98 protein-coding genes and 1 riboswitch (1 of these 99 running past the window's edge) are annotated in these 111,329 nt (G+C 73.2%); of the genes, 44 read left to right on the top strand and 54 right to left on the bottom strand.

Features of this window, described 5'->3' with window-relative positions; all coding sequences use genetic code 11:
• Nucleotides 1-344: the 5' end (the start) of a polysaccharide deacetylase family protein gene (locus tag ACFY1P_RS13305; RefSeq protein WP_361523238.1), read on the bottom strand. Its footprint begins 382 nt before the window's first position; the window shows 344 of its 726 coding nt (coding positions 1-344); its start codon is at nucleotides 342-344; its stop codon lies beyond the left edge, outside the window.
• A 127-nt stretch (nucleotides 345-471) separates the two neighbouring features.
• On the opposite strand from ACFY1P_RS13305, the gene ACFY1P_RS13300 reads away from it, so the two are divergent.
• Nucleotides 472-873, top strand: coding sequence for a YchJ family metal-binding protein (locus tag ACFY1P_RS13300; protein WP_361523236.1), 402 nt, complete (start codon nucleotides 472-474; stop codon nucleotides 871-873).
• Nucleotides 874-883: 10 nt separating this feature from the next.
• Here the strand turns inward: ACFY1P_RS13300 and ACFY1P_RS13295 are convergent, their stop codons facing one another.
• From ACFY1P_RS13295 to ACFY1P_RS13260, 8 genes are all read right to left on the bottom strand, one after another.
• Nucleotides 884-1,720 (bottom strand): endo alpha-1,4 polygalactosaminidase, encoded by an 837-nt coding sequence (locus ACFY1P_RS13295; RefSeq protein ID WP_390750670.1) that lies wholly within the window; start codon nucleotides 1,718-1,720, stop codon nucleotides 884-886.
• Nucleotides 1,717-2,406 (bottom strand): spherulation-specific family 4 protein, encoded by a 690-nt coding sequence (locus tag ACFY1P_RS13290; protein WP_390750669.1) that lies wholly within the window; start codon nucleotides 2,404-2,406, stop codon nucleotides 1,717-1,719. The genes ACFY1P_RS13295 and ACFY1P_RS13290 overlap by 4 nt, the downstream gene beginning before the upstream one ends.
• Nucleotides 2,403-3,305: an NAD-dependent epimerase/dehydratase family protein gene (locus ACFY1P_RS13285; protein WP_390750668.1), complete on the bottom strand. Its 903-nt coding sequence runs from the start codon at nucleotides 3,303-3,305 to the stop codon at nucleotides 2,403-2,405. Before ACFY1P_RS13285 ends, ACFY1P_RS13290 begins: the two co-directional genes overlap by 4 nt.
• A 9-nt stretch (nucleotides 3,306-3,314) precedes the next feature.
• A complete protein-coding gene (locus ACFY1P_RS13280; RefSeq protein ID WP_361523224.1) occupies nucleotides 3,315-4,028 on the bottom strand; it encodes a sugar phosphate nucleotidyltransferase in 714 nt (237 codons plus the stop codon).
• Nucleotides 4,029-4,075: 47 nt separating this feature from the next.
• On the bottom strand, nucleotides 4,076-5,083 hold the full coding sequence (locus tag ACFY1P_RS13275; protein WP_361523221.1) for an SDR family NAD(P)-dependent oxidoreductase: 1,008 nt from the start codon (nucleotides 5,081-5,083) through the stop codon (nucleotides 4,076-4,078).
• 87 nt (nucleotides 5,084-5,170) lie between these two features.
• A complete protein-coding gene (locus ACFY1P_RS13270) occupies nucleotides 5,171-6,628 on the bottom strand; it encodes a hypothetical protein (protein WP_361523219.1) in 1,458 nt (485 codons plus the stop codon).
• Nucleotides 6,625-8,166 (bottom strand): GT4 family glycosyltransferase PelF, encoded by a 1,542-nt coding sequence (gene pelF, locus ACFY1P_RS13265; RefSeq protein ID WP_390750667.1) that lies wholly within the window; start codon nucleotides 8,164-8,166, stop codon nucleotides 6,625-6,627. The genes ACFY1P_RS13270 and pelF overlap by 4 nt, the downstream gene beginning before the upstream one ends.
• Before the next feature lie 47 nt (nucleotides 8,167-8,213).
• Nucleotides 8,214-10,418 carry a hypothetical protein gene (locus ACFY1P_RS13260; RefSeq protein ID WP_390750666.1) on the bottom strand — a complete coding sequence of 735 codons (2,205 nt, stop codon included), beginning with the start codon at nucleotides 10,416-10,418 and terminating at the stop codon, nucleotides 8,214-8,216.
• A gap of 846 nt (nucleotides 10,419-11,264) precedes the next feature.
• Here ACFY1P_RS13260 and ACFY1P_RS13255 point away from each other — a divergent pair.
• The 6 genes from ACFY1P_RS13255 (at nucleotide 11,265) to ACFY1P_RS13230 (ending at nucleotide 15,797) form a co-directional block, all read left to right on the top strand.
• The gene (locus ACFY1P_RS13255; RefSeq protein ID WP_390750665.1) at nucleotides 11,265-12,257 is read left to right on the top strand and encodes an NAD-dependent epimerase/dehydratase family protein; all 993 of its coding nucleotides are present in this window, start codon (nucleotides 11,265-11,267) and stop codon (nucleotides 12,255-12,257) included.
• 154 nt (nucleotides 12,258-12,411) lie between these two features.
• Nucleotides 12,412-13,530, top strand: a complete 1,119-nt coding sequence (locus tag ACFY1P_RS13250; protein ID WP_361523207.1) for an alpha/beta hydrolase-fold protein — start codon at nucleotides 12,412-12,414, stop codon at nucleotides 13,528-13,530.
• 75 nt (nucleotides 13,531-13,605) lie between these two features.
• The gene (locus tag ACFY1P_RS13245) at nucleotides 13,606-13,959 is read left to right on the top strand and encodes a hypothetical protein (protein WP_361523204.1); all 354 of its coding nucleotides are present in this window, start codon (nucleotides 13,606-13,608) and stop codon (nucleotides 13,957-13,959) included.
• A gap of 84 nt (nucleotides 13,960-14,043) precedes the next feature.
• Nucleotides 14,044-14,304, top strand: a complete 261-nt coding sequence (locus ACFY1P_RS13240; protein WP_390750664.1) for a hypothetical protein — start codon at nucleotides 14,044-14,046, stop codon at nucleotides 14,302-14,304.
• Nucleotides 14,305-14,341: 37 nt separating this feature from the next.
• A complete protein-coding gene (locus ACFY1P_RS13235; protein WP_390750663.1) occupies nucleotides 14,342-15,004 on the top strand; it encodes a PhzF family phenazine biosynthesis protein in 663 nt (220 codons plus the stop codon).
• A 52-nt stretch (nucleotides 15,005-15,056) separates the two neighbouring features.
• Entirely contained in the window at nucleotides 15,057-15,797 is a 741-nt protein-coding gene (locus tag ACFY1P_RS13230; protein WP_361523195.1) for a Mut7-C RNAse domain-containing protein, read from the top strand.
• Between the two features lie 25 nt (nucleotides 15,798-15,822).
• Here ACFY1P_RS13230 and ACFY1P_RS13225 read toward each other — a convergent pair whose 3' ends face one another.
• Nucleotides 15,823-16,839 (bottom strand): polyprenyl synthetase family protein, encoded by a 1,017-nt coding sequence (locus tag ACFY1P_RS13225; protein ID WP_361523192.1) that lies wholly within the window; start codon nucleotides 16,837-16,839, stop codon nucleotides 15,823-15,825.
• 419 nt (nucleotides 16,840-17,258) lie between these two features.
• On the opposite strand from ACFY1P_RS13225, the gene ACFY1P_RS13220 reads away from it, so the two are divergent.
• Nucleotides 17,259-17,705 (top strand): hypothetical protein, encoded by a 447-nt coding sequence (locus tag ACFY1P_RS13220; protein WP_390750662.1) that lies wholly within the window; start codon nucleotides 17,259-17,261, stop codon nucleotides 17,703-17,705.
• Nucleotides 17,706-17,727: 22 nt separating this feature from the next.
• Here ACFY1P_RS13220 and ACFY1P_RS13215 read toward each other — a convergent pair whose 3' ends face one another.
• From ACFY1P_RS13215 to ACFY1P_RS13205, 3 genes are all read right to left on the bottom strand, one after another.
• A complete protein-coding gene (locus ACFY1P_RS13215) occupies nucleotides 17,728-17,931 on the bottom strand; it encodes a DUF5302 domain-containing protein (protein ID WP_361523186.1) in 204 nt (67 codons plus the stop codon).
• Nucleotides 17,932-18,091: 160 nt separating this feature from the next.
• Nucleotides 18,092-18,673, bottom strand: coding sequence for a hypothetical protein (locus ACFY1P_RS13210; RefSeq protein ID WP_361523183.1), 582 nt, complete (start codon nucleotides 18,671-18,673; stop codon nucleotides 18,092-18,094).
• Between the two features lie 8 nt (nucleotides 18,674-18,681).
• Nucleotides 18,682-20,112 (bottom strand): HEAT repeat domain-containing protein, encoded by a 1,431-nt coding sequence (locus tag ACFY1P_RS13205; protein WP_361523180.1) that lies wholly within the window; start codon nucleotides 20,110-20,112, stop codon nucleotides 18,682-18,684.
• Between the two features lie 548 nt (nucleotides 20,113-20,660).
• Here ACFY1P_RS13205 and ACFY1P_RS13200 point away from each other — a divergent pair.
• The gene (locus ACFY1P_RS13200; RefSeq protein ID WP_361523177.1) at nucleotides 20,661-22,139 is read left to right on the top strand and encodes a SpoIIE family protein phosphatase; all 1,479 of its coding nucleotides are present in this window, start codon (nucleotides 20,661-20,663) and stop codon (nucleotides 22,137-22,139) included.
• A gap of 113 nt (nucleotides 22,140-22,252) precedes the next feature.
• On the opposite strand, the gene ACFY1P_RS13195 is transcribed toward ACFY1P_RS13200, so the two are convergent.
• A complete protein-coding gene (locus ACFY1P_RS13195) occupies nucleotides 22,253-23,776 on the bottom strand; it encodes a hypothetical protein (RefSeq protein ID WP_361523174.1) in 1,524 nt (507 codons plus the stop codon).
• Between the two features lie 235 nt (nucleotides 23,777-24,011).
• Here ACFY1P_RS13195 and ACFY1P_RS13190 point away from each other — a divergent pair, with 235 nt between their 5' ends.
• Together ACFY1P_RS13190 and ACFY1P_RS13185 are read left to right on the top strand one after the other, a co-directional pair.
• On the top strand, nucleotides 24,012-25,142 hold the full coding sequence (locus tag ACFY1P_RS13190) for an aminoglycoside phosphotransferase family protein (RefSeq protein ID WP_390750661.1): 1,131 nt from the start codon (nucleotides 24,012-24,014) through the stop codon (nucleotides 25,140-25,142).
• A gap of 234 nt (nucleotides 25,143-25,376) precedes the next feature.
• Nucleotides 25,377-27,389, top strand: coding sequence for an N-acetylmuramoyl-L-alanine amidase (locus ACFY1P_RS13185; protein WP_390750660.1), 2,013 nt, complete (start codon nucleotides 25,377-25,379; stop codon nucleotides 27,387-27,389).
• Nucleotides 27,390-27,461: 72 nt separating this feature from the next.
• On the opposite strand, the gene ACFY1P_RS13180 is transcribed toward ACFY1P_RS13185, so the two are convergent.
• Together ACFY1P_RS13180 and ACFY1P_RS13175 are read right to left on the bottom strand one after the other, a co-directional pair.
• On the bottom strand, nucleotides 27,462-27,962 hold the full coding sequence (locus ACFY1P_RS13180; protein ID WP_301889609.1) for a hypothetical protein: 501 nt from the start codon (nucleotides 27,960-27,962) through the stop codon (nucleotides 27,462-27,464).
• A 129-nt stretch (nucleotides 27,963-28,091) separates the two neighbouring features.
• Nucleotides 28,092-28,709 (bottom strand): TetR family transcriptional regulator C-terminal domain-containing protein, encoded by a 618-nt coding sequence (locus tag ACFY1P_RS13175; protein ID WP_361523165.1) that lies wholly within the window; start codon nucleotides 28,707-28,709, stop codon nucleotides 28,092-28,094.
• A 70-nt stretch (nucleotides 28,710-28,779) separates the two neighbouring features.
• On the opposite strand from ACFY1P_RS13175, the gene ACFY1P_RS13170 reads away from it, so the two are divergent.
• From ACFY1P_RS13170 to ACFY1P_RS13155, 4 genes are all read left to right on the top strand, one after another.
• Complete coding sequence (locus ACFY1P_RS13170; protein WP_390750659.1) at nucleotides 28,780-29,259, top strand: DUF1453 domain-containing protein; 480 nt, start codon at nucleotides 28,780-28,782, stop codon at nucleotides 29,257-29,259.
• Between the two features lie 327 nt (nucleotides 29,260-29,586).
• Nucleotides 29,587-29,982, top strand: coding sequence for a rodlin (locus ACFY1P_RS13165; RefSeq protein WP_390750658.1), 396 nt, complete (start codon nucleotides 29,587-29,589; stop codon nucleotides 29,980-29,982).
• A 148-nt stretch (nucleotides 29,983-30,130) separates the two neighbouring features.
• A complete protein-coding gene (locus tag ACFY1P_RS13160) occupies nucleotides 30,131-30,214 on the top strand; it encodes a putative leader peptide (protein ID WP_361523250.1) in 84 nt (27 codons plus the stop codon).
• 163 nt (nucleotides 30,215-30,377) lie between these two features.
• Nucleotides 30,378-31,394, top strand: a complete 1,017-nt coding sequence (locus tag ACFY1P_RS13155) for an isopenicillin N synthase family dioxygenase (RefSeq protein WP_390750657.1) — start codon at nucleotides 30,378-30,380, stop codon at nucleotides 31,392-31,394.
• Nucleotides 31,395-31,587: 193 nt separating this feature from the next.
• Here the strand turns inward: ACFY1P_RS13155 and ACFY1P_RS13150 are convergent, their stop codons facing one another.
• The 5 genes from ACFY1P_RS13150 to ACFY1P_RS13130 form a co-directional block, all read right to left on the bottom strand.
• Nucleotides 31,588-31,821: a DUF397 domain-containing protein gene (locus ACFY1P_RS13150; protein ID WP_390750656.1), complete on the bottom strand. Its 234-nt coding sequence runs from the start codon at nucleotides 31,819-31,821 to the stop codon at nucleotides 31,588-31,590.
• A gap of 72 nt (nucleotides 31,822-31,893) precedes the next feature.
• The gene (locus ACFY1P_RS13145; protein ID WP_361523151.1) at nucleotides 31,894-33,069 is read right to left on the bottom strand and encodes a thiolase domain-containing protein; all 1,176 of its coding nucleotides are present in this window, start codon (nucleotides 33,067-33,069) and stop codon (nucleotides 31,894-31,896) included.
• A complete protein-coding gene (locus ACFY1P_RS13140; RefSeq protein WP_390750655.1) occupies nucleotides 33,066-34,133 on the bottom strand; it encodes a lipid-transfer protein in 1,068 nt (355 codons plus the stop codon). Before ACFY1P_RS13140 ends, ACFY1P_RS13145 begins: the two co-directional genes overlap by 4 nt.
• The gene (locus tag ACFY1P_RS13135) at nucleotides 34,130-35,074 is read right to left on the bottom strand and encodes an OB-fold domain-containing protein (protein ID WP_361523145.1); all 945 of its coding nucleotides are present in this window, start codon (nucleotides 35,072-35,074) and stop codon (nucleotides 34,130-34,132) included. Before ACFY1P_RS13135 ends, ACFY1P_RS13140 begins: the two co-directional genes overlap by 4 nt.
• A gap of 130 nt (nucleotides 35,075-35,204) precedes the next feature.
• The gene (locus tag ACFY1P_RS13130) at nucleotides 35,205-36,020 is read right to left on the bottom strand and encodes a crotonase/enoyl-CoA hydratase family protein (RefSeq protein ID WP_361523142.1); all 816 of its coding nucleotides are present in this window, start codon (nucleotides 36,018-36,020) and stop codon (nucleotides 35,205-35,207) included.
• Between the two features lie 234 nt (nucleotides 36,021-36,254).
• On the opposite strand from ACFY1P_RS13130, the gene ACFY1P_RS13125 reads away from it, so the two are divergent.
• The 3 genes from ACFY1P_RS13125 (at nucleotide 36,255) to paaK (ending at nucleotide 41,496) form a co-directional block, all read left to right on the top strand.
• The gene (locus ACFY1P_RS13125) at nucleotides 36,255-37,877 is read left to right on the top strand and encodes an acyl-CoA synthetase (protein WP_390750654.1); all 1,623 of its coding nucleotides are present in this window, start codon (nucleotides 36,255-36,257) and stop codon (nucleotides 37,875-37,877) included.
• Between the two features lie 141 nt (nucleotides 37,878-38,018).
• A complete protein-coding gene (locus tag ACFY1P_RS13120; RefSeq protein WP_390750653.1) occupies nucleotides 38,019-39,926 on the top strand; it encodes a phosphocholine-specific phospholipase C in 1,908 nt (635 codons plus the stop codon).
• Nucleotides 39,927-40,209: 283 nt separating this feature from the next.
• Nucleotides 40,210-41,496, top strand: a complete 1,287-nt coding sequence (gene paaK / locus ACFY1P_RS13115; RefSeq protein ID WP_361523133.1) for a phenylacetate--CoA ligase PaaK — start codon at nucleotides 40,210-40,212, stop codon at nucleotides 41,494-41,496.
• 6 nt (nucleotides 41,497-41,502) lie between these two features.
• Here paaK and ACFY1P_RS13110 read toward each other — a convergent pair whose 3' ends face one another.
• The 4 genes from ACFY1P_RS13110 to ACFY1P_RS13095 all read right to left on the bottom strand — a co-directional run bounded on the left by ACFY1P_RS13110 (nucleotide 41,503) and on the right by ACFY1P_RS13095 (nucleotide 47,447).
• Entirely contained in the window at nucleotides 41,503-43,050 is a 1,548-nt protein-coding gene (locus ACFY1P_RS13110; protein ID WP_361523130.1) for an acyl-CoA synthetase, read from the bottom strand.
• Between the two features lie 21 nt (nucleotides 43,051-43,071).
• On the bottom strand, nucleotides 43,072-44,211 hold the full coding sequence (locus ACFY1P_RS13105) for a nitronate monooxygenase (protein ID WP_390750652.1): 1,140 nt from the start codon (nucleotides 44,209-44,211) through the stop codon (nucleotides 43,072-43,074).
• 69 nt (nucleotides 44,212-44,280) lie between these two features.
• Entirely contained in the window at nucleotides 44,281-46,539 is a 2,259-nt protein-coding gene (locus ACFY1P_RS13100; protein ID WP_390750651.1) for a tetratricopeptide repeat protein, read from the bottom strand.
• Nucleotides 46,521-47,447 (bottom strand): oxygenase MpaB family protein, encoded by a 927-nt coding sequence (locus tag ACFY1P_RS13095; protein ID WP_390750650.1) that lies wholly within the window; start codon nucleotides 47,445-47,447, stop codon nucleotides 46,521-46,523. Before ACFY1P_RS13095 ends, ACFY1P_RS13100 begins: the two co-directional genes overlap by 19 nt.
• A 204-nt stretch (nucleotides 47,448-47,651) precedes the next feature.
• Between ACFY1P_RS13095 and ACFY1P_RS13090 the strand changes: the two genes are divergently transcribed.
• Complete coding sequence (locus ACFY1P_RS13090) at nucleotides 47,652-48,989, top strand: PP2C family protein-serine/threonine phosphatase (RefSeq protein WP_390750649.1); 1,338 nt, start codon at nucleotides 47,652-47,654, stop codon at nucleotides 48,987-48,989.
• 28 nt (nucleotides 48,990-49,017) lie between these two features.
• Here the strand turns inward: ACFY1P_RS13090 and ACFY1P_RS13085 are convergent, their stop codons facing one another.
• Both ACFY1P_RS13085 and ACFY1P_RS13080 read right to left on the bottom strand, forming a co-directional pair.
• The gene (locus ACFY1P_RS13085) at nucleotides 49,018-50,205 is read right to left on the bottom strand and encodes an acyl-CoA dehydrogenase family protein (protein WP_390750648.1); all 1,188 of its coding nucleotides are present in this window, start codon (nucleotides 50,203-50,205) and stop codon (nucleotides 49,018-49,020) included.
• 138 nt (nucleotides 50,206-50,343) lie between these two features.
• Nucleotides 50,344-51,126, bottom strand: coding sequence for a phosphatase PAP2 family protein (locus ACFY1P_RS13080; RefSeq protein ID WP_390750647.1), 783 nt, complete (start codon nucleotides 51,124-51,126; stop codon nucleotides 50,344-50,346).
• A 281-nt stretch (nucleotides 51,127-51,407) separates the two neighbouring features.
• Between ACFY1P_RS13080 and ACFY1P_RS13075 the strand changes: the two genes are divergently transcribed.
• A complete protein-coding gene (locus tag ACFY1P_RS13075; RefSeq protein ID WP_361534041.1) occupies nucleotides 51,408-52,058 on the top strand; it encodes a TetR/AcrR family transcriptional regulator in 651 nt (216 codons plus the stop codon).
• Here ACFY1P_RS13075 and ACFY1P_RS13070 read toward each other — a convergent pair.
• Complete coding sequence (locus tag ACFY1P_RS13070; protein WP_361534038.1) at nucleotides 51,998-52,696, bottom strand: maleylpyruvate isomerase family mycothiol-dependent enzyme; 699 nt, start codon at nucleotides 52,694-52,696, stop codon at nucleotides 51,998-52,000. The two genes, ACFY1P_RS13075 and ACFY1P_RS13070, sit on opposite strands and share 61 nt — an antisense overlap.
• 181 nt (nucleotides 52,697-52,877) lie before the next feature.
• Between ACFY1P_RS13070 and ACFY1P_RS13065 the strand changes: the two genes are divergently transcribed.
• Complete coding sequence (locus ACFY1P_RS13065) at nucleotides 52,878-54,074, top strand: serine hydrolase domain-containing protein (protein WP_361534035.1); 1,197 nt, start codon at nucleotides 52,878-52,880, stop codon at nucleotides 54,072-54,074.
• Nucleotides 54,075-54,137: 63 nt separating this feature from the next.
• On the opposite strand, the gene ACFY1P_RS13060 is transcribed toward ACFY1P_RS13065, so the two are convergent.
• Nucleotides 54,138-55,694, bottom strand: a complete 1,557-nt coding sequence (locus tag ACFY1P_RS13060) for a phospholipase D-like domain-containing protein (RefSeq protein WP_390750646.1) — start codon at nucleotides 55,692-55,694, stop codon at nucleotides 54,138-54,140.
• Nucleotides 55,695-56,121: 427 nt separating this feature from the next.
• On the opposite strand from ACFY1P_RS13060, the gene ACFY1P_RS13055 reads away from it, so the two are divergent.
• Together ACFY1P_RS13055 and ACFY1P_RS13050 are read left to right on the top strand one after the other, a co-directional pair.
• Complete coding sequence (locus ACFY1P_RS13055; protein ID WP_361534047.1) at nucleotides 56,122-57,153, top strand: tetratricopeptide repeat protein; 1,032 nt, start codon at nucleotides 56,122-56,124, stop codon at nucleotides 57,151-57,153.
• A 63-nt stretch (nucleotides 57,154-57,216) separates the two neighbouring features.
• The gene (locus tag ACFY1P_RS13050; protein WP_390750645.1) at nucleotides 57,217-58,266 is read left to right on the top strand and encodes a polyprenyl synthetase family protein; all 1,050 of its coding nucleotides are present in this window, start codon (nucleotides 57,217-57,219) and stop codon (nucleotides 58,264-58,266) included.
• 276 nt (nucleotides 58,267-58,542) lie between these two features.
• On the opposite strand, the gene ACFY1P_RS13045 is transcribed toward ACFY1P_RS13050, so the two are convergent.
• The 5 genes from ACFY1P_RS13045 to ACFY1P_RS13025 form a co-directional block, all read right to left on the bottom strand.
• Entirely contained in the window at nucleotides 58,543-60,099 is a 1,557-nt protein-coding gene (locus ACFY1P_RS13045) for an alpha/beta hydrolase (RefSeq protein WP_390750644.1), read from the bottom strand.
• 123 nt (nucleotides 60,100-60,222) lie between these two features.
• Entirely contained in the window at nucleotides 60,223-61,353 is a 1,131-nt protein-coding gene (locus tag ACFY1P_RS13040) for an alpha/beta hydrolase (RefSeq protein WP_361530715.1), read from the bottom strand.
• A gap of 127 nt (nucleotides 61,354-61,480) precedes the next feature.
• Entirely contained in the window at nucleotides 61,481-62,416 is a 936-nt protein-coding gene (gene hemC / locus ACFY1P_RS13035) for a hydroxymethylbilane synthase (protein WP_390750643.1), read from the bottom strand.
• A gap of 175 nt (nucleotides 62,417-62,591) precedes the next feature.
• Entirely contained in the window at nucleotides 62,592-63,155 is a 564-nt protein-coding gene (locus ACFY1P_RS13030; RefSeq protein ID WP_390750642.1) for a cupin domain-containing protein, read from the bottom strand.
• A 35-nt stretch (nucleotides 63,156-63,190) separates the two neighbouring features.
• Nucleotides 63,191-63,406, bottom strand: a complete 216-nt coding sequence (locus tag ACFY1P_RS13025) for a hypothetical protein (protein ID WP_361530706.1) — start codon at nucleotides 63,404-63,406, stop codon at nucleotides 63,191-63,193.
• A gap of 178 nt (nucleotides 63,407-63,584) precedes the next feature.
• Between ACFY1P_RS13025 and ACFY1P_RS13020 the strand changes: the two genes are divergently transcribed.
• From ACFY1P_RS13020 to ACFY1P_RS13010, 3 genes are all read left to right on the top strand, one after another.
• Nucleotides 63,585-64,862 carry a histidine kinase gene (locus ACFY1P_RS13020; RefSeq protein WP_361530703.1) on the top strand — a complete coding sequence of 426 codons (1,278 nt, stop codon included), beginning with the start codon at nucleotides 63,585-63,587 and terminating at the stop codon, nucleotides 64,860-64,862.
• Nucleotides 64,859-65,545, top strand: a complete 687-nt coding sequence (locus ACFY1P_RS13015) for a response regulator transcription factor (RefSeq protein ID WP_361530700.1) — start codon at nucleotides 64,859-64,861, stop codon at nucleotides 65,543-65,545. Before ACFY1P_RS13020 ends, ACFY1P_RS13015 begins: the two co-directional genes overlap by 4 nt.
• Nucleotides 65,546-65,858: 313 nt before the next feature.
• Entirely contained in the window at nucleotides 65,859-67,958 is a 2,100-nt protein-coding gene (locus ACFY1P_RS13010) for a PIG-L family deacetylase (protein WP_390750641.1), read from the top strand.
• Nucleotides 67,959-68,039: 81 nt separating this feature from the next.
• Here the strand turns inward: ACFY1P_RS13010 and ACFY1P_RS13005 are convergent, their stop codons facing one another.
• From ACFY1P_RS13005 to ACFY1P_RS12980, 6 genes are all read right to left on the bottom strand, one after another.
• Complete coding sequence (locus ACFY1P_RS13005) at nucleotides 68,040-68,804, bottom strand: alpha/beta fold hydrolase (protein WP_361530694.1); 765 nt, start codon at nucleotides 68,802-68,804, stop codon at nucleotides 68,040-68,042.
• A gap of 118 nt (nucleotides 68,805-68,922) precedes the next feature.
• On the bottom strand, nucleotides 68,923-70,560 hold the full coding sequence (locus tag ACFY1P_RS13000) for a GMC oxidoreductase (RefSeq protein ID WP_390750640.1): 1,638 nt from the start codon (nucleotides 70,558-70,560) through the stop codon (nucleotides 68,923-68,925).
• The gene (locus ACFY1P_RS12995; RefSeq protein WP_390750639.1) at nucleotides 70,557-73,355 is read right to left on the bottom strand and encodes an ATP-binding protein; all 2,799 of its coding nucleotides are present in this window, start codon (nucleotides 73,353-73,355) and stop codon (nucleotides 70,557-70,559) included. The genes ACFY1P_RS13000 and ACFY1P_RS12995 overlap by 4 nt, the downstream gene beginning before the upstream one ends.
• Entirely contained in the window at nucleotides 73,352-75,937 is a 2,586-nt protein-coding gene (locus tag ACFY1P_RS12990) for an AAA family ATPase (protein ID WP_390750638.1), read from the bottom strand. The genes ACFY1P_RS12995 and ACFY1P_RS12990 overlap by 4 nt, the downstream gene beginning before the upstream one ends.
• Nucleotides 75,938-75,948: 11 nt before the next feature.
• Complete coding sequence (locus ACFY1P_RS12985) at nucleotides 75,949-78,834, bottom strand: AAA family ATPase (protein ID WP_390750637.1); 2,886 nt, start codon at nucleotides 78,832-78,834, stop codon at nucleotides 75,949-75,951.
• Between the two features lie 354 nt (nucleotides 78,835-79,188).
• Nucleotides 79,189-80,406, bottom strand: a complete 1,218-nt coding sequence (locus ACFY1P_RS12980) for an acyl-CoA dehydrogenase family protein (RefSeq protein ID WP_390750687.1) — start codon at nucleotides 80,404-80,406, stop codon at nucleotides 79,189-79,191.
• Nucleotides 80,407-80,569: 163 nt separating this feature from the next.
• Here ACFY1P_RS12980 and ACFY1P_RS12975 point away from each other — a divergent pair, with 163 nt between their 5' ends.
• A complete protein-coding gene (locus tag ACFY1P_RS12975) occupies nucleotides 80,570-81,226 on the top strand; it encodes a TetR family transcriptional regulator (protein ID WP_361531447.1) in 657 nt (218 codons plus the stop codon).
• 41 nt (nucleotides 81,227-81,267) lie between these two features.
• Here the strand turns inward: ACFY1P_RS12975 and def are convergent, their stop codons facing one another.
• A complete protein-coding gene (gene def / locus ACFY1P_RS12970) occupies nucleotides 81,268-81,807 on the bottom strand; it encodes a peptide deformylase (protein ID WP_361531444.1) in 540 nt (179 codons plus the stop codon).
• A 167-nt stretch (nucleotides 81,808-81,974) separates the two neighbouring features.
• On the opposite strand from def, the gene ACFY1P_RS12965 reads away from it, so the two are divergent.
• The 5 genes from ACFY1P_RS12965 (at nucleotide 81,975) to ACFY1P_RS12945 (ending at nucleotide 87,175) form a co-directional block, all read left to right on the top strand.
• Entirely contained in the window at nucleotides 81,975-83,213 is a 1,239-nt protein-coding gene (locus tag ACFY1P_RS12965; protein ID WP_301889506.1) for a MurT ligase domain-containing protein, read from the top strand.
• 28 nt (nucleotides 83,214-83,241) lie between these two features.
• Nucleotides 83,242-83,976 carry a glutamine amidotransferase gene (locus ACFY1P_RS12960; RefSeq protein ID WP_361531441.1) on the top strand — a complete coding sequence of 245 codons (735 nt, stop codon included), beginning with the start codon at nucleotides 83,242-83,244 and terminating at the stop codon, nucleotides 83,974-83,976.
• Nucleotides 83,977-84,106: 130 nt separating this feature from the next.
• Nucleotides 84,107-85,132 carry a 6-phosphofructokinase gene (locus ACFY1P_RS12955; protein ID WP_390750636.1) on the top strand — a complete coding sequence of 342 codons (1,026 nt, stop codon included), beginning with the start codon at nucleotides 84,107-84,109 and terminating at the stop codon, nucleotides 85,130-85,132.
• Nucleotides 85,133-85,963: 831 nt separating this feature from the next.
• Nucleotides 85,964-86,914: a cytochrome c oxidase assembly protein gene (locus tag ACFY1P_RS12950; RefSeq protein WP_390750635.1), complete on the top strand. Its 951-nt coding sequence runs from the start codon at nucleotides 85,964-85,966 to the stop codon at nucleotides 86,912-86,914.
• Nucleotides 86,915-87,016: 102 nt separating this feature from the next.
• Nucleotides 87,017-87,175, top strand: coding sequence for a hypothetical protein (locus ACFY1P_RS12945; protein ID WP_361531432.1), 159 nt, complete (start codon nucleotides 87,017-87,019; stop codon nucleotides 87,173-87,175).
• 16 nt (nucleotides 87,176-87,191) lie between these two features.
• On the opposite strand, the gene ACFY1P_RS12940 is transcribed toward ACFY1P_RS12945, so the two are convergent.
• From ACFY1P_RS12940 to ACFY1P_RS12900, 9 genes are all read right to left on the bottom strand, one after another.
• The gene (locus tag ACFY1P_RS12940; RefSeq protein ID WP_361531429.1) at nucleotides 87,192-87,584 is read right to left on the bottom strand and encodes an SSI family serine proteinase inhibitor; all 393 of its coding nucleotides are present in this window, start codon (nucleotides 87,582-87,584) and stop codon (nucleotides 87,192-87,194) included.
• 142 nt (nucleotides 87,585-87,726) lie between these two features.
• Entirely contained in the window at nucleotides 87,727-88,386 is a 660-nt protein-coding gene (locus tag ACFY1P_RS12935; protein WP_390750634.1) for a peptidylprolyl isomerase, read from the bottom strand.
• A 117-nt stretch (nucleotides 88,387-88,503) separates the two neighbouring features.
• Nucleotides 88,504-90,105 carry an alpha/beta hydrolase gene (locus tag ACFY1P_RS12930; RefSeq protein WP_361531424.1) on the bottom strand — a complete coding sequence of 534 codons (1,602 nt, stop codon included), beginning with the start codon at nucleotides 90,103-90,105 and terminating at the stop codon, nucleotides 88,504-88,506.
• A gap of 173 nt (nucleotides 90,106-90,278) precedes the next feature.
• On the bottom strand, nucleotides 90,279-91,076 hold the full coding sequence (locus tag ACFY1P_RS12925; RefSeq protein WP_390750633.1) for an urease accessory protein UreD: 798 nt from the start codon (nucleotides 91,074-91,076) through the stop codon (nucleotides 90,279-90,281).
• On the bottom strand, nucleotides 91,073-91,768 hold the full coding sequence (gene ureG, locus ACFY1P_RS12920; protein ID WP_361531418.1) for an urease accessory protein UreG: 696 nt from the start codon (nucleotides 91,766-91,768) through the stop codon (nucleotides 91,073-91,075). Before ureG ends, ACFY1P_RS12925 begins: the two co-directional genes overlap by 4 nt.
• Before the next feature lie 217 nt (nucleotides 91,769-91,985).
• Nucleotides 91,986-92,678 (bottom strand): urease accessory protein UreF, encoded by a 693-nt coding sequence (locus ACFY1P_RS12915; protein ID WP_390750632.1) that lies wholly within the window; start codon nucleotides 92,676-92,678, stop codon nucleotides 91,986-91,988.
• The gene (locus ACFY1P_RS12910; protein ID WP_361532881.1) at nucleotides 92,678-94,399 is read right to left on the bottom strand and encodes an urease subunit alpha; all 1,722 of its coding nucleotides are present in this window, start codon (nucleotides 94,397-94,399) and stop codon (nucleotides 92,678-92,680) included. The genes ACFY1P_RS12915 and ACFY1P_RS12910 overlap by 1 nt, the downstream gene beginning before the upstream one ends.
• Nucleotides 94,392-94,703, bottom strand: coding sequence for an urease subunit beta (locus ACFY1P_RS12905; RefSeq protein WP_361532884.1), 312 nt, complete (start codon nucleotides 94,701-94,703; stop codon nucleotides 94,392-94,394). The genes ACFY1P_RS12910 and ACFY1P_RS12905 overlap by 8 nt, the downstream gene beginning before the upstream one ends.
• A gap of 14 nt (nucleotides 94,704-94,717) precedes the next feature.
• Nucleotides 94,718-95,020 carry an urease subunit gamma gene (locus ACFY1P_RS12900; protein WP_390750631.1) on the bottom strand — a complete coding sequence of 101 codons (303 nt, stop codon included), beginning with the start codon at nucleotides 95,018-95,020 and terminating at the stop codon, nucleotides 94,718-94,720.
• A 776-nt stretch (nucleotides 95,021-95,796) separates the two neighbouring features.
• Nucleotides 95,797-95,994, top strand: a riboswitch (cyclic di-AMP (ydaO/yuaA leader).
• 4 nt (nucleotides 95,995-95,998) lie between these two features.
• Between ACFY1P_RS12900 and ACFY1P_RS12895 the strand changes: the two genes are divergently transcribed.
• A complete protein-coding gene (locus ACFY1P_RS12895) occupies nucleotides 95,999-96,469 on the top strand; it encodes a C40 family peptidase (protein WP_361532890.1) in 471 nt (156 codons plus the stop codon).
• 79 nt (nucleotides 96,470-96,548) lie between these two features.
• Here the strand turns inward: ACFY1P_RS12895 and ACFY1P_RS12890 are convergent, their stop codons facing one another.
• Nucleotides 96,549-96,989 (bottom strand): ATP-binding protein, encoded by a 441-nt coding sequence (locus ACFY1P_RS12890; protein WP_361532893.1) that lies wholly within the window; start codon nucleotides 96,987-96,989, stop codon nucleotides 96,549-96,551.
• Nucleotides 96,990-97,230: 241 nt separating this feature from the next.
• Between ACFY1P_RS12890 and ACFY1P_RS12885 the strand changes: the two genes are divergently transcribed.
• Both ACFY1P_RS12885 and ACFY1P_RS12880 read left to right on the top strand, forming a co-directional pair.
• Nucleotides 97,231-98,100, top strand: a complete 870-nt coding sequence (locus tag ACFY1P_RS12885; protein WP_361532896.1) for a helix-turn-helix transcriptional regulator — start codon at nucleotides 97,231-97,233, stop codon at nucleotides 98,098-98,100.
• Between the two features lie 9 nt (nucleotides 98,101-98,109).
• Nucleotides 98,110-98,355 carry a DUF397 domain-containing protein gene (locus ACFY1P_RS12880; protein WP_361532899.1) on the top strand — a complete coding sequence of 82 codons (246 nt, stop codon included), beginning with the start codon at nucleotides 98,110-98,112 and terminating at the stop codon, nucleotides 98,353-98,355.
• 2 nt (nucleotides 98,356-98,357) lie between these two features.
• Here the strand turns inward: ACFY1P_RS12880 and ACFY1P_RS12875 are convergent, their stop codons facing one another.
• Nucleotides 98,358-99,509 carry an 8-amino-7-oxononanoate synthase gene (locus ACFY1P_RS12875; protein WP_361532902.1) on the bottom strand — a complete coding sequence of 384 codons (1,152 nt, stop codon included), beginning with the start codon at nucleotides 99,507-99,509 and terminating at the stop codon, nucleotides 98,358-98,360.
• 223 nt (nucleotides 99,510-99,732) lie between these two features.
• Between ACFY1P_RS12875 and bioB the strand changes: the two genes are divergently transcribed.
• From bioB to ACFY1P_RS12835, 8 genes are all read left to right on the top strand, one after another.
• The gene (gene bioB / locus ACFY1P_RS12870) at nucleotides 99,733-100,947 is read left to right on the top strand and encodes a biotin synthase BioB (RefSeq protein ID WP_361532905.1); all 1,215 of its coding nucleotides are present in this window, start codon (nucleotides 99,733-99,735) and stop codon (nucleotides 100,945-100,947) included.
• Nucleotides 100,940-102,244: an adenosylmethionine--8-amino-7-oxononanoate transaminase gene (locus ACFY1P_RS12865; protein WP_361532908.1), complete on the top strand. Its 1,305-nt coding sequence runs from the start codon at nucleotides 100,940-100,942 to the stop codon at nucleotides 102,242-102,244. Before bioB ends, ACFY1P_RS12865 begins: the two co-directional genes overlap by 8 nt.
• A 168-nt stretch (nucleotides 102,245-102,412) precedes the next feature.
• Nucleotides 102,413-103,129 carry a dethiobiotin synthase gene (gene bioD, locus ACFY1P_RS12860; protein WP_390750630.1) on the top strand — a complete coding sequence of 239 codons (717 nt, stop codon included), beginning with the start codon at nucleotides 102,413-102,415 and terminating at the stop codon, nucleotides 103,127-103,129.
• Between the two features lie 202 nt (nucleotides 103,130-103,331).
• Nucleotides 103,332-104,027 carry a class I SAM-dependent methyltransferase gene (locus ACFY1P_RS12855; RefSeq protein WP_361529243.1) on the top strand — a complete coding sequence of 232 codons (696 nt, stop codon included), beginning with the start codon at nucleotides 103,332-103,334 and terminating at the stop codon, nucleotides 104,025-104,027.
• A gap of 100 nt (nucleotides 104,028-104,127) precedes the next feature.
• Nucleotides 104,128-105,003, top strand: a complete 876-nt coding sequence (locus ACFY1P_RS12850; protein ID WP_390750629.1) for an LLM class F420-dependent oxidoreductase — start codon at nucleotides 104,128-104,130, stop codon at nucleotides 105,001-105,003.
• A gap of 196 nt (nucleotides 105,004-105,199) precedes the next feature.
• Entirely contained in the window at nucleotides 105,200-106,537 is a 1,338-nt protein-coding gene (locus ACFY1P_RS12845) for a hemolysin family protein (RefSeq protein WP_361529237.1), read from the top strand.
• Entirely contained in the window at nucleotides 106,534-107,547 is a 1,014-nt protein-coding gene (locus ACFY1P_RS12840; RefSeq protein ID WP_390750628.1) for a hemolysin family protein, read from the top strand. Before ACFY1P_RS12845 ends, ACFY1P_RS12840 begins: the two co-directional genes overlap by 4 nt.
• A gap of 73 nt (nucleotides 107,548-107,620) precedes the next feature.
• Nucleotides 107,621-108,427 (top strand): SGNH/GDSL hydrolase family protein, encoded by an 807-nt coding sequence (locus ACFY1P_RS12835; protein WP_361529231.1) that lies wholly within the window; start codon nucleotides 107,621-107,623, stop codon nucleotides 108,425-108,427.
• 185 nt (nucleotides 108,428-108,612) lie between these two features.
• Here ACFY1P_RS12835 and ACFY1P_RS12830 read toward each other — a convergent pair whose 3' ends face one another.
• Nucleotides 108,613-109,443, bottom strand: a complete 831-nt coding sequence (locus ACFY1P_RS12830) for an alpha/beta hydrolase (protein WP_361529228.1) — start codon at nucleotides 109,441-109,443, stop codon at nucleotides 108,613-108,615.
• Between the two features lie 154 nt (nucleotides 109,444-109,597).
• Between ACFY1P_RS12830 and ACFY1P_RS12825 the strand changes: the two genes are divergently transcribed.
• Nucleotides 109,598-110,545: an RNA polymerase sigma-70 factor gene (locus ACFY1P_RS12825; RefSeq protein WP_390750627.1), complete on the top strand. Its 948-nt coding sequence runs from the start codon at nucleotides 109,598-109,600 to the stop codon at nucleotides 110,543-110,545.
• Here the strand turns inward: ACFY1P_RS12825 and ACFY1P_RS12820 are convergent.
• Nucleotides 110,494-111,273 carry an SDR family oxidoreductase gene (locus ACFY1P_RS12820; protein ID WP_361529222.1) on the bottom strand — a complete coding sequence of 260 codons (780 nt, stop codon included), beginning with the start codon at nucleotides 111,271-111,273 and terminating at the stop codon, nucleotides 110,494-110,496. The two genes, ACFY1P_RS12825 and ACFY1P_RS12820, sit on opposite strands and share 52 nt — an antisense overlap.
• Nucleotides 111,274-111,329 lie beyond the last annotated feature (56 nt).

The following is a 111,329-nucleotide window of genomic DNA, read 5'->3' as shown; positions in this document are numbered from 1 at the left end:
AGGTGCCGGTGGGAGTAGGTGTGGTTGCCGACCCAGTGGCCCTGGTCGCGCAGCGTTTCGACGATGCGCGGGTTCTGGGAGGCGAATTCGTTGATGAGGAAGAACGCGGCCCGGATGCCCCGGCGCTCCAGATAGTCCCCCATCTCCACCGTGAGGTCGGGGTCGTCGTAGGCCCAGTCGTCGAACGACAGCAGCACCCTGCCGGAGGTGTTGCCGCAGCGCTGGTGCTCGTACGGAGCGGCCCGGTGCGGGCCGGCGGTGCCGGTGGCCGGGGTGAGGGCGAGCGCCAGGGCGGCCAGGGCCGCGATCAGCGCGGCACGCCTGCTCGTGCGACGACGGGACATCCAGGGGGCTCCTCTTCCGGCTGCGGTGAGGGTCCGATCATCCCGGTGGCCGGGCCGCGGAGCCAGCAGTGAGGAAGCGTGTCGGCCCGCGCGGCGTGGTGCCCCCGCGGGTGTGGACAATCGGAGGATGTCCAACACACGCACCACCGACCTCACCGCCGACTGTCCCTGCGGTCTCGGCAAGCCCTACGGCGAATGCTGCGGCGCCCTCCACCGGGGCGTCAGGACCGCGGCCACGGCCGAGGCGCTCATGAGGTCCCGCTACAGCGCGTTCGCCGTCCACGACGCCCCCTACCTGCTGCGGTCCTGGCACCCGAGCACGCGCCCGGAGAGCATCGATTTCGATCCGGAGCAGCGGTGGACCCGCCTGGAGATCCTCGGCACGACGGGCGGCACGGCGTTCCACAACGAGGGCACCGTGGAATTCCGCGCCCACTTCACCGTCCGGGGCCGCGCGGGCGACCAGCACGAGAACAGCGGCTTCGCGCGCGTGGACGGCGAGTGGGTCTACGTGGACGCGATCGGCTGACGGCAGCGGATCAGCACGGCCGGCGCCAGGCGTCCAGCGCCAGCTGCTTGCGCATCGAGCTCAGCCCCAGGCTCTTGGTCCGGTGGCAGAAGTCGCCCGGGTCCAGCTCGTACTCCACGTGGAAGACCGCCTTCCCGCTCTTCACGAACGGCGTCAGCGCGTCGCACTCCTCGTACTGCGCGCACTGCTCGTTCACGGCGAAGTCGAAGTCGGAGACCAGCCGCGGGATCTGTTCGAGGTCGTTCTTCAGTCCGACGGCCAGGCCGCGTTCGTGGGCCAGCTTGGCGAGCATGCGGTTGAAGGCAAGCTGGTCGGCGGCCGTGAGGGGGAAGCCGGTGTGGTTGCGGTAGCCCTCCGTCAGGTCCGGTTCGACCGCGTCGAAGCCCTTCTTCCTGCACATGTCGAAGCGGGCGGCCATGAGCGGGCGGAGGGTGTCGAGGCGGCGGATGTCCAGCCACTTCTCGCCCTTCCAGCCCTTGTTCCGGTCGCCGAGCAGGGGCTTGGGAAAGGCACTCTGGTCGGGGCGGAAGTCCTCCCACGCGCCGGCGTTGATGTAGCAGATCACCTTCCGGCCGCGCGCGTGGAGCCGGTCCACGACCGCCGCGGAGTTCTCGAATCCGTCGATGTCGTAGACGGGGACGTCCACGCTCGTGTCGACCTTCCCGTCGAGCTGCCACTGCCAGGGGGTGCCGGGGCGGGGCTGCCAGCGGCCGGACGGAGGGGCGGTGGAGTGGCCGGTCGGGCCCGCGTCGTCGTCGGGCTCCGCCTGCGGGGAGTCGTCGGCCGAGCAGCCCGCGAGGACGAGCAGCAGCACCACGCACAGCACGGCCCACCAGGTGCGTCTCATCGCCCCTCCCCCGCGGTCGCGGCCGTCCGGGGCACGTCCTGCCAGGGGTTGGGCCCCTCGCCCGGCACGGCGCAGTGCACCGCCGCGCCCCGCCGCTCGGCGGTGCGCGCCACCTCCTCGGCGTGCTCGGGAGGCACTCCGTGGACGAGGTGGCAGAAGCGCTCCGGCGGGTGATCGGCGGTCCAGACCGGGATCTCCGCCCGCCGGTACGCCTCCCGGTCGCCCTCGAAGGTGACGAGCAGGTCGGCGAGGTGGGCGTAGCCGGGGTCGGGGTGGGTGCCGGGGTTGAGCACGGCCGTGCGCGCGCCCAGTGCCCTGGCGAGCAGCACCAGCCGGCGGTAGCGGGGCAGCAGCGCGGGATGGGCCGCGGCCTGGTCGAGGAAGACCCCGTCGACCTCGTACCACCTGCGGTGGCGGCGGATGTCGGCGACGACCTCGCGGGCCGGGCGGTGGCCGTAGCCGGTGTCGGCGTAGCCGAACAGCGGGACGCCCGCGGCGCGCAGGCGTGCCGTCACCGCCGTGAAGGCCGGGTCGGGGCGGTGTCCCGGCCCGTCGGCGATGTTGAGGACGACTCCGCGCAGCGCGGGCGCGGCCGCCTCCAGCGCGGTCCACGCGCCGGGGTCGGCGGCGGGGTGGACGTACAGCGGGACGAGCAGTCGGCGTCGTGCCGTGGCCGTACGGTTCATGGGGCGGACTCCGGCGGTCGGGCGGTCCCGTTCCACAGATCGGTGAGGGACTCGGCCAAGGGGCGGCGCGGCAGCCAGTGCAACGCGCGCGCGGCGAGCGTGATGTCCGCCTGCTGCCAGGGTACGGCGGCGGAGCGGTGCGAGCCGTCGCCGTCCTCGTCGAGCCGGCCGCGGAAGCCCGCCGCCCGGATCAGTTCCCCGGCCAGCTCCCGTGCCGAACGGGCGGTCCCGCTGCCGATGTTGACGACGGGCGGCAGCGGGCCGGGGGTGGTGACGGCGCGGACGACGGCCTCGGCCACGTCGCGGGCGTCGACGAAGTCGCGGTGGGTGGAGAGGTCGCCGACCCTGACCCGCCCGTCGGGCCCGGCCCTGCGCAGCTCGGCGGCGAGGCGGCCGGGCAGCGAGGCGTCCGGTGCGCCGGGGCCGACGGGGTTGAACACCCGCAGGACGACGGCGTCGAGGCCGGATCCGGTGACCGCGAGGGTGCCCGCCAGCTTGGCGGCGCCGTAGAGCCCGGCCGGGCGGGTGGTGCCGGATTCGGCCAGCGGCGTACGGCCGTCGGTGGCGCCGTACTCGGCGGCGGAGCCGAGGTGGACCAGGCGTGCCCGGGGCGCCGCCTCGCGCAGGGCCTCGCAGAGGGCGGCGGGGCCGCGGGCGTTGGTGGCGGTTAGGGTCACGGGACTGCCGCCGACCGCGCCGGCGCAGTTGACGACGGCGTCGGGGGCGGCGGTCCGCAGGGCGGCGGCGAGCCGGTCCGGGTCCGCGGTGGCCAGGTCTACGGGCACCGCGGCACCCGGCCCGCGGCCGGCGTCGAGGACCTGCGCGCCCGGGAGGGCGCGCAGGCTGGTGGCGGCGTGCCGGCCCAGGAAGCCGGTGGCGCCCAGGACGAGAATGCGCATGCGAGCCGTTCACGCTCCCTTGATCAGCAGGTCGCGGTGGCCGGAGAACTCGCGGTTGGCCCGGTCGTAGTCGTCGGGGCGGCCGATGTCGAGCCAGTAGCCGTCGAAGTCGTAGGCGTGCGGCGGGGTCCCCTCCTCCAGCATGTCCAGCACCAACTCGTCGAAGCCGAGTGGCAGTCCGGGGGTGTAGCGGGCGAGGGCGGCGCGGGAGACGCCGTAGACGCCCATGGAGACGCGGTAGTCCATGCTCGGCTTCTCGGCGAAGCCGACGACGCGCCCGGCGTCGGTGGTGAGCACCCCGAAGTCGATGTTCACTTTGCGGGCGTAGGTGGCGATGGTCAGCGGCGCGCCGGAGGTGACATGGGTGCGGTGGACGTCGCCGAAGTCGAGGTCGGTGAGGATGTCGCCGTTCATGGCGAGGAAGTGTTCGGGCAGCCGGTCGAGCATGGTGAGCAAGGGGCCCATGGTGCCGAGGGGGCTCTCCTCGGTGGTGTAGTCGACTCTCATGCCCCATTGGGAGCCGTCGCCGACGTAGGCGCGGATGATGTGGCCGAGGTGGCCGATCGCGAGGGTGCAGCTGGTGAAGCCCGCGCCGGCGAGCTGACGCATCACGATCTCCAGGATCGCGTGTTCCTCGCCGATGGGCACCAGCGGCTTGGGGAGCGCCGTGGTGTACGGGCGCAGCCGGACGCCTTTGCCTCCGGCAAGTATGACTGCGTGCATGGTTGCCGTCCTTTCTGCGTGGGTGACGTCGGGGATGGGCGGCCGGGTCAGACGTTGTAGATGCCGGCCTTGTAGCGGGCGAGGTTCCGCGGGTCGCGGAAGAAGTCGACGGTCGCGGCCAGGCCCGCTTCGAGCGTGTGGGCGGGGGCCCAGCCGGTGGCGCCGCGCAGCCTGGTCGCGTCGCAGACGAGCCGCATGACCTCGGAGTTCTCCGGCCGGATGCGCTCGGGGTCGGGGCGTACGTCCAGGTCGGTGTCCATGAGCTTGCCGATCAGGGACACCAGGTCACCGATGGAGATCTCCTCGCCGGTACCGGAGTTGAAGGTGCGGCCGACGACGTCGGCGGCGGGCGCGGTGCCGACGGCGAGGAAGGCGGCGACGGTGTCCTTGACGTAGCTGAAGTCGCGGGTGGGGCGGAGGTCGCCGAGGGTGATGACGCGCTGTCCCGCGGCGACCTGGCCGATGACGGTGGGGATGACGGCGCGCATGGACTGCCGCGGCCCGAAGGTGTTGAACGGCCGCAGCGTGACCACGGGCACGCCGAAGCTGGCGTGGTAACTGTCGGCGAGCCGGTCGCCGCCCGCCTTCGAGGCGGCGTACGGGGACTGGGTGTTGATGGGGTGGTCCTCGCTGATGGGCACGGTCTGCGCGGTGCCGTAGGTCTCGCTGGTGGAGGTGTGGACGAGGCGCGGGATGCCCAGGTGGCGTACGGCTTCGAGCACGTTGAGGGTGCCGGTGACGTTGGTCTCCACATAGCTGTGCGGGGCGCGGTAGGAGTACGGGATCGCGATCAGGGCGGCGAGGTGGTAGACGGCCTCGGTGCCGGTGACCAGGCCGGTGACGGAGCCGGGGTCGCGGACGTCGCCGAGGACGACGTCGACCTGCCGCATCACTTCGTCGGGCAGCGTCTCCAGCCAGCCGTAGGAGGAGAAGGAGTTGTACTGCACCATGGCGCGGACCCGGTGGCCTGAGGCGACGAGTGCCTCGACGAGGTGCGAGCCGATGAAGCCTTCCGCGCCGGTGACGGCGACGGGTGCGGAGGGGGATGCGGGCATGAGAGATCTCCCTTGTGACGGGTGTGACGGGCTGTGCGTATGACCGGCCCGTGGTGGCGCCGTGCGGTGCTGGAGGTACGCGGTGCGTCAGCGGTGCGTGGTGAGGCGTCCGAGCCGTTGGGCTGCGACGGCCAGCAGGGCGGTGGCCACCGCCGTACAGATGACGAGTTGGACCGTGGCGGGCGCCTGGGCCCGCAGGGCGAGCGCGGCCGATTCGGCGCCGGCCGCGCCCAGGCACAGCAGCGCCGGGACCCAGGCGACGCCGAACGCCTGGAGCAGCAGCCCGGCCCACAGGACGGCGCCCAGCGCGAGCAGGCCGGCCAGCCGTACGGCGGTGACCGGCGGGCCGTCCGGCCAGAGCGCGCTGGTGGCCAGGGCGAGGACCGCGAGGACGGCGAGGTAGACGCTCGCGCAGTAGGCGAGCACGCGGACCCCGCCGATCAGCAGTCCCCGGGGCGTGGTGGCACGGGTGAGCGCGGCGAGCGCCATGCTCCGGCAGCGGTAGAGCAGCCATTCGGCGGCTCCCATGCTGAGGGTGAGCGCGATGACGGCGGCGCCGGCCGTGCGGGCGCCGGGGCTGTGGCGCAGGACGTCACCGAGTGCGGCGAGGGTGGTGAGCACACCGCAGCCCAGGCCGAACAGCCCGTACGGCAGCGAGGCCAGCGGTGACAGTGGTGGCGGCGGGACGTGCGGGGTGCCGGTGTCGCGGGTGCGGAGGATCTCGTACACCGCGGCGCCGGTCACCCCGGCGAGTGTGGCGAGGAGCAGGGCGATCCGCGCGGCGGCGGGCAGGGGGACCGCCAGGAGCAGGGCTCCCCCGGCCGCGGTGGGCAGCAGGGTGAGCAGGAGGAGCCGTTCCCGGCCGAGGACGAGCAGGACGGTGGCCGCCGCGAGATACCCGGCCTGGCCCACGGCGAAGGTGGTGACGCCGGTGCTCCGGGGTGCCACCAGGGCCGCCGCGGTGGCGAGGAGGGCGCCGAGCGGCGCCCCCCACCGCAGGCAGCGCCCCGCGGCGGGGCGGCCCACGGCGAGGCGGAGGTAGGCGCGGTGGGCGAAGCCCTGGTTCCAGGCCCAGGCCACGAGCGCCGAGACGACGAGTCCGGCGGTGCCCTGGGGCAGTCCGTAGCCGTCCCGGGCACCGGTCATCAGCGGTGCGCCGAGGGCGTAGCCGAAGCCGGGAAGGGTGAACACCAGGGCCCTGAGCAGGAATTGGGCCGGGCGCGCCCGCCAGGGGTCGGGGCGGGGGCCGGGCTCGGGGTGGCTGCGGGGAACGCGGGCGTACAGCTCCGCCGCGAGCTCGAAGGCGTCCGCCCGGCCGTAGCGTTCGGTGATCTGCTCTCCCGTCAGCCCGTCGGCCTCCAGGACCGCCGCGATCTCGTCGGGGTGCACGGCCACCGCGCACACCTCGGCGAGCTCCTCGGCGAGTTCGTCGACCGGATCGGCGGCCCACCGCGGCCGGGGTCTGGCGCGGCCTGCTGCCGCGGTGCCCGCGAGGTCGTGGGCGGGTTCGGGTTCGTCGGGCACCAGGCGGAGTAACCCGCTCATCCGGCGTCACCTGCCGCCATGGCCATGACCGGGATGGAGGGGGCTTCCTCGGGAGCGGGCAGCGTCTCGCGCCAGGGGCGCTCGACGGGCGGGCGGCCGAGGCCGGCGAGGTCGCGGTAGATGTCGCGGAAGGCGCTGATCGTCTGGCGGAGGGTGAACTGTTCGATGACACGGAGCCGGGCGGACTCCCCCATGCGGGCGCGCAGTTCGTCGTCCCGCAGCAGCTTCAGGGCCGCCTTCGCCATGCTCCCGGGGTCGCGGGGCGGGACGACGAGCCCGGTGTCGCCGACCGCTTCGCGGACCCCGCCCACATCGGTCGAGACGGTGGCCCGGCCGCAGGACATGGCCTCGATGAGGGTGAAGGGGAAGCCTTCGCTGATGCTGGAGAGCATCACCACGTTGCCCGCGGCGTAGGCGTCGCGGATGTCCTCGACCCGGCCCTCGAAGACCACCGCCTCGCCGACGCCGAGTTCGGCGGCGAGCTTCTCGCAGGAGGTGCGGTAGCCCTCGCCACCGCGCGGGGTGCCGCCGAAGAGGCGCAGCCGCGCCTCGGGGATCTCGGCCCGGACGAGGGCGAACGCGCGGATGAGGGTCTCCAGGCCCTTGATCGGGTCGACGCGCCCGGCCCAGCTGAGGGTCGGGGCCCCCGGCTCCGGTCCGGCGGGCGGGAACGCCGCCGGGTCGACGCCGTTGTAGACGGTGCGGATCCGGGCGGGCGGGGTGCCGCCGTGCTCCTCCCAGCGCCGGTTGTAGCGGTTGCCCGGGGTGACCAGCGCGGCGCGGCGGTAGCTCTCGGTCGCGAGCAGCCGGAAGAGGCCCAGCATCAGGGCCTTGACCGGCCAGGTGTACGGCTCCGCGCGGAAGCCGAGGTAGCGCTCGCGCAGATAGATGCCGTGTTCGGTGAGGAGGAAGGGGGTGCCGTGCCGGTGGTGGGCGACCAGGCCGGGCAGGGCGGCGAGGCCGCCGCTCACCGCGTGGGTGACGCCGCCCGGGGGCGGGTCGGCGGCGAGCGGGCGGAGCGCGTGTTCCAGCAGGTCGGTGGCGGTCAGCGCGTCGTGGAGCGTGGGGCGCGCGGCGGCCGTGGCGAGCCCGGCCCGGTTCCAGACGCCGACGAGGGCGCGGGCGGCGGCCTCACTCCGCAGGGCCGGGGCGAGGGTGCCGGCCGCCGCGTGGTCGGCCAGCCGGTAGAAGGCGCGCGGGAAGTGGTGCTCCTGCGCGGGGTCGAGGAGGGCCAGCAGGAACTGTTCGTAGCAGGTGAGGAAGGAGCGCAGGGCCCGGCCGCGCGGGGCGCGGCCGGCCGGGGCCGGGCCCCAGAGCGGATGGGTCTCGACGCCGCGGACGTGGGGCGGGAGTTCCCAGGCGAGGGCCTCCCGGCCGGTGCCCGTCACCGCGATGACCCGGAAGTCGACGTCGGGCATGCCCTGTACCAGCTGGTCGCACCACACACTCACTCCGCCGTGGCTGTGCGGGTAGGTCCCCTCGGTGAGCAGGGTCACCGAGGGGGTGTCGAATGCCCTTTCGGCAAGCGGTCCGTGCATGAAATTCGGTTCTCCAGAAGTGGCGCGGCCTGGGTGACGGGGTGCGCTCAGCGGCGGGCGCCCGGCCCCGGCCCGTACGGCACGGGACGGGCGACGCCCTGCGGGATCGACAGGCGGGCCGCCGGGTCCTGCACCCGCGCGGCGTGGGCCGTGCCCGGCACGGCGTGGGCCGTGCCCGGCACGGCGGCGGGTGTCGCGTGTGCCGCGGCGGCGGGCAGGGTGAAGGTGAGCTGGGCCTGCCCGGCGGCGGGCGTGGCCCAGCCGGAGCGCGCCCCGGCGTAGGCGGTGCCGAAGGGGCTGGTGGTCGCGCCCTTGAGCTGCACGGTGCCCTCGGGGAAGGTCGCGGTGGTCTCCACGCCCGCCGGGGCGCCGACGGTGACCGCGGAGCCGATGCGGTAGGCCGTGACGCCGGAGGCGACGGCGGACTTCCAGGCGGACCGCTTGCTCAGTTCCGTACCGATGTCCCGCATGCGGAGGTTGACGATCGGGGTGCTGTCCGCGTAGAGGCCCGCGTAGTCGGCGAGGGTCTTCTCCAGGACCGTGTAGCCGATGCGCTCCTCGGAGAGGTTGGACTGGTGCATGAAGTGCGGCCGCGGGTCGTTGGCGAGCACGTGGCCCAGCGCGATCCGGCTCTCCAGGGGCACGATGTAGGACCCGAAGCCCGACTTCACGTCCAGCGGGCTCGCCAGGCAGGTCGTCACCTTGGAGTTCTCGCAGGTGCCGCTGCCGCCGTCGGCCTTCTTGGTGTAGAGCCAGTTGTACTCGTCGGTCTCCTCGGCGGCGGTGCCGGCGTTGTAGAAGACGTTCATCGGGTAGCGGGGAACGGTGAGCGCGGTGCCGACCGGGCGCTGCTGCCGTTCCCGCGAGGTGTCGCTGCCGATCCAGCGGACGCCGTTCGCGGCCAGCACGGGCGCGAGGTTGGGGTTGTCCTGGGTCTGCTGCGGGAGCATCTTGAGGCCGGAGTGCTCACCGGTCACCAGCTCGTCCCGGTCGAGGGTGAAGCCTTGCCGGGCACCCCAGTTGAGGTTGTCGTTGATCTGCCCGTTGATGGTGGCCGCGCTCACCCACCTGGTGTTGCCGAGGAGGTCGGTGGCGCACTTCCAGGGCACGACGGTGGTGTTCTGCTCACACCCAAGGAACGCGTGCGTGTAGGTGTGGTCGACCCAGCGGAAGGACTTCTGGTCCGCGACGAGCTGGTTCAGCAGCGGGTCGGGCGCGCCGCCGTGGTCCGCCTTGTACTCCTCGCTGCCGACGCCGTTGTAGAGCAGGTCGAGGGGCAGGTTGTGGCTCTGCGACCACTGCTTGGCGTACTGCGCGTCGGCGGCGGTCATCCGCAGCGCGGGGTGGTCGGGGGTGGGGTTGCCGGGGCAGTCGACATCGCCGGGGGTGCACTTGAGCTTGGGGTCCCAGCGGTCGTCGGAGGCGAAGACGTCGTCGACGTGCACGGCGAAGTAATTGCGGGAGGCACCGAGGTGGACGCCCTGCGTCAGCCACTCCACCATGCCCCGGGAGACCAGCCGGAACTGCTGTTGGTACTGGTTGTAGACGAAGGTGACGACCAGTTCGCTGCGGCCGTCGTGGGTGTACTGGCCGATCAGCGAACCACGCCCGGTGCCGCCGGGTATGGGCGCGTCGAGGTAGCTGGTGAACGTGGCGCCGTCCGCCTGCTTGTCCAGCGGGGTCGAGAGATAGCCCCAGCTCTCGTTGACACCGGGGTCGTTGTTTTCGAAGGGAACGTTTTTCCTGAGATATCCGAACGGCCCGGCGGCCCCGCTCGCGGTCACCTGAGCGGATGCCCCGTCGAGGGTGCCGCTGTAGCCGGAGTCCTGCGGGGTGTTGAGCCCCACGGCCGGGCGGGCATAGGTATAGGCGTCCACCTGGCGTATGCCGAAGCGCTTCTCGTACGACGCCAGCGCCGTCATCTCCGGCGAATTGGCCCCGAAGGGACTGTCGTTGGGCAGCACGACGCCCTGGAACTTGGCCCGGGGTCTGCCGTCGACGGTGTCGCTGAGGAACGCGTCGTCGATCCGGGGCCGCCCGGCGTCGCCGAGCGCGACGCTCGTGTACGGCGTGCCCGCGTCGTCGAGTTCGGCGCGTATCGCCTCGGTGGCGGGGCCGCCGTCGTCGACGACGAGCACCCGCAGATCGATCCTCGGAGTGGTGTCTGCTGCCTGCGCCCCCGCCACGGGGACGGCCACGGCCAGCAAGGCGCCCGCAGCCCAGGCTGCGGCAAGACGGGTCGGACGACCCATGGTTTTCTCCCCCCAGAACGGCCCCGCGCACCCGGTGCGCGGCCGTCCGGTACGACGTGTGCGCGCAGGGCCGGACACGGCACCACGGCACATCGAATAAGTCCCCGAATACGGCCCCTTCGCGGTCGCGCCTCCCCACCCGACCGCCCGCTGCTCCTGCGTCCGGCGCGGACGCCGTGTCCGCCGCCGGTGCCGTACGGCCGGAGCCGGTGCCGTACGACGGTGTCCACGGGCCCCCGGGCACGGCGGCGCCCGGCCGTCGGGAGACACCGATGCCTCTCGACCGCCCAGCCATATAGTGCGCCATGGCCGAACGTCCCGCTGGCGCACTGCCGAGTAGCCCGGGAGCATGTGCCCGGCGTCTGTCCGGAATTGAACGCACGTCCGCGGGGACCTCCGCCGGCGGGCGGACCGCCGGGCCGGGCGGCCATCTCCGGGGTGACCTGTGCCGACTTCGGTGCGCACCGCCGTATCGCGCACCGTCTTCGCGCGGTGCCACAGAGGTCCCCCGGGGAATGAAGCGCCCGGAGATCGGCCTGATGACTCCTGTCCGGATTGCCCGTTGCACCCGTCGATTGCCGGATACATCACCCGCTCACCGCTCGCCGCCGGCGTGCTTCACAAGATCGATTACAGGCCGGAGAGGCAACCGGAAGCCGCCCTCCCCCCTCTAAGTAAGGTTGCCCTCAAATCCATGGGGGAAGGATCAACTCCACTCGATCCGCCGCTGGTTGAAGGATGACCGACAGATGACGGAACCCCGGCCTCCGAGTGTCTGCCGACAGCAGATCAGCTCAGGGCTGACGACGCTTCCGCGAACGCCGTCGAGCAGGCAGGGTTTCCCCCATGAGGCTATTGATCCTGGGCGGAACGGAATTCGTGGGCCACGCCGTCACCGAGGCGGCCCTGGCCCGCGGCTGGGAGGTGACCGTCCTCCACCGCGGACGGCACGCGGCACCGGCGGGCGTGACCGTACTGCACGACGACCGTACGACACCCGGCGGACCGGCGGCCTTGGCCACGGGCGAGTGGGACGCCGTCGTCGACACCTGGTCGGCGGCGCCGACGGCCGTGCGCGACGCGGCGCGGACCCTGGCCGGCCGGGTCGGGCGGTACGCCTACATCTCGACCGGCTCCGTCTACACCTACCCCTCGCCGGACGGGCACGACGAGAGCCACCCCGTGGTCGACGGCTCACCGGACGCCGACGCGGTGGACTACGCGCGGGACAAGCGCGGCGGAGAGCTCGCGGTGACGGCGGCCTTCGGCGACGACGCGTCGCTGCTGGTGCGCGCCGGGCTGATACTCGGCCCCCGTGAGAACCTCGGCCGGCTGCCGTGGTGGCTGAACCGGATCGCCCGCGGCGGTCCGGTCCTGGCGCCGGGGCCGCGCGACCTTCCGTTGCAGTTCATCGACGTGCGCGACCTCGCCACATGGACCCTGGACGCCGTCGCGGGCGGGCTCCGCGGCCCGTACAACCTGATCGCCCCGCCCGGACACACCACGACGGGTGCCCTGCTGGAGGCGTGCGTGCGCGCCACGGGCTCGGACGCCGAGCTGCGCTGGACCGACCCCGAGGCGATCCTCGCGGCGGGCGTCCAGCCGTGGACGGACCTTCCGGTGTGGGTGCCGCGCGGCGAGCTGCACGACACAATGCACCGGGGGTCGGTGGCGAAGGCCCTGGCCGCGGGGCTGCGGTGCCGGCCCGCGGAGGAGACGGTGGCGGACACCTGGGCGTGGCTGCGGACGCTGGGCGGCGTGGCACCGCAGCGCGCGGACCGCCCGGCACCCGGGCTGGACCCGGAGCTGGAGGCGAAGATCCTGGGCGGTGGTGGCTGACCCCGCCCGTTGCCGGGCGGGCCCGGCCCGCCCGGCGCCGGAATCGCCGGGCATTCATCACCGACATAAGATGACATCGGCCGTCACACAGCCAACCCATACCGGTCGTATCCCGTCTCTCCTGGAGAACTTCCCTCCGCGAGGAGTGACCACCGTGGGCCTCACGTCCCAGACGTTCCTCATCGTCCTCGTGCTCATCGCCCTCGCGGTGAGCGCGCTCGTGCTCTGGCTGTGGCCGCGCGCGGCACACAAGGGGATCCTTGCCCTGGCCGCCCGCATCGGGCTGCTGGCCGTCACCCAGGTCAGCATCCTGGCGGTGCTCCTCGTCGCCGCGAACAACACCTTCGGCTTCTACTCCACTTGGAACGAGCTCCTCGGCCGCGCCTCCAGCCGCCAGTCCCTCCAGCCGGGCGCGGAAGGCGGCGAGCGGGTGCCCGCCCTCACCGTCAAGGGCCAGGAGTCCGTGGGGCTGAAGGGCGCCCGGGACAAGGCGGGCCAGGTGGACCGCGTCGAGATCCGCGGCCCGGTCAGCGGGCTGAGCATGGACGGCTACGCCTATCTGCCGCCGCAGTATTTCCAGAAGGAGCACGCGAGCGAGAGATTCCCCGTGGTCGTGGCGATCACGGGCCAGCCGGGGGTCTCCAAGAACCTCATCACCCAGCTCAAGATCCCGCAGGCGGCCTCCTCCGCCATCATGGCGAAGCAGATCCGGCCCACCATCTATCTCCTGGTCCGCCCCTCGGTCGTCGCCGACCGCGACACCAACTGCACGGACGTGCCGGGCGGTCCCCAGGCGCTGGCCTTCTTCAACCAGGACCTCCCGCTGGCGGTCTCCGAGCAGTACCGCGCGTCGGACGCCGTGGGCTCCTGGGGCGCGGTGGGCAATTCCACCGGCGGTTACTGCGCGCTGAAGCTCGCCATGACCAACCCCGCGCGGTACGGGGCGGGAGCGGGGCTGTCCGCGGACTACTTCGCCCGGCAGGACGGCAAGACCGGCGACCTCTACGCCGGCAGCAAGGCCTACAGGAACGAGAACGACCTGACCTGGCGCCTCGTACACATGCCCCCGCCGCCCGTCTCCCTGCTGGTGTCGACCAGCAAGACCGGCGAGGAGAACTACGAGCCGACCCAGAAGTTCGCGGCCGCGGCCAAGCCCCCGACCCGCGTCACCAAACTCGTCCGCGACGAGGGCGGACACAACTTCCAGACGTGGCGCGAGGAGTACCCGCTCGTGCTGCGCTGGCTGGACAAGGAGCTCGCCGCCAGGAAGTAGCCCCCGGGCGGGATCAGGAAAAATCACCCGAACGCAGGAATGCGCGCAAAGTAATGGCAATCTTACGCTGAGTCCATGCCTGGTTGGGGTCTCGCTCTGCCGCAGTCGGCGCTCCGCGCCGCGGCCGCCGTGCTGATCTCCCTGCTGCTGATCCTCGCGGGCGGCGGCGTCCAGGCCGTGGCGTACGGCGACGACCGCGAAGAGGGCACGTCCTCCTCGGAGTTCACCCCGTCCGACGAGTGCGTCACCGCCGCGCTGCTGCTCCCCGGGAGCGCCGTGCGCGAGGGGCGGCGCTCCGGGCGCCGCGTGCCCCTGCCCACCGGCCCGGCCACCCCGCTCGCCCGGCTGCCCCTCCCCCTGCTCGTCTCCCGCGCCGACGCCGCTCCGGCGTGCTCCGCCCGCGCGGGTCACACCGTCCTGCGCTGCTGAGGGCGAGGCGCGCCCCGCTGCCCGGGGCCGCCCTCCACGCCGCACCCATCCAGCAGGTACGAGAGCAGAGAGACAACAGACGTCATGCCCCTCGACCCCGCGCGGGCCACGGGCGCCTATCTGCGCGCCCAGGTCTACCGCGACCACGCCTCCGGGCCACCACCCGCCGCCGCCGAAGAGGAATCCGCAGGCTCCCCCTCGCCGGACGCGGAGCCGGAGATTCCGTCCCCCGCGCCGCCGGAACCCGCCCTCGGGGCGGCCCCTCGTCCGCCCCGGCGGCTCACCCGGCTGCTGCTGTTCCTGCGGCAGGGGCCCACGGCGGCCCCGGACGCCCGGCAGCCCTGACCCGGCCGGCGCACCGCGCCTGATGTTGAATGCCCGGATGATCGACATCCAGGTGCTCCACGTCTTCACCGGACCGGACGCCGGGGGCGGCAACGCCCTCGGCGTCGTCCACGACGGCGCGGCCGTGCGCGGTGACACGGCCAGGCGGGAACTCGCCGCCCGACTCGGTTACAGCGAGACCGTGTTCGTCGACGACGCCGAGCGAGGCGTCGTCGACATCTGGACGCCCAGCGTCCGGCTGCCCTTCGCCGGCCACCCGCTCGTCGGCGTGGGGTGGCTGCTGGGGACGGATGTACTGCGCCCGCCCGCGGGCGAGGTCCGCGTCCACAGGGACGGCGAGTTCACCTGGGTGCGCGGCCACGCCGCCTGGGCGGCCGGACGGCACACCGAGCGGTACGCCTCGCCGGCCGAGGTCGACGCGCTGCCCGCGCCGCCCGACGGCGAGGGCTGGCTGTACGCCTGGGCCTGGCAGGACGAGCGCGTGGGCCGGGTGCGCGCCCGCGGCTTTCCCCGCCGCGGCGACGGCATCGCAGAGGACGAGGCGACGGGAGCGGCCGCGCTGGTGCTCACCGACCGGCTGGGCCGCGCCCTCGACATCCGCCAGGGCACGGCCTCGCAGATCCTCACCCGCCCGCACGCCGACGGCACGATCGGCATCGGCGGCCGGGTGGACCGGCGCACGGCCGTAAGCGTCGGCTGAGGCACCGGGAGGCAGCCGCCGTCCCGCGCGGACCGTTTCCTATGCTGAGGGTGTGAACCGTTGCCAGATCCGCCTCACCCTCGCCCCCGGACTGCGGCTCTTCGCGGCAGCCGACCGCCGCGCGGAGCGCACCCCCGTGGCCACCGACGGCGCTTCCTCGCTCGGCCATGTCGTCGAGTCGTTCGGCGTCCCGCTCACCGAGGTGGGCGCGCTGCTGGTCGACGGGCGGCAGGTGCCGGCGTCGTACGTCCCGGGGACGGACGAGGAGGTCGAGGTGCGCGCCGTCACGCGCCCGCAGGAGGTGCCGGGGGCTCCCCTGCGGTTCCTCCTGGACGTGCACCTGGGGACGCTGGCGCGGCGGTTGCGGCTGCTGGGAGTGGACGCGGCGTACGAGAGCGAGGACATCGGCGATCCCGCCCTCGCGGCCCTGTCGGCGGCCGAGCGCCGGGTGCTGCTCTCCCGCGACCGGGGGCTGCTGCGGCGCCGGGAGATCTGGGCCGGCGCGTACGTCTACAGCGACCGGCCCGACGAGCAACTGCGCGACGTCCTGGGCCGCTTCGCCCCGGCCCTCGCGCCGTGGAGCCGGTGCACGGCGTGCAACGGCCCGCTCCGCGACGCCGACAAGCAGTCGGTCGGCGAGCGCCTGGAGCACGGCACGCGCTCCACGTACGACATCTTCGCGCAGTGCGTCGAGTGCGAGCGCGTGTACTGGCGGGGAGCACACCACGAACGCCTGGAGACGATCGTGAACGAGGCTCTGCGCGAATTCGGCACGCCTGCCACGGCGGTCTGACCGGGCGCGCGGTCCCGGCGCGGCGTCAGCTCGTGCTCATCGCGTACGTCAACCGGTGCAGCTGCTCGCGGTGCGCGGTGTCGGGCAGCCGGTTCAGGTGCGTGCGCGCGGTCTCCACGTAGGCGTCCAGCATCCCCACCGCCGCCTCGACGGCCTTCACTTCGTGCACCAGCGCCGTCAGCCTGCTCCGTGCCCGCTGTCCCTCGCCGCGCAGGAACAGCCGCCGCAGGCGCCGGGCCTGCCGTGGGGTGGCCCGCTCCAGGGCGAGGAGCAGCGGCAGCGTGGGGCGGCGGTTGCGCAGGTCGCTGCCCATCGGCTTGCCGGTGCGCGACCGTACGTCCTGGCCGCGGTACGGCAGGAGGTCGTCGCGCATCTGGAAGGCGATGCCCAGGGTCTCGCCGTAGGCGGTGAGCGCCGCGATCACCTCGTCACCGGCGCCGGTGACGAGTCCCGCCATGCGGCAGGTGGCGCGCAGCAGGGCGGCGGTCTTGAGGGTGATCATGGTGAGATAGGCGTCGAGGCCGCAGTCCGGATCGGTGCGCATCCGGTCCTCCAGCAGCTGGCCCCGGCAGATCTCGACCCCGGTGTCGCCCGCCAGGACGATGATGTCCAGCAGCAGTTCGGGGGCGAGCCCCCGGCCGCGGCAGTCGGCGACGTCCGCGAAGGACCGGCACATCAGGGCGTCGCCCACGAGCAGGGCCCGGGCGGTGCCGAAGCGCGCGTGGACCGAGGGGCGGCCCCGGCGCTCGGCGTCCCCGTCGATGAGGTCGTCGTGCACCAGGCTCGCGGTGTGGTGGCTCTCCAGGGCGGCCGCGACGGCGGCCGCCCGGTCCAGGTCGCCGCCCAGCGCCGCGACGCACAGCAGGAACAGCCTGGGGCGCAGGAGTTTGCCGTGGGGCAGCAGGGCGTAGCGGGCCAGGGAGTCGAGGGCGTCGTCGGGCCGGGGCCACAGTTCCTCCGTGTGCCGCGTGTAGTAGCGCGAGAAGAAGGCGGCCGGGGACCGCTCGGGAGCGACGGAGTGCAGGGGCGGGTCGAGGGTCACGGGTCCTCGCGGTGTGCGTTCGGGGAACGGAGGCGTCGGCGGGGCCGGGGCCTCGCGGGTCCAGCTTTCCAGGCGCACGGTGGGTGCCAGGGGCGCGACGCGATGCGGGGCGGTCCTTGCGGGGTGACAGTGACGGGTGGGGTGTTGACGTGCGCGGGGCTCCGCGTACGTGGCCGCGCGCGGTCGCCCGGGACCGGCCGTCCGCGTGCGTCGCGGCCACCGGTCCGCCGGGCCGGACCGGCCCTGTCGGTCACGCCCGGCCGTACGGGGCGCGTCCGCCGGGATTCCGTCGCGCCCCGCCGACCCGGAACGCGCCCTGCTCAAGTCGCCTGCGATGGGCCGATAATGGGGACGCCGGCGGTTCGCCCGCCGGTACCGCCTGCGCTGCCAGGGGCACCCGGCACACCATGGGGGCATGGATGATCGCTGAGTTGGAAGCTGACGGGCCGTCGCGCGACCGGCGGGCGGCGGACGGCGCGCGGCGCCGGGGGCGGCGCACCCGCTGTGCGGCCGTCGTCGCGGCCCTGGCTCTGGGGGCCGCCCTGTTCGTGCCGCCCGCTTCGGCCGAGAGCCCGGCCCGGGCGGTGGCCTCCGTCGGCCGGACGGCGGCCGCGGCGGGGACCGCCGACGCCGCTCCGGCGCCCGCCGCGGTGGGTCACTCGACGCGGCCGGCCGCCCGAGCCGCCGTGGACCACCAGGTCACGGCCGCGAAGGCGAAGAAACCGAAGAAAAAGAAGAAGGGCTTCTTCGCGAAGCTGGGCATCTTCCTGCTGGTGGTGCTGATCCTCGTGGTGCTCTTCGTGGTGGTGCTGATCGCGCTGGCGATCCGGCTGGCACGGCGGGCCTTCGGGCGCCGCCGTACCTGAGCGAGGACCTTGAGCGAGGGGGTCAGCCGCTCTTGCGACGGAAGGAGCGCTGGCCGCCTTCCTTGCCGTGGGTGCCGTGGATCTTGGAGCCGTCGCGGCTCTGGCCGTTGGCGGCGCCCTCGGCCGACTGGCCGCGCTTGCGCTCCAGGGCCTCGCGGAACTTCCGCTTCACATCGTCCTCGGCGCCGGTCTCGGGCGTGTCCTGGGACGTGTCGCTGTCCGTCATCAAAAACCTCCTGGTCATGGCGGCCGTCGCCCCAGCTTGGCACGGCGGCACGGTCAGTTGAAGTCCGGTTGACGTTCAGCCGGTCCGATTCAAGCAGGTGACGAGGGGAAAGCCCGCATCGGCGGCCGGCTCCGGCCGGGCACTGTGCCCGCCGCCCGGATCATTCGACGGTCAGGTCGCCGTCGGGGAGGTCCTCGACGGTGACCTTCGCGCGCGGCACGCCGAGCCCCGCGGCCACCGCCTTCGCGATGCCTTCCGCGTCGGGCGCCACGGGGTAGGGGACGGTCTCCCCTTCGCCGTAGCTCTCGATGGCCTTGGTGAAGTAGCCGGGGTACCAGGCACCGACCGCGCCCTTGACCTCGACACCGCTCACCTGCCGCTTCCCGGCCCGGTCCTTCAGCGCGGCGAGGATCCGGTCGGAGCGGTATTCGCCGGGCACCTGGAAGAGGCTGGCGTGCGCCCCCACCTTGCCGCCGTCCCGCAGCCGGACCGTCACCGTCAGGCAGCTCGTCACGCTCGGGTAGAGGATCGGGCGGCCGGGCGCGGCCTCGGCGACCTGGCCCTCGGTGATCCGGACGGCGCTCGTGTCCTTGTCCGCGGCGGCCGCGGCGGCCGTGGCACGCGGCCGGGCCTGTGCGGCGGGCCCGGCCACCAGCGGGACGGCGACGGCGGATATGAGGATGGCGGAGAGCAGCAGCGCCCGGCCGCCCGCCGCGGCGCGCGGCATGATCGTGGAAGTCATGCCGGAGATCATCCCGCCGACGACGCCTCGGGACCAAAGCGGCTGCGGACCGCCGTCTGCACCTCGGCCTCCTCGGCCGGGTCGGCGGCGAGCCTGCGGAGCTGCTCGACCACGCGCGCGTCCGCCGTGGTGGCGTGGTGGGCGGCCAGCTCGCGGGTGCTCTCCTCGCAGTCCCACAGGCACTCGACGGCGAAGCCGGTGGCGAACGACGGGTCCGTGGCCGCCAGGGCGCGCGCCGTGCGCCCGCGCAGCTGCGAGGAGGAGGTCTCGCGGTAGATGTGGCGCAGGACGGGCGCGGCGCAGGCGATCGAGAGCCGTCCGGCCCCGTGGACGAGATCCCACAGCACCGCGGCGTCCGGCCCCTCGGCCCGCACCGTCCGGCGCAGGGCGCCGAGCACGAGCGCGGAGTCGTAGGCCGCGCCCCGGCAGGCCAGCATGCCCGCGGCGGCGGAGCCGAGGGCGTCGGCGCGGTGGATCCAGCCGCGGGCCCGCTCCAGCGCGGCTGTGTCGCGCATCCGCTCGAAGGCGGTGACGGCGGCCTCCGCGACCAGCTCGGCGGGGTCGGCCGCGGCCGCCTCGATCAGGTCGAGTGCCTGGGGGTCGTGGTGCTCGGCGAGATAGCGCAGGGCGGTGGCGCGCGCGGCCTCGGGGCCGGACGCGGCCGCCTGGATGATCTCCAGGCGGTCCTCGGGCCCGGCGACGGCGGTGAGGCAGCGGGTCGCGGGGACGTGCCGCAGCTGGGTGGGGTGCAGGGCGAGGCCCTCCTGGGCCCAGTCCAGGACCTCGCGCACGCTCCAGCCGGGGCGGGGTCCCGTCGGGCGCAGCTGGCGCTGCCAGCGGTCGAAGGAGCCCTGTTCCTGGGCGGCGCGGACGCGGGCGGCGGTCGCGGGCGACTGCCGGTCGTCGGCCCACAGCCGCCAGGGGCGGGGCTCGAAGGCGTCGCGCACGGCCGCGGCGAGCGCGGCCTCGCCCGCGGGGGTGAGGGGGAAGCGGGCGAGGACGCTCTCGCCGAGGCCCAGCAGTCCGGCGTCGTCGTCCCGCAGGGCCAGCTCGTCGAGTGCCCAGGCCCAGTTCCCGCCGGAGATCGCGTAGCGGCGCAGCAGCAGCAGGGCGTCCGTGCGGCCGTAGGACGCGAGGTGGCCGAGGACCGCGAGGGCCAGCCCGGTGCGCTCCTCGGCGGTGTCGAGCAGGTCGTCGGGGTGGAAGAGGTGCTGTTCGATCTCGTCGAGTCCGCCGTCGAGGTCCAGGTGGAGGCGCGCGTAATAGAGCGAGCGGTTCTCGACCTGCCAGTCACGCCGTGGATCGTGCAGCACGCAGTGGTGCAGCGCCGCGAGCGCCTCCGCCCGGGGCGCCGCGAGGGCATGCAGGGTCCCGTCGCCGCGGCCTCGCTGAAGGAGGCCGAGCAGGGTGCCGCTGGGCGCTATGTCTGGATCGAACATGGGGTCAGCATCCGGTGCGGGGAGTCGGCTGGCAACGGGATTTCCGTCGTCCGGCATTCTTGCCGGTGTCCACCGGTGCTATGCCTGGTGAACAGCGGGAACTCGAGGTCTCCGAGCGCCCGCAGCCTACCCGGAGCCGAGCATTCCGCCGAGTCGCGTCCGAATTGCCCGCCTCCGCCCCTCCCCGGCCGCACGCACCCGCGACCCGGCCCCGTACCCCGGGTAGCCCCCGCCCCGGGATCACGGTGACCACACAGTGGATCTTTGACCGTATTTGACGGGCTTCTCCCTCCGCATCGCGCGCGGCACCGCCCCTCCATGTACACGACACCCCCCTTCCCTACCGCCGGACACCTTCCACCGCACCCGGAACACCCCACTCCCCATGCCCCCGTCAAGCCTTCCTGTTGCCGACGACATATGCCTTCGACACCACCGGATCGGGTGTTGCCAAACCACTTACAGGCCCTCGCTGCCTGTGCAACAGTCGTTACCGGCCTTTCCCCGGACCCAACACCGGTCGCGCCACGCCCGTATCGGAGTACGTCATGCCGTCCCCTCTCCACACGGATCGTCCCGCCGCTCAGCCGCCCGAGCAGACCGTCGACGCGCTGATCTCGCTCACGCGCCGGCTCCGTGGCGACCTCGACGCCGTGCGCCGCGAGACCGTCGGCGAGGAGCTGCCGGCCGACCCGCGGGCGCGCTGGCAGCGCGCCCTGTGCGAGCTCGCCGCGCACCAGCTCGACGACCTCGGCGAGCACCTGGACCAGCTGCGGGAAGGGCTGCCCGACGACGGCACGGCCGCCCGCGCCGGGGCCGGGGAGGCACGGCAGGCGGATCAGGCCGGGGCGTACGGCCAGGAGGCCGGCGCGCCGCTCGGCAAGGCCGGCAGCGCCGAGTGGAATCTCCTCACCGACGACGTCACCTGGTCCGCCGAGCTCTTCGAGCTCTTCGGCCGCCGGCCCGAGGACGGTGCGCCCACCCTGGACGAGCTGCCCTCCTGGGTCCTGGAGGAGGACACCCACCTGCTCACCGCGATGGTCACCGACTGCCTGATCGACGGCAAGCCGATCGACGGGGAGTTCCGCATCGTGCGCGGTGACGGATCACAGCGGACCGTGCACATGATGGGCGAGCCGGTGCTCGACGAGGACGGCGCCACGGCCTCCATGTGGGCGGTCCTACGGGACGTGAGCGAGCTGCGCCGCAGCCGCCAGGCCGTGCGGGAGACGCGTGAGTCGCTGCGGCACCACCGGCACGCCGCCCGCACCGAGCACCGCCTCGCGGTCGAGCTCCAGGAAGCCGTGCTGCCACCGTGGCGCGGCTCCTTGGGCTTCCCGCCGGGCAGCACGGTGCCGGAGGCCGACGCGGCCCCCGGCACCCTCGATCTCGCGGCGCACTATCTTCCTTCCGCCCGCAGCGCGCTGGTCGGCGGCGACTGGTTCGACGCCCTCCAACTGCCGGACGGCAGGACCCTGCTGAGCGTGGGCGGCCTCACCGGGCACGGTGTGGCGGCCACCTCCAGCATGGCCATGCTGCTCGGCGCCCTGCGGGGCATGGCGGTCACCGGGGCCGAGCCGGGCCCCCTGATGGGCTGGCTCAATCACCTCCTCGATGCCTCCGCGCAGCCCGCCCTGGGCAGCGCGGTCTGCTGTCGTTACGACCCCACGACCAGGACGCTGAGCTGGTCGCAGGCGGGCCACCCCGCCCCGCTGCTCTTCCGCGGCGGGGTCGGCAGCGCACTCCGGCCACCGGAGGGCATGCTGCTCGGGGCGGTGCCCGATGCCGCGTACGCCCAGGCCGAAGAGCCGTTGGAGCCCGGCGATGTGCTGGTGCTGCACACCGACGGTCTGTCACCCCGCAGCACCGAGCCGACCGATGCGGTCACGGAGCGGCTGCTGGACCTCGCACCGCGGTTCGCCGCGGCCAGGAGTGCCCAGGAGTGCGTCAGGGCCGTGCTGGAGGAGTTCGGGGGCAAGGAGCGCGAGGACGACGCCTGCGTGCTGATCGCCAGGATCCGTCGCTGAAGCTTCGCCGTGAAGGATCCGCGGTTCTCGAGCGATGCAGTTCTCAGATGTAGTTCTCAAGTGATCCCGAGCAGCGGTTCGGCAGGTGTCTCGGGCGACGTTCTGTGGCCGCCCTACACGGCGGTGCCCTTGTCGCCCTTGTCCGGGTCCTTGCGCGTGCCCTTCCCGGGGCTCTTCGGGGCCTTGGGAAGGGCCTGCTTGATCTCCTGCCGGAGATCCTCGATCCGGCCGTAGCCCGCGTACCGGCCGGTGAGCCGGTACATCACGCGCAGCCGGTCCCAGGTGCGGTGCGAGGACGTCTCGCCGATGGACACCAGTGCCAGCCGGGCGTAAGTGTCCGCCTGCTCCGGGTCGTTGTCGATGAAGCAGGCCGACGCCATGGAGATGTAGTCGAAGATCATGGAACGCTGGTGACCGGCGCTCCGGAGCGCCAGCGCCTCCTTGGCGTGCTGCTGGGCGACGGCCGCGGCCGCGGGGTCGTGCTCCGCGAGCGTGCGGTAGGCCAGCGCCTCCATGCCGTGCAGATCCGCCTCGTCGAACGACTGCATCCAGCTGGGCGGCGGCACATCGCCCCGGTCCGAGATGAAGAGCTCCTCGGCCTCGCCCAGGGTGCGGCGCATGGCCTGGCCGCGGCCCATGGACGCCTGTGCCCATGCCTCGATGGTGCAGAGCATGGCGCGCGTGCGAGGCAGGGTCTCGTCGCCGGAGCCGGACTTGGCGAGCTTCATCAGATCCAGCGCATCGTCCGGGCGGCCGAGATGGACCATCTGGCGCGCGGCGCGGGAGAGCGCCTCACCCGCCCGGGGTCGGTCGCCTCCCTCGCGTGCCGCGTGCGCGGCGATGACGAAATACTTCTGCGCGGTGGGCTCCAGGCCCACGTCGTGGGACATCCAGCCGGCGAGCACCGCGAGATTGGCGGCGACCCCCCACAGCCTCCGCTGGAGGTGCTCGGGGTGGTGGTAGGAGAGCATGCCGCCCACCTCGTTGAGCTGGCCCACGACCGCCTTGCGCTGGAGGCCGCCGCCGCGCTGGGCGTCCCAGGCGCGGAAGACGTCGACCGAGTGCTCCAGGGCGTCGATCTCGGTGGAGCCCACGGGGGCCGCCTCGTAGCGGTCGAGCCCGGCGTTGTCGGCGTGGGTGGAGTTCAGGTGGAGGGGGTCGGTGAAGCGAGGAGCGTCGGAGGCGAGAACCGGATCGGAGTGCAGCCAGTCGTGCATAGCGCTGCTGAGTGCTGAGCCTGCGGCGAGCGCGGCGCCCGCGCCCACCAAGCCGCGTCGGTTGAGCATAAGGTCCATTCCCGTGAATTCGGTGAGGACCGCGGCGGTCCGCTCGGGCGGCCAGGGCAGCCCGTCCGCGGACTGCCCTTTGCCTGCGCGCCCTCGCCGGCCGAACCCGAGGTCCTCGATGGTCACGACACGACCGAGCCGCTCGGTGAAGAGGGCTGCCAGCACGCGGGGCACGGGATCGCGGGGGGACTCCCCCATGTCGATCCAACGCCGCACTCGGGAGGTGTCGGTGGCCAGCTGCGGGTGGCCCATGACGGCCGCCTGCCGGTTCACCAGTCTCGCGAGCTCGCCCTTGGACCATCCGGCCAGGCCGAACAGATCCGCTAGGCGGGTGTTGGGTTCCCTCGTCACGTCAAGCCCCCAGGTTCTCGGCTGACTTGAAGGTAGCGGGCCGTCATGGGCCAAGCGAGTATTCGCCAGGGTTCGCCAGGGTGCGCCAGATGGTGTGCCACCCGCGACTGGGTGTCATGTAGGAACGCGCCACCCCGGCCACCCCGCAGCCGGAAGGCATTCCCCAGGGTGCCCCATGGCCCGGGGACCGGGGAGCGCCGTAATTCGCCGGCACACGAAGGGATCTGTTCCGCACATGTATGCAGCCTCGTCCTCCGTGTCCGCGCCGCCCCGGCAGCTCCGTCCGCAGCACGTCGGCGGCGGTCCGTACCTCGACCCCTCCCACGCCGCGGGAGGTGCCTTCGGGGCCGGACGGGCCCGGCGGTCCCCGGGGCTCGCCGGCCAACCGCTCAGCGGGAGAATCGACTTGTCCGGCCCCCAGGGCGCGCAGCTGCGCTCGGCGATCGCCGCGGTGCACCGCATCTGCCCGGAGTTCAACCCGGTCCAGGTGCTGCGCCGCAGCGCGCGCTCGGTCCTGCTGGTCGGGTCCACCAGCCGCAGCACAGCGGTGGCCAAGTGTTTACTGGACCACTCACCGGCAGGAGCCGAGCGGTTCCGCCACGAAATAGCTACATACCGGGCGTTCGTCCGGCACCGGCCGCCGGTTCGGGTGGCCCGGCTGATCGCCGCGGACCCCGACAACTGCACGCTGGTCATCGAGCGGATGCCCGGCCGTCCGGCGGCCGCCCAGCGGCACCCGACCGACCCCCCGCCCCGCGCGGACGTCCGCGCGGCGCTCGGCGCGGTCTGCCGGGTCAACCTCTGGCGGCCCCCGGCCGGCATGTTCGACATGCCGCTCGACTACGGCAAGCGCATCACCCGCTATCACGAGCTGGGCCTGCTCACCGACCGCGATCTGGGCGATCTCCAGAAGCTGTTGCACGGTCTGGCCCATGTCCAGGGGCAGTTCTGCCACGGAGACGCCCTGCTCTCCAACATCCTCCTCTCCCCCGCCGGTCCGGTGCTCGTCGACTGGGACCAGGCCGGCTGGTATCTCCCGGGATACGACCTGGCCACCCTCTGGACCGTCCTCGGGGACGCCCCGGGGGCCCGCCGTCAGATCAGCCAGTACGCACAGCAGGCCGGCCCGGTCTCCCGTGACGCCTTTCTGGTGAATCTGATGCTCGTGCTGACGCGGGAGATCCGTACGTACGAAACAGCTCTCCAGCGCGCTTTGCAGGAGCCCGCTCCGACCGCACCCGGTGCCACGCCGACCGCACCCGGTGCCGCCGAGTCCGGTGAGGAGCAGCGGCTGCTGCTGCGTCGCCTGCACGACGACTGCGCGCTCGCCAGGCGTGCCGTAAGGGCGGCGGTCGGCACCCGCTGACCACCCTCCCGCTCGGTTCGCCCCCGACACGCCGCGCGTCCTCCCCGCGCGGCGTGTCGTCGTTCACCGGCAAGGATGACCACCGATTTCGGCGCCGACACGTCCCCCACACGGGCGCACCAGCATGATTGACGGATCGTCATCCAACGGCTACCTCTGGTACGTCCGGTCCGGCACGCCCGATCGCGCACCTACCATCCAGCTCGGTGGCACTGCCGTCCCGAGGAGGCCGCATTGCGAGGATCCGCCCCCGCCCCCCGGACCACCCTGCCGAGAGCCCGGAGGGGAAACCGCCGCAGACTCCGGGCGGCCGGCGTCGTGTTGTCGGCCGCCCTCTTGCTGCCCGCCTTCTCCGGCAGCCCCGCGGCCGGCGCCGGGGAACAGCCGGGCTCCGGCGCGCTACAACGGGCCTTCGTCGCCGCGTCCGCGAAGTATCACGTCCCCCCGAGCGTGCTGCTGGCCGTCTCGTACCTCCAGTCCCGCTGGAACGCCCATGGCGGCGCGCCCAGCGTCATCGGCGGCTACGGCCCCATGCACCTCACGGACGCCACCACCGCGCTCACGGCGGGCGCGCACCGCGGTGACGAGGCCCAGGACCCCCGCGGCGACGGCGCCCGGCCGCTCGCCGGGGCGCGGTCGGTCCGCCCGGAGCTGCCCGTGCCCGTGGAGGTCCCGGCGCGGCTGCGCACGCTGGACCGGGCCGCCGAGCTCTCCGGCCTGTCGGCCGAGGCGCTGCGCCAGGACCCGGCGGCCAATGTGCAGGGCGGTGCGGCCCTGCTGGCCGCCGCACAGCGCCGGCTGGGGCTGCCGCTGAGCTCCGATCCCGCGGACTGGTACGGAGCGGTGGCAAGCTATCCGGGCGCCACGGACGCGGTGTCGGCCGGCGCCTTCGCGCACGACGTCTTCGAGGTGATCCGCGCCGGTGAGCGGCGCACGACGGACGCCGGTCAGCTTGTCGACCTGGAAGCCGTCCCCCGTGCGGGCGACCGTGCCGACCAGGTGCGCCGACTGGCCCTGCCGGCCCCTTCGCAGAGCGGCGTGGAGTGCCCGGCCTCGGTGGCGTGCGAGTCGATCCCCGCGCCGTACCAGAAGCTGGAGGGCACGGACTACGGCAACCACGACGTCGCGGACCGCCCCAAGGCGCCTTCGCAGAAGGTGAGCTTCATCGTCATCCACGACACCGAGGGGTCGTGGGAGACGACGGTCAAGCTGATCAAGGACCCCGCGTACGTCTCCTGGAACTACACCGTGCGCTCCGCGGACGGGCACATCGCCCAGCACGTGCCGACGAAGGACGTGGCCTGGCACTCGGGCAACTGGTACGTGAACTCCACCTCCGTGGGCATCGAGCACGAGGGTTTCCTCGCCCAGCCCGACGCGTGGTACACGGAGGAGATGTACCGCACGTCGGCCCGGCTGGTCCGTTATCTGGCCGACAAGCTGCACATCCCGCTCGACCGGCAGCACATCCTGGGTCACGACAACGTCCCGGGCACGACCCCGGCGACCATCAAGGGCCTGCACACCGACCCGGGCCCCTTCTGGGACTGGGAGCACTATTTCGAGCTGCTGGGCAAGCCCTTCTACCCCACGGGCAGCACATACGGCGGGATGGTCACCATCCGGCCCGACTACGACATCAACACTCCGCAGTACACCGGCTGCGAGGGGGCGGGGAAGCCCTGCGCGCGGCACGGTTCGGGCGCGGTCCGGCTGTACACGGCGCCGAAGAAGGACGCTCCCCTCGTGAAGGACATCGGGCTGCGCCCGGACGGCGGCGCGTCGACGACCGACGTCAACGACACGGGCGCCCGCGCCTCCACCGGCCAGCAGTTCGCGGTCGCCGACCGGCAGGGCGACTGGACGGCGATCTGGTACCTGGGTCAGAAGGCGTGGTTCCGCAATCCGTGGTGGGATCCCACCGTGGTCAACGCCTCGGGCAAGGTGGTCACTCCCAAGGCGGGGTCGGCCGGGGTCCCGGTCTACGGGCGGGCCTATCCGGAGAAGGAGGCGTATCCCGCCGGTGTGCCGGTGCAGGAGGTGACGCCGCTGCCGTACAAGCTGCTCGCGGGGCAGACGTACGTGCTGGGTGGTGCGGTGCCGGGCGAGTATCTGTGGTCGAAGACCTTCGACGCGGCGGGTCACCGGGTGATCCGGGGCAAGGACGTCTATTACGAGATCCAGTTCGGTCACCGGGTGGCCTTCGTCAGGGCCGCCGATGTGAGCGTGCGCCCGTCCGGCCGCTGAGGGCGGAGGCAGCGGAGGAGCCCGGTACGGCAGGCGTACCGGGCTCCGGTGTCGGTGGGGCGTGCCGCGGGCTCAGACCTGCTGGAACATCTCCGCGGGCAGCGGCTTGAGCAGCTGGTAGAGCTCGTCGGTGATGGGGCGGTCCCAGCTGGCGATGGTGACGAGGACGCCGTCGCTGCGGTCGAACTGGGTGCAGGAGATGCGGCCTTCGGAGCACTTCAGGCGGCGCACGATCAGCAGGTTGTCCTCGTGCATGACCGGGATGTCCTCGGTCTCGAGCACCTGCACGGGCTCGTCGTTGCCGAGGGCCACCAGCAGCTGTGCCACCTCGAAGGGCACCTGCCCCTCGCCCAGCTCGCGGGCCGGGGAGCCCTCGGGCAGGTTGCCGATGATCATCGCGGGGCCGCGGCCGCCGAAGAGGTCGTAGCGGAGGAAGACGCCCTGGCAGCTGCCGTCGGGCGCGGGCAGCAGCCCGGCACCGAGGTCACCGGGCCAGTCCCCCGGGTCCATGGCGAGGACGTCGAAGTCCGGCCCGGTGGGCGTGGCGGCGCTGCGGCGGCGGAGGAACGACATGCTCACATCGTACGTGCCCCGCGCCGCGCCGTGACGCCGGGGAGACCCCCGTGCGGCCCGTAGTGCGGGGCGGGGGTGGCATGCGGGGCGGGTGGCGCGCGCGGCGGCCGTGGGGCCGAACGGGTGCGGTCAGCGGCGCTGTCTGAGGGTGTCCAGGTGGTGGCTGAGCATTCGGCGGAGGAGCTCGGGGGTCAGCCGGTCCGGTTCGAGGACGGCCTGGAGGGTGAGGCCGTCGACCAGCGCGGCAAGCCGGAGGCTCTCCAGTTCGACGTCGAGTCCGTCGGGCAGGCCGCCGCTCTCCTGGCCGCCCTGGAGTACGCGGGCCAACAGGGCGACGGTGCCCTGCTGCAACTCGACGGCGCGGGGCCGGAGTCCGGGCCGGGTGCGGGCCGCCGTGGTGAAGGCGAGCCAGAGCTCGGCCTCCTGGCGCCGCTCGCCGTCGAGCGGCAGGAGCTCGGCGAGCAGTTCCTCGGCGCGCGCGCGGAGGTCGCCGCCGGGGGCGGTGGCGAGGACGAGGTCGGCGCGGGCACGGAGGCGGTGTTCGATGCGGTCGACGAGCTCCCCCATCGCGAAGATCACCAACTCGTCGTGGTCGCTGAAGTAGTGGCGGACGGACCCGATGGCCAGTCCCGCCTCGTCGGCGACGTTGCGCAGCGAGGCGGCCTCCAGGCCGTCGCGGCCCACGACGCGGAGGACGGCCGCGGCCACGGCGCGGCGGCGGGCCCCGGGATCGACGATCTTCGGCATGTCGACTTTATAGCACGGTCGAGCTAATATCCTTTTTTAGCACGACCGAGCTAAATAGGAGGCGGAGCGAGTGAACGGCTGGCTACTCGGGGGGATCATCGCCGCGGTGGTGATCGCGGTGATGATCAAGCGGCTGCGGGGAGAGGCCCTCAACGCCCGCGATCTGCTGGTGCCACCGGTGGTCCTCACCGGCATCGGCATCATGTCCCTGACCAAGGCCCACGGCCTGACGGCGGCGGATCTGACCTGGGCGGCCACGGGTGCGGTGCTGGGCGTGGCGGCCGGGGCGTGGCGCGGATCGACCATCGTGATCTTCGAGAAGGACGGGGTGCTGTGGCAGCGCTACACCGGCCGGTCCTTCCTCGTCCTGGCGATCTCCTTCGTGGCCATGGCGGGCTTCGGACTGCTCGCGACACACGCGGGCATGCACGAGAACGCCCGGCCCATGCAGCTGAACATCGGCGTCACCTTCATCGGCGAGGCGCTGGTGGTCGGCCTGCGCGGCCTCCGGTCCGGGGTGCCGTTCGCGCCGGAGCGCAGCCGGCCGTGAGGCCCGTACGTCTCGCACGGCGAGCGGGCCGCAGGAGCGCAGAAGCCCGCCCGGACGCAGCTTGTGGGGGCGCTGTCCGGGCGGACTGACGGCCGAAGATCCGCCGCGCGCAGCACGCTACCAGCGATATCGGTACGGCCCCGCCGCCGTCACTCCGATGCGCCGCAACCGCGGGGGAATAACCCGAGGCAGCGGCGACGTTCCCGGCATTTCCGTACCGATCACCCGATGGCGCAAATGAGTGAATGCCCGAAACCTCGGCAAATGGGGGCGAGTTACTCAGGACACTTCCCCCGAGAAGGCGCTAATCGATCGAAAGGCACAGACGTGCTCAAGAAGGTACTCGCCACGGCCGCACTGACGGCCTCCGCGGTCGGCACCATCGCCGGTCCCGCGATGGCGATCGGCAACGACCAGGACGTCGCGAACGGAAACGCTTCCCGGACCGGTTACGGCAACACCAAGACCGGCGGCGAGCAGAGCCCGCAGATGAGCCTGATCCAGGGCACGCTCAACAAGCCGTGCTTCGGCATCGGCAAGATCGGCCTCCAGTCCCTGATCGCCCTGCTCAACGTCGGCATCCAGGACGTACCGGTCCTCAGCTCTCAGCAGCAGCAGCAGTGCACCGACAACTCGACGATCAGCGACGGCGACGACCCGCTGTCGCACATCCTCAGCGAGATCCCGATCGTCTCGGGCAACGGCTCGGGCAACGGCCGCTGACGACGGCGAGCGCTCTGCCGCGATCCCCCCTTCCGCCGGTGCACGACCGCCGCGGGAGGGGGGATCCCGTTTGTCCCGGCAGGAAGATCCACCACTGCCGCCACCCCGGCTGACCAGGCCGGATCCATTTGTTACGACGTCGTATACGATGGGGCACGTGACCATGCTCGTGAAACGCCGCCACGTGGACCTCCTCCGCGTCACGAGCATGTCCTGTCGCCGCTACGGCTGACCTTCACCCCGCCCAGCCCGCTTTCCCGGGCCGTGGCCTCTCTTTATCTCTTCCTGCCGCTTCCCGGTCCCGCACTGCCCTGTCCGCGTACCCCGCGACGGCAGCGCGGCCGTCCGGCATACCGCCGTACGAAAAACCGGGCCCTCACGCTGTGGACATCCTCATGAGCAACAAGCTTCCTGTCCTCGATCTCTCGGCCGCTTCGGGTGACGCTGCCACCCGCGCCGCCTTCCACGAGGCGCTGCACAGCGCCGCCCGCGACGTGGGCTTCTTCCATCTGACCGGGCACGGGATCACCGCGTCCGAGACCGCCGAACTGATGCGTACCCTCCGCGCTTTCTTCGCCCTGCCCGAGGCGGAGCGGATGTCCATCAGCAACCTCAACTCGCCCCACTTCCGCGGCTACACGCGCATCGGTGACGAGCGGACCGGCGGCAGCCGCGACTGGCGGGACCAGATCGACATAGGCGCCGAGCGCGCGCCCCGCATACCCACCGGCGACGAGCCCGGCTACTGGTGGCTGGAGGGCCCGAACCAGTGGCCCGCCGCCCTCCCCGAGCTCAGGACGGCCGCCCTGCGCTGGATCGACAGGCTGAGCGAGATCGCCGGGCGGCTGCTGCACGAGCTGCTGGCCTCGATCGGCGCCCCGCCCTCCTTCTACGACGACGCCTTCGCCGACCGCCCCCATCTGCACCTCAAGCTCGTCCGCTACCCCGGCAGCGCCCCCGACGGCGCGGGGCAGGGCGTGGGCGCGCACAAGGACTACGGATTCCTGACGCTGCTGCTCCAGGACGAGGTCGGCGGCCTCCAAGTGGAGGGCGCGGACGGGGTGTTCCGCGATGTGCCGCCCCTGCCCGGCGCGTTCGTGATCAACCTCGGCGAGCTGCTGGAGGTGGCGACCAACGGCTATCTCAAGGCCACCAACCACCGTGTGGTCAGCCCGCCCGGCACCCGGGAGCGCTACTCCGTGCCGTTCTTCTACAACCCCCGGCTGGACGCGCGCATCGAGCCCGTGCCCTTCCCGCACGCGCACCGGGCGCCCGGCGTCACCCAGGACACCTCCAACCCACTGTTCGCGGAGTACGGCCGCAACGAGGTCAAGGGCTGGCTGCGCGCCCACCCGGAGGTCGCCCGCCGCTACCACGCGGATCTTCTGGCGGAGGGCGCACCGGTCGGCTGAGCTCTACTGCCACCCCCTACCACCCCTGCGCGGCGGTCCACGGTCGCCGGACGGGCCGTGCGTCCGATCACGGTGCCACAGGCAACTGCCCGGAAACCCGGCCCGTTCGGCGTTCGAGGACGGCTCGCGGGGCCCACCGACACGGGAGGCCACCACGGCGGCACCGCGCCGGAAGGCACCGCCCGGCCACTGCCTAGACGTCGAACTCGCCGCCCCGCGCGCCCACGACGAACGCCCGCCACTCCGCCGGGGAGAGGACCAAGGCGGGCGCGTCCGGCCTGCGTTCGTGCCGCATGGCGATGAACCCCTCGACGAAGGCGATCTGGACGTCACCGACGCCCTGACTGCCCGGCTGCCATGCGGCGTTCGCGAGGTCGAGCTCCGGCCTTGTGCCACCGGCCAGTTGGTGCGTCATGCTCTTCGCCACGTCCGTAGCTCCTCCCGGTCGTCCTCCCGGCCACCCTAGCGAGCGCGCGGTGCCCCGGACAGGCCGCGGGCCTCAGCTGCCGGGCGGCTCGGCGCCCACCAGCCACATGGAGAAGAACTGCGCTCCCCCGCCGTAGGCGTGGCCGAGCGCCTTGCGGGCACCGTCGACCTGGTGCGCGCCGGCCCGGCCGCACACCTGGAGCGCGGCCTCGGCGAAGCGCAGCATGCCGGAGGCGCCGATGGGGTTGGTGGACAGCACCCCGCCCGAGGGGTTCACGGGCAGGTCGCCGTCCTGCTCGGTGGCGCCGGAGACGGTGAGCTTCCAGCCCTCGCCCTCGGCCGCGAAGCCGAGGTTCTCCAGCCACATCGGCTCGTACCAGCTGAAGGGCACGTAGAGTTCGGCCACGTCGATCTCGCGGCGCGGGTCGGTGATGCCCGCCTGGCGGTAGACCTCGGCGGCGCAGTCGCGGCCCGCGCGGGGCGAGACGAAGTCCTTGCCGGCGAAGAGGGTCGGCTCGCTGCGCATGGCGCCGCCGTGCACCCAGGCCGGCGGGCGCGGGGCGCGCGCGGCGCCCCGGCGGCCGGTGAGGACCATCGCGCAGGCCCCGTCGGAGGACGGGCAGGTCTCGGAGTAGCGGATCGGGTCCCACAGCATGGGTGAGGACCGCACCTTCTCCAGCGTGATGTCGTGTTCGTGGAGGTGGGCGCTGGGGTTCCGCAGGGCGTTGCGGCGGTCCTTGTAGGCGACGAGGGTGCCGATGTGGTCGGGTGCTCCGGTGCGGCGCATGTACGCCCGTACGTGCGGGGCGAAGAAGCCGCCGGCGCCGGCCAGCAGGGGCTGCTGGAAGGGGACGGGCAGGGACAGCCCCCACATGGCGTTCGACTCGGACTGCTTCTCGAAGGCGACGGCGAGGACGGTCCCGCGCACCCGGGAGGCCACGAGGTTCGCGGCGACGAGGGCGGTGGAGCCGCCGACGGAACCCGCGGTGTGCACGCGCATCAGGGGTTTGCCTGCCGCTCCGAGCGCGTCGGCGAGGTAGAGCTCGGGCATCATGACGCCCTCGAAGAAGTCGGGCGCCTTGCCGATGACGACGGCGTCGATGCCGGCCCAGGTCAGCTCCGCGTCGGCGAGGGCGCGCAGGGCGGCCTCGCGGACGAGCCCGGCGAGGGAGACGTCCCGGCGGGCGGCGGCGTGCCGGGTCTGGCCGATGCCGACGACGGCCACGGGTTCGTTGTCCGCGTGCTTCACCGGGCTTCCCCTTCCAGCCCTTCCAGGACACCGACGAGGTTCTGCTGGAGACAGGGCCCGGAGGTGGCGTGGGCGAGCGCCCGGTCCGACTCCCCGCGGTGGATGCGGGCGGCCGCCTCGCCGAAGCGGATCAGCCCGGTCGCCATGACCGGGTCGGCGGCGAGGGCGCCGCCGGAGGGGTTGACCGTCACCTCGTCCCCGAGCCGGAGGGCCTTGCGCAGGACCACTTCCTGCGCGGTGAAGGGCGCGTGGATCTCCGCGGTGTCGACGGGCGCGTCGAACGCCCCGGCGCCCTCGGCGGCGAGCCGGGCGGAGGGGGCGTCGGTGAGGTCGCGCAGTCCGAGGCCCTGCGGGTCGACGCGGTGGTCCATGCCGCGGATCCAGGCGGGCCGTTCGCACATCCGGCGGGCGGTGTCCCCGGCGGCGAGGACGACCGCGGCGGCGCCGTCGCAGACCGGCGGGCAGTCACCGGTGCGCAGCGGCCGTACGAGGTGGTCGCCCATCGGCACCCGGCCGCGGAGCCGGGCGTGGGGATTGGCGCGGGCGGCGGCGCGGCTGCGGTCCGCGACGGCGGCGAGTGCCTCCTCGTCGGTCTCCCCCGCGTCGATGAGGGCCTGTGCCTGGAGCGCGGCGAGGTCGACCGGGCCGGGCCAGAGGGGGGCGGTGTAGTAGGGGTCGAGCTGGCGGGTGAGCACGGCGCCGAGATCACCGGCGGAGGGTTTGCCGTAGGCGTAGACGAGGGCGGTGTCGGTGGCGCCGGTGAGGAGTTCGACCCAGGCTTCGTAGAGCGCCCAGGCGCCGTCGGTCTCCACGTGGGACTCCGCGACGGGCGGCCAGGCGCCGACGCCGTCGAGGGTCATCGTGAAGGAGAAGGGCCGCCCGGCGAGGTAGTCGCTCGATCCCGAGCACGTGAAGCCCGCCTCGCCCGGCGACAGTTGTGCCCGGTCCAGCACCTCGCGCAGGACGGGCAGCAGCATCTCGGTCTCGGACACGTCCTCCGACGAGCGCCGGTGGGCGGTCTGCGCGAAGGCGACGATCGCCACGTCGCGGGCGTACCGCGTCACAGCAGCTCCTTGTACGTCTCGTAGTCGGCGTCGGGTTCACCGGTGGGGCGGTAGTGGTCGGGGTGGCGGGCGCCCTCGGTCCAGACCGGCTCGACGCGCAGGCCCATGCGCACCTGGTCGTACGGGATGCCCGCGATGCGCCCGTGCAGGGCGAGGGCGGCGCCGTCGAGGGCGATGTGGGCGTAGACGTACGGGACGTCGATCCCGGCGTTCCTGGCCTTGATGTTGACGACGCAGAAGGTGGTGACGGTGCCGCGCGGGCCGACCTCCACTTGTTCGCCGGTGGCGACGCCGCAGGTCGGGCAGGCGCCGCGGGGCGGTACGTACACGCGGCGGCAGGCGGGGCAGCGCTCGCCGGTGAGGGTGTGCCGGGCGAGGGCGGCGAGGTGGCGGCTCTGGGCGCGGCCGGGGGCGTAGGTGTAGTCGAGGCGGGCGGGGGTGGTGATGCCGGTGACGGGGTCGGCGAAGGTGCCGGTGTGCGGTGCGGCCGGGCCCGCGGTGGCGCTCTCGTGCGCTTCGAAGCACGCGATGTCGGTGATCGCTCCGGTGCGTTTCGAGGCCCAGCGGACGCGGACGCGCATGCCGGTGCGTACGGCGTCGGGGCCCGGGGCGTCGAGGGCGTGCAGGAGGGCGGTGCCGGCTCCGTCGAGGCGTACGAGGACCCACGCGAAGGGGGTCGGCAGGGGCTGCCGTGGGCGGGGAGCGTGGTTCCAGGCCCAGGTGGTGACGGTGCCGGTGGGGGCCACCTCGACGAGCTCGCGGATCTCCTCGGCGGTGCAGGGGTCGTACTCGACGGGTGGCACGAGGACGCGGCCGTCGGTGGTGCGCACGCCGAGGACTGTGCGTTCGCGGAGGCCGGTGAGGAAGGCGCTCTGGACGGGGCCCAGGGAGCGGGTGAAGGGGAATTCGACGACCAGGGGCGCGGTGAGGATCTCGGACACGGCCGCGGCTCTCCTTCTGTCGGTGGTCCCGGACGTCCGGTGGTCTCAGGCGTCCGTGGTCTCAGGCGTCCGGTGGTCTCGGGCGCCCGGTCGTCTCAGGCGTCCGGTGGTCCCTGGACGTCCGGTCGTCTCAGGCGCGCCGGAAGACGGGCGGGCGCTTCTCCGCGAAGGCGCGGGCGCCTTCCTTGGCGTCGGCGGTGTCGAAGATCCGCATGCCGCGTTCGAGTTCGACGGCGAGGGCGTCGGGCTCGTCGAGGCCGGCCGTCTCGTAGGCGCACGCCTTGACCGCCTCGACGGCCAGCGGCCCGTTGGCGTTGACGAGTTCGGCGGTCGCGAGGGCCGACTCCAGGGCCGTGCCGTCGGGCACGACCCGTCCGACGAGCCCGACGCGCTCGGCCTCGCGGGCGGTGTAGGGGCGGCCGGTGAGCAGCATTTCGAGGGCGTGGGTGCGCGGGATCTGGCGGGTGAGGCGGACGGTGGAGCCGCCGACGGGGAAGAGGCCGCGCCGGACCTCGAAGAGGCCGAAGGTGGCGCTCTCGCCGGCGACGCGGATGTCGGTGCCCTGGAGGATCTCGGTGCCGCCGGCGACACAGGGGCCCTCGACGGCGGCGATGACGGGTTTGCGGGGGCGGTGGTGGCGGAGCATGGCCTTCCAGTGGAGGTCGGGGTCGGCCCTGAGCCGCTCCCGGCAGGCGTCGTCGTCCGTCGTCCCCCGCCCCTGCCCCTGCCCCGCGAGCGCCTTGAGGTCCATGCCGGAGCAGAAGGCTCCGCCCGCGCCGGTGAGGACGACGGAGCGGATGGTGTCGTCGTCGTCCGCCTCGGCCCAGCCGTCGTGGAGGCCGACCAGCATCGGCAGGGAGAGGGCGTTCCTGGCCTGCGGCCGGTTGAGGGTGAGCAGCAGGGTGGCGCCGACGCGTTCGACCACGAGGTGTGCGGTCCCGCTCATGGGGTGTCCTCCTGTCCGGCGACGGAGAACAGGGTGGCGGAGGTGGGTCCGCACTTCAAGAGTTTTCTGACATCCCGTCAGTTTTCTTGGCCGGTGCCCCTTCCCACCCATCGCGCCCGGCGCTCTAATGGCCGCCGGGCCGTCCGGCAGACCGGGCCGCCGCACCACCGTCGCGCCCCGTCGCACCGCACCGCCGCCGCCGTTCCCCGCCGCATTCGCCCGGCAGGAGGAGACATGGACGTGAACCTCGCCGACCTCTTCGAGTCGGTCGTCGACACGGTGCCCGGCCGGGAGGCCCTGGTCCACGTCGACCACCCGGGCAGCGGCGCCGAGCGGCGGCTGACGTACGCGCAGCTCGACGCGGCGGCCGACCGGCTGGCCCACCACCTGCGCGACAGTGGCATCCGGCCCGGCGAGCACGTGGGCCTGCACCTCTACAACTGCGTCGAGTACCTCCAGACCCTCTGGGCGTGCCTGAAGATCCGGGCCGTGCCGGTCAACGTCAACTACCGCTATGTGGAGGAGGAGCTGGCCTATCTCTACCGCGACGCCGACCTGGTGGGCCTCGTCTTCGACGCGGAGTTCACCGGGCGGGTGGCGGCGGCGCTGCCGGGGGCGGAGCGGATCCGCCACCTCGTCCGCGTCGGCTCGCCGCCCGAGGGCGCCCCCCGGCCCCGGATCGAGCCCGTGCCCTTCACGGACGCCGAGGAATCGGGCGCGCCGGGGCGCGACTTCGGGCCGCGCTCCGGCGACGACCAGATCATCATCTACACCGGCGGCACCACCGGCATGCCCAAGGGCGTCATGTGGCGGCAGGAGGATCTCTTCTTCTCCGGCCTCGGCGGCGGCGCCCCGACGGGTGAGCCGGTGCGGCGGCCGGAGGAGCTCGCCGAGCGGGTCGCGGCGGGCGGCGAGGGCCTGGTCTTCTTCCCCACCGCCCCCTTGATGCACGGCACCTCCACGCTGACGGCGTTCATCGCCTTCGACTTCGGCCAAAAGGTGGTCCTGCACCGCAAGTACGTGCCGGAGGAGGTGCTGCGGACCGTCGCGAAGGAGCGGGTCACCTGCGTCTCGCTGGTCGGTGACGCCATGCTGCGGCCCCTGGTGGACTGTCTGGCCGGCCCGTTGCGGGGCACGGACTGCTCGTCGCTCCTCAGCGTCAGCAGCTCGGGGGCCGTCCTGTCGGACACCGTGCGGGAGGAGTTCGCGGCGCTCCTGCCGCACGTGGCGCTGGTGAACAGCTTCGGCTCGTCGGAGTCCGGCTTCAACGGCACCGCGACCGACGACGGTGGCCGGGGCCTGCGGGTGCGCGTCAACGACCGTACGGCCGTGGTCGACCCGGTGACGTACGAACCGGTGGGCACCGGCGAGGTCGGGCGCGTCGCGCAGCGCGGCCACGTGCCTCTCGGCTACTACAACGACCCGGCGAAGACGGCGGAGACGTTCTTCCACGCGCGGGGCGAGCGGTGGGTCCTGCTCGGGGACATGGCCACGGTCGGCGCGGACGGCGTGGTCACCGTGCTGGGGCGGGGCTCGCAGTGCATCAACACCGGTGGCGAGAAGGTCTATCCGGAAGAGGTCGAGGAAGCGCTCAAGGCCCACCCGGATGTCTACGACGTGCTGGTCACCGGCGTGCCCGACGCCCGGTGGGGGCACCGCGTCGCGGCCGTCGTCCAGCCCCGGCCCGGGGCCGGTCCGCTGACGCTCGGCGCGCTCCAGGAGCACTGCCGCGCCCGGCTGGCGGGGTACAAGGTGCCGCGCAGCGTCGTCCTCACCGACCGCGTCGAGCGGTCGCCCAGCGGCAAGGCGGACTACCGCTGGGCGCGGGCGGTGGCGTGCGGTGAGCGCGCCCCGTAGCGCTTTTGCCAGGTCTTGACGCGCGGGACACCTCCTGTGCGCGCGGTGGACACGGCGCACTCCGCGCGCGTTGGGGCGGCGGTGGCCGCGTGGGCCTTCAATCGGCGCGTCACCTTCCGTCCCCTGCCTCCAGGAGTCACCGTGACCCCCTTGTCCCGTCGTGGTTTCCTCGGCGCGGCCGCCGGCGCCGCCGCGCTCGGCGCCCTGCCGTCCTCGCTCCAGCAGGCCATGGCCGCGAGCTCGCCGTCCGGCAGGCTGGACGATGTCGAGCACGTGGTGATCTTCATGCAGGAGAACCGCTCCTTCGACCACTACTTCGGCACGCTCAGGGGCGTACGGGGCTTCGGGGACCGTTCCCTGCTGCGCTTCCCCGGCGGCTCCGACGTCCTGCGCCAGAGAACGCTCGGGCCGCTCGGCGGCGGCGTGCTGACGCCCTGGCACCTGGACACGGCCACCACCGACGCCCAGCGCGTGCGCGACCTCGACCACGGCTGGGCGGGGACGCACAGCGCCTGGCACGGCGGCAGATACGACAACTGGATACCCGCCAAGAGCGCCTGGACCATGGGCTACTACCAGCGCTCCGACATCCCCTTCCAGTTCGCGCTCGCCGAGGCGTTCACCCTCTGCGACCAGTATTTCTGCTCGGTGCAGGGGCCGACCAACCCCAACCGGCTCTACCAGTGGACGGGCATGATCGACCCGGGCGGCCGCGACGGCGGCCCGGTCACCGACAACTCCGAGAAGGGCTACACCTGGACCACCTACCCCGAGCGGCTCGACGCCGCCGGGATCTCCTGGCGCGTCTACCAGCAGCAGGACAACTACGACGACAACCCGCTGGCCTGGTTCAGCCGGTTCAAGAGCGCCGGGACCGACTCGTCGCTGTATGTCAATGGCATGCTGCGCCGGTCGGCCGCCGCCTTCAACCAGGACGTGGCCGCCGGCACGCTGCCCGCCGTGAGCTGGATCGTCGCCCCGGAGCGGCAGTCGGAGCACCCCGCCTACCCGCCCGCGTACGGAGCCGACTACACCGCGAAGTACGTCCTGGAGTCGCTGGCCGCGCACCCCGAGGTCTGGGCGAAGACGGTGGTCTTCCTGAACTTCGACGAGAACGACGGCTTCTTCGACCACGTCGCCCCGCCGGTGCCGCCCTCCGGCACCCCGGACGAGTTCATCGGCGGAGCCCCCATCGGGCTCGGGCCGCGGGTCCCGATGACCGTGATCTCACCGTGGAGCCGCGGCGGCTACGTCCACTCCGAGGTGCTCGACCACACCTCGCCGCTACGCTTCCTGGAGAACTGGACCGGCGTCAAGGAGCCCAACATCTCCGCCTGGCGGCGCACGGTGTGCGGCGATCTGATGAGCGCGTTCGACTTCGCCTCGAAGAACGCCTCCTTCCCCGCCCTGCCGGACACGACGGCCCTCGTCGCCGCCTGCGACAGACAGGACTCCCTGCCCGACGCCAGGCCCCCCGCCACCGCCGCCCGCCCCGTCCAGGAGGAGGGCACCCGCCCGGCCCGGCCGACCGGCTACGCCTTCGACACCACGTCCTGGACCGACACCGCCACCAACCGCCTCTGGTTCAAGGTCGTCAACACCGGCCGCCTGGGCGCGGGTTTCACGGCCTACGCCGTGAACCACCGGGCTTACGAGGCGTGGCACTACACCGTCCCGGTGGGCGGCAGCGCGAGCGACTACTTCAGCGCGCTCACGTACGGCGGCGGCAAGTACGACGTCGACCTGCACGGCCCCGACGGCTACCTCCGCGGCTTCAAGGGAGACGTCCGGACGTGGACGGACACGGCGAAGGGCCACCCGGAGGCGGCGGCGACGGCGTCGCCGGGCGGACTGCGGCTGACTCTGACGAACGGCGGCCGCGCCTCCGTGCTCTTCACCGTCTCGGACGGGACGACCACCACGGTCCCGGCCGGCGGCCGCGCGGAGCTGACGGTCGCGGTGGCTCCGGACGGGGCGTACGACGTGACGGTGACGGCGGACGCGGGCGACGGCTTCGAACGGCGGTTCGCGGGGCGGACCTTCGGGTAGGCGGGACCGGCGGCCGCCGCCGTCATCGAGGGGGCCCGGTCCCGCCCGGCTCGCCCGGCTGTCGGCGGGCCCGGTTTCATCGCGGTGTCAACGACCGTGACCACCGTCGGGGCGTTCAGAGCAGTGCGCCGCCCCGACCCGAAGTACGGGCAGGACGGCGATGTGATGACGAAGACCATCGGCCACGACGGCGGCGGAGGGAGTCGTCTGGTACGACTCCTGAGCCCTGCCCCGCACCGCCGCCCGGTTTCGACGACGGCCGGAACCGGGCAGACTCCCCGGCATGGCCGACGCAGCCGAGGGGATGTCACGCGCGCAGCTGGCCGAGTTGCAGCTCGGGCGGCTGCGCCGGACCCTGCGGCGTGTGTACGAGCGGGTGCCCTTCTACCGGCATGCCTTCGACGCCGCCGGTGTGCGGCCCGAGGACTGCCGGGGGCTCGGGGACCTCGCGCGGTTCCCGTTCACCACCAAGGGGGATCTGCGCGCGCACTATCCGTTCGGGATGTTCGCCGTGCCGGAGAGCGACGTGCGGCGGATCCACGCCTCCAGCGGTACCACGGGCACCCCGACCGTCGTCGGCTACACCCGGCGTGATCTGGACACGTGGGCCGAGGTCGTCGCGCGTTCGCTGCGGGCGGCCGGGGCCCGGCCCGGGGACAAGGTGCACGTGGCCTATGGGTACGGCCTGTTCACGGGCGGTCTCGGCGCGCACTACGGCGCGGAGCGGCTCGGCTGCACGGTGATTCCCGCGTCCGGCGGGATGACCGAGCGCCAGGTCCGGCTCCTGACGGATCTGCGCCCGGAGGTCATCATGGTGACGCCGTCCTACATGCTGGCCCTGCTGGACGAGTTCGGACGCCAGGGCATCGACCCCCGCTCCTCCTCGCTGCGGATCGGTGTCTTCGGGGCCGAGCCCTGGACGGAGGGGATGCGGCGGGAGATCGAGGAGCGGTTCGCTCTCGACGCGGTGGACATCTACGGTCTGTCCGAGGTGATGGGCCCGGGCGTCGCGCAGGAGTGCGTGGAGACCAAGGACGGGCCGCACATCTGGGAGGACCACTTCTTTCCCGAGGTCGTGGACCCGGTCACGGGCGAGGTGCTGCCCGAGGGCGAGCACGGGGAGCTGGTCCTCACCTCGCTCACCAAGGAGGCCATGCCGGTCGTCCGTTACCGCACCCGCGACCTCACCCGGCTGCTCCCCGGCACCGCCCGCCGCGCCTTCCGGCGCATGGAGCGGATCACCGGGCGCAGCGACGACCTGATCATCGTGCGCGGGGTCAACCTCTTCCCGGGCCAGGTCGAGGAGATCGTGCTGCGCACCCCGGGCGTCGCCCCGCACTTCCAGCTGCGGCTGACCCGCGAGGGCAGGATGGACCAGCTGACCGTGCGCGCCGAGGCCCGCCCCGGCGTGGCAGCGGGGCAACGCGCCGAGGCGGCCGGGGAGATCGCTCGCGGGGTGAAGGAGGGCATCGGGGTGTCGGCCGCCGTGGAGATCGTGGACCCCGGCACCCTGGAGCGTTCGACGGGCAAGCTCAGGCGCGTGGTGGACGAGCGTGTGCGGAAGCCGTGAGCGGGGTCAGAGCGCGCTCCCCCGGGACCGCCAGTGCGGGTCGCGCAGCCGGCGTTTGTAGAGCTTGCCGTTGGGGTCGCGGGGCATGTCGGCGATGAAGTCGACGGCCCGGGGGCGCTTGTAGCCCGCCAGGTGGCGGGCGCAGTGGGCGAGGAGCTCCGTGGCCAGCGGGGTGCCGGGGGCGTGGCCGTCGGCCGGCTCCACCACGGCTCGCACCTCCTCGCCCCAGTCGTCGTGCGGGACGCCGAAGACGGCGGCGTCGGCCACGGCGGGGTGGGCGAGGAGCACGGATTCGATCTCGGCGGGGTAGATGTTGACCCCGCCGGAGATGATCAGGTCGATCTTGCGGTCGCGGAGGAAGAGATAGCCGTCCTCGTCGAGAAAGCCGAGGTCGCCGACGGTGAAGAAGTCGCCGATGCGGTTCTCGCGGGTCTTGCCGTCGTCCTTGTGATAGGTGAAGCCGCCGGTGGTCATCTTCATGTGGACGGTGCCGAGTTCACCGGCGGGCAGTCGTCGGCCGTCGTCGTCGAAGACGGCGAGTTCGCTGATGGGCCAGGCCCTGCCGACGGTGCCGGGCTTCTTGAGCCAGTCCTCGGCGGTGGCGAAGGCTCCACCGCCCTCGCTGGCCGCGTAGTACTCCTCGACGCAGTTGCCCCACCACCGGATCATCGCGCGCTTGACGTGGTCGGGGCAGGGCGCGGCGCCGTGGACGGCGTGCCGCATGGAGGAGACGTCGTACGCGGCCCGTACGGGTTCCGGCAGCGCGAGCAGCCGCTGGAACTGGGTGGGGACCATGTGGGTGTGCGTGCAGCGGTGGGTGTCGATGAGGCGCAGCATCTCCTCGGGCGTCCATTTGTCCATCACCACCAGCCGGTGGCCGAGGTGCAGGGAGGCGGCCGCGAACTGGAGGACGGCCGTGTGGTAGAGCGGTGAGCAGACGAGGTGGGTGTTGTCGTCGAACGGCTTGATGCCGAAGATGCCGAGGAATCCGCCGAGATGGCTCTCCTCGGGCGGTTTCCCGGGCAGGGGACGGCGGATGCCGCGTGGCCTGCCAGTGGTGCCGGAGGTGTAGTTCATGACCCAGCCGAGCGTCCGGTCGGCCGGCGGGGTGCCGGGGCGCCCCGCGAGGAGCCCCTCGTACGGGCGGAAGCCGGGGATGTCGCCGACGGCGTAGCGGAGTCCGGCGGGCAGTCCCGCGCCGTCGGCGGCGGTGGTCGCGGCGGCCGCGAACCGCTCGTGGGCGATGAGCGCTCCCGCCTCCGAGTCCGCCACGATCCAGGCGATCTCCTCGCCGAGGAGGTGGTGGTTGACGGGCACGAGGTAGAAGCCGGCCTGGGTGGCGGCGAGGTAGGCGGTGAGGAGCTCCTCGCCGTTGGGGAGGACGACGGCGAAGGAGTCGCCCCGGCGGAGTCCTGCGGCGCGCAGGCCGCGGACCAGCCGGTTGGCGGCGGCGTGGAGTTGGCCGGCGGTCCGGGTGCGGCCGTCGGGGGTGACGAGCACGGTGCGTTCCGGGTCGGCGGTGGCCTGTGCCCAGAACCCTTGGGGGTGCGGCATGGGGTGCTCCCGTCCTCGGTCTCAGCGCTCGGTTGCCGGCGCGCCGGAGGTGTCCGGCCCGGCCCGGCCCGCGATGCGGTTCATCCGGTCGATCGCCCGCTCGAAGCCGGCCGTCAGGTCGTCGAAGACGGCCTGGACGGCGCGCCGGGAGTTCATCCGCCCCACGATCTGACCGACCGGTGTGCCGAGCAGCGGCTCCACTTCGTACTTCTGGATGCGGGACAGGGCCTCGGCGACGAGCAGCCCTTGCAGCGGCATGGGCAGCGGGCCGGGGCCGCCCGGGTCGTCCCAGGCGTCGGTCCAGGCCGTGCGCAGCTGGCGGGCCGGTTTGCCGGTGAGCGCGCGGGAGCGCACGGTGTCGCCGGAGCCCGCGGCCAGGAGCTTCGCGGTCAGGGCGGGCGAGTGCAGCTCGGCCTCCTCCGTGGTGAGCCAGACCGAACCCAGCCAGACGCCCTGGGCGCCCAGTGCGAGCCCGGCGGCGATCTGTTCGCCGCTGCCGATGCCACCGGCGGCCAGGACGGGCAGCGGGTCGACGGCCCGTACGACCTCGGGGGTGAGGACCATGGTGGCGATCTCGCCGGTGTGGCCGCCGGCCTCGTAGCCCTGGGCGACGACGATGTCGATGCCCGCCTCGGCGTGGCGGACGGCGTGCCGGGCGCTCCCGGCGAGCGCGGCGACGAGGACGCCGCCGGCGTGGGCCCGCCGGACGACGTCGGCGGGTGGCGGGCCGAGGGCGTTGGCCAGCAGCCTGATCGGGTGCTCGAAGGCGACGTCGAGCTGGGCGCGGGCGACCTCCTCCATCCAGCCGGTGATGCGCCACCCGGAGCGGTCCCCGGCGGCGAGTGCGGGTACGCCGTGCCGGGCGAGGGTCTCCTGGACGAAGCGCCGGTGCCCGTCCGGGATCATGGCGTCGACGTCGGCTTCGGTGACGCCCTCGACCTTCCTGGCGGGCATGACGACGTCGAGCCCGTACGGCTTGCCGTCGATGTGCGCGGCCATCCAGTCGAGGTCCCGCGCGAGGGCGCCGGGCTCGGCGTACCGCACGGCGCCGAGCACGCCGAGTCCCCCGGCGCGGGTGACGGCCGCGGCCACCGCGGGGAAGGGGGTGAAGCCGAAGACCGCGTGCTCGATTCCCAGTCGCCGGCTCAGCTCCGTCTGCATGGGCGGCAGGATGCCGCAGCGGGCCGGGCGAGGGAAGGGTTTTTCTGACGCAACGTCAGATCGGACGGGTCATCTGCGGTACCGCTCCCCCTGCGTGGCCCGCGTCCGGCGCAGCGCGGCGACCTGGCGGTGGAGCTCGACGGCCTCCGTGGAGCGGCCGAGCTGTTCCAGGCAGTGGGCCTCGTCGCTGCGGCTGGTCAGGGCGTCGGGGTGGTCGGCGCCCAGGACGCGCTGGCGGGCCTGGGCCACCTCGCGGTAGCGGGCGAGGGCCTCGGTCCAGCGGCCGAGCCAGCCGAGGGCGACCGCGATCTCGCGGCAGCTGACCAGGGTTTCGGGGTGCTCGGCGCCCAGCACCCGCTCGCGGATCGCGCACACGTCGCGCGCCTCGGCGAGCGCCTCCTCCCAGTGGCCGAGGCGGCCGAGGTTGACGCCGAGGCAGTGCCGGGCCCGCAGGGTGTCGGGGTGCTCCGGCCCCTGGGCCTGGGTGCGCTCGTCGACGAGCTCGCGGAAGAGCCGGAGCGCCTCCGCGCTGCGGCCGAGCCGGCCCAGGCAGATGCCCGCCTCGTAGCGGGCGGCGAGCGTGTCGGGGTGGTCGGCACCGAGGGCGCGCTGCCGCGCGGCGGCCACCTCGCGGTAGGTCCGCAGCGCGTCGGTCCAGCGGCCCAGCTGGCCCAGCGCGTAGCCGACCTCGTAGCGGGTGACGAGGGTGTCGGGGTGGCTCGCGCCCAGGACGCGGGCGCGGGCGTCGGCGACCTCGCGCGCCATGGCGTACGACTCCTCCAGGCGCCCCAGCCGGCCCAGGTTGAAGGCGAGGTTGTGGCGGCAGCGCAGGGTGTCGGGGTGCTCGGGGCCCATGGTGCGGTCGCGGGCGGCGAGCACGGCGGCGTAGACCTCGTGGGCCTCGGCGTACCGGCCGAGCTGCCCGAGCACGTACGCGGTCTCCTGCCGGGCGGCGAGCGTGTCCGGGTGGTCGGCGCCCAGGACGCGCTCCCGGCCGGCCGCGGCGCGGGCGTACTCGCGCAGCGCGTCGGCGGGGCGGCCCTGCCTGCTGAGGGTGAAGGCGGCCTCGTAGCGGCTGGCGAGGGTGTCGGGGTGGTCGGCGCCGAGGACGCGCTCGCGCTCGGCGGCGACCTCGCGGTGCGCCTCGCCGGACTGGGTCCAGCGGCCCAGCCTGCCGAGGCGGAGCGCCTCCTGGTGGCGGCTCGCGAGGCCGGCGACGGCCTCCGGGGACGGCGGCGGCAGGGTGGTGCCGGGGCGCACCGCGGCGGGCCCGGTCCAGGCGCCGGTGAGCGAGGCGGCCGGGTCGGGCGGCGGGGCGGGCAGGACGCCAGGGCCGGTCGCCTTGGAACCGGTGGTCATGTTCCGGGCCCAGTGCGGGAGCCGGGGCGGTTCGGGCAGGCGCACGGAGGCGCGCAGGGGGCGCGGCCGGGCCTCGGGGAGCGTGCGGGGGACCGACGGGGCGTGCCCGGACAGGGCTAGCTCCAGCAGCCGTTCGTGGAGGTCACCGGCGTCGGGCGGCCGGGCGTCGGGGTCCTTGGCGAGCAGGTCGAGGACGATCTCCTCGAATTTTCCGGGCAGTTCGGGGCGAATCTCCCGCAGGGGGGTGGGCGGGGTGTCGCGGTGGCCGACGAGGACGGCCCAGGCGTCGTCCATGTCGAAGGGCGGGGCGCCGGTGGCGATCTCGTACAGCACGCAGCCCAGGGAGTAGAGGTCGCTGCGGTGGTCGACCTGGCCGCCGCCGATCTGTTCGGGCGACATGTAGTGCGGGGTGCCCATGGCGATGCCGGTGCCGGTGAGACGCGAGGACGGCGCGGAGAAGCCGATGTCGTGGCCGAGGCGGGCGATCCCGAAATCGCATATCTTCACGGCGCCGTCGGTCAGCCGCATGATGTTGGCGGGCTTGAGGTCGCGGTGCACCACGCCCTGCCGGTGGGTGTAGGCGAGCGCCGCGGCGACCTGCTCGGAGATCCCGATCACCTCGGGCACGGGCAGCGGCCGCTGGTCGTTGTCCTCCATGAGCTCGCTGAGGTTTTGGCCGTCGAGCAGCTCCATGACCAGGAACAGCACGCCGTCGGACTCGCCGAAGTCGTGGATGACGGTGATGCCGCGGTGCTGGAGCCCCGCGGCGAGGCGGGCCTCGCGGCGGAACCGCTCGCGCAGCACGCGCAGATAGGACTGCTCGTGCTGGGGCCCCATCGGTTTGAGGCACTTGACGGCCACCTGGCGGCCGAGCGATTCGTCGCGGGCCCGCCACACCTCGCCCATGCCGCCCCGCCCGATCCGTTCGAGCAGCAGGTACCGGCCCTGGATCAGCCTGGATTCCGCCATCCCTCGCCGCCGCCCCCGTCGCGTCGCTGTGCCTCCCCCGGCCCGTCCAGTATGGCGGCCCGTCTTTGCAGGTTGTAGGAGGAAGGGCGGCTACCGGCGCCCATCCTGCCGACGGCCCGGAGGATGTGTTTGGGCGGGAGTTGCCATCGTACGGTGGCGGGGACCGAGCGCAGGACGGTACCCGCGAGGCACAAGCGGCGGGTGACGACGGAAGGGGCAGGGGCGGGACGTCCGTAGAGCTCGTGCGCGTAGGCGGGCAGGGCTCCGTACGCGAGGGAGGCCACCGTCCCCCACAGCAGGGCGCGCGCGGGCCTGAGCAGGGGGCGCACCGGCGGGCGGCGCAGGAAGCCGTCGACCTGACGCGCCTCGGGGGTGAGGGCCAGGCCGGGCCGCGCCTTCTCGAAATAGGCCACCATCGCTTCCGTCGAGGCCGGGACGCCGGCGGGGTCGAGGCCCACGAGGCGGGCGGAGGCGCGGTGCTCCTCCAGGAAGGCGTCGGCCTGGGCCGCGGTGAGCGGGATGCCGGAGCGGCGGACGACGTGGAGATAGGAGTCGACCTCGGCGCAGTGCACCCACAGCAGCAGTTCGGGGTCGTCGACGGCATAGCGCTCGCCGGTGTCCGGGTCGGTGGCGGACAGCCGCCGGTGGATGCCACGGACGGCCGCGCCCGCGCGCTCGGCGGCCTCCGTGGTGCCGTAGATGGTGGTGCCCACGAAGTGCGCGGTCCGCCGCAGCCGCCCCCAGGCGTCCTGCCGGAAATCGGAGTTCTGCGTCACCCCGCGGACCGCGCGCGGGTGCAGCGCCTGGAGCCACAGCGCGCGGATGCCCGCGATCCACATCATCGGGTCGCCGTGCAGCTGCCAGGCGACCGAGGCGGGCCCGAAGAGCCCGGGGTCGGCTTGCGGCATGGGCGCACCTCCGGCGGTCGGCTGCGGATCCTACGATACGGGGCACCGGCGCCGCCCAATCCCCTCCGGAACACGGGTGGTTGACGGTCCTGAGGAGGGGGCGCGCGGAGCAGGGCCCCGATCGCCGCCGCCCGCGCCACGGCCACCGCACTGACATGCGGTCATTCCCCACCCCGGAGCGGCTGATTCACTACTCTCTGAGCGGTGGCGACAAGCGAGACAGACAACGGACACACCCACCGCGACCTCACCGGCCACCGGCCGGACCTCGACAAGGACCTCGACCGGCTCGGGGAGCAGCTGGCCGAATTCGCCCGCACGCAGGAGCGCATGCGCGGGTTACTGGGGGCGATACTCGCGGTCAGCGGGGAGCTGGACCTCCCCGTGGTGCTGCGCCGCATCGTGACCACCGCCATGGAGCTGGTCGGGGCCCGCTACGGAGCTCTCGGCGTCCTGGACGAGGACGGCACGGAGCTCGCCGAGTTCATCCCCGTGGGCCTGGCCGAGGAGGAGAGACAGAAGCTGGCCGGAGTGGCGCTCCCGCACGGCCGGGGGCTGCTGGGCCTGCTCATCAACGATCCGCGGCCGCTGCGCGTCGAGGCGATCCCCGAGCATCCGCAGGCGTCGGGGTTCCCGCCGGGCCACCCTCCGATGCGCTCGCTCCTCGGGGTCGCCATCACCGTACGCGGCAAGGTCTACGGCAATCTCTACCTCACCGACCGCGAGGACGGCGGCGCCTTCGACGCCGCCGACGAGGCCGTGGTGATCGCGCTGGCCGGCGCGGCCGGTGTCGCCATCGAGAACGCCCGCCTGTACGGGCAGGTGCGCGCGGGCGCGGAGCAGTTCCAGCGGCTGCTGCTGCCGAGCCTGCCCGACCTCTCCCCCTTCGGCTCCTGGGCCGTCTACCAGCCGGCGGCGGACCCGGCGCTGCTCGGCGGCGACTGGTACGACGCGATGGTGCTGCCCGACGGCACCCGCGTGGTGATCGTCGGCGATGTCCTCGGCCACGATGTGCGGGCCGCCGCCACGATGGCGCAGATCCGCAACATGCTGCGGGCCCTGGCCTTCGACTCCGACGCGCTGCCCAGCGAGCTGCTCAGCCGTCTCGACCGCACTCTGGAGGCCGTCACGGAGCCCACGATGGCCACCGTCTGCGTGGCCCGCATCGCGCCGTGCGAGGGCGGCTGGTCGCTCCTGTGGAGCAGCGCGGGCCATCCCCCGCCGCTCGTGGTGACGGAGGGCGGCGACACGCGCTTCCTCGACGCCGACGCCGACGTGCCGATCGGGGTCGACGCGCGCCTCGTCCGCCGCGACCACCGGCACGTCCTGCCGCCGGGAGCGACCGTCCTGATGTTCACCGACGGGCTGGTCGAACACCCGGGCCGCGACTTCGACGAGGGCCTGCGCATGGTCGCGACCGTCGCCGCGGCACACGCCGGCCGCCCCCTGGACGTCCTGGCCCAGGCGGTGGCGGACGCCCGCCCGGGCGACGGCCACGACGACATGGCGATCCTGGCACTGCGGACACCAGAGGGGAGTTGAGCGGCCGGGGGCCGTACGACGCGCGGATTCAGCGCCGCACCCTCGGCATCCCCAGGCCGATCCAGGAGATGATCTCGCGCTGGATCTCGTTGTTGCCGCCGCCGAAGGTGAAGATGACGGCGCTGCGGTAGCCGCGTTCGAGTTCGCCGTGGAGGGCCTCGCCCGCCGAGCCCTCCTTGAGGGGGCCCGCGGCGGCGAGGATCTCCATGAGCCAGGCGTAGGCGTCGCGGCGCGCCTCGGAGCCGTAGACCTTGGCGGCCGAGGCGTCCTGCGGGGTGAGGGTGCCCCGCTGGAGGGCGTCCACCATCTGCCAGTTGAGGAGCTTCATCGCGTCGAGGCGCAGGTGCGTGCGGGCCAGCCGGCCGCGGACCCAGCCGAGGTCGGCGACGCGGCGGCCGTCGGGCAGCCGGGTGCCCGCGGCCCAGCGCCGGACGTCGCGCAGGGCGCGGATCGCGGTGGCGCCGTGGGCGGCGAGGGTGACGCGCTCGTGGTTGAGCTGGGTGGTGATCAGCCGCCAGCCCTTGTTCTCCTCCCCGACCCGGTTGCGGACGGGCACGCGGACGTTCTCGTAGTAACCGGCGGTGGTGCCGTGGGAGGCAAGAGTTTCGATGGGGGTGCAGGAGTAGCCGGGGGCGCTGGTCGGCACGAGGAGGATGCTGATGCCGCGGTGGGGCGGCACGCCCTCCTCCACCGGGGCGGTGCGCACGGCGAGCCAGATCCAGTCGGCGGTGTCCCCGTTGGTGGTCCAGATCTTCTGTCCGTTGACGACGTAGTCGTCGCCGTCGCGCACCGCGCGGGTCTTGAGCGAGGCGAGGTCGGTGCCCGCGTCGGGCTCGCTGTAGCCGATGGCGAAGTCGATCTCGCCGGAGAGGATCCTCGGCAGGAAGTACGCCTTCTGCTCGGGGGTCCCGTACTGCATGATCGTCGGTCCGACGGTGTTGAGCGCCATGAGCGGCAGGGGCACCCCGGCCTGTGCGGCCTCGTCGAAGAAGACGAACTGTTCCATCGGGGTCATCCCGCCGCCCCCGTACTCCTTCGGCCAGCCCACGCCCAGGCGGCCGTCGGCGCCGAGCCGGCGGACGGTGTCGCGGTAGAAGCGCTTCTGCCGGGCGGGGTCGGTGTGCCGGGCGTAGGCGTGGTCGGGGACGAGAGTGGCGAAGTAGTCCCGCAGTTCGGCGCGAAGCCGCCGCTGCTCCGGTGTGTGGTCGAGGTCCATGGGCCCTCCGTAAGGTCGCGCCCTCGCCGCGGGTGACGGCGCACACACTAGAACCCGTTGCAGAAATCCGGAAGGCGGCGGGAACGACGGCGGGCCGGTCGCCACTGGCGACCGGCCCGCTGCATTCCGGTGGAGGCGTCAGCGCCCCGCGTGCTTGCGGTGGCGTCCGCCGCTGGGCGCGGAGCCGCTGCCCGCGGCCCGCCTGCGCCCGCTCGGCACGGTCCCGTGGACGTGCCCGGCGTCCTGCTCGTCCAGCTCGCGGGAGAGGCCGAAGCGCTCCATCAGCGGCAGCCGGTGCAGCTGGGGCAGCACCCAGGCGTGCCAGACGCCGGTCACGAAGAAGATCGCGGAACCGGCGATCAGCACCGAGCCGAGGGTGTCCGTGGGGTAGTGGGCACCGACGTACATCCGGGAGAAGGCGACGAGCAGCACCGCGAGGACGCCGCAGACCAGGACGGTCCGGCGGTGACGGGTCTTACGGAGGAGGAAGTACGCGGCGACCACCACGGCGACGGTGAAGGCGGTGTGGCCGCTGGGGAAGCTGTTGGAGCCGATCTCGGGGTCGAGCATGAATTCCCGGGGCGGCCGGGGACGGGCCACGATCGCCTTCGCCAGCTGCGTGCTGTTCCAGCCGACCGCGACGACGAGGAAGGTGGCCACCGCGCGCATCGGCCGCCGCCGCACAAACAGCAGCCAGCCGCTCCAGACCGCGAGGATCACGACGCCGGCCACCGGCGAGGCCAGATAGCTGACCCCCTCCATCGTGTGATTCAGCCAGCCGGTGCGGAGCGTCTGGATCGTGCGGTCCAGCTTGAGATCGTGCGGCTGGATCAGGTGGGTGTGCGCGGCGACCAGTCCCAGTGTGATCGCGAGCGCGAACAGCAGGACGGAGTTGCGCAACCAGTGGCGCACGTACGGCATGGGTGGGGCGTCCTTTGTATCGGTAGGGCGGTACCGGCACGGCAGTACACGCGCAGGTGACGAGCGCAATGCCGCGCGGGTCGTCGGCACGGCTGTACGCAAAGCTACACGCGCGGCCCACGCGCCCCGTCCCCCTCTTCCCGGGCTCTCCCCGGGCCGGACCCCACGATGCGACGGCGCGTTACCGTACGCATACGGAAACAGTATCCTCGGGCGCCTGCGAAGATCCGGACCGTGCCACGCGGCGCCCATGCGCCCCCGGTGGCGACGAACCCGGCGGCATGCGTACGAAAGAGGGCAGAACACTGACCGGCAGCACACCCGAACGCCCGAAGCGGGGGCGGCCGTCCCGGCTGTCGCGCGAGCACATCGTCACCGCCGCCTACGAGATCATCCTCAAGGAGGGCGCGGAGAACCTGACGATGCGCCGGCTGGCCAGTGCGCTGGGGAGCACGGCGATGGCGGTCTATCACCACGTGCGGGACAAGGACGAGTTGCTGACGCTGACCCTGGAGCACGCCGCCCGCACACTGCCGAGGCCGGAGCTGCCCGAGGAACCGCGGGAGCGGCTGGCGGCGGTCTGCGGGCTGATGCACCAGGCGTTCGTGAGCAATCCGTGGGTGGTGCCCATCGTCGCGCGCGGGGAGCCCGCGGGCATGCCCGCGGTGTGGATGACGGAGGAGATCGTCGGCGCGCTCGTCGGCTGCGGGCTCAGCCGGGAGAGGGCGGTCGAGGCGCACCGGACGATCTGGTACTACACGACCGGGCAGATCCTCGCGACCGTGCCGCGAACGGGCGGGCCGCAGCCGCCGCCACAGGACCGGGCCGCGGCCGACAGTGAGCACCCGGCCGGGGCGGAGGGGCCTCACGGCTATCTGCGGGGGGTGCGGCACATCCTCGACGGGGTGCTCCCGGCGCCCGGCGCCCACTGAGAGCGCCTGCGCAATTCCTCCGCCCCCGCCCCCGACAGCCGGTCGAGGGCGGCCGGGCGGCCGGTGAGGAGCAGCAGGATCGAGCCGATCGGGCCCTCCACCTCGCGCCCCTCCCCCGCGGCCCAGACGGTGTCCGTCGCGGCGATGCGCAGGCCCCAGAGGTTCTTGCGGGCGTGGAAGGGGAAGCCCGTCATCCAGACGCGGGTGGCGGCGACGGCCGCCGCCCGTAGCGGCATCTCGCGCGGCCTGCCCAGGGGCAGCGCGATGTCCTGGCCGTGCACGAGGACGTCCAGGAGCGGCTCCAGGTGGGTCGTCCCGACGGCGTGGCGGCGGGAACCGGCCGTCTGCCGGATCTCGGCGGCCAGCGCCGCGCCGGGCCGCCGCGCGGCATAGCGCCGGGCGGTGTCGCGCACCATGCGGTGGAAGCTGCCCCGTGCCCGGACGAGATTAATCAGCGTGGCGCCGGGGCCGGTGTGCGACAGGGCGAGGTGGGCGGCGACGTCGCGCACGCGCCAGCCCTCGCAGAGGGACGGGCGCTCCCACTCCTCGTCGGAGAGCCGGTCCAGCAGGTCGGCGAGGCTCCGGCGCTCGGCACAGGTGGTCCGCCAGACCTCTTCGACGTCCATTCCGCTGATCACCCCCGCTGGCGTAACGGTATGCCCATTTTAGTCGCCTTTGGGTGCTCCGGAAACTCCCTCCTGAGGCAGGGACCGCGCATGGCCGGTTTCCGGCCCCGCGCTCAAGGCGGCTCAACCGGCACGGCGTTGGGCGAGTCCTGCTCCGTGCATCTGTCCATCGGAAAGGGAGGGGCCGTAGAGCATGAAGGTACGCACGATCCACAGAGCGCTGATGGGGGCGCTGGCCACCGTCGCGGTGACCGCGACCGCACTCACCGCACCCGCCTCGGCCGCGGGCCGTGGCACCGACCCGCACGCCGCCACCCGGAGCGCGATGGAGGCCCAGGTGCGGGCCGGGGTGCCGGGAGTGCTGGGGCAGAGCGTGGGAGAGGACGGCGGCTGGCAGGGATCCGCCGGGGTCGCGGACCGCACCACGCACCGGCCGCGCGCGGCGCACGACCGCTTCCGGGTCGGCAGCATCACGAAGGCGTTCACCTCCGTCGTCCTGCTCCAGCAGGAGGCCGAGGGCAAGCTCCGGCTCGACGACACGGTCGACCACTGGCTGCCCGGCGTGGTCCGGGGGCACGGCCACGACGGGCGTGAGATCACGGTCCGTCAGCTCCTCAACCACACCAGCGGGATCTTCAACTACACCGAGGACGCGGGCGTGCGGGAGGACCTCACCTCGGGCTTCTACCGGCACCGGTTCGACGTGCACACCCCGCGGCAGCTCGTGGACATCGCCATGGCCCACGCGCCGGACTTCCGGCCCGGCCGGGGCTGGCACTACTCCAACACCAACTACGTCCTCGCCGGCATGATCGCGGAGAAGGTGTCCGGCCGCCCGTACGCCACCGAAGTCACCCGGCGCGTCCTCGGCCCCCTCCACCTGCGGGCCACCACCTTGCCGGGCGACTCGCCATGGATGCCGGACCCGCACGGGCGGGCGTACGGGAAGCTGGACAGCGCCCCCGACGCGAAGATCCACGACGTCACGGACTTCAACCCGTCGTGGGCCTACGCGGCGGGCGAGATCGTCTCCACGACGGGCGACCTCAACCGCTTCTACCACGCGCTGCTCGGCGGAAAGCTCCTCCCGGAGCGCCAGCAGCGGGAGTTGCTGACCGCGGTGCCGACCGGTGGGGAAAGCCCGATCACGTACGGGCTCGGCGTCTACACCACGACGCTGTCGTGCGGGGTGAAGGTGTGGGCGCACGACGGCGGCATCCCCGGATCGACCTCTGTCGTGTCCTCGACGCCGGACGGGCGGCACACCGCGGCGTTCAACCTCAACGCCGACTGGACGGGCGACGTCATGGCCCTGATCGAGGCGGAATACTGCGGGAAGGTGCCGGGCACGGTGGCCTCACCGGGGCTGGACGCGAGCCCCGCGCGCTGACCGGCCGAAACGCGACGGCTCCCGCCGGAGGTCCGGCGGGAGCCCTCGCGTGTGCGGGCCGGGTCAGCCCTGGCAGACGCCGCGCTCGTAGTCGTACGTGGCGGTCGCCTTCGAGAACTTCCACTGCGGGGCGAGCAGCTCGGCGTCGAGCTGCTTGGCCGCCTCCGGGCTCTCCACGATGTACCCGAAGTCCTGGAGCCAGGACGGGTAGAGGTTCTTGGAGCCGATGTAGAAGGCGGAGTCGTCCACGGAGACCAGCTTGTGGTGCTGCGCGTACGGATGGCCGTCGGCCCACTTGGCGCTGTCGGAGCTACGGGCGGTGGCGAGCTGGAGGTTGGAGCACATCGCCGCCTTGGCGCCCTGCTGCCCGCCGGTGATCAGCGCGAGACGGTTGCGCAGCAGGTCGCTGATCTCGGACAGCGACTTGATCTGCGAGTAGCCGCCGCTGCCGACGGCACCGCGGTTGGCGGGGTCGCTCACCACGATGCGGACCTTCACCCCGGCCGCCATCTTCGCGGCGAGGGCGTCGTAGAGGCGCACGTCGTAGCGCGGGAGCGGCGGGCAGGTGGCGTTGAGGTCCTGCTGCGAGATCTCGACGTGGCTCTTCGCGCTGCCGACCAGCGCCCGCAGGGCGCTCTCCTCGGGGTTGACCGTGTCGTAGTCACGGTCGGCGTTGGTGTTGTCGTGCAGGCCCACGACGCACTTGGTGTCGGAGGCACTCGGCAGGTCCGGGCGGAACGCGGAGGACGCGTCCTTGTCCTTGATGCCGACGCCGAGGCCGCCGACGGCGATCACCGGCACTTCGCCCTTGGGGGCGGCAGCCTTGGGGTTCGCGTCCTTCTCCAGCGTCGGCATGCAGCCGGCGCCGTTGGACGACGCGAACCAGACGCTCGCGATGTTGCCCTTGTTCTGGCACGTCCAGGACCAGAGCGTGTCCAGATAACGGCCCGCCGAGCCGGCGGCGGGGCCGGTCAGCGCGAGGTCGACGTCCGACACCGGGTGGGCCGTGTCGACGTAGTCGTCCTTCCAGCCGTTGATGCCACCGGTGATCGCCGACTCGCCGTCCACGACGAGGAGTTTGGAGTGGTTCCACGAGAACGCGGTCTTCGACGTGGTCATCGACGCGACATTCAGCGTGACATCGCCCGCGGCCTTGCCCAGCTTGGAATTGAGCTCGTCACGGTATTTCGACGGCACCACATTCAGGTGGTAGACGGGAGCGGCGCCGACGAGTATCCGGACCTTCGGCTTGTTGCCGGATTCCACGGACGCTTTCAGGCCGGCGACGATCGCGTCCTGGAACGCGCCGTTGGGGAAGGGCGCGAGGGTGGATATGTCGACCGTGCGCTTCGCCTTGGAGATGTTCTCCGTCATCTTGGCGAGCAGCCGCTTCGTACCGGGGCGTCCGGCGCACTTGTCGTCGCCCCAGCAGCCGGGGGTCTGGAGCAGCCAGTCCGCCGGGTCGGCGGAGGAGGTGTCCAGCTTGTTACCGCTGGTGCGCTCCCAGACGTCGCCTTCGAGTCCCGGCGAGACCTGACGCAGCGTCCGCTCCACGGCGTCGAGGTGCGGGGCGCCCGAGCCGTCGGCGGAATCCGCGAGGGCCGGTGCGGCGGGCAGCACGGCGAGCGCTATGGCCGAGGCCGCCGCGCTCCCTGCGAGACGGTTTAAACGGCGGAGGCGGTGGCGAGCCAAATTCTTCGCATCCTTATGGAGGTGTCAGACATGTCAAGTGGGTAACACCCTGAAGTTATCAGCCCGGCGGGTGCACGCCGTCCCCCGGCCGAACGGTCCCGCACCCCCATCCGGCCGTCCGGAAAATCGTGCTTGCGGCCCTTGACAATCCCAGCCATCCCGCCCCGAACGGCCCTGGGCAACCCCGAGAGCCTTCAGGGGCATTCGTACATCTCGCGTATGACCCGGCCTCCGGCCACCGGTCTTCGGATGTACGGCACACGGGCTCCTGGACGGATGCCCGGCCGCCCTCCCCCGCCATAGCTTCTTGATCAGCGGCTGACCCGCCGTCGATCGACCCGAAGTGAGGCACACCATGTACGGCAAGGCATTCGCACCCGAGTACCGGGGTTCGCTGGGCGACCTCTCGGTGAACGCCTCGCTGGAAGAAGTCCTGGAGACGGCCCTGGCGAGGCGTGCGGAGGCCGAACTCCGCGGCGAGGCACTGGAGTCGGCGCACGCCGGGCTCGCCGTCGCCGAGGCGTACCGGCGCCTGGGGCACGTCGCACAGGCGGAGGCCGCGTGGAAGGCCAGCTACCGCGCGGCGCGGCGGGCCGGGGACCGCGGGGCGATGGCCTGGGCGGTGTGGAGCGGCGGGACCCTCGCCCGGCAGCGCGGCGCGCTCGCCCTGGCCTGGCGCTGGCTGTCCCTGGCCGCCGAACTCGCCGAGCAGGGCGGTGACATCGTGGCCCGCGGCTACTCCCTCGCCGGGCTCGCCGAGACGGGCCGCATACAGGGCGACTACCAGGCCGTCGGCGAACTGCACGAGAAGCTGCTCGCCGAGGCCAGGCGGCGCGGCGAGGCCAGGCACACGGTGTGGGCGCTGGAGGGCATCGCGCAGATGCACCGCAACACCGGTTCGTACGACACCGCCCTGGCGATGTTCGAGGAGGCGGCCGCGATAGCCGGCGCGGCCGACGACGCCCGCGGCCGCGCCTGGGCCCTGCGGGGCATCGCGGACGTGCTGTCCGTACGGGGCGAGACCGGGCGGGCCCTGGCGCTGCTGTCGGAGGCGGAGGCCACCTGCCGGGAGATGCGGCTGGTGAGCGCGCTGGCGTACAACCACAAGATGCGCGGCAACGTCCTCTTCCGCGCGGGGCGGTACGCGGAGGCCGAGGCCTGTTACAGCGGCGCCCTGGAGGAGTTCCGGGCCATGGACGAGCCGCGCGGCACGGCGCTCGCCCGGCTGGGGTGGGTCAAGGCCCGGGCCCGGCTGGGCCGCGACGCGGCGGAGACCGCCGCCGACCTCGACGAACTCCACGACACGCTCGGTGCGATCGGCCTGCTGCACGCGCGGGACATGGTCGACAAGGCACGGGCCGAACTCGGCGTCCTGCCCACCGGCTGACGCCTCGGCCCCCGCCCCGCGCACACACGCGCCACCGGTCCACCACAGGAGAGAGAAGCTTCCATGACCACGTACGCCGGACCGCGGACGACCGCGCCCAGCACCCTCGCGCGCTGCCGGGCGACCGTCGAACCCGCGCTCAGAGCGGCCGTCGAGAGCCTGCACCCCCAGCCGCGCCGGATGGCCTCGTTCTCCTTCGGCTGGTGCGACGCCGACGGCACGCCGACCGCCGGCCCCGGCGGCAAGGGGGTGCGGCAGGCGCTCGCCGTCCTCGCCACCGAAGCGGTGGGCGCGCCCGCGGAGCCGGGTGTGGCCGCCGCCGTCGCGGTGGAGTTGATCCACACCTTCTCGCTGGTGCACGACGACGTCATGGACGGCGACGAGCGGCGGCGGCACCGGGACACCGTGTGGAAGGCGTTCGGCACGGGCCCGGCCGTGCTGGCCGGTGACGCGCTCTTCGCCCTGGGGGTACAGACGCTGGCCGGGGCCGGTGGGCAGCACGGCGCCGAGGCCGTGGGCCGGCTCGCCGGGACGCTGGGCGACCTCGTCCACGGCCAGGCCGACGACCTGCTCTTCGAGTCCCGGCCGTGGACGGGGCCGGGGGCGGTCGGCATACCCGAGTACCGCGCGATGGCGGACCGCAAGACCGGGGCCCTGCTCGGGTGCGCGATGACCCTGGGCCCGGTGCTCGCGGGTGCCGCGCCGCCGGTGGTGGCGGCCCTGTCGGAGGCGGGGCGGCGGCTCGGGCTGGCATTCCAGGCGGTCGACGACCTGCTCGGGATCTGGGGCGACCCGCGGACCACGGGCAAGCCGGTCCACAGCGACCTGCGCCGCCGGAAGAAGACGCTGCCCGTGCTGGCCGCGATGGCCCTGGACAGCACGGCGGCCGAGCACCTCACCCGGCTGCTCGGCTCACCGGAGCCGCTGTCCTCGGCGGACGCGGCGGCGGCTTCCGCGATCGTGGAGGCGGCGGGTGGGAGGGAGTTCACGATGGAGGACGCCCGGCGGCATGTGACGGCGGCGTACGACTGCCTGGACTCGGTGCGGCTGGTGGAGGGGGCGCGGGATGAACTGGTCGCGCTTTCCGCGTATTTGCTGGAACGGAGGGTTTGACGGGCGCGCTGCGGGCCGGTTGCCGCGAGGGGCGGCGCCCAGGTCCGCAAGCGCAGGTCCGTTGCCGCCTGCGGCGGGCTTTTTCCCCTACCCCGCCCCTTCCCGCAGCGCCAGTTGCGCGGCTCCGCCGCGGCCGGGGCTCCGCCCCGCTTGTTTCCCCTGCCCCGCCCCTTCCCGAAACTGGGGGCAAGCCCCCAGACCCCCGAACCGCGCTCCGCGCGGTGTCCTCAATCGCCGGACGGGCTGAATCGCCAGCTGTGGTGCGGGCGGAACCACCTAGCCCTGGCCCGCCGGCGCCGGCAGCGGAGCGCCCTCGCACGTGATGTCGTGTGCCGGGAGCTTCCCCTCCAGGAGGTAGTCGTTCACGGCGGAGTCCACGCACGCGCTCCCGTCCTGGTACTGCCCGTGGTCACCGCCGTCGACCGTGACCAGGCGCGAACCCCGGAGCGCGCGGTGAGACCGCTGTGCGCCCTCGTAGTGGGTCGCCGGGTCGTGTCGGCCGTTGAGCATCAGGATGGGCGGCAGTCCCTTGCCGGTAATCTTGGTCCGCGGCACCTTGGATTCGGGCCAGTTGGCGCAGACGGCGGTGTAGGTGAGCTCCCGTGCCCCGGCGAGCGGGTACTTCGCGGCGTCCTTGGCCGCGCGCTTCGCCCACTGGCCGGTGTCGCGGTCCCAGGGGGTGTCGCTGCACGTCACCGAGAAGAACTCGGCGAAGAAGTCCGCGTTCGCGGGCTGCCCGAAGCCCTTGTCGATCATTGCCCGCTCCTCGGCGGTCGCCTGGTCCCAGTGGTCGAGGACGGCCAGCGACTTCGCCAGGGCGGGGAAGTTGCTCCCGTTGTACATCACCGAGATGACGACACTGTCGAGCCGGTTGGGGTCGATGACAGCCTTGCCCCCGACGATCGGCAGCGGATGGTCGCGCAGCGCGCCGCGCAGCTTCTCGTACTTCGCCTTGGCCTCGGCGGCCGTGCGGCCGTAGTGATAGGTGTCGTCGTACTTCGCGAGCCACGGCAGGAAGTCCTGCTCGAAGCGGCGCTGGAAGCTCAGCGGCTGGCCCTCCTCGAACTCCGCCCAGGTGCCTGCGGCGTCGATGTTGCTGTCCAGCACGACGCGTTCGACCCGCTGCGGGAACTCCGTCGCGTAGTAGGTGCCGATCACCGTGGCGTAGGAGGGTCCGTAGTAGGAGACCTTCTTCTCGCCGAGCAGCGTGCGGTAGAGGTCCATGTCGTGGACGGTCTGGTCGGTGGTGATGTAGTTCATCAGGTCGCCGCTGCGTGCGCGGCAGCTGTCCACGAACTTGCGGGCATTGTCGAGTTCGCGCTGCACGGCGGCGGGCGAGCGGTCCCGGGAGTCCCCGTCGAAGTAGCCCTGGAACTCGGCGTCGGTCTCGCACCGCACCCGCGAGCTCTGCCCGACACCGCGCTGGTCGAAGCTCACGACGTCGTAGGCCGCGCCGATGGAGGGCGACCTCTTCACCAGGTTCGCCGGGCGCAGCAGGCCCTGGCCGCCCGGACCGCCCGCGGCCATCATCAGCACGCCGCGGCGCCGGGCCGGGTCGCTCGCCCGCTGCCGTGACACCGCGATGGTGAGGTCCTCACCGGTGCCGGGGTGGTACCAGTCGCGGGGCACCTTCATCTGCGCGCACTCCAGCGAGCCGCCCGGACCGCAGGGCTGCCACGCGAGCTTCTGCGTGGTGTAGCGCTCCGGCACGGGCGGCGGCCCCGGGGTCTTCGCGGCCGCGGTGGCCGCCGGAAGCACTGCGGCCGCTATCGCCGTCGCCATCGCGCCCGTGACGACGGAGCGGGTCAACCGGGACTTCCTGAACTCGAACATCGATCCTCCTGGGGCGTTTTTTCCTACGCCTCAGATGCTCGCGTGCGGGCGGTCCGCGATCGATCCCACTGGTATCCGTTGTGGGGGTGGCACCAGCTACACCCCCTCACGGGCCGTGCGGGGCTACTTGAGAATGCTGACCTCCGGATACGCCGCCGACGGCCGGTCGAGCAGCGGGCTCGGCCTGCCGCGCAGCTGGCGGTCGAGGAAGGCGGCCACATACGTCCTGGTGAGCGCGGTCGCGCGGTCGCCATGCAGGGTGCCGAAGGAGCCGGGTACGTCCTTCGGCGGGATCTGGGCCGGCAAGCCGAAGCGGTCCACGATCCAGGGGACGTCGGTGAAGGTCATGTGGCCGCCGTCGGGCACGTCGAGCCAGCGCTTCCAGCCCGTCAGGTGGCTCCAGTTGCGCTCCCAGTCCCGGGGGTCCTTGGCGCGGTGCGCGCCCATCAGCAGGACCGGCCGGTCCAGGCCCTTGGCGGGCGGCTCGGTGAAGAAGTCACCGTCGAGGTTGACCGCGGCGTCCACGCGAGGATCCTCGCGCATGACCTCGACCGCGCTCGCGCCGCCGATGGAGTGCCCCGCGACGGCGATCCGGTGCCGGTCGACGCGCAGCTCGCTGTGAGGGCCCGTGAGCTGGTCGAGCAGGAACCGGATGTCCTGGGCGCGGTTGCGCACGACGGCGGCCGGGTCCATCTTCTGGCAGATCAGGCAGCCTTCGACGCGGCCGCCGGGGAACTCGACCGGCGCCTCGTAGGTGTGGTCGAGCGCGGCGACCGCGTAACCGCGGGAGGCGAGGTCCTCGCCCAGCGCGGTGAGGGTCAGGCGGCCCATCCCGAAGCCGGGCGACAGGACGACCAGCGGCCGGGCCACCGGCGCGGGGCGCGCACCGGCGACGGCGTGGGTCCGGACACCGGCCAGCGCGTCGCTTCCCAGCATCGCCTTGGACAGGGCGGCCGAGGTGTACGGCGCCGGGGTCTTCCGGGACGGCAGGGCCGGATACCAGAGGGAGACCATGAGTTCACGGTGTCCCGCGGCGGGCTTCCAGGGGTCGGTGCGCGAGGTGTCTACCAGGTGCAGGGTCTTCGTACCGAGCGGCTGCCGGGTCGTCGGGGCGGGCGTCTCGACGGCGGACCCGCCCGGGGCGTCCGCCGCGGCGGCCGGCACGGAGGGCGCGGCGAAGGCCAGCAGGAGGGCGGCCGCCACAAAGGACCGCCGTGAGGTCTTCCGGTTCGGAAGCGAGGCTCTTCTCAACATGATCAACACCGTACGGGCCGCGGCACGCCCCGGCCGGGCCGGGTCCTGCTCCCCGGGTGGTCCGGGTAACTCGAGTCGCTCGGGCCGTTCGAGTCGGAGAGGGCCGGGGCGCGGGGCGAGCGGTGGCTCAATGCGCGATGTTGTCGATCAGCTCACGTGCCCCCTGGCGCAGGAGGGCGACCGCCACCGAGGTGCCCAGCGTGGCGGGGTCGAGGGGCCCGGCCCATTCGTGGGCGTTGAGGACCGTCTTGCCGTCAGGGGTGAACACCCGCGCCCGCAGCGACAGATCGCCGCTGCGCTCGGCCCGCGCGTATCCGGCGATGGGGCTGTTGCAGTGCCCCTGGAGGACGTGGAGGAACATCCGCTCCGCGGTGGCCTCGCGATAGGTGGCGGGGTCGCCGAGACCACTGACCGTGTCGATGACCGGGCTGTCGTCCTCACGGCACTGGAGCGCGAGGATGCCCGCGCCGATCGGCGGGCACATCGTGTCGACCGGCAGGGTCTCGCTGATCACATCGGTGCGGCCGATGCGCTCCAGACCGGCGACGGCGAGCAGCAGCGCGTCGGCATCCCCCGCGGCGAGCTTCTCCAGGCGCCTGTTGGCGTTGCCGCGCATCGGTACGCATTCGAGGTGCGGGTGGGAAGCGGCGAGTTGGGCGGCGCGGCGCACGGAGGAGGTGCCGACGCGGGTGCCCGCGGGCAGCTCGTCCAGGGTGAGGCCGCCGGGGTGGACGAGCGCGTCGCGGATGTCGTCGCGCTTGAGGAAGGCCGCGAAGATCGTGCCCGCGGGGAGCGGCCGGTCGGCGGGGATGTCCTTGACACAGTGCACCGCGAGGTCGGCTTCACCGGCGAGGAGGGCGGCGTCGACCTCCTTGGTGAACGCCCCCTTCCCCTCCACCTGGGAGAGGTCGCCCATCCATTTGTCGCCGGTCGTTCTGACGGGGACGACGTCGGTGCGGATGCCGGGGTGGAGCGCGGCCAGTTCGGCCTGGACGCGCGCCACCTGTGCCAGGGCCATGGGCGAGTCGCGGGAGACGATGCGGATCAGTTCAGGGGCGGACATGTCGCCCACGATAGACCGTCGGGGACGCGCGCCACCGATCAGCCCTGACGTCCATCTGACTGGTGTGGCAAGGAGTTTGACGGAGCCGGGCAGATGGTCGGGCAGACGTACGACTCGTTCGCCCGTGCGTGGCCCGTCAGTCATACCGGCCGACCGGAGCTCCGCCGGCCACGGCCTATATTTCCTCGGGGCTCCCAGAACTCCCGGGGCTGCCGAGACTCCCGGGGCCGCCGAGACTCCCGGCGCTCTCGGTGTCCCCGGTGTCCCCGGTGTCCCCGGTGTCCCCGGTGTCCCCGGTGTCCTCGGTGTCCTCGTAGTCCTTGAAGTCGAAGCCGGGGGCCACCACGCACGAGACCAGCACCGGTTCGTCACCTGCCGGTTCCGCGGACTGCCAGCGGCCTCCGGGGACCAGGAACTGCGGCCGCTCGCCCCGGTCGACCGCCGCCCCCAGCACGGCCTCGACGGTCTCGGCCTCGCTCGGGGTCTTCCCCTCCCCTCCCAGCCTGATCCTCAGCGGGCCGCCCGTGTGCCACAGCCAGAGCTCGTCCGACCGCACCCGGTGCCAGCGGGACGCCTCGCCGGGGTGCAGCAGGTAGTAGATGCCCGTCGCGTACGCCCGCGGGCCGCCGTATCCGTCGGGGGCGGCTTCGGCCGTGGTCCGCCACGTCTCGCGAAACCACCCGCCCTCGACGTGCGGCCGGAGGCCGAGGGCCGCGACGAGCCCGGAGATGTCCGTCATCATCATCCTTTCTCAGGGGTGTGCCCCGCCTGACCTCACTTCTCGGGCTCGCCCTTCACCGCGTCGGAGGCGATCAGCACGGCCACGCCCAGCACCGCGAGCAGGATGCCCGCGTATATCTCGTACCCCTTGAGGAATCCGATGTAGCGCACGACGCCCCAGAGCCGGAACCAGCCGGTGCATTCATGGACGATCGTGCTGATGCCCGCGATGAGGAGAGTGGCGCCGACGCCTTCCAGCAATTTCTTCATGGCCACGATCCTCCCGCCCGCCCGGCGGCCCGGACATCGCCCGGAGGTCGGCGGCCCATGACCGGAGGTAGCGGGTTCACCAGGCATGTCGCGACCAAAGTCTGCGGTAGTCCGACTTTGGTCGCCGACCGCTTTCCGGCACCCCCGCGAGGTCCGGTCGCTCAGTAGATTTGTGGGCATGAACGGCGAGCGAGCACAAGACATGATCCAGCCGGACGCGGCCTATCCGTGGCTGTTGCCGTCGGCTGTCATGGAGCCGCGGGCGGGCGGCGGCCGGGCGCGGCGGACCGCGCGCGACTGGGCCGTCGACATCGTGTGTCTCGCCTTCGCCGCTCTCTTCGGGCTGCTGGTGGCGGACGACGCGCGGGCGGCCGCCCAGGTGTCGGATGGGGCCCTCCTCGCCGATCAGATAGTGGGGGCCGCGGCCTGCACGGCGCTGTGGCTGCGGCGGCGGTGGCCCACCGAGCTGGCCGTGGCGCTGTCGGCGGTGAGCGCCGTGACACCGTGCGCGGCTGGCGCGCTGCTGGTGGCCGTGTTCAGCGTGGCGGTGCACCGCCCGTTCCGCGCGGTGGCGGTGGCGGGCGGGCTCGCGCTGATCAGCCAGCCGGTCCAGGCCGCCGTCCGCCCGGATCCCGGGCTGGGGTTCATGGGGGCGTCCGCGATCGGGATGCTGCTGGTCCTCACCATGATCGGCTGGGGCATGTTCGTGCGGTCCCGCCGGCAGCTGGTGCTGTCGCTGCGCGAGCGCGCCGTGCGCGCGGAGGCCGAAGCCGAGCTCCGGGCCGAGCGGGCCCAGCGCCTCGCGCGGGAGAGCATCGCGCGGGAGATGCACGATGTGCTCGCGCACCGGCTGTCCCTGCTGTGCGTGCACGCGGGTGCCCTGGAATACCGGCCGGACGCGCCTCCCGCCGAGCTCGCGCGCGCCACCGGTGTGATCCGCAGCAGCGCGCACCAGGCGTTGCAGGATCTGCGGGAGGTGATCGGTGTGCTGCGTGCCCCCGAGGGCGCCGCCGCATCCGAGGGCGCGCCCGGTGCCGGGTCCGGGCCGGTTGCCGACCGGCCGCAGCCGACGCTCGCGGCACTGGAGGAGCTGTTGGAGGAGTCCCGGCAGGCGGGCATGGCGGTCCGCCTCGACCAGAGGGTGGCCGATCCGCTGCGGGTGCCCGCGGCCACGGGCCGCACGGTCTACCGGATAGTCCAGGAGGCACTGACCAATGCCCGGAAGCACGCCCCGGGCGCGGAGGTGGGCGTGGTCGTCGGGGGCTCGCCCGACGAGGGGCTCACCGTCGTGGTCACCAATCCGCCCGGGTCGGCGGAGGGTGCGGCGGTGCCCGGATCCGGGCAGGGGCTCATAGGTCTCACCGAGCGCGCCACCCTGGCCGGCGGCCGGCTCGAGCACGGGCCCGCCCCCGACGGCGGCTTCCGGGTCCGCGGCTGGCTACCGTGGCCGGTATGACCGCCGCACCGCAGCCTCAGCCGATCCGTGTCCTGCTCGTCGACGACGACCCGCTCGTGCGGGCCGGGCTGTCGTTCATGCTCGGCGGTCTGGCCGACATCGTGATCGTGGGCGAGGCGGCCGACGGCACCGAGGTGGCCGGGCTGGTCGACCGGCTCGCGCCCGATGTGGTGCTGATGGACATCCGCATGCCGTCGATGGACGGGCTGGCCGCCACCGAGTTGCTGCGCGGCCGGGAGGGGGCGCCGGAGGTCATCGTGCTGACCACGTTCAACGCGGACGAGCAGGTGTTGCGGGCCCTGCGGGCAGGGGCCGCCGGGTTCGTCCTCAAGGACACCCCGCCCGCGGAGATCGTCGACGCGGTGCGCAGGGTGGCGTCGGGAGCCCCGGTCCTCTCCCCCACCGTGACGCGTCAACTGATCGCTCGCGTCACGGATGGTGAGCAGGTGGACACTCACGGCAGCGAGGCGCGCGGCAAGTTGGCCCTGCTGAACGAACGGGAGCGGGAGGTCGCGGCCGCCGTGGGGCGGGGCCAGTCCAACGCGGAGATCGCGGCCGCGCTGTTCATGAGCGTGGCGACGGTCAAGACACATGTCTCCCGCATCCTGACGAAGCTCGATCTCAACAACCGGGTCCAGATCGCCCTGCTCGCCCACGACGCGGACCGTTCCGGCGCGGCCTGAGGCCCTCGCGGCTCCCCCCCGGGCGCGCACTCCCGCGCCCTTGCGTCCAGGGGGTCGTGTTGCCCAACCGCCTGGGAACCTACATCCGGCCGTGGGCAGGCTGTTACAAAACAGCAGGGAAACGGCAGGTGGCGGGTCATAGGATCGAACTCTCGATCAGGGGGTGATCAGTTCTCATCCCCATCGCGTTCGACTGTCTGATCACCACGCGCTCTTGGCGCAGGAGAATAGGGGGATACCTGTGCCAGGGCACATACCGCGTCGCCGAGTGCTTCAGGTCGCCGGCGGGGGCCTTGTCGTCGGAGCGGGTGCCGTGGGTGCCTGGCAGTGGCTGGCCCCCGAGGTCAAGAAGACCGGCACGGACGGCGGGGCGCCGGTGCGTGCCGCGAAGTCGTCGGCGTCCGCGTCGTTCGTCCATGTGATCGCCCACCCCGACGACTCGCTCTACTTCATGAACCCGGAGCTGGAGCAGTCCATACTCAGCGGCGCGCCCGCCGTGACCGTGTGCCTGACCGGCGGCGAGTCGGACGGGCGCAACGCGCCCTCCAAGACCCGCGGTTACGCCCGCATGCCGATGAAGCGGCCGGAGTTCGTCCGCGCCCGGATCAACGGCTTCCGTGAGGCCACGGCGCAGATGGCCACCGGCAACTCCCTCAGCCCCTGGGATGTGGAGACCCTGCGTCTCCTGCCCGGCTTCGAGGTCGAGCTGCAGACGCTGCGTGCTGCTCCGCATGTCCAGATGATCTTCGTGGAGCTGATCGAGGCGCGCTCGCTGCGCTCCCCGCACAAGGACAGCCTGCGCGGCCTGTGGCTCGGGGCGACGCCCAAGCTCACCACGCTCACGCCGACGGCGAGCCCCGTCACGCGCACCTATCAGTACGGGCGCCAGCAGCTGATCGACACGCTCGCCGCCGTCTTCGAGCGATACCAGCCGACCGTGGTCCGCACCCTCGACCCCAACCCCGCGCACCTGGCGAAGCAGCCGGACTACCGCAACACCCCGCCGGTCCTGGACGGCATCTACAGCCACGATCACCAGGACCACACGACCTCCGCCTTCTTCGCCCAGGCCGCCCTCGCGGAGTACTGGGGCCGCAAGCACTCCCGGCCCACCGCCGTCGAGAGCTACGTCGGCTACGAGGTCGACGTGCTGCGCAGCAACCTCGACAAGGCCACGACCGACCGCAAGATCACCTTCCTCGACATCTACGGCTGGGCCGACCACGGCAAGAACTGCGGGGATCCCGCGGGCTGCGGCGACCGCAAGGTCGGCAATCTGTCCGCCACCAAGTACCACGGCTGGTCGAGCAATTGCCGCCACCGCGCTCCCGGCACCATGCGCTGGGTGCAGCCGCTGCCCGACGGCCGGCTCGCCGCCTTCGGGATCCTCGACGGCACCGCGCAGTGCTGGACCGAGCGCAAGGCGGGCAGCGGCATCTGGTCCGCGCCCGTCGCGGTCGGCGGCAGCATGCTGGAGGGCCAGATACAGGCGGTGCGGCACCAGGACGGTTCGCTTCAGCTGTTCTCCATACGCACCGTGCTCCCCGTGCACGACAAGCCCCACCGCCGCGAGGTCGTCACCGCCCTCCAGACCGGCAAGGGCCCCGGCGGCATCCCGGCGTTCGGCCCCTGGCAGTCCCTCGACTCCCCCGAGGACGACCCCCGCCGCTCGATGGAGATCGGCTACCCGGTCGCGGTCGTGGCCAAGGACGGCACGGTCTTCGTCTTCGTACGCGACTTCGACGGCGGCATCAGCTTCCGCAGCGGCACCGGCGGCAACGGCTGGACGGGCTGGTCCGCGCTGCCGGCGGCCGATCCGCGGGCGAGGCTGGAGGACGGCCTGGACGCCGTGCTCGACGGCGAGGGCCGGATCCACGTCGTCGCCGCCGACACCAGGACCGTCCACCACTGGATGTCCCAGGGCACCGACGGCCCGCCGCAGTCGGCCGCCCCGACGCGGCTGCCTGCCACGACGGGCCCGCTGACCCTGGCCCCGCTGTCCGGCGGGGGCGTCCGCATGGCCATGCGCCAGCCGGACACCTCCCGCATAGTCGTCGCCGACCGGCTGACCGACAGCGCGGGCTGGAAGGTCACCACGGAGTGCCCCTCGATAAGCGGCTACGGCCGCGTCGCGCTCGCCCAGGCCGGGACCGCGACGGTGCTCGCCGCGCGGGACGGCAAGGGCCTCGTCCGGCTGTCGGCCGGTTCGGGCCGCCCCGGCCCCTGGGCGGACGAAGGCATACCGCACCGCGGCACGGCCGGCATGACGCAGGACGCCAAGGGCCGCACGGTCGCCGTCGTCCTCGGCATGGACGGCAGGCTCAGCAGCGCCCGGCACACGGGCTCCGGCAAGACCGCCTTCACGGACTGGCTGTCGCACGACGGCACGACCCAGGCGGACCTGGAGTCGTAACGCGGAGTCGTGAACTTTCGGTGCTCGGTAAGGGCTCGACGCGGGTGCGCGTCGAGCCCTTACCGCATGCCTGGCCAGGCCCTACGCCTGCCGGCAGGCCCGCAGGTGGTCGGCCATCAGGGTGTTGAGTGCCTTCTGGTGCGAGGCCAGGTAGAAGTGGCCGCCCGGATAGACGTGGAAGTCGAAGGGGCCCTCGGTGTGCTCGGCCCACGCCTGGGCCTCCTCCAGGGTCACCTTGGGGTCGTCGTCACCGGTCAGCGCGGTCACCGGGCAGTGCAGGGGCTCGCCCGGCTCATAGGTGTAGGTCTCCGCGGCGTGGTAGTCGGCGCGGATCGCCGGGAGGACCATGCGCAGGATCTCCTCGTCGCCGAGGAGCTGCGAGTCGGTGCCGCTCAGCCCCTTCAGCTCGGCGATCAGGCCGTCGTCGTCACGCTGGTGCACGGTCTCGTGCCGGTGCCTGGACGGCGCGCGGCGGGCGGAGGCGAAGAGTCCGGCGAGGACGATGCCCTTCTCGCGCTCGAAGCGCCGGGCGACCTCGAAGCCCAGCGTGGCGCCCATGCTGTGCCCGAAGAACGCCAACGGCCGGTCGGCCCACGGGAGCAGCGCGGCGAAGACCCGGTCGGCGAGCTCGGGGATGTTGTCGATGAGCGGTTCCGCGCGGCGGTCCTGACGGCCGGGGTACTGGAGGCAGATGACGTCGACGTCGTCCGGCATGGCCTGCGACACGGGGAAGTAGAAGCTCGCCGATCCGCCGGCGTGGGGCAGGCAGACCAGCCGGGTGGCGGCGTCGGGGCGCGGGTGGAACCTGCGGACCCACAGGCCGTTGTCCTCGGTGTTGTCGATCACGGGTCGGTCGTTCCTTCCAACGGAAATTCGACATACGGAACAATGGTGAGCAAGGTGATGAACAACCGTGGGCGGCAAGGCCCTTGCGGCCCCCGCCGCCCACGGTCACCTCGCCACTTTATGGCGCGGTGACGTCTTGTTTGATGATGTGTTCGATGTTCCGTTCGGCAAGTGCGGTGATCGTCACAAAGGGGTTGACACCGATGGAACCGGGGATGAGCGCTCCGTCGTTGACGTAGAGATTGCGGTAGCCGGCGACCCGGCCGTAGAGGTCGGTGGCCTTGCCGAGGACGCAGCCGCCGAGCGGGTGGTAGCAGAAGTCGTCGGCGAACGCCTTGGCCTGGGGGCCGAAGAGGTCGTAGCGGTAGCCCGTGCCGTTGGCCTTGTTGAGCCGGTCGAAGAGCGATCTCGCGGCATTGACGGCGGGCGTGTTCTGGTCCCGCGTCCAGCGCAGGACGGCCCGGTCGGCGGCTTTGTCGTAGACGAAGGTGCCGCGTTCGGGGTTCTTGGTGATGGCGAGGTAGAGGCTGACCCAGGTCTCGATGCCCGCCGGCATGGGCGCGATCTCCGCGAAGACCGGGGCCGCCGGGTTGGCCCAGTCGTCGATGCCGAGCGCCGGGATGGACGACTGGTGAGGGCCTGTGGGATCCCAGAGGTTGTTGGCCCGGGCGGTCATGATGTTGCCGTTGGGGCCCCACCCGGCGCCGACCTCGGCGCTGAGCTCGGGCAGGGCGCCGGTGTCCCGGGCCCGCACGAGCAGCTCGGTGGAGCCCAGGCTGCCCGCGCCGAGGAAGAGATGGCGGCAGGTGATCTCCTTGCGGGCGATCAGGGTGCCGTAGGCGTCGGCCTGTTCGACCGTCAGGACGTAGGTGCCGTCGGGCTGTCTGCCGATCGCGCGGACGGTGTGGAGGGCCTCGATGGTGACCTTGCCGGTGCCGAGGGCGGCCGCCAGATAGGACTGGTCCAGGCTCCGCTTGCCGTGGTTGTTGCCGTAGATGACCTCGGTGGCCAGTGCCGACTTCGGCACCTCACCGGCCGCCTCGCGCCGCATGTAGGAGAAGTCGTAGACGTTGGGCACGTAGGTGGTGCGCAGGCCCGCCCGGCGCGCGGCCTCGCGCGAGACCCGGGCGAAGTTGTACCACTCGGTCTCCTGGAACCAGTCCGGGTCGATGTGGCCGACCCCGAGCACGCCGTCGGCGCGCGGGAAGTAGCGGTCGTACATCTCGGCCGCGTCGACCTGCGGCAGCACCTCCTCGAAGTAGGCGCGGGACGGGCGTACGGCCATGCCGCCGTTGACCAACGAGCCGCCGCCCACGCCGCGCCCGACGTAGACGGACATCCCGCCGTACTCGACCCGGTCCAGGACCCCGGCGTAGGGCTCGATGTCGCGGTTGATGACGTCCAGCCAGAGGATCGAGCCGAGCGGGGCCTCGGTGCGGGTGCGGAACCAGCTGGAGCGCTTGTCGGGTGCGAGCATGCCGTTGAAGACCTTGCCGTCGGGCCCGGGCCGGTTCCACAGCTGACCCATCTCCAGCATCAGCGTGGGGACCCCGGCCTCGCCGAGGCGCAGGGCGGAGACGGCGGCGCCGTAGCCGGTGCCGATCACCACGGCCGGTACGTACGCGCCGTCGGTGGCGGCGGCGGCGCGCGGTGCGGTGGTGACGGTGGTCGCCCCGGCCAGGGCGACGGCGCCGAGGGCCGCGATGCCGAGCAGGCGGCGCCGCGAGAGGGGCTGGTTCACTGACACGCTGGTCATGCATGACCTTTCGGACGAGTGACAGGGATCGGGTCCGTCGGCGCACCGGTGGGCGGCGCGGCCGAGGCGTCCGGCAAGAGGTGGGCCAGGGCGGCGAGTTCGCCCCTGCCCGCCACGTCCAGCTTCCGGTAGGCGTGGGTCAGGTGCTTCTCCACCGCCCGGGAGCTCACCTCCAGGAGCTCGGCGATGTCCCGGTTCGGCACCCCGTGCGCGGCGAGCCCGGCCACCTTGCGTTCGCTGCGGGTGAGGGACTCGACCGCGACGGGGGCCACCGGGCTGGCCATGGCGCGCAGTTCGCGGGCGGCCAGGTCCGCGAGCCAGGGCACCCCGCCGGCGAGGGCCTGCTCGCGGCCGCGGCGCAGATGGGTCTCGGCCTCCGGCCGCCCGCCGGCCCGCAGCCGGCGGCCGAGGAGGACGGCCGTGCGGGCGCGCTCCAGGGCGTTGCCGGACCCCTCCAGAGTGGCGAGGGACTCGCGGAGCAGGGCGATGCCCCGCTCCCCTCCGGTGACGGCCCCTCGCACCCGCTGGACGCGGCCGACGGCCACGGGACTCCCCCAGGCGGCCGCCCGCGCGCGCTCCTCCTCCAGCAGGTCCCTGGCCCGGTCCGCGTGGCCCATCCGGTAGTGCAGCCCGGCCGCCCAGGAACGCCAGGGGAAGACGGCGGGGTTGCGCCAGTCGGCGCGCTCGGCGCACCGTCCCCACTCCAGGAAGTGCTCGAGCGCGGTGGGCAGATCGCCGGCCCCGGCCGCCATCGAGCCCCGGACGAGGAGCAGGGAGGAGGGCTGGTGCCCCTGCCGTACGCCATCGCGGCGGTAGGCCAGCAGCCGCCGGGCCAGGCCCGTGTCCCGGCTCTCGACGGCGACCATGACGATCCCGACGAGCGACTGGAGCGTCGCCCAGTCGGTCACGCCCAGGGCGAGCGCCTCGTCGGCCTGGGCGCGTGCTTCCGCCAGGCGGCCCTGGGCCAGCAGCACATGGGCGAGTTCGACGCTGATCACCGCGCGCGGCACGGTGGCGCCCTCCCTACGGGCCCGCTCCTGGGCGGTGTGCAGCCAGGGCCCGATGGTGGCGACGGCATCGGCGGCGATCAGGACGTGCGTGAGCAGCGGCAGGGCGGTGTACGCGTGGTCGGGCGCGGCGGGCTCGTACTGCAGGAGGCGGTGGGCGAGCCGGGCGGCCTCCGCCGCGGACACGCCCTGGGCCATGGTCGCGCCGTGCAGCAGTACGGTGACCAGTTCGCGCTCGGCTGCGGTGTGCAGGGAGGGGTCCGGGCCCAGGGAGCGCAGCCGTTCGGCGCTGGTGCGCAGCTGTCCCGGCGCCGCCACGGCGACATGGCGCAGCCGGGCCTCGATCCGCAGCGCGGGCTCGCGGTCCCCGCCGGTGAGCCGGCCGGGCTCGCCCAGTTCGTCGGCGAGTTCACGGATCGCCTCCACGGACGGGGGCGGGCAGCCTCCGAGCAGGGAGGGCGGGATGCGCACGGCGGCCAGGGCGCGCTGCGCGGGTGCGGGGATGAGGTCGAGCGCCTGGAAGACGTGCCGGATCGCGGCGGGCGGGTCGAAGGCGCGCTCGGCCGAGGCGAGGTCGACGAGGAGCGTGGCGCGCTCCGGCCCGTCCGGCGCGCTGCCCAGCAGAGCCCGGCGCAGGCAGCGGGCGGCGTCCTCGGGGGCCCCGCGGCGCAGAGCGGCGGTGGCGGCGGTGCGCAGCACCTCCACGGCCCAGTCCTCCTGGCACGAGGGCGCGGCCAGCAGGTGGGCGGCGGCCTCCTCGGCGGGGTGCCCGGCGCAGTGCAGGAGGAGCGCGGCGCGGACGTGCTGCTCCTCCTGCTCCGCCGGGCTCAGCAGGTCCTCGGCGGCGTCGCGTACGGCCCGGTGCACGAAGGCGGGTTCGGGCCCGGCGGTCAGCAGTCCGAGCCTGCGCAGGGACCGCAGGGCGCTGTCGCGGCCGGTCGGGTCGAGCCCGGCGAGCCGGCCGGCGAGCTCCGGGGCGGTGCGGGTGCCGAGGACGGCCAGCACCTCCGCCATGGCCCGTACGGGGCGGGGCTGGGCGCGCAGCGCGGCGGCGAGGCGCTCGCGCAGCGACGGCAGGGGCGACTCCGCGAGGGCCGTGGCCCAGCCGGCCTCCGGTTCGCCCTCCCCCGCGGTGGCGTCGATCAGGGCGGTGAGGAACATCGGGTTGCCGCCGCCGATCTCCTGACAAGCCGTCACATATGCGGGTGTGCCCGCCCTTCCGTGGCGGGCGGCCACGAGCTCGGCGGTGCTCTCCCTGCCGAGCGGGGCCGGGCGCAGGACGTGGTCGGCGCTGTCGATGATCTCGTGGACGCGGGGCTCCTCGGCGCGGGGCTCGCCCTCGCGCAGGGTGACGACGGCGGTGACCCGGAGGTGGTTGACTCGGCGGGCGAGCCGGCTGAGCCAGCGCAGGGAGTGCGGGTCGGCCCACTGGAGGTCGTCGACGAGCAGCAGCAGTGGCTGCTGCTCGCTGTGCCGGGCGACGAGGGCGAGGAGTTCTCCGTAGGGCTCGCCCTCGGGTGGTTCGGGCTGGAGGGGGTCGAGGAGCTGGCCGGCCACGCCGAAGGGGAAGTCGGCTTCCATGGGGACGGCGCTGGCGGTCAGCACGCGCGTCCCGCACCGTTCGGCGAGGGGCGGCAGAGCGCGCAGCAGGGCGGTCCTGCCGACGCCGATGCCGCCGGTGACGACGATCAGGCAGCCACTGCCCCGGGTGGCGGCCCGCATCGCCCCGGCGATGAGGTCCAGCTCTCGCTGCCGGTCGAGCAGTTGCCGGTCGGGCACGGGGGTCATCCGGTCTTCCTCCCTAAGGGCCCCAGGGCGAGGGCCAGTTCGGCGCGGCCGGTGATGCCCAGCTTGCGGTACGCCTTGGTCAGGTGCAGTTCCACGGTGCGCAGGGTCACCGACAGCTCGGTGGCGATGGCGCGGTTGGTCATGCCGCGCGCGGCGCGGACCGCGACGCGCAGCTCGGCGACGGTCAGCCCCCGGCCGGAGCGGATCACTTGGGGTGCGGCCGGGGGGACGGCGGGGGCCTGGGCGGTGCGGAGTGCCACGTCCGCGACGTAGCGCAGCGCCCGGCTGACGCTGTCGGGCGCGCCCCAGGCGAGGGTGAGGCGGCGCTCCTCGGCCAGCAGGTCGGCGGCCGGTCCGCCACGCTCGGCGGGGCCGTGGGCCGCGGCGGCGGCCGAACGCCAGGGCAGCAGCACGGGGTTGGCGACCTGCCGGGCGAGCAGGAGGCGGCCGCACTCCAGCAGGTCCGCCAGCGCCGGGCCGCCCTGACCGCCCGCGAGCCGCACCCGGCCGCGCGCGTAGAGCAGATAGGCCCAGGCCAGGCCGCCCTCGGCCCCGGCCGGGCGGGCCCCTTCGACGATCCGCCCGGCGGTGGCGACGTCGCCCAGCGCCAGGTGGGCGAGTGCCCGGAGCCCGGCGGGGGCGGGGGCCATGAGGGGGTGCCAGCAGTGCGGCGGCATGACGTGCTCGGCGCGGTCGAGGGAGGCGGCGGCCGCCTCGGGCCTGCCCTGGTGGAGTGCGGCCTGCGCCTCGACGATCAGGGCGAGCCCGGCGGTCGGGCGGGCACCGGCCCGCTGGGCGCGCACCAGGACCGCGTCCAGTGCTGTCTGCGCCTCGGCGAAGTCGCCGGTGAGGAGGAGGGCTTGGCAGGCGGCCAGTTGAGCGGCCGGCGGCGTGGTGTCCCTGGCGGCGGGGGCGAGGGCGGTGCGGGCCAGGGACCGGGTGTGGTCGATGTCGCGGCCGCGCAGGGCGTGGTGCCAGGCCGCGACGCCCGCTTCGGCCGGTTCGGCGGGCAGGTCGGGGAGGGCGGCCATGGCGGGCCGGTCCAGCTCGTGTTCGGCGCCCTGCTGGCTGTGTCCGGCCAGCCAGTACAGCGCCCGCAGCCCGGCCCTGTCCTGTGCGCTCACGTCCGTACCGTCGAGGACGCGGGCGATCAGTGGCTGCGCGGAGACCACGTCGCCGCGGGCCACGAGGAGTCCGGCGGCCTGGACCCAGGAGGGGCCCGCGGTCGCGTCGGCCCGGGTGAGCAGGGCCCCGCGCAGGTGCCGGTCCGAGGCGGCGGGCGAGGTGGGGAGCACGACGGCGCTCAGCTCGATGAAGATCTTCGCCCGTGCGGCCGGTGCCATGGGCTCGCGCAGCGCGCGGTGCAGCAGCCGGCCCGCCGTGCGCAGATCCCCGGCGGCGCGGCAGCGGGCGGCCTCCCGGCGCAGGGCGTCCACGGCCCAGGTGGCGCCGACGACGTGTGCGGCGAGCAGCATCCTGGTCAGCCCGCTGTCGGGGACCGCGGCCCGGTGGGCGTGCCGGGCGGCGCGGGCGTAGAGCTTCTCGCGCCGCTCCGCGCCGAGCCCGGCGAGCACCGCCTCGGCGGCCCTCGGTTCGCGGAAGGCGGGCCGCTCGCCGTCGGTGAGCAGGCCGGTCCCGGCCAGCCGGGCCACGGCCCGGGCGGTGTCGGTGCCGCCGGGGTCCGTCAGCGCGGCGATCAGGCCGGGGGTGGCGTCCTGGCCGCAGACGGCGATGGCCCGCAGGACGCCGAGGAGTTCGGCGGGGAGCGCGGCGGCCGTCCTGACCGCGCGTTCCCGGAACGCTTCGGCGACGCTGTCGGCGAGGTGCGGCAGGTGGTCGGCCGCGGGCCGCCAGCCGTGCCGGGCGAATCTGCCGGCCACCGTGCGCAGCAGCGCGGGGTTGCCCTCGACGGCATGGGCGGCGGCCGCGCCGAAGGCCGGGTCGACGGGCCGCCCGTAGGCACGGGTGAGGAGCTCGGTCACCCCGGCGGTGGACAGCGGGGCCGGGGTGAGGGTGTGGCGGGTGACGGTGCGCCCGGCGGCGAGCGAGCCGGGCTCCAGCGGGTCGTGGGAGCCGTCGGCGGGGACGCCGCCGCGGGTGGTCAGCAGCATCATCGGGGCGCCCGAGAGCCTGCGCGCCAGCGACCGCAGCCAGCGCCACGAGTGCGGATCGGCCCACTGGGCGTCGTCCACGGCGATGAGCAGCGGCTGTTCGCGGGCGGCGGCGAGGAAGGCGCGGCACAGCGCGGGTACGAGGACGGTCTCGTCCACGTCGGACGGCGGGGCGGCGCCGGGCCGCCCGAGGGCGGCGAGGAGCTGGTCGGCGACGCCGTAGCGCAGGGCGGATTCCTCCCACGACGCGTGGGCGGTGACGGCGCGCACCCCCGCCTGCCGGGCGAGCGTCACCGCCTGGTTCAGCAGCGCGCTGCGGCCGCTGCCGGGGCCGCCGCCGATCTCGACGAGGGCGGACGGGCCGTGACGCAGTCCGCCCAGCAGGTCGCGCAGCAGCTCCTGTTCACGCTCCCGCTCGACGAGCGCCGCGCCCCCGTGCCCGGCCCAGTCCCCGGTGTTCCCGTGCGTCACCCGCGGCTCTCCTAGTGGCTCGGGACGCAGAAGTCGGCGGGTGCCCGGCGCGGTCCGTCGGGCGCGTGCCGGTGTGTGCGGTAGGAGGCGTCGACGGAGGGGGGCAGGTCGGCGCGGCCGCGGACGTCGAGCTTGCGGTAGACGTTCGTCAGGTGGGCCTCGACGGTGCGCAGGCTGATGAAGAGGGTCGCGGCGATCTCCTTGTTGCTGATGCCCCGCCGGGCGAGCGCGGCGACGCGGCGCTCGCTCTCGGTCAGGGAGTCGACCGGGCTGACGGCGAGCCGGGACATCCGGCCGCCCGCGGCGACGAGGAGGTCCCGGGCGCGGGCGGCGAGTACGTGGTAGCCGCAGCTGGTGGCCAGTTCGACGGTGCGGCGCAGGTGGCGGCGCGCGTCGGGGGTGGCGTCGTGGGCCAGGAGCTCGCAGCCGAGCTGGTATTCGGCCTTGGCGCGGTCGAGGCGGGCCGGGGAGTCGGCGAGCGCGTCCACGGCCTCGCCGAGCAGGTCCAGCCGGGCGCGGCCCTTGGCGACGACGCCGGCGGCGATCAGCCCGAGGCCGATCGCGCGCGGGGTTCCCCAGCGGCGTACGGCCTCCTGCGCGCGTTCGGCGAGGTCCGCGGCGGCCCTGGTGCGGCCCAGGCGCACGAGGGTGGTGGTGGCGGGCAGCCACCACGGGGCGAGGACGGGGTTGGCGATGCCCGCCGCCTCCAGGCCGCGCCCGCAGTGCAGCCACAGTTCCAGCGCGCCGTCGAGGTCGCCCCGCTCCCGCCGGGCCCTGCCCTTGGTGTAGAGGAAGTGGTGCCATTCCCAGACGCCTTGGGCCACGGCGGGGCCGACGACGCTGTCGAGCAGGGCGTCGGCCTCCTCGGCGTCGCCCTGGGAGAGCAGGGCGGTGGCGAGGGCGAGGGCCGGCATGGTGGCCTCGGGGCAGCCCTCCCGCGCGGCGAGGCCGGCGGCGGTGCGGGCCGTCGAGACGGCCGTGGTGACGTCGCCGGTGCCGTGCAGGGTGAGGGACTGCCCGCACAGCGCGGCGATGTGGGTCCATGTTTCGCGGCGCGCCCGGCTGTCGGAGGCGCACCGGGCGAGCGCCGCCATGGCCTCGTCCACTTCGTCGGCGAGGGCGAGGACGAGGGAGGCGCCGAGCACGCAGTGGCCGACGGGTGCGGGTTCCTCGATCCACAGGGCGCGGCGGGCCAGGTCGACGGCCTGGCCCGCGGGCCCGCCGTCGAAGGCGGCGAGGGTGCTCAGGGCGGCCAGGAGGTGGCGCTCGGCGCGGCTGTCACCGGCGGGTACGGGCCAGTCGCGGGCCCGTTCGCGCGCGGTGGCCAGGGCGGTGCGGTCGTTGACGGCGGTGACGAGGAGGGCGGCCGCGACGGGGGTGCGGAGCGCGTGGCCCAGGGTGCCGGGGTCCGTCGGCAGGGTGTCGAGGACGGCGCCGAGTTGCCGTACGGCTTCGGGGGCGCGGCGGGTGCCCGCGGCGGTCAGCCCGTACTCCACGACGATGCGGGCCCGGTCGTGCGGGCGGGTGGCCTCGGCGAGGGCCTGCCGCAGCTGCGCGAGGGTGGTGGCGGGTGCCAAGGGCGCGGAGGTCCGGGCCAGTTCGACGCGTATCTCCTGCCGGAGGCCGCCGGTGGGTCCGGCGGCCAGCGCGCGGCGCAGGCAGCGCGCGGCGGCCCGCGCGGTGGCGCGGTCCGGTGCCTGCGCGGCGGCCTCGCGGAGCACACCGGGCATCCACGGCTCGGCCGGCTCCTTGAGGTGGACGAGCTGGGCGGCGACCTCGCAGGCCGACCGGCCCGAGTCGTTGAGCAGCCGGGCGGCGCGGGCGCGCAGCGTCTCCCGCTCGGGGCCGGGCAGTTCGGCGAGGACGGCGCGGCCGACGGCTTCCCGCATGACGGCGGGGTGGCCTTCCGGTGCGACGACCCCGTCGCGGCGCAGGGCCTCCAGCGCGGTCGTCAGGCGCCTGCCGGTCACCGCCGCGAGCGCGCCGAGCGGTTCGGGGTCGGTGTGGCCGAGGACGGCGACGGCGCGGGCGACGCGGCGTACGTGCTCGGGGTGTCCGGACAGCCGCGCCGTCACCGCCGGGACGAGGGCGCCCTCGCCGAGGGTACGCAGTCGGCGGAGGCCGTCCGCGTCGGGACGGATGCCCGCCGCGCGCACGTCGGTGAGCAGCCGGGTCAGCAGCCCGGGGTTGCCTCCGGAGACCTCCTCGCAGTGCCGGAGAAAGGATTCCGCCGGGGGCCGGCCCAGGGCGCGGGTCACGACGGCGGCGGTCGCCGCGGCGTCCAGCGGGCCGAGGTCCAGGGCCGTGCAGCCGTCGTGGGCGAGAAGCGCGGAGAGCGCGTCCGTGCCGGGCCCGGGGTGGCCGGTGCGCTGGGCGAGGACCACCAGGAGAGGTGAGGAGACGGCGCGGCGGAGCACGAAGCCCAGGCCGTTCAGGGAGGCTTCGTCGCACTCCTGGGCGTCGTCGAGGAGGAGGGCGAGCGGTCCCTTCGCCAGGAGTCCCGTGGCGCGGCGGTGGAGTGCGCGGTGGGCGGCGTACGCGGCATGGGCGGCGGTGGCCTCCGGGAGACCGGCGGCGGTGGGTCCGGACTCGAAGGCTCCGGATTCGAAGGGTGCGAAGAGGTCGCGTGCGGCCTGGTGTTGAGGGGCCCCGGGCCGGGCCGTGTGGTGCCGTAGGGACATGCCGGTGGCGGTCAGGTGCTCGGCGAGGGCCGCCAGGAGCGCGGTCCTGCCGGTGCCGGCGGGACCGCGGACGACGACGGCCCGCGCGGATCCGGCGCGCGCGGCCGCCGCCGCCCGCAGGAGGGCGTCCAGCGCGTGGGAGCGGCCGGGCAGGTGCCGCCGGGAGGTGTCCTGGTCCCGATCGCTGCTGACCGCCACGGCGCTTCCCTCTTCCATGAAGCCACACTTGAGCTCCGGTGATCGACGCGCACCGGAGGGCGGTTCCCAAGAGCGACCGCCAAGACCGGACTTGCACGAACAAGATCGGAAACGACGGTAACAGCACGGCTGATGAACACCCATGACGTTTGAGCCAGAAACGACACTCCAGGCATGGCCAAAGATAGGCGTTCGGTTCCTGGATGCCTACAGGGTGTTGCCCGTCAGCAGGCTTCTTGCCGATGAGCCGAAAACGATCCGCAGAGGAAGGGCCGACACCTCCACGTCATCCGTCTGCTGTAGGCTTCCGCGATTTCGCGGCGAGCTCCGCGGGCGCCCGGCGGCAGGGGCCCGCGGAGCTCGCACCCGCGCCTATCGGATCGGCATCCCCGACAGCGTCCGCGCGATGACGAGGCGCTGGATCTCGCTCGTACCCTCGAAGATGGTGTAGATGGCCGCGTCCCGGTGCATGCGCTCCACCGGATACTCACGGGTGTAGCCGTTGCCGCCGAGGATCTGCATCGCCTGGGCCGTCACGGTCTTGGCCGTCTCCCCCGCGAAGAGCTTCGACATCGAGCCCTCCGCCGCGGTGAAGGGCTTGCCCGCGGTGGCCATCCAGGAGGCGCGCCAGACCAGGAGGCGGGCGGCGTCCACACGGGTGCGCATGTCGGCGAGCTGGAAGGCGATGCCCTGGTTGTCGATGATGGGGCGGCCGAACTGGACCCGCGTCTTGGCGTAGTCGAGGGCGACCTCGTACGCGGCGCGGGCGATGCCGACCGCCTGGGCGCCGACCGCCGGGCGGGACGCCTCGAAGGTGGCCATCGCGGCGTTCGGCGACCCCGCCCCGCGCTGCCCCGCCGCCCGCTCCCGCGCCCTGGCCAGCCGCTCGTCCAGCTTCTCCTTGCCGCCGAGCAGGCAGTGGCCGGGGACGCGGACGCCGTCGAGGACGACCTCGGCGGTGTGGGAGGCGCGGATGCCGTGCTTCTTGAACTTCTGCCCCTGGGAGAGCCCCGGGGTGCCCGGCGGGATGATGAAGGAGGCGTGGCCGCGCGAGCCCAGCTCCGGATCGACCACGGCGACGACGACGTGGACGTTGGCGATGCCGCCGTTGGTCGCCCAGGTCTTGGTGCCGTTGATCACCCACTCGTCCTTGGCCTGGTCGTAGACGGCGCGGGTGCGCATGGCGGAGACGTCCGAGCCGGCGTCGGGCTCGGAGGAGCAGAAGGCGGCCACCTTCACATCGGCCGCGTCTCCGTACATCTGCGGCACCCAGGTGCCGATCTGCTCCTCGGTGCCGTTGGTGAGCACGCCGATCGCGGCGAGGCCCGTGCCCGCGATGGCGAGCCCGAGGCCGGCGTCGCCCCAGAAGAGCTCCTCCAGGGTGAGGGGGACGCCGAGGCCGGTGGGGTCGAAGAACTGCTGGGCGTAGAAGTCGAGGGAGTAGAGGCCGATCTTGGCGGCCTCCTGCACGACCGGCCAGGGGAACTCCTCGCGCTCGTCCCACTCCGCCGCGGCCGGTCGCATCACGTCGGCCGCGAAGCCGTGGATCCAGTCACGAATGCCCCGCTGATCCTCGTCGAGCTCCATCATGAACTGCGTCACGACCCCTCCAACTCGTCATTACTCGCGGTAACATGAGTATGTTACCCGTCAGTAGAGGTGTCAACTGCCCGGCCTCCCGGATTCGCTGAGTGGGCTTGGTGTTACGTTGCGCAGGCGTTACCGGAAACACAGGGGCGGGGAGGCGGGTCCTATGGAAACCAGTCAGCGGGACGATCAGCAACGGGCCGCGGAGCGGCGGCGCAAGGAGCTGCTGGAGGCCGCGGACCGGGTGGTGCTGCGGGACGGGCCGGGGGCGTCGATGAACGCCATCGCGGCCGAGGCGGGCATCACGAAGCCCATCCTCTACCGGCACTTCGGCGACAAGGGCGGCCTCTACCGCGCCTTGGCGGCCCGGCACACCGAAGCGCTGCTCGCGGGTCTGCGCGCCGCGCTCGACGCACCGGCGGCCACCCGGCGCGACCGGGTCGAGGCGACGCTCGACACCTATCTCGTGGCCATAGAGACCCGGCCGCAGGTCTACCGCTTCCTGATGCACCCCGCCGACGAGGGCCACCACTCCGACCAGGGTGAGCAGGGCTTCGACGTGGGCCGGCACTCCGCGCCGCTGCTGCGGCGGCTCGGCGAGGAGCTGGCCGAGGTGATAGCCGAGCGCGTCGACCTCGGGCCGGGCAGCGACGAGCTGGCCCGCGCGTGGGGGCACGGCATCGTCGGCATGATGCACGCGGCGGGCGACTGGTGGCTGCGCGAGCGGCCGTTCCCGCGGGCGAACCTCGTACGGCACCTCGCGGACCTGCTGTGGGGCCGGCTCGCGGACGCGGGCGACCTGGAGGGCGGACCGGCCTTCTGAGCCGGGCTCAGGCGCCGGGCGGGCCCGGCCCGTGAGACGGGTCAGGCCGCCCAGGGCGCCTTGCGGGCGGCCCGCAGCGCGCGACGCCTGCGCAGGCCCGTCAGACGGTCGAGGTACAGCCCGCCGTCGAGGTGGTCGCACTCGTGCTGGAGGCACCGGGCGAAGAACCCGGTGCCGCTCACGCGCACCGGGGCGCCGTCCATGGTGAAGCCCTCCACCACGGCGTGGTCGAAGCGCGGGGTGCCCGCCTCGATGCCCGGCACGGACAGACAGCCCTCGGGCCCGCGGACGGTCACGCCGTCGGCCTCCACCAGGCGGGGGTTGACGAGGTGCCCGAGGTGACGGCGGTCCTCGTCGTCGGGGCAGTCGTGGACGAAGACCCGCAGCGGGACGCCGATCTGGTTCGCGGCCAGGCCCACGCCCTGCGCCGCGTACATCGTGGCGAACATGTCCTCGATGAGTTTCGCCAGGTCAGGACCGAAGTCCGTGACCTCTTCGCACGGTGTGCGAAGACCCCGGTCGCCGAGCAGCCGCATGGGCCGTACCTGTCCCGCGCTGCCGGGAATCGAGCTTGTTCGCATGGGGTCAAGCGTACGTTCCAGGGGCTCTGGGTTCGGGCCCCCGGCCGGATCTCGATAGGCTGAGCCCCGACCGAAGCCTCCTGGCTGGCGATTCGGCGCGGAGGGGGCGTTCCACCGGCGGACCAGGGAACAGGCGGCGGCGCCGGATGCAAGGAGGATCTAGGACGATGGCAGGCAACACGGGGCCGCTGTCGCCGCGGGCCAAGCTGGCCGTGACGGCGGGCAAGGCTGCTGCGGCGGTGTCGCGAGCCGCGGGCCGCGGCAGCGGATCGGTGATCGGCGGCAAGGTCGCGCTCAAGCTCGACCCCGATCTGCTGGCCCGGCTGGCGACCCACCTGGACGTGGTCCTGGTGTCCGCCACCAACGGCAAGACGACCACGACCCGGCTGATCGCCGAGGCGCTGCGGGCCAGCGGCCCGGTGGTCTCCAACGCGCTGGGCGCGAACATGCCGGCCGGCATCACCTCCGCCCTCGCGGGCGGCTCGGACGCGCGCTACGGCGTGATCGAGGTGGACGAGAAGTACCTGGCGGGCGTCGCCCGGGACGTCTCGCCCAAGGCCATAGCGCTGCTGAACCTCTCGCGCGACCAGCTCGACCGGGCCGCGGAGACGCGCATGCTCGCCGAGAAGTGGCGCGAGGGCCTGGCGGGCACCAAGGCCGTGGTGATCGCCAACGCGGACGACCCACTGATCGTATGGGCCGCCTCCTCCTCGCCGAACGTGGTGTGGGTGGCGGCCGGCCAGGAGTGGAAGGACGACGCCTGGTCGTGCCCGTCGTGCGGTGGCGTGATGCAGCGCCCCGGCGACGACTGGTTCTGCGGCGAGTGCGGCTTCCGCCGCCCGACCCCGAGCTGGGCGCTGTCGGGCGACTACGTCCTCGACCCGCACGGCAGCGCGTGGCCGATCCACCTCCAGCTGCCGGGCCGGGCCAACAAGGCGAACGCCACCACGTCGGCGGCCGTCGCGGCCACCTTCGGGGTGCCGCCGCAGGTGGCGCTGGAGCGGATGTACCAGGTGCAGGCCGTCGCGGGCCGGTTCGACGTGGTGTCGTTCCTGGGCCGTGACGTCCGGCTGCTGCTGGCGAAGAACCCGGCCGGCTGGCTGGAGACCTTCTCCCTCATCGACGGCCCGCCGGCCCCGGTGATCCTGGGCGTCAACGCGCGCGGCGCGGACGGCACGGACACCTCCTGGCTGTGGGACGTCGACTACACCCGCCTCGCCGGGCACCCGATCTTCGTGATCGGCGACCGCAAGCTCGACCTCGCGGTGCGGCTGGAGGTCGCGGGCCTGGACTTCCGGGTCTGCGAGACCGTCGACGAGGCGGTGCAGTCCGCGCCGCCCGGCAGGATCGAGCTGATCGCGAACTACACGGCGTTCCAGGACGTGCGCCGCCGCGTCGGCAACTGACCCGCGAGCACTTGACAGGATTGTGAGCATGAGCAGCAGCCAGAACAGTCTGCGTGTGGTGTGGGTCTACCCCGACCTGCTCAGCACCTATGGCGACCAGGGCAACGCCCTGGTCCTGGAACGGCGCGCGCGCCAGCGCCGCCTGGACGTCCAGCGGGTGGACATCCGCTCCGACCAGCCCATCCCGACCTCCGGTGACATCTACCTGATCGGTGGCGGTGAGGACCGCCCGCAGCGACTGGCGGCCGAGCGGCTGCGCCGTGACGGCGGCCTGAACCGGGCCGTCGCCAACGGCGCGATCGTCTTCTCCGTCTGCGCCGGCTACCAGATCCTGGGCCACGAGTTCATCAACGACCTGGGCCAGCGCGAGCAGGGCCTGGGGCTGCTGGACGTCGTGAGCACCCGGGGCGAGGACGAGCGGTGCGTCGGTGACGTGCTGGCCGACGTCGACGAGCGGCTGGGCCTGCCCCCGCTGACCGGCTTCGAGAACCACCAGGGCATCACCCACGTCGGCCGCAACGCGCGCCCCTTCGCGCGGGTGCGGGTCGGCAGGGGCAACGGCACGGGCGACGGCACGGAGGGCGCGTACAACGACACCGTCTTCGGTACGTACATGCACGGGCCGGTCATGGCCCGCAACCCGCACATCGCGGACATGCTGATCAAGCTGGCGCTGGACGTCAACGCCCTGCCGCCGGTCGACGACCGCTGGTACGACGCGCTGCGCGAGGAGCGCATCTCGGCGGCGACCCAGCCCGCCTGAGCCGCGGAACGGGCCGCTCGGCCCGGATGACGGACGGTTGTGTTCCCCGCCACCCACCGCTTGTAGGGTGGCGGGGATCCAGCCGGACGACGGGGTCCGGTCTCCGGCCCTGTTGTGAAGGTTCCCTGTCATGCGCATTGGTGTACTCACCTCCGGTGGCGACTGCCCCGGTCTGAACGCCGTCATCAGGTCCGTCGTGCACCGCGCCGTGGTCGACCACGGCGACGAGGTCATCGGCTTCCACGACGGCTGGCGGGGGCTGCTGGAGGCCGACTACCGCAAGCTCGACCTGGACGCGGTGGCGGGCATCCTCGCCACCGGCGGCACGCTCCTGGGCTCGTCGCGGGTGCAGCCCGCACAGCTGCGGGACGGCGTCGAGCGGGCCAAGGGCCACCTCGCCGACCTCGGTCTCGACGTCGTCATCCCGATCGGCGGCGAGGGCACGCTCAAGGCGGCCCGGCTGCTGTCCGACGCGGGACTGCCGGTCGTGGGCGTCCCGAAGACCATCGACAACGACATCGCCTCGACCGATGTGACCTTCGGCTTCGACACGGCCGTGGGCGTCGCCACCGACGCCCTGGACCGGCTGAAGACGACCGCCGAGTCGCACCAGCGCGTACTGATCGTCGAGGTCATGGGCCGCCACACCGGATGGATCGCCCTGCACTCGGGCATGGCCGCGGGCGCCCACGCCATCGTCGTGCCGGAGCGGCCCTTCGACATCGACGAGCTGACCGAGGTCGTCGGCCGCCGCTTCGAGGACGGCAAGCGCTTCGCGATCGTGGTGGTCGCCGAGGGCGCCAAGCCGCGCGAGGGCTCGATGGCCTTCGAGATCGGCGCCACGGACATCTACGGCCACGAGCGCTTCGCGGGTGTCGCCCGGCAGCTCGCCGGCGAACTGGAGCGGCGCCTGGGCAAGGAGGCCCGCCCGGTGATACTCGGCCATGTGCAGCGCGGCGGCACGCCCACGGCGTACGACCGGGTGCTGGCGACGCGCTTCGGCTGGCACGCGGTGGAGGCCGCGCACCAGCGGGCGTTCGGGATGATGACGGCGCTGCGCGGCACGGACATCACGCTGGTGCCGTTGGCGGAGGCGGTCGAAAGCCTCAAGACGGTGCCGCACGAGCGGTACGCGGAAGTGGAGTGCGTCCTGTGAGACCGGGCGGTGGCTGAGCTCCTCGCTCGGCTCCCCGGCCGCGCTGACGCGCGGTGTCCTCAAACGCCGGACGGGCTGAAATTGCGCACCCGGAAACCTGGGGCTGCGCCCCGGGCCCCGCAACACGGCTTCGCCGCGTTGTCCTCAAACGCCGGACGGGCTGAAATTGCGCACCCGGAAACCTGGGGCTGCGCCCCGGGCCCCGCAACACGGCTTCGCCGCGTTGTCCTCAATCGCCGGACGGGCTGGATTTCACGGACCGTGGGTTCGTGACCTGCGGGCCGCAGGGATGCAGGCTGCGGACTACGGTCCGCACATCCCAGCCCGTCCGGCGTCGCAGGCCACGAACCACGGTCCGCACAACTCAGCCCGTCCGGCGATTGAGGCCGCCCGCCGCAGGCGCCACGGACCCGCACCGTCCCAGCCCCTCCGGCGTCGCAGGCCACGGACCACGGGTCCGCACAACCAGCCCGGCCGGCGTTTGAGGCCGCCGCCGCAGGCGCCACGGACCCGCACCGTCCCAGCCCCTCCGGCGTCGCAGGCCACGGACCACGGGTCCGCACAACTCAGCCCGTCCGGCGTTTGAGGCCGCCGCCGCAGGCGCCACGGACCCGCACCGTCCCAGCCCCTCCGGCGAATAAGAGCGCACCCGCAGAGGACAGATCACGGTCCGGAGAAATTGAGCCCGCCCGGCGATTGAGGACACGCCCGAAGGGCGCCCCGCCGCAGGCGGCGAAGGACCCGCACCCGACGAGCGCCCCCGGCCACAACTCCGGCCAAGGGCGCCTCTAGTCTTGACGAGGCGCATTGGTGCGAAATGGGAGAGAGCGGATGGATCACAGCGGGCACGGCATGATGATGGACATGCCGCCGTTCACGCTGGGACGGGGGTTGCAGTACAGCAGCGAACCCTTCTTCTTGATCGGCTGCCTGCTGGCGCTGGGACTGTACGGCTGGGGTGTGGTCCGGCTGCGGCGGCGGGGCGACGCCTGGCCCGTGGGGCGGATCGTCGCGTTCGTGGCCGGCGTGCTGACGATCCTGCTGGTGATGTGCACCAAGCTGAACGACTACGGCATGGTCATGTTCAGCGTGCACATGGTGCAGCACATGGTGATCAGCATGCTCTCGCCGATCCTGCTGCTGCTCGGCGCGCCGGTGACGCTGACGCTGCGGTCGCTGCCCGCGGCCGGCCGGGGCCGCAGGGGGCCCCGCGAATGGCTGGTGTCGCTGCTGCACAGCCGCTACATGCGGATCATCACGCACCCGGCGTTCACGATCCCGCTGTTCATCGCGAGCCTCTACGCGCTGTACTTCACCCCGATCTTCGACTTCCTGATGGAGACGAAGACCGGACACATCGCGATGATGGTGCACTTCCTGGCCGTGGGCCTGGTGTTCTTCTGGCCGATCATGGGCGTGGACCCGGGCCCGCACCGGCCCGGCTATGTGATGCGGATGCTGGAGCTCTTCGCGGGCATGCCCTTCCACGCCTTCTTCGGCATCGCCCTGATGATGGCCTCGGAGCCGATGATCGGCACCTATATGCACCCGCCGGCCTCGCTGGGCATCGACGCGCTGGAGGACCAGCAGGCCGGTGGCGGCATCGCCTGGGCGTTCAGCGAGATCCCGTCGGTCGTGGTGCTGCTGGCCCTCGTCCTCCAGTGGTACCGCTCGGAGCAGCGGCAGGCCCGCCGCCTGGACCGTGCCGCGGACCGCGACGGTGACAAGGAACTGGCGGCCTACAACGCCTACCTGGCGTCGCTCCAGGGCCGGGGGCAGTAGGCGGACGCTGTAGCGGCAGGGGCCGCGGCCGGGAGACGATGGGCTCCTGGCCGCGGCCCTTTCGCTTGCCACGCATCCGGGCCGCCGGGAGGAGGTACGGGCATGCCCGGATCGACGAAGGCGTTGGCGGTGCTGACGGTGGGCTCGCTCGTCGTCGTGACCGCGTATTCGGTGACGATCGGCAGCGACGGCTGGCTGTGGTTCACGTGGGTGATGCTGGGGCTGATGACGATAGGGGCGTCGGCGACCAGGAGAACGTGAGGATCTCCGGAGCCGGTCAGAAGCGGAAGACGGGCCCCGTCGCCGCGTCGAGCGCGCACGCGTTGGGGTAGGTCTTGTGCCAGACGATGGGCCGTCCGTTCCAGTCGCCTTCCGCGGTCGCGGTGACCGGGTCGTACTCCCGCGTGCAGAGGTGGCTCTCGACGATCACGTCGCCCGGCTCCCCCTGCGCCCGGTGCAGGGCCGTGCAGGCCGCCGCACCGTGCGGGTGGTGTCCGTCGCCGTCCGGGCAGGTGAGCTGGAGCCCTCGGGTCCAGGTGTTCTGGGCGCCGGACACAGTCAGGAAGAGCCGCCCGTGGTCGGAGTCACCGGCGGCCGCGGGTGGCGCGGCCAGGGCGAGCAGAGCGGTGGCGCTCGCCGCGGCGGCCACGGCGGCGGTACGTACGGACATCGGTTCCTCCTGGGGCGCGGGGGTGCCCGGAGCAAGCTCATCGCGCGCGTGAGGCGCGGCGCAAGCGTCCGCACCGGCCGGTCGCCCGACCGGCCGCACACGATCACCCGCCCGGCGGGCGCGAGGAGCCGCTCGCCGCCGGTCAGGAGGAGATGCGTACGCGTTTGATGTCGACCGGCAGCGTCGGGAAGCCGTCGCCCGGCCCGTTCTGGTCGTCCTCGCCGCCTGCCGCGATCTTCCGCAAGGTGCCGAGGCCCGCGGTGACCTTGCCGAACGGCGTGTAGGCGGGCGGGAGCTTGGTGTCCTTCCAGACGAAGAAGAACTGGCTGCCGTTGGTGTTCGGGCCGGCGTTGGCCATCGCCACCGTCCCGGCCGGGTAGGTGGCCCCGGTCAGGTTCTCGTCGGGGAAGGAATAGCCGGGACCGCCGCTCCCGGTGCCGGTCGGGTCGCCGCACTGCAAGACGTAGATGCGTGCCGTGGTGAGCCGGTGGCAGTGCGTCCCGTCGAAGTACGCGCGCTGCGCGAGGAACTTGAAGGAGTAGGTCGTGCACGGGGCCTTGTCGACCTCGGCCCGGAAGGTGACGGCGCCCTGGCTGGTGCGCAGCGTGGCCTTGTAGGGTCTGGCGGCCTTGGCCGCGTCGAAGACGGGTATCCCCTTGAACTTGTCCGCGGGGACGGCGGGCGTGTAAGTGCAGGCGGTGGTCTGCGCGGGCGGGGCCGGGGCGGCCGCCGCGGCCGGCACCGCGACGCCGAGAGGCAGCAGGGCGGCGGCGAGCAGGGCGGCGTGCGGTTTACGGAGCACGGGACAGTTCCCTTCGGAAGCGAATCCGGACGGGGCTGGGTGAACGACCGCGCCCCGGTCTCTCAAAGGCCGGGGCGCGATCTCATGTTCGGGGCTCTGACCGGCAGTGCCCTGGTGCTACTTGGCCGCGGAGGCCTTCGGCGGCTCCGGGACGGCGTGCGGGGCGCACGTGACGTCCTTGGCGTCGACCTTGCCTTCGAGGAGATAGGCGTCGACCCGGGAGTTGATGCAGGGGTTCACGAGGCCCGTGACGCCGTGCGAACCGGCGCCCTGCTCTGTGATCAGGCGCGAGCCCTGGAAGCGCTTGTGGAGCTCGACCGCGCCCGCGTAGGGGGTGGCGGCGTCACGCGTGCTCTGGACGATGAGCGTCTTCGGCAGGCCCTTGTGCGTGGTGACCTCGACCGGCGTGCCCTGAGGGGCCTTCCAGGTGGCGCAGGGCAGGTTCATCCAGGCGTTGGCCCAGGTCATGAAGGGGGCCTGGCGGTTGACGCGGGTGTTGTCCCGGTCCCACTTCTTCCAGCTGGTGGGCCACTTGGCGTCGGCGCACTCGACCGCGGTGTAGACGGCGTTGCCGTTCTCCGCGGTGATGTTGGCCGCCTTGTCGGCCAGGTTCGGGCCGGCCGCGGAGACCAGCGGCTTGCTGTCACCGGCGACGTACTTGCTCCAGGCCTCGGCGACCGGGACCCACGAGGAGTCGTAGTACGCGGCGCTCTGGAAGTAGTTGATGAGCTCGGCCGGGCCGACGACGCCACCGATGGGGCTCTTCTTGGCGGTGGCCCGGATCTTCTCCCAGCCCTGCTGGACCTCGGCCTGGGTGCCGCCGAGGTGGAAGACGGCGTCGTGCTGGGCGACCCACTTCTCCCAGTCCTTGAAGCGGCCCTCGAAGGCGACGTCCTGCTCCAGGTTGGCCTGGTACCAGATGTTCTCCTGCGCCGGGTTGACGACACTGTCGACGATCAGGCGGCGGACGTGGTCGGGGAAGAGCGTGCCGTAGACGGCGCCGAGGTAGGTGCCGTAGGAGACGCCCAGGTAGTTGAGCTTCTTCTCGCCGAGGGCGGCGCGCACGACGTCGATGTCACGGGCGGTGTTGGCCGTCGTGAGGTACGGCAGGAGGTCGCCGCTGCGCTCGGCGCAGCCGTCCGCGTACTGCCGGGCCAGCTTGCGCTGGGCGAGCTTGTCGGCCTCGTTGGAGGGCACCGGGTCGGCCTTGGGCGCCGCCACGAACTTCTGCGGGTCGATGCAGGAGATCGGGGCGGAGTGGCCCACGCCGCGCGGGTCGAAGCCGACGAAGTCGTACGCCTTGGCGGTCTTGGTCCACAGCGGGCTCTTGGTCGTGATCCGCTTGGGGAACCTCATGCCGGAGCCGCCGGGGCCGCCGGGGTTGTAGATCAGCGAACCCTGGCGCTCGGCGGTGCTGCCGGTGGACCGGGCGCGGTCCACGGCGATCTTGATGGTGCGGCCGTTCGGCTTGCGGTAGTCCACGGGAACCGTGACGAAACCGCACTCGATCGGCTTCTCCAGGGCCCAGTCGGCAGGACAGTCCTGCCACTTGATGCCCGCTTTCGCCGCCTTCGCGGCGGCGACCTGCACACCGTGCGCCTCGGCGGCGCCGCCCGGCACGCGGTCGACCGCGCCGGCGGCCGGGGCGGTCAGGAACCCGGCCACCAGCGCGCCGGTCACCGCAGTGCCGGCCGCGCCGAGTATTGATGTAGGTCTCACGTAGGAATCCCCCTGCTGGTGCGCCGCGTGGCGCGGCGGTGATCGCAATACTGCTGCTCGGATCCTTCCGTCTCCCTTGCCATAAAGGACAGGTTCCACAGGGGTTTCTTTACTAATCCGTAAGAATGAAGACACAAAAGATGCCACATGTGGCGCCGTTCATCCCCGTCGCATCAAAACGCCCGCATGGCGCCATCCACCATCAAGTCGCCCGATTCCAGTGCCTTTCGGAGCTGGAGGCCGTCCGGGGCGACCGCGCACACCACGGCGGCCGGTCCGGCGAGCGGGGTGAGGGCGGCCGTCGCGCCGAGCGGGCGCGGTGTCAGGGGGGCGCCCTCGAAGGCCGGGTCGACCACGAGGAGTTGCCCCACGGCCCGGTGGCCGCCGAGCACCGCGCCACCGTCCCAGCCGGGCGCCCCGGGCCCATACGCCAGCTCCTGGTCGAAGAGCGGGCGGCCGGCGCGGTGGACCGTCAGCCGGGCGGTCAGCCGGCCGGGCGGCTCGCCGGCACGGCCGAGGATCTGCTCCTCGCGGAGCACCAGCCGTGCGGTCGGCGCGAGTTCGACGCGGGTGGTGCTGCGCAGGTCGCTGCCCCGCGCGGAGATCAGCGGCTCGGGCAGCCAGTGCAGCGTGGCTCCCTCGCCGACCCTGATCCGGGTGTCGTAGGTGGCCGGCTCGCCCGTACGGCCGGGCAGGGCGATGGTCGCCGCCGTGGTGGAGAAGCTCAGGGCCGCGCCGTCCTCGACCTCGGCGGTGAGGGTGAGCCGGTCGCCGCCGAGGGGCGCGCTCATCGCGCCGACGAGGGCGACCCGCGCCCCGGGCCCGGACGCCCGCAGCCTGCGCAGCGCGAACGGGCCCGCGCCGTCGAGAACGGGCAGGGCCGTCCCGCCCCTGCCGCCGGGGGTGGCGACGATCCGGGCGGCGGCCCGGACGCCGGCGGCGGGCTCGTGCCGTACGGGTGCGAGGGTCATCGGGAGCCGGCGGTCCAGGCGGTGAGCTGCGCGCGTACCCACTCGGAGACGGGCCCGACGCCGCCCTCGGTGGCCAGCGAGGTGAAGGCGACGGGGAGTTCCCCGCGCTGGGCCTTGGCGTCGCGGGCCATGCCCTCCAGGTCGACGCCGACGTAGGGGGCGAGGTCGGTCTTGTTGACGACGAGCAGGTCGGCGGTGGTGACACCGGGGCCGCCCTTGCGCGGGATGTCGTCGCCGCCCGCGACGTCGATGACGAAGATCTGCGCGTCGACGAGCCCCTTGGAGAAGGTGGCGGTGAGGTTGTCGCCACCGGACTCGACCAGGATCAGGTCCAGCGGCCCGACCGCGTCCTCCAGGTCCTCGACGGCTTCGAGGTTGGCCGAGATGTCGTCACGGATGGCGGTGTGCGGGCAGGCGCCGGTCTCGACGGCCGTGATCCGCTCGGGCGGCAGCACGGCGTTGCGGAGCAGGAATTCGGCGTCCTCGCGGGTGTAGATGTCGTTGGTGACGACGGCGATGGACAGCCGGTCGCGCAGCTCGCGGCAGAGCGCGGCGACGGTCGCGGTCTTCCCGGACCCGACGGGCCCACCGAGCCCTATCCGCAGGGCACGGCGCGACCCGTCACCGCGGAGCGGGTTCGCTGCGCTGTACGTGTGACGGTGGGGGTAGGCGTCGGGGTGATCGAGGTGCATGGTCCCTCCGGGGGTTCGGTCATGGGCGTCTGTGGTGCCGCCGCCTGCGGCGGGAGCGGCCTGCGGGCGTGTCCTCAAACGCCGGACGGGCTGGATTTGGGCTGATGTGGGTGCGCCATTCTTTTCAGCCCGTCCGGCGATTGACGACGCGCCCGAAGGGCGCTGGGGTCCGGGGTCTCCCCGGTTTCGGGAAGGGGCGGGACTGGGGAAATTTCCCCTACGTCGCAAACAACCGCACCGGCCAAGCCGCATGCACCTCCGCCGTGATGTCGAGCAAGGGCGCGGAACACGCGGGCAGGGCCGCCACTCCCCCACGCGCCGCGTCAGCCGCCCGCGCCGCGACAAGGTCCAGCTCCGGCGCCAGCCGGGCCAGAACCCCCGTCGCGTCGAACGGATCGAGGCTGAGCAGCCGTACGACCGCCGTCGCCGGGCCGCTGACCGATTCGTAGACGGCGGCGTACGCGGCGTCCAGCGGAGTCAGCCCGGCGGCGCGGGCGGCCAGCCCGAGCACGATCGGCTGGTGGGCGCCGCGCGGCCGGGCCGCCACCAGCGCCTCCAGCTCGGGCGAGGGCCATGTGGCCCGTACGGCGCGGGTCATCTGCCGCCCCAGGCGGCGCGCGGCGGCGCGCAGGGCCGGTGAGGGCGTGCGCGCGTCGGCGGCCTCGTCGAGCGCGAGCGGGTCGAGGCCCGCGGCGGCCGCGGCGGCGAGCCCGGCGGCGGTGAGCCCGGCGGTGTGCAGCCGCCCCCGGCAGAACGCCTCCAGGCTCTCCGCGTCCCGGACGCGGCCCGCCTTGACGGCGGCCTCGGCGCCACCGGAGTGCGCGTGGCCTCCCGCCGGGAACCGCCCGTCGGCGAGGACGAGCAGCGCGGCCCGCGCGGCCGACGGCGCGAGCGTCTCCCTCGCTGCCATCAGAAGAGGAAGTAGCGCTGCGCCATGGGCAGTTCCGCCACCGGCTGTGGTTCGATCACATCGCCGTCGACCGTGACCGTGAACGTGTCGGGGTCGACCTCCACCCGGGGGCGGGCGTCGTTGTTGCGCATGTCCGCCTTGGTGACGCCGCGCGTGCTGCGGATCGGGGTGAAGCGCTTGCCGAGGCCGAGCCGCTCGGGCAGGCCGTCGTCGAGGGCCCACTGGGTGACGAAGTTCAGGGAGTTGGCGGCGGGTGCCCGGCCGGTGGCGCCGTACATGGGGCGCGGCAGGATCGGCTGCGGGGTGGGGATGGAGGCGTTCGCGTCGCCCATCTGCGCGTACGCGATCTGGCCGCCCTTGATGACGAGCAGCGGCTTGACGCCGAAGAACGCCGGTTCCCACAGCACGAGGTCGGCGAGCTTGCCGGTCTCGACGGAGCCGATCTCGTGGTCGAGGCCCTGCGCGACGGCCGGGTTGATGGTGTATTTGGCGACATAGCGCCGGGCCCGCCGGTTGTCGGCGGCGCCGTCCCCCGGCAGGGCGCCGCGCCGCCGCTTCATCACGTGCGCCGTCTGCCAGGTGCGCAGCACGACCTCGCCGACGCGGCCCATCGCCTGGGAGTCGGAGGAGATGATCGAGATGGCACCCAGGTCGTGCAGGACGTCCTCGGCCGCGATGGTGCCGGGCCTGATCCGGGACTCGGCGAAGGCGAGGTCCTCGGGCACGGCCGGGTTGAGGTGGTGACAGACCATCAGCATGTCGAGGTGTTCGTCGACGGTGTTGACGGTGTGCGGCCGGGTCGGGTTGGTGGAGCTGGGGAGGACGTTGGCCTCGGAGACGACGGTGATGATGTCGGGCGCGTGCCCGCCGCCCGCGCCCTCGGTGTGGTAGGCGTGGAGGGTGCGTCCGGCGATCGCGGCGAGGGTGTCGCCGACGAAGCCCGCCTCGTTGAGCGTGTCGGTGTGGATGGCGAGCTGGGCGCCGCTCTCCTCGCAGACGGCCAGGCAGGCGTCGATGACGGCGGGGGTGGCCCCCCAGTCCTCGTGGATCTTGAAGCCGACGGCTCCGGCGCGCAGTTGGGCGCGCATGGAGTCGTAGGAGACGGTGTTGCCCTTGCCGAGGAAGCCGACGTTGAGCGGGTAGCCCTCCATCGCCTCGAACATCCGGGCAAGGTGCCAGGAGCCGGGGGTGATGGTGGTGGCCTTGCTGCCCTCGGCCGGGCCGGTGCCGCCGCCCACCAGCGTGGTGACGCCGGAGGCGAGGGCCTCGTCCGCGATCTGCGGGCAGATGAAGTGGACGTGGGCGTCGACGGCCCCGGCGGTGAGGATCTTCCCGTTGCCCGCGATGATCTCGGTCTCGGGGCCGATGACGAGGTCGGGGTGGACACCGTCCATGGTGTCGGGGTTGCCGGCCTTGCCGATGCCGGTGATGCGGCCGTCGCGGATGCCGATGTCGGCCTTGACGACGCCCCAGTGGTCGAGGACGACGGCGCCGGTGATGACGGTGTCGGGGGCGCCGTCGGCGCGGGTCGCGCGGGACTGGCCCATGGACTCCCGGATGACCTTGCCGCCGCCGAAGACCGCCTCGTCCCCGGCGTGGCCGGGGCCCCCGCTGCGGTCCTCCTCGATCTCGACGAGGAGGTCGGTGTCGGCGAGGCGGATGCGGTCGCCGACAGTGGGGCCGAACAGTTCCGCGTACGCGGCCCGGCTGAGCTCAGTCATCGAGCGGTCCTCCGCACTCGCCGCGCAGCCCCTCGACGATCCGCTTGCCGGCGATCGGCACCAGGCCGACCTCGACGGGGATGCCGGGCTCGAAGCGCACGGCGGTGCCGGCGGCGATGTCGAGCCGCTTGCCGCGCGCGGCGGCGCGGTCGAAGTCGAGGCCCGGGTTGGCCTCGGCGAAGTGATAGTGCGAGCCGACCTGCACGGGCCGGTCGGCGGCGTTGAGCACGGTGAGACGGGTGCGGTGGAGCCCCTGGTTGAGGGGTACGGGGGCGTCGGCGAGCAGGATCTCTCCGGGAATCATGGCGGTCTTCCCCTTCAGCCGATGGGCTCGTGCACGGTGACGAGCTTGGTGCCGTCCGGGAAGGTGGCCTCCACCTGGACCTCGTGGATCATCTCGGGTATGCCGCTCATCACTTCGTCGCGGGTGAGCACCTTGCGCCCGGAGGACATCAGCTCGGCGACGGTCCGGCCGTCGCGGGCGCCTTCCAGGACGTGGACGGTGATCAGGGCCACCGCCTCGGGGTGGTTGAGGAGCACCCCACGGGCGCGGCGCTTCTCGGCTACGTCGGCGGCCACATGGAGAAGCAGGCGTTCCTGCTCATGCGGGGAGAGTTGCATGCGTCCACCTCACTGACGAACCAGTCCCCCTAGCGGAACCCAACGGGGGCACACAAGAGTTCTACACACCTTTGACCTGGGGTTCTTCATCGGACGGCCAGGGATTGCAGATTAGAGCGGAAGCTTTTCCAACGCGTTAACTGACTCTTTGCGCATCCATGGCCAGAGGAGTCGGGAGGGACCGGAGGGGCGGAAGGGGCGGATCCGGCGATCCGGGCCGGGACTTGGTGCCGCTGCTGTCTGCATCTACTGGATCTTCTGGTCCGGATCACTCCGCCGCTCCCTCATGACACGTACGACGGACTACGGGCGCCGCAGACCGCGCGCGTCGGCCGCACGGGGCCGGGAGAAGTCCTCGCAGCCGCGTTCGAGGACGGTGGGCGGGAGTTGCCCGGGAGCACCCTGGCGCGTCCGGTGCCGGTCCGGGCCGGGGCGCGGCGGCGCGTCCGGGGCGCCATCCCGCTCACACTCCCGCCCGCGCCCATGGATCACGGGTCGGCGGGCGAATAAACACCGCTCCCCCAGACGCCGGACGGTGTCGTAGACGAGGCGCGGTGATCGATTTCAGCCGGGCACGCACGCCGCGCCGGAGCCCTGTCGACGGGCCCCAGGCCAGCGGCTCAACAGGGCTTCGCCGAAACGGACAATCCCCGTCGTGTCCAGCGGAATTGCCCAGGAGTGAGCAGCCTCACATACCTCTGGTTCCGCTCGGAATCCGTACCTGGGCTGCGCCAAGATCCCGTCGACGACAAGACCCCGCCATCCCGGCGGGGCGGTCCAGGCGGACGCCGAACCCCGCCGCTGTCTGGATGCCGGGTCGACCGATCGCACCGGTGGGGATGGAGGACCCGAGCACGGTGGGACGACCAAGAGTAGTGCGGTCGGCCCTTGGGGTGAAGCCGTTGACACGGCCGGGCATCTTCGCCTGCCCGAACCCGACAGGTCATCCTTCACAGGCGGCTGACGAAGGGTTGGCACATGGGCGCGCACAAACGTCCGTCAATGATGTCCAGGGCCGGCGCGGCCTCCGCGCTCACGCTCGCCGCCGTCGGCGCCACGGTGCTGGTGCCGGGCGGCGCGACAGGGGCAGCGGCATCGACCGTCGCCACCGAAGCACTGCACATCGCGGCCTCGAAACAGGGCTCGCCCTATCAATGGGGTGCGACCGGCCCTTACCGCTTCGACTGCTCGGGCCTGACCCTCTACTCCTTCAAGCGGGCCGGGAAGAGCCTGCCCCGCACCGCCGCCGAGCAGTACAACCGGACCACCCACATCTCCCGCTCCGCCCGCGAAGCCGGTGACCTGGTGTTCTTCGTCTCCGGCCAGGGTGTCTACCACGTCGGGATATACGCGGGTGGCGGCAAGATCTGGCACGCGCCCAAGACCGGCGCGGTGGTCCGTCTGGAGCGGATCTGGACGAACAACGTCCGCTACGGCCGGGTGGACTGACCGGCCCTCACGCCCGGCAGCACGCGGCCGCGACGCCGCGCCGGGGCCCCGCACGCCGTGCGGGGCCCCGGCCCCGCCCTCACCGTTCGGCGCTGAGGGCGGGCACCGTCCAGGGCAACGAGATCCACACGGTCTTGCCGCCGTCCGGGTTCGGGGTGAAGAAGACCCTTCCCCCGCGCTCCGCGGTGAGGCAGCGGATGATGACCAGGCCCCGCCCGTTGTCCTGCTGGACGGCGGCGGGCAGTCTGCGGGGCAAGCGCGGGTGGCTGTCCGTGACCCCGATCCGCAACTGCCGGTCGAGTTCGAGCCGGACCTCGACGGTGAAGGTGGGCGACTGGCCGCGGGTGTGCTGCACGGCGTTGGTGGCGAGCTCGGAGACGATCAGCCGCACGGTCTCGGCGGCTTCCGTGCCGCCCGGCAGCCCCCAGTCCGCGAGCACGCCGGCCACATAGCGGCGTGCGGTGGAGACCGAGGCGGGGGCGCTCGGCAGGGTGACGGTGGCTTCTTGATGATCTGCCATGGCGCAGTCCCTTTCCCGCCGGGAGCGGACTCCGACGCAATGCGCCGTGAAGTCGAGAGCGCTTCCGGTCGGCTCTGCGCGACAGCCTGCCACCGGAAATGGTGAGGATGCGGGCGATCTCCCGAGATCTGCATATATCTGTCGCTCGAAGCGGTGAACTCTACGACGAGCGACCGGATTCCGGCGGCACAGTGGTCTATTGACAAGAAACACCAGGTTCACCACGGGCGGAGGCAGGGCTATGCGAAACGGACCCGCGGTGCGCCGCCGCAAACTCGGCGGTGAGCTGCGCCGCCAGCGCGAACTCGCGGGACTGACCAGCCTGGAGGCCGCCCACGCGGTGGGCTGGCACCAGTCGAAAGTCAGCCGGATCGAGACGGGCAGCAGTGGCGTGAAGTCCTCGGACGTCGCGCTGCTGCTGGACGCGTACGGAGTGTCGGACCCCGAACTGCGCGCGCTGCTGGGAGCGCTGTGCGGGGCGGGCACCGCCGATGCGGAGGGCGGCCGCCGGGGCTGGTGGTACGCCTACCGCAATCTGCTGCCCCCGGCGTATCTCGACTTCATCAGCCTGGAATCGGAGGCGTCGCGGTTACGCACCCTGGAGACGACGGTCGTGCCGGGCCTCCTCCAGACTCCCGCCTACGCCCGCGCCGTGACCCGTGCGGCGCTCAACGACCCGCCGCCGGAACAGGTCGAGAAGCTGGTCCGGGTGCGCATGGCACGGCAGTCGGTGCTGGGTGGCGCCAGCCCACTGGAGTTGTGCGCCGTGCTGGACGAGGCGGTGCTCCGCCATCAGGTCGGCGGACGGGAGGTCATGGCCGGGCAGTTGCGACACCTGGTGGAAACGGGTGCACAGCGTCATGTGCGGCTGCATGTACTGCCGTTCTCCAGGAGCGGCCACATTGGCATCACCGGGCCTTTTGTTATTTTCTCATTTCCGCGCATTGCTGATCTGGACGTGGTTGTTCTCGACCATTTGACGAGTAGCCTCTACCTGGAGCGGAAAGAAGACCTCCGGGCGTACGCCGCCGCATTCACCACGCTGCGGGCGCACGCCCTCTCGCACGAGAACTCGCTGGATTTCATCGCCGGGATCAACGACGGCGCGTAAGGAGGCACCATGTCCGCAATGCCTCGGTACGTACCTTCCCATTCGGCCCTGTGCGGCGCAGTGTGGCGACGCAGCAGTTACAGCACCGGAATGAACAACTGCGTAGAGACGGCCGGTCCGGCCCCCGGGCTCCTGGCCGTGCGCGACTCGAAGAACACCGCCCTGTCCGCCCTGTTGCTCTCCCCCGCCGCCTGGTCCTCCTTCATCACAGGACTGTGCGACGGCTCCCTCCGTCCCCCCGACCGCACGGACTGAGCTCAGGCGGCCGGCGCGGTCCGTACGACCGTGCCGACCGCCTCCTCGATCTGCCGGTCCGACAGGTCCGCGCGGGCGGTCAGCCGCAGCCGCGAGATGCCGTCGGGCACGGACGGCGGCCGGAAGCAGCCGACCGCGAGCCCCGCGGCCCGGCAGTCGGCCGCCCAGCGCACCGCCGCCTCGGGGGACGGCGCCCGTACGGACACCACCGCCGCGTCGGGCCGTACGGCCTCCAGGCCCGCGGCCGTCACCCCGCGGTGCAGCTCGCGGGCGACGTGCCGGGCACGGGCCGCGCGCTGCGGCTCGCGGCGCAGCACCCCGAGGCTCGCCAGGGCCGCGCCCACGGCGGCCGGGGCGAGGCCGGTGTCGAAGATGAAGGTCCGGGCGTTGCTGACCAGGTGCCTGATCACCCGGGCCGGGCCGAGGACGGCGCCGCCCTGGCTGCCCAGGGACTTCGACAGGGTGACGGTGGCGACGACGTCCTCGGCGCCCGCGAGTCCCGCCGCGTGCACGGCCCCGCGGCCGCCGTCGCCGAGTACGCCCAGCCCGTGCGCGTCGTCCACGAGCAGGGCCGCGCCATGGGCCCGGCAGGCGTCGGCGAGCGCGGCCAGCGGTGCGGCGTCGCCGTCGACGGAGAAGACGGAGTCGGTGACGGCCAGCGCGCGGCCGCCGTGGGCGTCGAGCGTCTTGCGGACCACCTCCGGATCGGCGTGCGGGACCACGGCGGTCGCGGCCCGGGCGAGCCGGCAGCCGTCGATGAGCGAGGCGTGGTTGCCCGCGTCGGAGACCACGAGGGTGGCGTTGTCCGCGGGCCCGGTGAGCGCGGTGACGGCGGCGAGGTTGGCCGCGTAGCCCGAGGAGAACACCAGGGCCGCCTCGAAGCCGCAGAAGGCGGCCAGTTCCTCCTCCAGCCGGGCGTGCAGTGCGGTGCTGCCGGTGACCAGCCGCGAACCGGTCGATCCCGCGCCCCACCGCAGCGCGGCACCGGCCGCCGCCGCGGTGACCTCCGGGTGCCGGGTGAGCCCCAGATAGTCGTTGCCCGCCAGGTCGGTCAGCGGCGAATCGGCGGGGCGCGGACGCAGGTCCCGCACCAGACCGGCGGCGAGGCGGCGCTCGTGGTGCCGGTCGATCCAGTCGAACGGGTCCTGGGGCATCGGCCGTCCTTGTCGTTTTTCGTGAGGAGCGGTGGAGGGGCGCTGGAGGAGCGGTGGAGAGGCGGGAGCACGGCGGGCCCCGGGGCCCGGCTTTGTATGCAGTGCATAGAACGTAGTCCTCGTCGTGCCCGGTCAGGGTGTGGCAATACACACACCTCAAAAGGCGGCTGTTGTGCGATATCTCCATTGGCCCGAGGCGGTGCGGTGCGTAAGGATCTCGGCCATGGACCTGCTGAACACGCTGGTGGACAAGGGGTTGCGGCGGGAGCTGCCGACCCGTGAAGAGGCGCTCGCCGTACTGGCGACCTCCGACGACGAACTGCTCGATGTGGTGGCCGCGGCGGGCAAGGTGCGCCGCAAGTGGTTCGGGCGCCGGGTGAAGCTCAACTATCTGGTCAACCTCAAGTCCGGGCTCTGCCCCGAGGACTGCTCCTACTGCTCGCAACGGCTCGGTTCCACGGCCGGGATCCTGAAGTACACCTGGCTGAAGCCGGAGGAGGCGTCGCAGGCGGCGGCCGCCGGTGTCGCGGGCGGCGCGAAGCGCGTCTGCCTCGTGGCCAGCGGGCGCGGGCCGACGGACCGGGACGTGGAGCGGGTCACCAGGACCATCGAGGCGATCAAGGAGCAGAACGAGGACGTCGAGGTGTGTGCCTGCCTCGGGCTGCTCTCCGCCGGGCAGGCGGAGCGGCTGCGCGCCGCGGGTGCCGATGCCTACAACCACAACCTCAACACCTCCGAGGCCACCTACGGCGGCATCACCACGACGCACACCTACGCCGACCGCGTGGACACCGTGCAGCAGGCGCAGGCGGCGGGCATGTCCGCGTGCTCCGGGCTGATCGCGGGCATGGGCGAGACCGACGCCGACCTCGTCGACGTGGTGTTCTCCCTGCGGGAGCTGGACCCGGACTCGGTGCCGGTCAACTTCCTCATCCCCTTCGAGGGGACGCCGCTGGCGAAGGAGTGGAACCTCACCCCCCAGCGCGCGCTGCGGATCCTGGCGATGGTGCGGTTCGTCTGCCCGGACGTGGAGGTCCGGCTGGCGGGCGGCCGCGAGGTGCACCTGCGCTCGATGCAGCCGCTCGCGCTGCACCTGGCCAACTCGATCTTCCTCGGCGACTATCTGACCAGTGAGGGCCAGGAGGGCAAGGCCGACCTGGCGATGATCGAGGACGCGGGCTTCGAGGTGGAGGGCGCGGACACCACGACCCTGCCGGAGCACCGCGCCGACGCCCTGGCCGGCGGCTGCGGCGGGCACGGCGGTGGCGGCTGCGGCCCGTGCGGGGACGGCGCCGCCGAGGCTCCCGCCTCGGAGCCTTCGGGAGCCACGGAGCCTTCGGGAGCCGGGGTTCCGGCCGGCGCCCCGGGCGAGGTGCGCCCGGAACTGGTCGCCGTACGGCGCCGGGGCGCGGGGACGGATCTGCCGCCCAATGCCTGAGCCGCTCGCCCCGGGCGAGTTGCTCGCCCTCGACCGGCAGCACGTCTGGCACCCGTACGGCCCGATGCCGGGCCGCCAGGAGCCGCTGATCGTCGCTTCCGCGTCGGGGGTGCGGCTGCGGCTCGCCGAACCGGCCCACGGCAGGGACGAGTTGATCGACGGGATGTCGTCGTGGTGGTCCGCCGTCCACGGCTACAACCACCCCGTGCTCAACGCGGCCGCGCGGGAACAGCTGGACCGGATGAGCCATGTGATGTTCGGCGGGCTCACCCATGAGCCCGCCGTGCGGCTCGCGGCCCGCCTGGTGGAGATCACGCCCGAGGGCCTCGAACACGTCTTCCTCGCCGACTCCGGTTCGGTGTCGGTCGAGGTGGCCGTGAAGATGTGCCTCCAGTTCTGGCGCTCGGCCGGACGGCCGGAGAAGCACCGGCTGATGACGTGGCGCGGCGGCTACCACGGGGACACCTGGCAGCCGATGGCCGTGTGCGACCCGGACGGCGGGATGCACGAGCTGTGGTCGGGCGCGCTCCCCCGGCAGGTGTTCGCGGACGCGCCGCCGCACGACTACGACACGGACGCGGTGGACGCCTACTCGGCGCACCTGCGGGAGGTCCTCGCGCGCCACGCGCACGAGCTGGCCGCCGTGATCGTGGAGCCGGTCGTGCAGGGCGCGGGCGGGATGCGCTTCCACGACCCGGTGTATCTGCGGGTGCTGCGCGAGGCGTGCGACGAGCACGGCGTGCTGCTGGTCCTGGACGAGATCGCCACCGGCTTCGGCCGTACGGGCAGGCTCTTCGCGGCCGAGCACGCGGGCATCACCCCGGATGTGATGTGTCTGGGCAAAGCGTTGACCGGCGGCTATCTCACGATGGCCGCGACCTTGTGCACGGCGCGGGTCGCGGAGGGCATCTCCCGGGGCGAGGTCCCGGTGCTGGCCCACGGCCCGACGTTCATGGGCAACCCGCTGGCGGCGGCCGTGGCGTGCGCGTCCATCGACCTGCTGCTGTCGCAGGACTGGCAGACGGAGGTCAAGCGCATCGAGTCCGCCCTGCGCGACGGGCTCGCCGACGCGGCCGCGCTGCCGTCGGTACGGGACGTCCGGGTGCTCGGCGCGATCGGCGTGGTCGAGCTGGACCACGAGGTCGACGTGGCGGCGGCGACCCGCGCGGCGGTCGGCGAGGGCGTCTGGCTCCGCCCGTTCCGCAACCTCGTCTACACGATGCCGCCGTATGTGACGGGGGACGAGGACGTGGCCCGGATCTGCGCGGCGGTGTGCGCGGCGGCGCGGGCGGCGTAGGGGCCGTAGGGGCTCCTTCTCCATGCGGCCGCCTGCCGGGGGTGCGACGGGCTGGTTCTCGGCCCGTCCGGCGTTGGAGGACACGCGGCCCCGCCCCGGGGCCGGGGCGGGGCAGGAGGACAAGCCCGCCGCAGGCGGCGAGGCGACAACGTATCGGAGGCAGAGAACGTGACCATCACGGTCGTCACAGGCACCAACACCGAGGTCGGCAAGACCGTCGTCACGGCGGCCATAGCGGCAGCGGCCCTGGCCGCGAGCCGTACGGTGGCCGTGCTCAAGCCCGCCCAGACCGGCGTCGCCCCGGACGAAGCCGGTGACATCGCGGAGGTGCAGCGGCTGGCCGGACCGGTGACGGGCCGCGAACTCGCCCGCTTCCCGGACCCGTTGGCCCCCGCGACCGCCGCCCGCCGCGCGGGCCGCGCGCCCGTGCGGCCGCGCGAGGCCGAGCGGGCCGCGACCGGGCTGGCGGCCGACCACGACCTGGTCCTGGTGGAGGGCGCCGGCGGGCTGCTCGTCCAGTTCGACGAGGCCGGTTCGACGCTGGCGGACGTGGCGGGCCTGCTGGCCGCCCCCGTGCTGCTCGTGGCGCAGGCGGGCCTGGGCACGCTCAACATCACCGCGCTCACGGCGGAGGCACTGCGCGCCCGTGGTCTGCGCTGCCAGGGCGTGGTGATCGGCAGTTGGCCCGCGGATCCGGACCTCGCGGCCCGCTGCAACCTCGCGGATCTCCCCGAGGCGGCGGGCGCGCCGCTGCTGGGCGCGGTGCCGGAGGGCGCGGGCGCGCTGCCGCCCGCGGACTTCCGCGCCGCGGCGCGGGGCTGGCTGGCGCCGGAGCTGAACGGCACGTGGGACGCGGCCGGCTTCGCGTCGTCACAGCGGGGCTGAGCGCTCCGCTCGGAGTCCGGTAGGTCACCTGCGGGCGCACCGTGGCCGGTCGCGCAGTTCCCCGCGCCCCTTCGGGGCGCCACCGGAGCTCCCACCGGCGCGCCCGGGACATCCCGCACACCGGACACACCGGATGTGGTGCGGGTGGGCCTGACGGGGGAAGACTCGCGATAGCCGCCGTATCCCCGGGAAGGGGTGTGCCATGTCGCTCAGGTCCACCACGACGCCGCACGACTCCGTGCACCATCCGGTGTTCGCCCGGTACTACGCGAAGCTGAGCCCGCTCCTCGACGAACGCGCCGGCATGGCCGCGCACCGGCGGGAGCTGCTGGCCGGGCTGTCCGGCCGGGTGATCGAGATCGGCGCGGGCAACGGCCTGAACTTCGCGCACTACCCGGCCACCGTCTCCGAGGTGGTGGCGATCGAGCCGGAGCGGCTGCTGCGCAGACGCGCGGTGGACGCCGCGGTCCGTGCGGGCGTTCCGGTCGACGTCGTGCCCGGGGCGGCGGAGGCGCTGCCGGTCAAGAGCGAGGCGTTCGACGCGGCGGTGGTGTCGCTGGTGCTGTGTTCGGTACGGGATGTGCGGCGGGCGCTCGCGGAGTTGCGGCGGGTCCTGCGGCCGGGCGGTGAGCTGCGGTTCTTCGAGCACGTCCGGGCGGAGGGGCCGGTGCCCGCGGCGGTGCAGCGGGTGCTGGACGCCACCGTCTGGCCGGTGCTGTTCGGCGGCTGTCACACGGCCCGGGATCCGCTGGCGGCGATCGTGGCGGCGGGCTTCGAGCTCGGCGCGTACCGGCGGCTGCGCGTCCCGGCGGGCCGGGTGCCGAATCCGGTCTCGCCCTGTGTGCTGGGGGTGGCCCGGCGCCCGGCCGAGCCGGACGGGGCCGGCGGCGCCTCCTGACTCCGCTCACCAGGAGACCGGAACTTCACCAGGAGACCGGAACACCAAACGGAGTCACCCTCCGGTAAGGTCGGCGCCGAGAACGATCAAGGGGGCTTTCATGACACGTCCGTTCCGTTTCGCCGTCAACATGCTGACACCCGGCTCCGCCGCCGAGTGGCGCGAGAAGTGCCGCCGGGCGGAGTCCCTGGGCTACGACGTCATCCTCGTACCCGACCACCTCGGCATGCCCGCGCCGTTCCCGTCGCTGGTCGCGGCGGCGGAGGCGACCGAGCGGCCGCGCCTGGGCACCTTCGTGCTCAACGCCGGACTGTGGAACCCCGCCCTGCTCGCGCGCGAGGTGGCGACCACCGACCAGCTCACGGGCGGGCGCCTGGAACTGGGGCTGGGCGCGGGCTATGTGAAGGAGGAGCACGACAGAGCGGGGCTGCCGTTCGGCTCGCCGCGCGAGCGCGTGGACCACCTGGAGCACACGGTCGACGAGCTGACCCGGCTGCTGGGCGACCCGGAACACGTACCGCAGCCCGTGCGGGCACCGCACCCGCCGCTGCTGCTCGGCGGCAACGGCAAGCGCATGCTGCGGCTGGCCGCGCGGCACGCCGACATCGCGGCGTTCACCGGGGCCACCACGAACGACTCCGGTGCCCTGGAGCTGATGAGCCCGGCCCTCATGGAGGAGCGGATGGCCGTCTACCACGGGTTCGCCGCCGGCCGCGAGACACCCGCCGAGCTGAACTACCTGGTGCAGATCGTGTCCGTCTGCGCGGACCGCCGGGCCGCGGTGCGCAAGCTGGGCGAGAAAGTGAAGCTCACCGAGGACGAGCTGCTCGGGCACCCGGCGCTGCTGGTGGGCTCGGTCAAGGACATCGCGGACCAGGTGCGCGGCCACCGCGAGCGGTTCGGCTTCACCTACTTCACCGTCCTGGAGGCGAGCATGGAGGCGTTCGCCCCCGTCATGGAGGAGCTGCGCGCCTGACGGCCGCACCGGCCCGGGGGCGCGAGGCCGGCGCTCCCTGGCCACTGGCTGCTTTGCTCATCCTTTACCATGGATGGTCACCCGTACCTTCACTTCCCGAAAGGTGTGAGCGTCCGCCCATGGGCGAGCCTCCCAGTAGCCGACATCGCGCGATCCTCCCCGCCCTGCCCGATCATGGGACGGAGGTGTGGAACCGATGATGGAAGTGCTGCTCCTGGCAGTGGCCCTGCTGCTGACGCTGGCGTGCGCCGTCTTCGTCGCGGCGGAGTTCTCGCTCACCACCGTCGAGCGCGGGGAGCTGGAGCGGGCCGCCGAGCAGGGTGACCGCGGCGCGCAGAGCGCGCTCAAGGCCGTACGCACCCTGACCTTCCAGCTCTCCGGCGCCCAGCTCGGGATCACCGTCACCGGCCTGATCATCGGCATGATCTCCAAGCCCTCGATCGCGGCGCTGCTCACCGGCCCGGTCGAGGGGCTCGGCCTGTCCCGGTCCGCGGCCTCCTCGGCCGCGCTGGTGCTCGGCACCGTGCTCTCCACGGTCGTCCTCATGGTGATCGGCGAACTGGTCCCCAAGAACTGGGCGATCTCGCGCCCGCTCCCGATGGCCAGGAAGGTCGCCGGGCCGCAGCGCGCGTTCAGCGCCGCCTTCCGCCCGCTGATCCGGCACCTCAACAACACCGCGAACCGCACCCTGCACCGGATGGGCCTGGAGCCCGCCGAGGAGCTGGCCTCCGCGCGCGGCCCGCAGGAGCTCGCCGCGCTCGCCCGCCACTCCGCCAAGGAGGGCGCCCTGGAGGCGGACACCGCCGAGCTGTTCATCCGGACGCTGAACCTCGCCGAGCTGACGGCGGAGAATGTGATGACGCCCCGCGTGCAGGTCACGGCGCTGGAGTCGCACGCCACCGTCGAGGACGTCGTGAACGCCACCCGGGCCACCGGGCTCTCGCGCTTCCCCGTCTACCGCGGCAGCCTCGACGCCGTCATCGGCACCGCCCACGTCAAGGACGTCCTGGCGATACCGGCGGAGCAGCGCCCCCGCCACCCCGTCACCGCGACGCTGCGCGAGCCGCTGCTCGTCCCCACGTCGCTGACCGTGGACCGGCTGCTGGACCGGCTCTCGGGCCGGCGCACCATGGCCGTCGTCATCGACGAGTACGGCGGCACGGCCGGCGTGGTCACCCTGGAGGACATCGTGGAGGAGGTCGTCGGCGAGGTGCGCGACGAGCACGACCCCGACGAGCTGCCCGACCTGGCCCCGGCCGGCACGGACGGCGAGGGCCGGCGGCTCTACGACGCGGACGGCGCGGTGCGCACCGACCAGCTGGAGATCATCGGGCTGCGGGCCCCGGACGGCCCGTACGAGACCCTCGCCGGGCTCGTCGCCACCGAGCTCGGCCGGATCCCGGCCGCGGGCGACACCGTCGAGATCGCGGGCTGGCGGATCGACGTGGCCGATGCCACGGGCCGCCGTGCGGCCCGGGTCCGGCTGACGGCCCCGGCCGCGGGCCGGCCCACCGGTGAGGAGGCGGGCCGATGACCGTCGTCCAGCTGCTCATCGGTCTGGCGACCCTCGTCGTCAACGCCTTCTTCGTGGGCGCCGAGTTCGCGCTCATCTCCGTGCGCCGCAGCCAGATCGAGCCGTACGCCGACGAGGGCGACCGGCGGGCCCGCAGCGTGCTGTGGGGCCTGCGGCACATCTCGGCCCTGATGGCCGCCGCCCAGCTCGGCATCACGCTGTGCACCCTGGTCCTCGGTGTGGTCGCCGAACCGGCCATTGCCCACCTCATGGAGCCGGTCTTCCACGCCGTCGGACTGCCCGGCGAGCTGATCCACCTGGTGTCGTTCGTCATCGCGCTGGCCGTGGCGACCTATCTCCACATGCTCTTCGGCGAGATGGTCCCGAAGAACGTCGCGCTCGCCGAGCCGGTGCGCACCGCCCTGCTCCTCGGGCCGCCGCTGGTGACCCTGGCGCGGGCGCTGCGCCCGGTGGTCTTCACCATCAACTCGCTCGCGAACGCCCTGCTGAAGCTGATGCGGGTCGAGCCGAAGGACGAGGTCGCGGCGACCTACTCCGACGACCAGCTGTCCCGGATCGTCGCCGACTCCAGCGCGGCGGGACTGCTCGACGACCGCGCGACCGAGCGCCTGCGGGACGCCCTGGAGCTGGGCAAGCGCCCGGTCAAGGACGTGGTCACCCCGGTCGAGCAGGTGGTCTCCGCGCCGCTGGGGGTCACGCCCGAGGAGCTGGAGCGGCTCTCGGCGGAGTCCGGCTTCTCCCGCTTCCCGGTGCTCGACGACTCCGGCCGGCTCATCGGCTATCTGCACGTGAAGGACGCGCTGGACGTCGCCCCGCGCGACCAGCCGTTCCCGGTGCGGCGGATGCGGCGGATCGCGACGGTCCGGGCGGCCACCCCGCTCGACGACGTGATCACGACGATGAGCGGCACCGGCACCCACCTCGCCGCGGTCACCGGCGACGACGACCGGCCGGTGGGCCTGGTGACCCTGGAGGACGTGCTGCGCGAGCTGGTCGGCCAGCGGCCGTAGGGCGCTCGGCCCCGGGGCGATATCCGGCACCGCCCCGGGGCCGGCCGTCCGGCAGGAGTAGGATCGCCGCGCCATGCAGATGAATGCCACATACACCAGCTTTGTCGCGGTCGGCGACTCCTTCACCGAGGGGATGTCCGACCGGCTCCCCGACGGCTCGTACCGCGGCTGGGCCGATCTCCTCGCGGCACGGCTGGCCGCCCGTACGCCCGGCGGCCTGCGCTACGCCAATCTGGCCGTGCGCGGGAAGCTCATCGGGCAGATAGCCGACGAGCAGTCGGCCGCCGCCGCGGCCATGGGCGCCGACCTGGCGACCCTGGTCGGCGGGCTCAACGACGTGCTGCGCCCGAAGTGCGACGTGGATCTCGTGTGCGCCCGGCTGGCCGAGGCCGTGGAGCGGATCGCGCCGAGCTGCAAGCAGCTGGTGCTGATGCGCAGCCCCGGCCGGCACGGTCCGGTGCTGGAGCGGTTCCGGCCGCGCATGGAGCACCTCTTCGGCTTCGTCGACGAGCTCGCCGAGAAGCACGGCGCGCTGGTGGTGGACCTCTTCGGCGCCGAGGTGCTGGGCGATCCGCGGATGTGGGCGGAGGACCGGCTGCACCTCAACGCGGAGGGGCACCGGCGGGTGGCCGAGGCCGTGTGGCAGGCGCTCGGCCATGAACCGGAGCTCGACTGGCGCGCTCCGCTCCCTCCGTTCGTCCGCCCCGGCTGGGCCGCCCGCCGCGGCTCCGACGCGCGGTTCGCCCGCGAGCACCTGCTGCCGTGGATCGGCCGCCGGCTGACGGGCCGCTCGTCGGGGGACGGCCGGGTGGGAGCGCACTTCGACGCCGTCTCGAGGCGGGCCCGGCCGGTGCTCCTGAACCCGCCCGCGCAGGGCTGACGGCCAGTCAGGCCAACCCGCCATGGGGTGGCGGGAACGCCCCCGCTAAGCAAGCTTGACGAAGGTCGGTGCGGTTCGGCAGCGCCCCGAAGGGGCGCGGGGCTCTTTCGATGTGCGGCTCCGCCGCGTGGGCGCGACCAGCCACGACCTACCCGCAGATGACGCACCGGACTTCCAGCCGACGCTCAGCGGGACGCGTCGAGGATGACGCGGGCGACCAGCGCCGGGTCGTCGTTCATGGGCACGTGGCCGCAGCCGGACAGCCGCAGCAGCCGGGCGCCGGGCATCACCTTCTTGGCGCGGACGCCCTGCCGGGGCACCAGCAGCCGGTCCTTGCTGCCCCAGGCGATGGTGACCGGGATGTCGGACACATCGTGGTCGAACCGCACCGTGCGCCCCGCCTCCAGGGTCGCGGCGAAGCCGGTGGCCTCGCGCAGGGCGCGCGTCTCCGCGATCACGGCGTCGGGTGAACGGCGCACGGGCCGGGCGTAGATGGGACCGACCATCGCCGCGCGGCCGGCCGCCGTACGGGCCAGCCGGGCGGCCAGCGGAGGGGGCATGGTGACGGCGCCGCGGCGCATCTGGCTGAGCACCGCGAAGGCGTACCGGCGCTCGGTCTCGTTCCAGAACCCGGCGGGAGAGATCGCCGTGACGGAGCGCACGAGCTTCTCGTGGCCGAGCTGGAGGGCGAGCAGCCCGCCGAGGGAGTTGCCCACGACGTGCGGCCGGTCCAGCCCGAGCGTCTCGAAGAGCGCGGCCAGGACGGGGGTCACGCCCTGGAGGTCGTAGCGGATCCCGTCGGGCAGGCCGGGCGAGCGGCCGAAGCCGGGCAGGTCGACGGCGATGACGTCGCGCTCGGCGGCGAGTATGCCCGCGACCGGGTCCCACACCTGGAGGTGGTGGCCGATGCCGTGCAGCAGGACGAGGGGTTCCCCGCCGCCGAGCCGTTCGTAGGACACCTCCACCGTCCGCTCTCCTGCGGGGGTGTCGATGGGGAAGGCGACCGTGTCGGCCATGGTGCGACTCCTCGTCATCCACGGGGCAGTGCCGGTGTATCGGACAGGATGTCAGCAAGGATTACCGCTGGGTAGACCCCGGCGGTCCGGGGCCGCGGCGGTGAGAGCGGGTTCATATGGACAACCCCGCCCCGGCCACGGTGGGATGGGCGCCGTGACCTCATCCGACCCCGCGCTCGACGTCTTCGAGGAGCACCGCGGCATCCTGACCGGAGTGGCCTACCGCATGCTGGGCCGTGTCGCGGACGCCGAGGACGTCGTGCAGGAGGCGTGGCTGCGCTGGTCCCGCGCCGACCGCGAGGAGGTGCGCGACGCCCGCGGCTTCCTGGTGCGCGTCACCACGCGGCTGGCCATCGACCGGCTGCGCCAGGCGAGTTCACGGCGCGAGAGCTACGTCGGCCCCTGGCTGCCGGAGCCGGTCGTGACGGACTTCGGGGCCACCGTGCCGGACACCGCCGAGCGGGCCGTGCTCGCCGATTCCGTCTCGCTGGGCATGCTCGTCGTCCTGGAGTCCCTCTCGCCGCTGGAGCGCGCGGTCTTCGTGCTCCGCGAGGCGTTCGCCTTCCCCTATCAGGAGATCGCCGCCGTGCTCGACCGCTCGGAGGCGGCCGTGCGGCAGCTCGCCGGGCGGGCGCGCCGCCATGTCGACGAGGGCAGGCCGCGATTCCCGGTGGACCCCGCCCGGCAGCGGGACCTCACCGAGAAGTTCCTGGCGGCGGCCACCGGCGGGAGCATCGAGGACCTGCTGGCGCTGCTCGCCCCCGACGTGCGGCTCGTCGGCGACAGCGGCGGGAAGTCCAAGGCGCCACTGCGGGTGCTGGAGAGCGCCGACAAGGTCGGGCGCTTCCTCTTCGCGGTGGCCCACAAGGGCGTGCCGGAGGGGGAGGTCCGCTTCCTGGAGCTCAACGCCCGGCCGGCGCTGCTCGTCCTCTCCGCGGGCCGGCCGGACACCGTCCTCAGCGTCGAGCTCTCCGCCGACGGCCGGATCGCGGCCGTCTACGTCCAGCGCAACCCCGACAAGCTCGCGGGGCTCGCGCAGCGGAGCGGTGCTCAGTGGACGGAGAAGCCGCCGTCGACGAAGACCGACTGGCCGGTGACATAGGCGGAGGCACGGCTCGCCAGGAAGACCGCCGCACCGGCGAAGTCCTCGGCCAGGCCGTTGCGTCCGGTCATCGTGCGCGCCGCGAGCGCCGCCACCTTCTCCGGGTCGGAGGACAGCCGTTGGTTGAGCGGCGTCATCACGAAGCCGGGCACGAGCGTGTTGCAGGTGACGCCGTACGGGGACCACGCCTCGGCCTGTGAGCGGGCGAGCGACTCCAGCGCGCCCTTGGAGACGCCGTACGCGCCGCTCTGCACGAACGCCCGGTGTGCCTGCTGGGAGGTGATGTGGATGATCCGGCCGAAGCCCCGCTCGGCCATGCCGGGCCCGAACCGCTCCCCCAGCAGGTACGGCGCCTCCAGGTTCACCGCCATCGTGGCGTCCCACACGTCCTCGCCCAGCTCGCCCATCGGCGGACGCAGGTTGATCCCGGCGCTGTTGACGAGGATGTCGGGTTCGCCGAACACCGCGGCCGCGGCGTCCGCCGCGGTGCGCACGCCATCGCGGGTGCCCAGGTCGGCGCTCACCCAGGCCGCCCGGCAGCCCTCGGCCGTCAACTCCCGGGCGGTGGCGGCCAGCTCCGTCTCACGGCGGGCCACGACCACGACGCGCGCCCCGGCGCGCGCGAGCGCCCCGGTGACGGCCCGGCCGATGCCGGAGCTCCCGCCGGTCACCACCGCGACGCGGCCGTCCAGCGAGAAGAGTTCGGAGAGATACGCCTGCGGGTTCATGCCCGCACCCTAGACGGCGCTCCCGCGCGGCCGGCTCCCGGGGCCGGGACCTCCGG

The sequence above is a fragment of the Streptomyces sp. NPDC001407 genome (genome assembly GCF_042895325.1).
Classification (GTDB): Bacteria; Actinomycetota; Actinomycetes; order Streptomycetales; family Streptomycetaceae; genus Streptomyces.
This window is presented reverse-complemented; position numbering and strand designations above follow the sequence as displayed.

Excerpts from the sequence above, each read along its gene's own strand:
- ACFY1P_RS12940 (WP_361531429.1), bottom strand. The coding sequence starts at position 87,584 with ATGTCCGTACGTACCGCCGCCGTGGCCGCCGCGGCGAGCGCCACCGCT.
- ACFY1P_RS13215 (WP_361523186.1), bottom strand. The coding sequence starts at position 17,931 with ATGACGGACAGCGACACGTCCCAGGACACGCCCGAGACCGGCGCCGAG.
- ACFY1P_RS13110 (WP_361523130.1), bottom strand. The coding sequence starts at position 43,050 with ATGCCGCACCCCCAAGGGTTCTGGGCACAGGCCACCGCCGACCCGGAA.
- ACFY1P_RS12900 (WP_390750631.1), bottom strand. The coding sequence starts at position 95,020 with ATGCAACTCTCCCCGCATGAGCAGGAACGCCTGCTTCTCCATGTGGCC.
- ACFY1P_RS13220 (WP_390750662.1), top strand. The coding sequence starts at position 17,259 with ATGATCGCTGAGTTGGAAGCTGACGGGCCGTCGCGCGACCGGCGGGCG.
- ACFY1P_RS12905 (WP_361532884.1), bottom strand. The coding sequence starts at position 94,703 with ATGATTCCCGGAGAGATCCTGCTCGCCGACGCCCCCGTACCCCTCAAC.
- ACFY1P_RS13290 (WP_390750669.1), bottom strand. The coding sequence starts at position 2,406 with ATGAACCGTACGGCCACGGCACGACGCCGACTGCTCGTCCCGCTGTAC.
- ACFY1P_RS13080 (WP_390750647.1), bottom strand. The coding sequence starts at position 51,126 with ATGCCGTACGTGCGCCACTGGTTGCGCAACTCCGTCCTGCTGTTCGCG.
- ureG (WP_361531418.1), bottom strand. The coding sequence starts at position 91,768 with ATGCACCTCGATCACCCCGACGCCTACCCCCACCGTCACACGTACAGC.
- ACFY1P_RS12960 (WP_361531441.1), top strand. The coding sequence starts at position 83,242 with ATGAGCAGCAGCCAGAACAGTCTGCGTGTGGTGTGGGTCTACCCCGAC.
- ACFY1P_RS13300 (WP_361523236.1), top strand. The coding sequence starts at position 472 with ATGTCCAACACACGCACCACCGACCTCACCGCCGACTGTCCCTGCGGT.
- ACFY1P_RS13295 (WP_390750670.1), bottom strand. The coding sequence starts at position 1,720 with ATGAGACGCACCTGGTGGGCCGTGCTGTGCGTGGTGCTGCTGCTCGTC.
- ACFY1P_RS13105 (WP_390750652.1), bottom strand. The coding sequence starts at position 44,211 with ATGCAGACGGAGCTGAGCCGGCGACTGGGAATCGAGCACGCGGTCTTC.
- ACFY1P_RS12820 (WP_361529222.1), bottom strand. The coding sequence starts at position 111,273 with ATGAACCCGCAGGCGTATCTCTCCGAACTCTTCTCGCTGGACGGCCGC.
- ACFY1P_RS13175 (WP_361523165.1), bottom strand. The coding sequence starts at position 28,709 with ATGCCGAAGATCGTCGATCCCGGGGCCCGCCGCCGCGCCGTGGCCGCG.
- ACFY1P_RS13040 (WP_361530715.1), bottom strand. The coding sequence starts at position 61,353 with ATGTTGAGAAGAGCCTCGCTTCCGAACCGGAAGACCTCACGGCGGTCC.
- ACFY1P_RS12980 (WP_390750687.1), bottom strand. The coding sequence starts at position 80,406 with ATGATGGAGCTCGACGAGGATCAGCGGGGCATTCGTGACTGGATCCAC.
- ACFY1P_RS12850 (WP_390750629.1), top strand. The coding sequence starts at position 104,128 with ATGACACGTCCGTTCCGTTTCGCCGTCAACATGCTGACACCCGGCTCC.
- ACFY1P_RS13255 (WP_390750665.1), top strand. The coding sequence starts at position 11,265 with ATGAGGCTATTGATCCTGGGCGGAACGGAATTCGTGGGCCACGCCGTC.
- ACFY1P_RS12835 (WP_361529231.1), top strand. The coding sequence starts at position 107,621 with ATGCAGATGAATGCCACATACACCAGCTTTGTCGCGGTCGGCGACTCC.
- ACFY1P_RS13275 (WP_361523221.1), bottom strand. The coding sequence starts at position 5,083 with ATGCCCGCATCCCCCTCCGCACCCGTCGCCGTCACCGGCGCGGAAGGC.
- ACFY1P_RS12895 (WP_361532890.1), top strand. The coding sequence starts at position 95,999 with ATGGGCGCGCACAAACGTCCGTCAATGATGTCCAGGGCCGGCGCGGCC.
- ACFY1P_RS13160 (WP_361523250.1), top strand. The coding sequence starts at position 30,131 with ATGGGGCACGTGACCATGCTCGTGAAACGCCGCCACGTGGACCTCCTC.
- ACFY1P_RS13045 (WP_390750644.1), bottom strand. The coding sequence starts at position 60,099 with ATGTTCGAGTTCAGGAAGTCCCGGTTGACCCGCTCCGTCGTCACGGGC.
- ACFY1P_RS13235 (WP_390750663.1), top strand. The coding sequence starts at position 14,342 with ATGATCGACATCCAGGTGCTCCACGTCTTCACCGGACCGGACGCCGGG.
- bioB (WP_361532905.1), top strand. The coding sequence starts at position 99,733 with ATGGACCTGCTGAACACGCTGGTGGACAAGGGGTTGCGGCGGGAGCTG.
- ACFY1P_RS12830 (WP_361529228.1), bottom strand. The coding sequence starts at position 109,443 with ATGGCCGACACGGTCGCCTTCCCCATCGACACCCCCGCAGGAGAGCGG.
- ACFY1P_RS13125 (WP_390750654.1), top strand. The coding sequence starts at position 36,255 with ATGGACGTGAACCTCGCCGACCTCTTCGAGTCGGTCGTCGACACGGTG.
- ACFY1P_RS13075 (WP_361534041.1), top strand. The coding sequence starts at position 51,408 with ATGCGTACGAAAGAGGGCAGAACACTGACCGGCAGCACACCCGAACGC.
- ACFY1P_RS13000 (WP_390750640.1), bottom strand. The coding sequence starts at position 70,560 with ATGACCAGCGTGTCAGTGAACCAGCCCCTCTCGCGGCGCCGCCTGCTC.
- def (WP_361531444.1), bottom strand. The coding sequence starts at position 81,807 with ATGCGAACAAGCTCGATTCCCGGCAGCGCGGGACAGGTACGGCCCATG.
- ACFY1P_RS12925 (WP_390750633.1), bottom strand. The coding sequence starts at position 91,076 with ATGACCCTCGCACCCGTACGGCACGAGCCCGCCGCCGGCGTCCGGGCC.
- ACFY1P_RS12855 (WP_361529243.1), top strand. The coding sequence starts at position 103,332 with ATGTCGCTCAGGTCCACCACGACGCCGCACGACTCCGTGCACCATCCG.
- ACFY1P_RS12975 (WP_361531447.1), top strand. The coding sequence starts at position 80,570 with ATGGAAACCAGTCAGCGGGACGATCAGCAACGGGCCGCGGAGCGGCGG.
- ACFY1P_RS13030 (WP_390750642.1), bottom strand. The coding sequence starts at position 63,155 with ATGACGGACATCTCCGGGCTCGTCGCGGCCCTCGGCCTCCGGCCGCAC.
- ACFY1P_RS13050 (WP_390750645.1), top strand. The coding sequence starts at position 57,217 with ATGACCACGTACGCCGGACCGCGGACGACCGCGCCCAGCACCCTCGCG.
- ACFY1P_RS13210 (WP_361523183.1), bottom strand. The coding sequence starts at position 18,673 with ATGACTTCCACGATCATGCCGCGCGCCGCGGCGGGCGGCCGGGCGCTG.
- ACFY1P_RS12885 (WP_361532896.1), top strand. The coding sequence starts at position 97,231 with ATGCGAAACGGACCCGCGGTGCGCCGCCGCAAACTCGGCGGTGAGCTG.
- ACFY1P_RS12840 (WP_390750628.1), top strand. The coding sequence starts at position 106,534 with ATGACCGTCGTCCAGCTGCTCATCGGTCTGGCGACCCTCGTCGTCAAC.
- ACFY1P_RS13095 (WP_390750650.1), bottom strand. The coding sequence starts at position 47,447 with ATGCCGCAAGCCGACCCCGGGCTCTTCGGGCCCGCCTCGGTCGCCTGG.
- ACFY1P_RS12880 (WP_361532899.1), top strand. The coding sequence starts at position 98,110 with ATGTCCGCAATGCCTCGGTACGTACCTTCCCATTCGGCCCTGTGCGGC.
- ACFY1P_RS13155 (WP_390750657.1), top strand. The coding sequence starts at position 30,378 with ATGAGCAACAAGCTTCCTGTCCTCGATCTCTCGGCCGCTTCGGGTGAC.
- ACFY1P_RS12910 (WP_361532881.1), bottom strand. The coding sequence starts at position 94,399 with ATGACTGAGCTCAGCCGGGCCGCGTACGCGGAACTGTTCGGCCCCACT.
- pelF (WP_390750667.1), bottom strand. The coding sequence starts at position 8,166 with ATGCACGGACCGCTTGCCGAAAGGGCATTCGACACCCCCTCGGTGACC.
- ACFY1P_RS13130 (WP_361523142.1), bottom strand. The coding sequence starts at position 36,020 with ATGAGCGGGACCGCACACCTCGTGGTCGAACGCGTCGGCGCCACCCTG.
- hemC (WP_390750643.1), bottom strand. The coding sequence starts at position 62,416 with ATGTCCGCCCCTGAACTGATCCGCATCGTCTCCCGCGACTCGCCCATG.
- ACFY1P_RS12965 (WP_301889506.1), top strand. The coding sequence starts at position 81,975 with ATGGCAGGCAACACGGGGCCGCTGTCGCCGCGGGCCAAGCTGGCCGTG.
- ACFY1P_RS13285 (WP_390750668.1), bottom strand. The coding sequence starts at position 3,305 with ATGCGCATTCTCGTCCTGGGCGCCACCGGCTTCCTGGGCCGGCACGCC.
- ACFY1P_RS13085 (WP_390750648.1), bottom strand. The coding sequence starts at position 50,205 with ATGGACCTCGACCACACACCGGAGCAGCGGCGGCTTCGCGCCGAACTG.
- ACFY1P_RS13205 (WP_361523180.1), bottom strand. The coding sequence starts at position 20,112 with ATGTTCGATCCAGACATAGCGCCCAGCGGCACCCTGCTCGGCCTCCTT.
- ACFY1P_RS13015 (WP_361530700.1), top strand. The coding sequence starts at position 64,859 with ATGACCGCCGCACCGCAGCCTCAGCCGATCCGTGTCCTGCTCGTCGAC.
- ACFY1P_RS13055 (WP_361534047.1), top strand. The coding sequence starts at position 56,122 with ATGTACGGCAAGGCATTCGCACCCGAGTACCGGGGTTCGCTGGGCGAC.
- ACFY1P_RS13100 (WP_390750651.1), bottom strand. The coding sequence starts at position 46,539 with ATGGCGGAATCCAGGCTGATCCAGGGCCGGTACCTGCTGCTCGAACGG.
- ACFY1P_RS12890 (WP_361532893.1), bottom strand. The coding sequence starts at position 96,989 with ATGGCAGATCATCAAGAAGCCACCGTCACCCTGCCGAGCGCCCCCGCC.
- ACFY1P_RS12875 (WP_361532902.1), bottom strand. The coding sequence starts at position 99,509 with ATGCCCCAGGACCCGTTCGACTGGATCGACCGGCACCACGAGCGCCGC.
- ACFY1P_RS13260 (WP_390750666.1), bottom strand. The coding sequence starts at position 10,418 with ATGGGTCGTCCGACCCGTCTTGCCGCAGCCTGGGCTGCGGGCGCCTTG.
- ACFY1P_RS12945 (WP_361531432.1), top strand. The coding sequence starts at position 87,017 with ATGCCCGGATCGACGAAGGCGTTGGCGGTGCTGACGGTGGGCTCGCTC.
- ACFY1P_RS13280 (WP_361523224.1), bottom strand. The coding sequence starts at position 4,028 with ATGCACGCAGTCATACTTGCCGGAGGCAAAGGCGTCCGGCTGCGCCCG.
- ACFY1P_RS13240 (WP_390750664.1), top strand. The coding sequence starts at position 14,044 with ATGCCCCTCGACCCCGCGCGGGCCACGGGCGCCTATCTGCGCGCCCAG.
- ACFY1P_RS12995 (WP_390750639.1), bottom strand. The coding sequence starts at position 73,355 with ATGACCCCCGTGCCCGACCGGCAACTGCTCGACCGGCAGCGAGAGCTG.
- ACFY1P_RS12955 (WP_390750636.1), top strand. The coding sequence starts at position 84,107 with ATGCGCATTGGTGTACTCACCTCCGGTGGCGACTGCCCCGGTCTGAAC.
- ACFY1P_RS12950 (WP_390750635.1), top strand. The coding sequence starts at position 85,964 with ATGGATCACAGCGGGCACGGCATGATGATGGACATGCCGCCGTTCACG.
- ACFY1P_RS12985 (WP_390750637.1), bottom strand. The coding sequence starts at position 78,834 with ATGGAAGAGGGAAGCGCCGTGGCGGTCAGCAGCGATCGGGACCAGGAC.
- ACFY1P_RS13245 (WP_361523204.1), top strand. The coding sequence starts at position 13,606 with ATGCCTGGTTGGGGTCTCGCTCTGCCGCAGTCGGCGCTCCGCGCCGCG.
- ACFY1P_RS13020 (WP_361530703.1), top strand. The coding sequence starts at position 63,585 with ATGAACGGCGAGCGAGCACAAGACATGATCCAGCCGGACGCGGCCTAT.
- ACFY1P_RS13200 (WP_361523177.1), top strand. The coding sequence starts at position 20,661 with ATGCCGTCCCCTCTCCACACGGATCGTCCCGCCGCTCAGCCGCCCGAG.
- paaK (WP_361523133.1), top strand. The coding sequence starts at position 40,210 with ATGGCCGACGCAGCCGAGGGGATGTCACGCGCGCAGCTGGCCGAGTTG.
- ACFY1P_RS12865 (WP_361532908.1), top strand. The coding sequence starts at position 100,940 with ATGCCTGAGCCGCTCGCCCCGGGCGAGTTGCTCGCCCTCGACCGGCAG.
- ACFY1P_RS13065 (WP_361534035.1), top strand. The coding sequence starts at position 52,878 with ATGAAGGTACGCACGATCCACAGAGCGCTGATGGGGGCGCTGGCCACC.
- ACFY1P_RS12915 (WP_390750632.1), bottom strand. The coding sequence starts at position 92,678 with ATGGCAGCGAGGGAGACGCTCGCGCCGTCGGCCGCGCGGGCCGCGCTG.
- ACFY1P_RS12845 (WP_361529237.1), top strand. The coding sequence starts at position 105,200 with ATGATGGAAGTGCTGCTCCTGGCAGTGGCCCTGCTGCTGACGCTGGCG.
- ACFY1P_RS13190 (WP_390750661.1), top strand. The coding sequence starts at position 24,012 with ATGTATGCAGCCTCGTCCTCCGTGTCCGCGCCGCCCCGGCAGCTCCGT.
- ACFY1P_RS13270 (WP_361523219.1), bottom strand. The coding sequence starts at position 6,628 with ATGAGCGGGTTACTCCGCCTGGTGCCCGACGAACCCGAACCCGCCCAC.
- ACFY1P_RS13180 (WP_301889609.1), bottom strand. The coding sequence starts at position 27,962 with ATGTCGTTCCTCCGCCGCCGCAGCGCCGCCACGCCCACCGGGCCGGAC.
- ACFY1P_RS13025 (WP_361530706.1), bottom strand. The coding sequence starts at position 63,406 with ATGAAGAAATTGCTGGAAGGCGTCGGCGCCACTCTCCTCATCGCGGGC.